The 107,924-nt window shown below is 58.6% G+C and carries 105 protein-coding genes, 2 tRNA genes and 1 pseudogene; 48 read left to right on the top strand and 60 right to left on the bottom strand.

Going from position 1 to position 107,924, the window contains the following annotated elements; genetic code table 11:
- A partial coding sequence (locus G560_RS0108515) for a helix-turn-helix domain-containing protein (protein ID WP_028913888.1) occupies positions 1–214 on the bottom strand: 214 nt, incomplete at its 3' end.
- Between the two features lie 113 nt (positions 215–327).
- On the opposite strand from G560_RS0108515, the pseudogene G560_RS18860 reads away from it, so the two are divergent.
- Positions 328–810 (top strand): annotated as a pseudogene (locus tag G560_RS18860) (TRAP transporter small permease subunit); the annotation flags it as partial.
- A gap of 26 nt (positions 811–836) precedes the next feature.
- Positions 837–3,194 carry a TRAP transporter large permease gene (locus G560_RS0108505; RefSeq protein WP_022703894.1) on the top strand — a complete coding sequence of 786 codons (2,358 nt, stop codon included), beginning with the start codon at positions 837–839 and terminating at the stop codon, positions 3,192–3,194.
- Positions 3,195–3,441: 247 nt separating this feature from the next.
- Here the strand turns inward: G560_RS0108505 and G560_RS18855 are convergent, their stop codons facing one another.
- The 4 genes from G560_RS18855 to G560_RS0108485 all read right to left on the bottom strand — a co-directional run bounded on the left by G560_RS18855 (position 3,442) and on the right by G560_RS0108485 (position 7,143).
- Complete coding sequence (locus G560_RS18855) at positions 3,442–5,034, bottom strand: FMN-binding glutamate synthase family protein (protein WP_033419311.1); 1,593 nt, start codon at positions 5,032–5,034, stop codon at positions 3,442–3,444.
- 134 nt (positions 5,035–5,168) lie between these two features.
- Positions 5,169–6,047 (bottom strand): arginyltransferase, encoded by an 879-nt coding sequence (locus tag G560_RS18850; protein ID WP_022703892.1) that lies wholly within the window; start codon positions 6,045–6,047, stop codon positions 5,169–5,171.
- A 122-nt stretch (positions 6,048–6,169) separates the two neighbouring features.
- Positions 6,170–6,613, bottom strand: coding sequence for an RDD family protein (locus tag G560_RS0108490; protein ID WP_028913887.1), 444 nt, complete (start codon positions 6,611–6,613; stop codon positions 6,170–6,172).
- Positions 6,614–6,699: 86 nt separating this feature from the next.
- The gene (locus G560_RS0108485) at positions 6,700–7,143 is read right to left on the bottom strand and encodes a DUF2852 domain-containing protein (protein WP_028913886.1); all 444 of its coding nucleotides are present in this window, start codon (positions 7,141–7,143) and stop codon (positions 6,700–6,702) included.
- 257 nt (positions 7,144–7,400) lie between these two features.
- On the opposite strand from G560_RS0108485, the gene G560_RS0108480 reads away from it, so the two are divergent.
- The gene (locus G560_RS0108480; RefSeq protein WP_028913885.1) at positions 7,401–10,181 is read left to right on the top strand and encodes a bifunctional [glutamate--ammonia ligase]-adenylyl-L-tyrosine phosphorylase/[glutamate--ammonia-ligase] adenylyltransferase; all 2,781 of its coding nucleotides are present in this window, start codon (positions 7,401–7,403) and stop codon (positions 10,179–10,181) included.
- Positions 10,182–10,218: 37 nt separating this feature from the next.
- A complete protein-coding gene (locus G560_RS0108475) occupies positions 10,219–10,494 on the top strand; it encodes a hypothetical protein (protein ID WP_028913884.1) in 276 nt (91 codons plus the stop codon).
- A 6-nt stretch (positions 10,495–10,500) separates the two neighbouring features.
- Here G560_RS0108475 and eda read toward each other — a convergent pair whose 3' ends face one another.
- Both eda and edd read right to left on the bottom strand, forming a co-directional pair.
- Complete coding sequence (eda, locus tag G560_RS0108470; RefSeq protein WP_022703887.1) at positions 10,501–11,139, bottom strand: bifunctional 4-hydroxy-2-oxoglutarate aldolase/2-dehydro-3-deoxy-phosphogluconate aldolase; 639 nt, start codon at positions 11,137–11,139, stop codon at positions 10,501–10,503.
- 89 nt (positions 11,140–11,228) lie between these two features.
- Positions 11,229–13,031, bottom strand: coding sequence for a phosphogluconate dehydratase (edd, locus tag G560_RS0108465; RefSeq protein WP_022703886.1), 1,803 nt, complete (start codon positions 13,029–13,031; stop codon positions 11,229–11,231).
- 309 nt (positions 13,032–13,340) lie between these two features.
- Here edd and G560_RS18845 point away from each other — a divergent pair, with 309 nt between their 5' ends.
- The 3 genes from G560_RS18845 to G560_RS0108450 all read left to right on the top strand — a co-directional run bounded on the left by G560_RS18845 (position 13,341) and on the right by G560_RS0108450 (position 15,871).
- A complete protein-coding gene (locus tag G560_RS18845) occupies positions 13,341–14,024 on the top strand; it encodes a DUF6778 family protein (protein WP_155947200.1) in 684 nt (227 codons plus the stop codon).
- Positions 14,025–14,144: 120 nt separating this feature from the next.
- Positions 14,145–15,329, top strand: coding sequence for an RSP_2647 family RNA methyltransferase (locus G560_RS0108455; RefSeq protein ID WP_028913883.1), 1,185 nt, complete (start codon positions 14,145–14,147; stop codon positions 15,327–15,329).
- Positions 15,326–15,871 (top strand): RSP_2648 family PIN domain-containing protein, encoded by a 546-nt coding sequence (locus G560_RS0108450; protein ID WP_028913882.1) that lies wholly within the window; start codon positions 15,326–15,328, stop codon positions 15,869–15,871. Before G560_RS0108455 ends, G560_RS0108450 begins: the two co-directional genes overlap by 4 nt.
- A gap of 59 nt (positions 15,872–15,930) precedes the next feature.
- Here the strand turns inward: G560_RS0108450 and G560_RS0108445 are convergent.
- Both G560_RS0108445 and G560_RS0108440 read right to left on the bottom strand, forming a co-directional pair.
- Positions 15,931–16,004: transfer RNA gene (locus G560_RS0108445), tRNA-Cys, on the bottom strand.
- A gap of 88 nt (positions 16,005–16,092) precedes the next feature.
- Positions 16,093–16,731 carry a J domain-containing protein gene (locus G560_RS0108440; protein ID WP_022703882.1) on the bottom strand — a complete coding sequence of 213 codons (639 nt, stop codon included), beginning with the start codon at positions 16,729–16,731 and terminating at the stop codon, positions 16,093–16,095.
- A 73-nt stretch (positions 16,732–16,804) separates the two neighbouring features.
- On the opposite strand from G560_RS0108440, the gene G560_RS0108435 reads away from it, so the two are divergent.
- A complete protein-coding gene (locus G560_RS0108435; RefSeq protein WP_022703881.1) occupies positions 16,805–17,059 on the top strand; it encodes a BolA family protein in 255 nt (84 codons plus the stop codon).
- A 75-nt stretch (positions 17,060–17,134) separates the two neighbouring features.
- Here the strand turns inward: G560_RS0108435 and G560_RS0108430 are convergent, their stop codons facing one another.
- The 4 genes from G560_RS0108430 to G560_RS18840 form a co-directional block, all read right to left on the bottom strand.
- On the bottom strand, positions 17,135–17,560 hold the full coding sequence (locus G560_RS0108430) for a GlcG/HbpS family heme-binding protein (RefSeq protein WP_028913881.1): 426 nt from the start codon (positions 17,558–17,560) through the stop codon (positions 17,135–17,137).
- Positions 17,561–17,563: 3 nt separating this feature from the next.
- Complete coding sequence (locus G560_RS0108425; RefSeq protein ID WP_420835083.1) at positions 17,564–19,696, bottom strand: malate synthase G; 2,133 nt, start codon at positions 19,694–19,696, stop codon at positions 17,564–17,566.
- A 130-nt stretch (positions 19,697–19,826) separates the two neighbouring features.
- Positions 19,827–19,988, bottom strand: coding sequence for a DUF2256 domain-containing protein (locus G560_RS20605; RefSeq protein ID WP_081647626.1), 162 nt, complete (start codon positions 19,986–19,988; stop codon positions 19,827–19,829).
- Positions 19,988–21,499, bottom strand: coding sequence for an FAD-binding domain-containing protein (locus G560_RS18840; protein WP_022703879.1), 1,512 nt, complete (start codon positions 21,497–21,499; stop codon positions 19,988–19,990). Before G560_RS18840 ends, G560_RS20605 begins: the two co-directional genes overlap by 1 nt.
- 123 nt (positions 21,500–21,622) lie before the next feature.
- Between G560_RS18840 and pepN the strand changes: the two genes are divergently transcribed.
- The 5 genes from pepN (at position 21,623) to G560_RS0108390 (ending at position 27,675) form a co-directional block, all read left to right on the top strand.
- Positions 21,623–24,190: an aminopeptidase N gene (gene pepN, locus G560_RS0108410; RefSeq protein ID WP_022703878.1), complete on the top strand. Its 2,568-nt coding sequence runs from the start codon at positions 21,623–21,625 to the stop codon at positions 24,188–24,190.
- A gap of 102 nt (positions 24,191–24,292) precedes the next feature.
- Positions 24,293–24,823 carry a hypothetical protein gene (locus tag G560_RS0108405; protein ID WP_022703877.1) on the top strand — a complete coding sequence of 177 codons (531 nt, stop codon included), beginning with the start codon at positions 24,293–24,295 and terminating at the stop codon, positions 24,821–24,823.
- Positions 24,824–24,965: 142 nt separating this feature from the next.
- Positions 24,966–26,477 (top strand): Asp-tRNA(Asn)/Glu-tRNA(Gln) amidotransferase subunit GatB, encoded by a 1,512-nt coding sequence (gatB, locus tag G560_RS0108400; RefSeq protein WP_022703876.1) that lies wholly within the window; start codon positions 24,966–24,968, stop codon positions 26,475–26,477.
- 112 nt (positions 26,478–26,589) lie between these two features.
- Positions 26,590–26,928: a hypothetical protein gene (locus G560_RS0108395; RefSeq protein ID WP_155947198.1), complete on the top strand. Its 339-nt coding sequence runs from the start codon at positions 26,590–26,592 to the stop codon at positions 26,926–26,928.
- Positions 26,929–26,979: 51 nt separating this feature from the next.
- Positions 26,980–27,675, top strand: coding sequence for a L,D-transpeptidase (locus G560_RS0108390; RefSeq protein ID WP_022703874.1), 696 nt, complete (start codon positions 26,980–26,982; stop codon positions 27,673–27,675).
- Between the two features lie 87 nt (positions 27,676–27,762).
- Here G560_RS0108390 and G560_RS0108385 read toward each other — a convergent pair whose 3' ends face one another.
- Positions 27,763–28,410 carry a TerB family tellurite resistance protein gene (locus tag G560_RS0108385; protein ID WP_022703873.1) on the bottom strand — a complete coding sequence of 216 codons (648 nt, stop codon included), beginning with the start codon at positions 28,408–28,410 and terminating at the stop codon, positions 27,763–27,765.
- A 292-nt stretch (positions 28,411–28,702) separates the two neighbouring features.
- Here G560_RS0108385 and G560_RS18835 point away from each other — a divergent pair, with 292 nt between their 5' ends.
- Positions 28,703–29,116: a hypothetical protein gene (locus G560_RS18835; protein WP_022703871.1), complete on the top strand. Its 414-nt coding sequence runs from the start codon at positions 28,703–28,705 to the stop codon at positions 29,114–29,116.
- Here G560_RS18835 and G560_RS0108365 read toward each other — a convergent pair whose 3' ends face one another.
- Positions 29,117–30,223, bottom strand: coding sequence for a pyridoxal phosphate-dependent aminotransferase (locus tag G560_RS0108365; RefSeq protein WP_022703870.1), 1,107 nt, complete (start codon positions 30,221–30,223; stop codon positions 29,117–29,119).
- A 97-nt stretch (positions 30,224–30,320) separates the two neighbouring features.
- Here G560_RS0108365 and G560_RS0108360 point away from each other — a divergent pair, with 97 nt between their 5' ends.
- Positions 30,321–30,488 carry a twin-arginine translocation signal domain-containing protein gene (locus G560_RS0108360; RefSeq protein ID WP_022703869.1) on the top strand — a complete coding sequence of 56 codons (168 nt, stop codon included), beginning with the start codon at positions 30,321–30,323 and terminating at the stop codon, positions 30,486–30,488.
- Positions 30,489–30,531: 43 nt separating this feature from the next.
- Here the strand turns inward: G560_RS0108360 and G560_RS0108355 are convergent, their stop codons facing one another.
- Positions 30,532–33,396, bottom strand: coding sequence for a valine--tRNA ligase (locus G560_RS0108355; RefSeq protein WP_022703868.1), 2,865 nt, complete (start codon positions 33,394–33,396; stop codon positions 30,532–30,534).
- A 142-nt stretch (positions 33,397–33,538) separates the two neighbouring features.
- On the bottom strand, positions 33,539–33,970 hold the full coding sequence (locus tag G560_RS0108350) for an Lrp/AsnC family transcriptional regulator (protein WP_022703867.1): 432 nt from the start codon (positions 33,968–33,970) through the stop codon (positions 33,539–33,541).
- 144 nt (positions 33,971–34,114) lie between these two features.
- Here G560_RS0108350 and G560_RS0108345 point away from each other — a divergent pair, with 144 nt between their 5' ends.
- The 3 genes from G560_RS0108345 to G560_RS0108335 all read left to right on the top strand — a co-directional run bounded on the left by G560_RS0108345 (position 34,115) and on the right by G560_RS0108335 (position 38,708).
- On the top strand, positions 34,115–35,260 hold the full coding sequence (locus tag G560_RS0108345; protein WP_022703866.1) for a type III PLP-dependent enzyme: 1,146 nt from the start codon (positions 34,115–34,117) through the stop codon (positions 35,258–35,260).
- 75 nt (positions 35,261–35,335) lie between these two features.
- On the top strand, positions 35,336–37,633 hold the full coding sequence (locus G560_RS0108340) for a xanthine dehydrogenase family protein molybdopterin-binding subunit (protein WP_028913877.1): 2,298 nt from the start codon (positions 35,336–35,338) through the stop codon (positions 37,631–37,633).
- Positions 37,593–38,708, top strand: a complete 1,116-nt coding sequence (locus G560_RS0108335; protein ID WP_050525303.1) for a DUF2235 domain-containing protein — start codon at positions 37,593–37,595, stop codon at positions 38,706–38,708. Before G560_RS0108340 ends, G560_RS0108335 begins: the two co-directional genes overlap by 41 nt.
- A gap of 61 nt (positions 38,709–38,769) precedes the next feature.
- Here the strand turns inward: G560_RS0108335 and G560_RS0108330 are convergent, their stop codons facing one another.
- Complete coding sequence (locus tag G560_RS0108330; RefSeq protein ID WP_050525309.1) at positions 38,770–39,192, bottom strand: PaaI family thioesterase; 423 nt, start codon at positions 39,190–39,192, stop codon at positions 38,770–38,772.
- A gap of 166 nt (positions 39,193–39,358) precedes the next feature.
- Here G560_RS0108330 and aguB point away from each other — a divergent pair, with 166 nt between their 5' ends.
- Positions 39,359–40,243: an N-carbamoylputrescine amidase gene (aguB, locus tag G560_RS0108325; protein ID WP_231575928.1), complete on the top strand. Its 885-nt coding sequence runs from the start codon at positions 39,359–39,361 to the stop codon at positions 40,241–40,243.
- 39 nt (positions 40,244–40,282) lie between these two features.
- Here the strand turns inward: aguB and gltA are convergent, their stop codons facing one another.
- Complete coding sequence (gltA, locus tag G560_RS0108320) at positions 40,283–41,578, bottom strand: citrate synthase (protein ID WP_022703861.1); 1,296 nt, start codon at positions 41,576–41,578, stop codon at positions 40,283–40,285.
- Between the two features lie 98 nt (positions 41,579–41,676).
- Positions 41,677–43,083 carry a glutamate--tRNA ligase gene (gene gltX, locus G560_RS0108315; protein ID WP_022703860.1) on the bottom strand — a complete coding sequence of 469 codons (1,407 nt, stop codon included), beginning with the start codon at positions 43,081–43,083 and terminating at the stop codon, positions 41,677–41,679.
- A gap of 77 nt (positions 43,084–43,160) precedes the next feature.
- On the opposite strand from gltX, the gene G560_RS18830 reads away from it, so the two are divergent.
- Positions 43,161–45,293, top strand: coding sequence for a ComEC/Rec2 family competence protein (locus G560_RS18830; RefSeq protein ID WP_022703859.1), 2,133 nt, complete (start codon positions 43,161–43,163; stop codon positions 45,291–45,293).
- Positions 45,294–45,314: 21 nt separating this feature from the next.
- On the opposite strand, the gene lexA is transcribed toward G560_RS18830, so the two are convergent.
- The 6 genes from lexA to G560_RS0108280 all read right to left on the bottom strand — a co-directional run bounded on the left by lexA (position 45,315) and on the right by G560_RS0108280 (position 50,167).
- Positions 45,315–46,016: a transcriptional repressor LexA gene (lexA, locus tag G560_RS0108305; protein WP_022703858.1), complete on the bottom strand. Its 702-nt coding sequence runs from the start codon at positions 46,014–46,016 to the stop codon at positions 45,315–45,317.
- A 69-nt stretch (positions 46,017–46,085) separates the two neighbouring features.
- On the bottom strand, positions 46,086–47,252 hold the full coding sequence (locus G560_RS0108300; protein ID WP_022703857.1) for a molybdopterin molybdotransferase MoeA: 1,167 nt from the start codon (positions 47,250–47,252) through the stop codon (positions 46,086–46,088).
- Entirely contained in the window at positions 47,249–47,734 is a 486-nt protein-coding gene (moaC, locus tag G560_RS0108295; RefSeq protein ID WP_022703856.1) for a cyclic pyranopterin monophosphate synthase MoaC, read from the bottom strand. Before moaC ends, G560_RS0108300 begins: the two co-directional genes overlap by 4 nt.
- Positions 47,735–48,547: an indole-3-glycerol phosphate synthase TrpC gene (gene trpC, locus G560_RS0108290; protein ID WP_022703855.1), complete on the bottom strand. Its 813-nt coding sequence runs from the start codon at positions 48,545–48,547 to the stop codon at positions 47,735–47,737.
- Positions 48,548–48,572: 25 nt separating this feature from the next.
- Entirely contained in the window at positions 48,573–49,589 is a 1,017-nt protein-coding gene (gene trpD, locus G560_RS0108285) for an anthranilate phosphoribosyltransferase (RefSeq protein ID WP_022703854.1), read from the bottom strand.
- Positions 49,586–50,167, bottom strand: coding sequence for an anthranilate synthase component II (locus tag G560_RS0108280; protein WP_022703853.1), 582 nt, complete (start codon positions 50,165–50,167; stop codon positions 49,586–49,588). The genes trpD and G560_RS0108280 overlap by 4 nt, the downstream gene beginning before the upstream one ends.
- 146 nt (positions 50,168–50,313) lie before the next feature.
- On the opposite strand from G560_RS0108280, the gene G560_RS0108275 reads away from it, so the two are divergent.
- Positions 50,314–51,846: a divergent polysaccharide deacetylase family protein gene (locus G560_RS0108275; RefSeq protein ID WP_028913874.1), complete on the top strand. Its 1,533-nt coding sequence runs from the start codon at positions 50,314–50,316 to the stop codon at positions 51,844–51,846.
- 41 nt (positions 51,847–51,887) lie between these two features.
- Here the strand turns inward: G560_RS0108275 and trpE are convergent, their stop codons facing one another.
- The 7 genes from trpE to fabI form a co-directional block, all read right to left on the bottom strand.
- Complete coding sequence (trpE, locus tag G560_RS0108270; RefSeq protein WP_022703851.1) at positions 51,888–53,396, bottom strand: anthranilate synthase component I; 1,509 nt, start codon at positions 53,394–53,396, stop codon at positions 51,888–51,890.
- Positions 53,397–53,405: 9 nt separating this feature from the next.
- On the bottom strand, positions 53,406–55,292 hold the full coding sequence (locus tag G560_RS0108265) for a peptidyl-prolyl cis-trans isomerase (RefSeq protein ID WP_022703850.1): 1,887 nt from the start codon (positions 55,290–55,292) through the stop codon (positions 53,406–53,408).
- 137 nt (positions 55,293–55,429) lie between these two features.
- A complete protein-coding gene (locus tag G560_RS0108260; protein ID WP_022703849.1) occupies positions 55,430–56,608 on the bottom strand; it encodes an aminotransferase in 1,179 nt (392 codons plus the stop codon).
- Between the two features lie 95 nt (positions 56,609–56,703).
- Positions 56,704–57,207, bottom strand: a complete 504-nt coding sequence (gene gpt / locus G560_RS0108255) for a xanthine phosphoribosyltransferase (protein WP_022703848.1) — start codon at positions 57,205–57,207, stop codon at positions 56,704–56,706.
- A gap of 27 nt (positions 57,208–57,234) precedes the next feature.
- Positions 57,235–57,849, bottom strand: a complete 615-nt coding sequence (locus G560_RS0108250) for a LysE family translocator (RefSeq protein ID WP_022703847.1) — start codon at positions 57,847–57,849, stop codon at positions 57,235–57,237.
- A 12-nt stretch (positions 57,850–57,861) separates the two neighbouring features.
- Positions 57,862–58,467, bottom strand: coding sequence for a LysE family translocator (locus G560_RS0108245; protein WP_022703846.1), 606 nt, complete (start codon positions 58,465–58,467; stop codon positions 57,862–57,864).
- Positions 58,464–59,309, bottom strand: coding sequence for an enoyl-ACP reductase FabI (gene fabI, locus G560_RS18825; protein ID WP_022703845.1), 846 nt, complete (start codon positions 59,307–59,309; stop codon positions 58,464–58,466). Before fabI ends, G560_RS0108245 begins: the two co-directional genes overlap by 4 nt.
- A gap of 155 nt (positions 59,310–59,464) precedes the next feature.
- Here fabI and pdxH point away from each other — a divergent pair, with 155 nt between their 5' ends.
- From pdxH to tdh, 7 genes are all read left to right on the top strand, one after another.
- Entirely contained in the window at positions 59,465–60,067 is a 603-nt protein-coding gene (gene pdxH / locus G560_RS0108235; RefSeq protein WP_022703844.1) for a pyridoxamine 5'-phosphate oxidase, read from the top strand.
- A 115-nt stretch (positions 60,068–60,182) separates the two neighbouring features.
- Positions 60,183–60,719 (top strand): cold-shock protein, encoded by a 537-nt coding sequence (locus G560_RS0108230; protein WP_022703843.1) that lies wholly within the window; start codon positions 60,183–60,185, stop codon positions 60,717–60,719.
- Positions 60,716–61,192 carry a DUF192 domain-containing protein gene (locus tag G560_RS0108225; protein ID WP_028913872.1) on the top strand — a complete coding sequence of 159 codons (477 nt, stop codon included), beginning with the start codon at positions 60,716–60,718 and terminating at the stop codon, positions 61,190–61,192. Before G560_RS0108230 ends, G560_RS0108225 begins: the two co-directional genes overlap by 4 nt.
- Before the next feature lie 72 nt (positions 61,193–61,264).
- Positions 61,265–61,341 (top strand) — tRNA-Pro (locus G560_RS0108220).
- Between the two features lie 119 nt (positions 61,342–61,460).
- The gene (locus tag G560_RS0108215) at positions 61,461–62,018 is read left to right on the top strand and encodes a helix-turn-helix domain-containing protein (RefSeq protein ID WP_022703841.1); all 558 of its coding nucleotides are present in this window, start codon (positions 61,461–61,463) and stop codon (positions 62,016–62,018) included.
- 152 nt (positions 62,019–62,170) lie between these two features.
- The gene (locus G560_RS0108210; RefSeq protein WP_022703840.1) at positions 62,171–63,352 is read left to right on the top strand and encodes a glycine C-acetyltransferase; all 1,182 of its coding nucleotides are present in this window, start codon (positions 62,171–62,173) and stop codon (positions 63,350–63,352) included.
- Between the two features lie 11 nt (positions 63,353–63,363).
- Entirely contained in the window at positions 63,364–64,389 is a 1,026-nt protein-coding gene (gene tdh, locus G560_RS0108205; RefSeq protein ID WP_028913871.1) for an L-threonine 3-dehydrogenase, read from the top strand.
- A gap of 73 nt (positions 64,390–64,462) precedes the next feature.
- Here the strand turns inward: tdh and G560_RS20285 are convergent, their stop codons facing one another.
- On the bottom strand, positions 64,463–64,831 hold the full coding sequence (locus tag G560_RS20285) for a hypothetical protein (RefSeq protein WP_022703838.1): 369 nt from the start codon (positions 64,829–64,831) through the stop codon (positions 64,463–64,465).
- A 210-nt stretch (positions 64,832–65,041) separates the two neighbouring features.
- On the opposite strand from G560_RS20285, the gene G560_RS0108195 reads away from it, so the two are divergent.
- Positions 65,042–66,076: an ATP-binding protein gene (locus G560_RS0108195; RefSeq protein WP_022703837.1), complete on the top strand. Its 1,035-nt coding sequence runs from the start codon at positions 65,042–65,044 to the stop codon at positions 66,074–66,076.
- On the opposite strand, the gene G560_RS0108190 is transcribed toward G560_RS0108195, so the two are convergent.
- From G560_RS0108190 to mazG, 3 genes are all read right to left on the bottom strand, one after another.
- Positions 66,063–67,004, bottom strand: a complete 942-nt coding sequence (locus G560_RS0108190; protein WP_022703836.1) for a nucleoside hydrolase — start codon at positions 67,002–67,004, stop codon at positions 66,063–66,065. The genes G560_RS0108195 and G560_RS0108190 overlap by 14 nt on opposite strands.
- Before the next feature lie 104 nt (positions 67,005–67,108).
- Positions 67,109–68,116 carry a Fe(3+) ABC transporter substrate-binding protein gene (locus G560_RS0108185; RefSeq protein WP_022703835.1) on the bottom strand — a complete coding sequence of 336 codons (1,008 nt, stop codon included), beginning with the start codon at positions 68,114–68,116 and terminating at the stop codon, positions 67,109–67,111.
- Between the two features lie 116 nt (positions 68,117–68,232).
- Positions 68,233–69,033, bottom strand: a complete 801-nt coding sequence (gene mazG / locus G560_RS18820; RefSeq protein ID WP_033419320.1) for a nucleoside triphosphate pyrophosphohydrolase — start codon at positions 69,031–69,033, stop codon at positions 68,233–68,235.
- Positions 69,034–69,156: 123 nt separating this feature from the next.
- Between mazG and G560_RS0108175 the strand changes: the two genes are divergently transcribed.
- The 7 genes from G560_RS0108175 to G560_RS0108145 all read left to right on the top strand — a co-directional run bounded on the left by G560_RS0108175 (position 69,157) and on the right by G560_RS0108145 (position 75,263).
- Positions 69,157–70,320: a M20 aminoacylase family protein gene (locus G560_RS0108175; protein WP_022703833.1), complete on the top strand. Its 1,164-nt coding sequence runs from the start codon at positions 69,157–69,159 to the stop codon at positions 70,318–70,320.
- Positions 70,321–70,439: 119 nt separating this feature from the next.
- Positions 70,440–70,682, top strand: a complete 243-nt coding sequence (locus tag G560_RS0108170; protein WP_162140855.1) for a hypothetical protein — start codon at positions 70,440–70,442, stop codon at positions 70,680–70,682.
- Positions 70,683–70,780: 98 nt separating this feature from the next.
- Positions 70,781–71,746, top strand: coding sequence for an agmatinase (speB, locus tag G560_RS0108165; RefSeq protein WP_022703831.1), 966 nt, complete (start codon positions 70,781–70,783; stop codon positions 71,744–71,746).
- Between the two features lie 11 nt (positions 71,747–71,757).
- Positions 71,758–72,186 (top strand): DUF1499 domain-containing protein, encoded by a 429-nt coding sequence (locus G560_RS0108160; RefSeq protein ID WP_022703830.1) that lies wholly within the window; start codon positions 71,758–71,760, stop codon positions 72,184–72,186.
- A 99-nt stretch (positions 72,187–72,285) separates the two neighbouring features.
- Complete coding sequence (prfA, locus tag G560_RS0108155) at positions 72,286–73,338, top strand: peptide chain release factor 1 (protein ID WP_022703829.1); 1,053 nt, start codon at positions 72,286–72,288, stop codon at positions 73,336–73,338.
- Complete coding sequence (gene prmC, locus G560_RS0108150) at positions 73,335–74,171, top strand: peptide chain release factor N(5)-glutamine methyltransferase (RefSeq protein WP_022703828.1); 837 nt, start codon at positions 73,335–73,337, stop codon at positions 74,169–74,171. The genes prfA and prmC overlap by 4 nt, the downstream gene beginning before the upstream one ends.
- A 258-nt stretch (positions 74,172–74,429) precedes the next feature.
- Positions 74,430–75,263: a DUF4167 domain-containing protein gene (locus tag G560_RS0108145; protein ID WP_022703827.1), complete on the top strand. Its 834-nt coding sequence runs from the start codon at positions 74,430–74,432 to the stop codon at positions 75,261–75,263.
- A 75-nt stretch (positions 75,264–75,338) separates the two neighbouring features.
- Here the strand turns inward: G560_RS0108145 and rsmA are convergent, their stop codons facing one another.
- From rsmA to lptF, 6 genes are read right to left on the bottom strand one after another with little or no spacing between them, the layout of a single operon-like run.
- A complete protein-coding gene (rsmA, locus tag G560_RS0108140; RefSeq protein ID WP_028913868.1) occupies positions 75,339–76,175 on the bottom strand; it encodes a 16S rRNA (adenine(1518)-N(6)/adenine(1519)-N(6))-dimethyltransferase RsmA in 837 nt (278 codons plus the stop codon).
- Entirely contained in the window at positions 76,162–77,226 is a 1,065-nt protein-coding gene (gene pdxA / locus G560_RS18815; protein ID WP_022703825.1) for a 4-hydroxythreonine-4-phosphate dehydrogenase PdxA, read from the bottom strand. Before pdxA ends, rsmA begins: the two co-directional genes overlap by 14 nt.
- Before the next feature lie 3 nt (positions 77,227–77,229).
- Positions 77,230–78,537, bottom strand: coding sequence for a peptidylprolyl isomerase (locus G560_RS0108130; RefSeq protein ID WP_081647625.1), 1,308 nt, complete (start codon positions 78,535–78,537; stop codon positions 77,230–77,232).
- A gap of 9 nt (positions 78,538–78,546) precedes the next feature.
- Positions 78,547–80,661 carry an LPS-assembly protein LptD gene (locus G560_RS0108125; RefSeq protein WP_244870036.1) on the bottom strand — a complete coding sequence of 705 codons (2,115 nt, stop codon included), beginning with the start codon at positions 80,659–80,661 and terminating at the stop codon, positions 78,547–78,549.
- 32 nt (positions 80,662–80,693) lie between these two features.
- A complete protein-coding gene (gene lptG, locus G560_RS0108120; RefSeq protein ID WP_022703822.1) occupies positions 80,694–81,788 on the bottom strand; it encodes an LPS export ABC transporter permease LptG in 1,095 nt (364 codons plus the stop codon).
- The gene (gene lptF / locus G560_RS18810; protein WP_022703821.1) at positions 81,785–82,930 is read right to left on the bottom strand and encodes an LPS export ABC transporter permease LptF; all 1,146 of its coding nucleotides are present in this window, start codon (positions 82,928–82,930) and stop codon (positions 81,785–81,787) included. The genes lptG and lptF overlap by 4 nt, the downstream gene beginning before the upstream one ends.
- 227 nt (positions 82,931–83,157) lie before the next feature.
- Here lptF and G560_RS0108110 point away from each other — a divergent pair, with 227 nt between their 5' ends.
- Together G560_RS0108110 and G560_RS0108105 are read left to right on the top strand one after the other, a co-directional pair.
- Positions 83,158–84,630 carry a leucyl aminopeptidase gene (locus G560_RS0108110; RefSeq protein ID WP_022703820.1) on the top strand — a complete coding sequence of 491 codons (1,473 nt, stop codon included), beginning with the start codon at positions 83,158–83,160 and terminating at the stop codon, positions 84,628–84,630.
- Between the two features lie 17 nt (positions 84,631–84,647).
- Complete coding sequence (locus G560_RS0108105) at positions 84,648–85,088, top strand: DNA polymerase III subunit chi (protein WP_081647628.1); 441 nt, start codon at positions 84,648–84,650, stop codon at positions 85,086–85,088.
- Positions 85,089–85,186: 98 nt separating this feature from the next.
- On the opposite strand, the gene G560_RS0108100 is transcribed toward G560_RS0108105, so the two are convergent.
- The 4 genes from G560_RS0108100 to G560_RS0108085 form a co-directional block, all read right to left on the bottom strand.
- The gene (locus G560_RS0108100; RefSeq protein WP_022703818.1) at positions 85,187–85,408 is read right to left on the bottom strand and encodes a hypothetical protein; all 222 of its coding nucleotides are present in this window, start codon (positions 85,406–85,408) and stop codon (positions 85,187–85,189) included.
- A gap of 187 nt (positions 85,409–85,595) precedes the next feature.
- On the bottom strand, positions 85,596–87,227 hold the full coding sequence (locus G560_RS0108095; RefSeq protein WP_244870035.1) for a KpsE/RkpR family capsule polysaccharide export protein: 1,632 nt from the start codon (positions 87,225–87,227) through the stop codon (positions 85,596–85,598).
- Positions 87,211–87,870, bottom strand: a complete 660-nt coding sequence (locus G560_RS0108090) for an ABC transporter ATP-binding protein (RefSeq protein ID WP_022703816.1) — start codon at positions 87,868–87,870, stop codon at positions 87,211–87,213. The genes G560_RS0108095 and G560_RS0108090 overlap by 17 nt, the downstream gene beginning before the upstream one ends.
- 154 nt (positions 87,871–88,024) lie before the next feature.
- On the bottom strand, positions 88,025–89,272 hold the full coding sequence (locus tag G560_RS0108085) for a Na+/H+ antiporter NhaA (protein ID WP_162140854.1): 1,248 nt from the start codon (positions 89,270–89,272) through the stop codon (positions 88,025–88,027).
- A 172-nt stretch (positions 89,273–89,444) separates the two neighbouring features.
- Here G560_RS0108085 and G560_RS0108080 point away from each other — a divergent pair, with 172 nt between their 5' ends.
- From G560_RS0108080 to rpsI, 3 genes are all read left to right on the top strand, one after another.
- Entirely contained in the window at positions 89,445–90,242 is a 798-nt protein-coding gene (locus G560_RS0108080) for an SseB family protein (protein ID WP_022703814.1), read from the top strand.
- 149 nt (positions 90,243–90,391) lie between these two features.
- Complete coding sequence (rplM, locus tag G560_RS0108075) at positions 90,392–90,856, top strand: 50S ribosomal protein L13 (protein ID WP_022703813.1); 465 nt, start codon at positions 90,392–90,394, stop codon at positions 90,854–90,856.
- A gap of 1 nt (position 90,857) precedes the next feature.
- Positions 90,858–91,346, top strand: coding sequence for a 30S ribosomal protein S9 (gene rpsI / locus G560_RS0108070; RefSeq protein ID WP_022703812.1), 489 nt, complete (start codon positions 90,858–90,860; stop codon positions 91,344–91,346).
- Positions 91,347–91,455: 109 nt separating this feature from the next.
- Here rpsI and G560_RS20280 read toward each other — a convergent pair whose 3' ends face one another.
- Together G560_RS20280 and G560_RS20970 are read right to left on the bottom strand one after the other, a co-directional pair.
- The gene (locus tag G560_RS20280; RefSeq protein ID WP_155947196.1) at positions 91,456–92,049 is read right to left on the bottom strand and encodes a hypothetical protein; all 594 of its coding nucleotides are present in this window, start codon (positions 92,047–92,049) and stop codon (positions 91,456–91,458) included.
- On the bottom strand, positions 92,046–92,348 hold the full coding sequence (locus G560_RS20970; protein ID WP_155947195.1) for a hypothetical protein: 303 nt from the start codon (positions 92,346–92,348) through the stop codon (positions 92,046–92,048). The genes G560_RS20280 and G560_RS20970 overlap by 4 nt, the downstream gene beginning before the upstream one ends.
- 216 nt (positions 92,349–92,564) lie before the next feature.
- Between G560_RS20970 and G560_RS18800 the strand changes: the two genes are divergently transcribed.
- Positions 92,565–92,756 (top strand): hypothetical protein, encoded by a 192-nt coding sequence (locus G560_RS18800; RefSeq protein WP_022703809.1) that lies wholly within the window; start codon positions 92,565–92,567, stop codon positions 92,754–92,756.
- Positions 92,757–93,190: 434 nt separating this feature from the next.
- On the opposite strand, the gene G560_RS0108050 is transcribed toward G560_RS18800, so the two are convergent.
- Entirely contained in the window at positions 93,191–93,406 is a 216-nt protein-coding gene (locus G560_RS0108050; RefSeq protein WP_022703808.1) for a DUF1127 domain-containing protein, read from the bottom strand.
- Positions 93,407–93,494: 88 nt separating this feature from the next.
- On the opposite strand from G560_RS0108050, the gene G560_RS0108045 reads away from it, so the two are divergent.
- The 5 genes from G560_RS0108045 (at position 93,495) to G560_RS0108025 (ending at position 98,156) form a co-directional block, all read left to right on the top strand.
- A complete protein-coding gene (locus G560_RS0108045) occupies positions 93,495–94,898 on the top strand; it encodes an aminotransferase-like domain-containing protein (RefSeq protein WP_022703807.1) in 1,404 nt (467 codons plus the stop codon).
- Between the two features lie 108 nt (positions 94,899–95,006).
- Complete coding sequence (locus G560_RS0108040) at positions 95,007–95,267, top strand: hypothetical protein (RefSeq protein WP_022703806.1); 261 nt, start codon at positions 95,007–95,009, stop codon at positions 95,265–95,267.
- A 104-nt stretch (positions 95,268–95,371) separates the two neighbouring features.
- Positions 95,372–96,259, top strand: a complete 888-nt coding sequence (locus G560_RS0108035) for an ABC transporter permease (protein WP_022703805.1) — start codon at positions 95,372–95,374, stop codon at positions 96,257–96,259.
- Positions 96,259–97,065 carry an ABC transporter permease gene (locus G560_RS0108030; protein ID WP_022703804.1) on the top strand — a complete coding sequence of 269 codons (807 nt, stop codon included), beginning with the start codon at positions 96,259–96,261 and terminating at the stop codon, positions 97,063–97,065. The genes G560_RS0108035 and G560_RS0108030 overlap by 1 nt, the downstream gene beginning before the upstream one ends.
- A 14-nt stretch (positions 97,066–97,079) precedes the next feature.
- Complete coding sequence (locus tag G560_RS0108025; protein WP_022703803.1) at positions 97,080–98,156, top strand: ABC transporter ATP-binding protein; 1,077 nt, start codon at positions 97,080–97,082, stop codon at positions 98,154–98,156.
- Positions 98,157–98,352: 196 nt separating this feature from the next.
- Here G560_RS0108025 and G560_RS0108020 read toward each other — a convergent pair whose 3' ends face one another.
- From G560_RS0108020 to G560_RS0107995, 6 genes are all read right to left on the bottom strand, one after another.
- A complete protein-coding gene (locus G560_RS0108020; RefSeq protein WP_022703802.1) occupies positions 98,353–98,688 on the bottom strand; it encodes a hypothetical protein in 336 nt (111 codons plus the stop codon).
- A gap of 77 nt (positions 98,689–98,765) precedes the next feature.
- Entirely contained in the window at positions 98,766–99,383 is a 618-nt protein-coding gene (locus G560_RS0108015) for a TetR/AcrR family transcriptional regulator (protein ID WP_022703801.1), read from the bottom strand.
- Positions 99,376–100,245 (bottom strand): polyphosphate kinase 2, encoded by an 870-nt coding sequence (gene ppk2 / locus G560_RS0108010; protein WP_022703800.1) that lies wholly within the window; start codon positions 100,243–100,245, stop codon positions 99,376–99,378. The genes G560_RS0108015 and ppk2 overlap by 8 nt, the downstream gene beginning before the upstream one ends.
- Positions 100,246–100,302: 57 nt before the next feature.
- Positions 100,303–101,250: an alpha/beta fold hydrolase gene (locus G560_RS0108005; protein ID WP_022703799.1), complete on the bottom strand. Its 948-nt coding sequence runs from the start codon at positions 101,248–101,250 to the stop codon at positions 100,303–100,305.
- Positions 101,225–102,142 carry a homoserine O-acetyltransferase MetA gene (gene metA / locus G560_RS0108000; protein ID WP_022703798.1) on the bottom strand — a complete coding sequence of 306 codons (918 nt, stop codon included), beginning with the start codon at positions 102,140–102,142 and terminating at the stop codon, positions 101,225–101,227. The genes G560_RS0108005 and metA overlap by 26 nt, the downstream gene beginning before the upstream one ends.
- 10 nt (positions 102,143–102,152) lie before the next feature.
- Positions 102,153–103,010 (bottom strand): thioredoxin domain-containing protein, encoded by an 858-nt coding sequence (locus tag G560_RS0107995; protein ID WP_022703797.1) that lies wholly within the window; start codon positions 103,008–103,010, stop codon positions 102,153–102,155.
- Between the two features lie 124 nt (positions 103,011–103,134).
- On the opposite strand from G560_RS0107995, the gene G560_RS0107990 reads away from it, so the two are divergent.
- The gene (locus tag G560_RS0107990) at positions 103,135–103,689 is read left to right on the top strand and encodes an NYN domain-containing protein (protein ID WP_028913863.1); all 555 of its coding nucleotides are present in this window, start codon (positions 103,135–103,137) and stop codon (positions 103,687–103,689) included.
- 53 nt (positions 103,690–103,742) lie between these two features.
- On the opposite strand, the gene G560_RS0107985 is transcribed toward G560_RS0107990, so the two are convergent.
- From G560_RS0107985 to G560_RS0107970, 4 genes are all read right to left on the bottom strand, one after another.
- Complete coding sequence (locus tag G560_RS0107985; protein WP_022703795.1) at positions 103,743–104,849, bottom strand: OmpP1/FadL family transporter; 1,107 nt, start codon at positions 104,847–104,849, stop codon at positions 103,743–103,745.
- Positions 104,850–104,993: 144 nt separating this feature from the next.
- A complete protein-coding gene (locus tag G560_RS0107980) occupies positions 104,994–105,884 on the bottom strand; it encodes a DMT family transporter (RefSeq protein WP_028913862.1) in 891 nt (296 codons plus the stop codon).
- Positions 105,885–105,963: 79 nt separating this feature from the next.
- Complete coding sequence (locus G560_RS0107975) at positions 105,964–106,947, bottom strand: methyltetrahydrofolate cobalamin methyltransferase (protein ID WP_022703793.1); 984 nt, start codon at positions 106,945–106,947, stop codon at positions 105,964–105,966.
- Positions 106,948–106,962: 15 nt separating this feature from the next.
- Positions 106,963–107,883, bottom strand: coding sequence for a methylenetetrahydrofolate reductase (locus G560_RS0107970; RefSeq protein ID WP_028913861.1), 921 nt, complete (start codon positions 107,881–107,883; stop codon positions 106,963–106,965).
- Positions 107,884–107,924 lie beyond the last annotated feature (41 nt).

The following is a 107,924-nucleotide window of genomic DNA, read 5'->3' as shown; positions in this document are numbered from 1 at the left end:
ATTTGCGCTGATCCGAAACAAGCCATGCTGTCAGCTGAGTGACATACGGATCCAGCTTGCTCGGACGATCCGGCGTCTGAAACGCTGGCTCAACAATCCCCTCCCGCAAATACTTCTTGATCGTGTTGCGCGAGATGCCCGTGCGCCGCGCGATCTCGCGAATGGGCATCTTCTCTCGCAGCGCCCATCCCCGGATAACTTTTAAAAAACTCATGTCTATCACTCCAAGTGCCCCCAGCTGATTCAAGCTGAGGCAAGGTTGCACATGGGTCAGTTCTCAGTGACAATTTTTGCTGTTGCCGGGTCAGTTCTCAGTGACAATCAACACTCAAACTTTACAACGCAATGATCGTTTGCCTTTGCGTCACCTACACATTCGTGCAGGGCGGCCATGTTCGGGTCGATCTGGTCTATGCTCGCCTCAGCTACCGCGCCAAGCGGGTGGTTGATATGGCAGGCGCACTACTCTTTATGATGCCCGCGACGATCATGACCTGGCTTTTTGCTTGGTTCTTTATGTGGCGTCACCTTCTTACACCCAAGATTTCCGCCTCTGACAGTTTCGACCAAATCCTGCGCAAGGCGAATGTGTTGAAATGGAATGTCGAAACCATTGGCTTTTCGCCAAACGGCTTTGACGCCTACTACCTGTTCAAAATCTTGATGCTGTCCTTCACCTTCTTGGTGTTCTTGCAGGCCGTGGCGTTCTTTTACCGCTCGCTGCTCGAATGGCGCGGAGGTCCGAAAGAAGATGGCAAGTATCTTGATCTCGACTCGGCGGTGGATAGCTCTGCCACCGGCACCCATTAAAGGCCCCAACAAAGGACTGTCACATCATGTTATTCGGACTTGACGGGATTGAGGTCGGCCTCATCATCGTGTTCTTGTGCCTATTTTCAGGCATTATCTCTGGTTTCCCAGTTGCCTTTGCCATCGGTGGCGCAGGTGTTATCGCGTTTGGTATAATCGCGTCGCTTGATACGGCTGGTTTGCTAATCCATAATGCAGTTGATACGGGTTCTGATGCCTACCGCGCACTACAAGCAGCAGGGGTAAACCAGATCGACATCACGCATTTCAGATATCCTGAACTGCCGCTGATCGCCCAACCGCTGTTCCCGCAGGGCTGGGAGTTTGCGATGGACCGTAACCTGTCGTTCATCGTGAACCGTATGAACGAACGGGTCATCGCCGGTGCCTCGATTGAGACACTGCTGGCGGTATTGATGTTCGTCATGATGGGCATCGTGCTGGAACGCTCCAAAATCGCCAATGATCTGCTCACCACCATGGCCCGCGTCTTTGGGCCGCTTCCGGGTGGTCTGGCTGTTGCGGTTGTAGTTGTTGGTGCGTTCCTTGCTGCCTCGACCGGGATCGTTGGTGCCACCGTGGTAACGATGGGCCTGCTCTCCTTGCCCACGATGTTGCGGGCAGGCTATTCGCCGCAGCTTGCCACTGGCGTTATAGCTGCCTCTGGCACGTTGGGCCAGATCATCCCGCCGTCTATCGTCATCGTCCTTTTGGGAACGATGGCAGGCGATCTTTACGCAGCGGGACAAGAAATCCGCGCGCAAACGGCAGGCTGTTCGGACGCGCTGACCTACCTTGGAACGGCGGCGGTTGTTTCTGTTGGCACATTGTTTCAGGCCGCAATTCTACCGGGCATTATGCTGGCTGTACTATATGCAAGCTATGCCTTTGGCTTTGCAATGCTCAACCCATCCAAAGCACCAGCAGTGCGGATTGACGTAAACGGGCGTGGCGAAGTCATCACCCGTGGCGATGCAACCAAGTGGTTCTTGGGCGTGCCGGTTGCCCTCATTGCAGGTCTGTTCCTTGCCATGCAGGTCAATGTGATTGGCAACCAGGATCTGACGGTCGACAGCTATTCCGATGCGGGCCAAACCGCCGATCTTCGGACGCGCGTGTCAGATCAGTGCAAGGCCTCAATGATCGACCTGCATGGTCAGGAACGCTGGGACGCCGCTGTCGCCCAACAGGCCGAGATTGACGCCGCTGGTGGCGTCACCAAATCGGTCGCCTTGACCCCAGAAGAGCTGGTAACCGCATCTGCCGAAAAGCTTGCCTCGCGCGCGCCAATCGGTACCGGCGTGGCCGTAATCTTCTTGCTATTGGCACTTACCTTGACCACCGCACGCGGCGTCGCCCCTTCGGCCGACCACCGCCCATTGTGGATCGGTTTGGGGGGCGTGGCACTCGGGCTGTTGATTGACGTGCTGTTGATTGCACCCAACGCGACACCCGGAATGACGCTGGTGTTCCTCGCAATCCCCTTTGGTCTGGCCATTTATGGGGCGGTCCACGCCTCAGGGATGCTGGCCAAAAATGAACTGATCCGCGTGGTCTTTCCACCGCTGATCCTGATAATTGCGGTGCTCGGCTCTATCCTTGGTGGCATCACGAACCCGACACCGGCCGCAGGGCTTGGGGCAGGGGGCGCGATCTTGCTGGCGGCCTACCGCAAGCTGGGGGATCTGAACAAATCGGGCCGCATCATCATTATGACCGCGTTTGCGATCGTGATTATGATCCTTGTGGGTGTGAACTTTGACCTTCGCGTCGGGGTTGGTGTCACCTCGACCGAACAGTGGATCGCATGGGCCGTGGCACAAGCCACCTATTCCTTTGCAATGTTTGGCTTGCTCTATGCCTGCTGGGTGCTGTGGCGCAACAAGGTGCTGACTCCAGTGGTGCGCGAAACCACCAAAGTCACGTCAATGGTGTTCGCGATCCTGATCGGGTCGCAGATCCTGAACCTTGTGCTGATCTCGTTCGGCGGCGAACATTATATCCAAAGCTTCCTGCGCAGCTTTGATAACGAGCTGACGGTCTTCCTGATCGTGATGCTGGTGCTGTTCATCCTTGGCTTTGTTCTCGACTTTCTTGAGATCATCTACATCGTGGTCCCAATCGTCGGCCCCGTCATCTATGGCGGCACGTTCGACCCAAGCTGGGTAACGATCATGATCACGGTGAACCTGCAAACCTCGTTCCTGACACCGCCATTCGGTTTCGCGCTGTTCTATCTGCGTGGCGTGGCCCCGAAAGAGGTGACAACAGGGCACATCTACCGCGGGGTTATCCCTTTCGTGTTGATCCAGGTTGGGGCCTTGGTATTGCTCTACCTCTTCCCGTGGGTGGTCACGATTGTGCCTAACCTGCTGGCGGGCTAGGCCAGCGTCTAGCAAAGCAAAAGGCCGCCCAAAACTGGGCGGCCTTTTTCATTTGCATCAACCTTGTGCAATCAACCTTGTGCAATCTGCCCCGTTCGCTCATCGCTCATCGCTCATCGCTCATCGCTCATCGCTCATCGCTCATCGCTCATCGCTCATCGCTCATCGCTGCGCGCCCGCCAGATAAGTCTTGCGATGCATAAACCGTTCCCCTTTGATGTGGCACCCCGCACCAAGGCAAACCGTCTTAAATCGCAAAAGCAAAACTTTCGGCCTGTGCATGGCTCCAATATTTGGCAAAGGCGGGGTGGGTTACGTCATCGCCCATCAGATCGCCTTGTTCCAACCAAAGGTATTGGCTTGCCGCAGATCGCACCTCGCGGCTATTGACGCGGATGATCAAATGATGGGGGGTCAAGTCGCGTGGATGGGCCAGACCGCTGGCCTCGATCGCTTCTTTTAGCGTGTGCATTGTGTTTGCGTGAAACTGCGCCACGCGGATGTATTTGTCATCGACGACAAGGGCGCGGTAGCGCCCCGGTTCTTGGGTGGTCACGCCTGTCGGGCATTTGCCAGAATGGCATGCCTGCGCCTGAATGCACCCAATCGCAAACATGAATCCGCGCGCCATGTTGCAAGCATCGGCCCCCAAGGCAAACATCCGGCAAATATCAAAAGCCGAAATCAGCTTGCCCGACACGATGATTTTGGTCTTGTCGCGAATGCCAAGACCCAGCAAGGTATTGTGGACCAGCATCAAGCCTTCACGCAGCGGCGCACCGTAATGGTCGGCAAATTCGGCAGGCGCAGCCCCCGTGCCGCCCTCGGCCCCATCCACCGTAATGAAATCCGGCGACAGACCCGTTTGCGCAAAGGCTTTGGCCAGCGCGAACCATTCCCATGGATGGCCCACGCAAAGCTTGATCCCCACGGGCTTGCCACTCGACAATTCGCGCAACCGCTGCATAAAGCTGCACAGTTCCAACGGCGTTGAAAACGCCGAATGTGACGATGGGCTGATGCAATCTTCGCCCACCTGCACGCCGCGCGCCTCGGCAATGGCTTCGGTCACTTTTGCGCCTGGAAGAATGCCACCGTGGCCCGGTTTTGCCCCTTGGCTCAACTTTACTTCGATCATCTTGACCTGATCGGATCCCGCATTTTCGGCAAACTTATCCTCGGAAAAGCTGCCATCGGCATTGCGGCAGCCAAAATAACCCGACCCGATTTGCCAAACCAAATCCCCGCCGCCCGCGCGGTGGAACCGTGAAATAGACCCTTCGCCTGTCGTATGGCAAAATCCGCCCTTGGCGGCACCTTTGTTCAAAGCCTCAATCGCTGTCGGCGACAGCGCGCCATATGACATCCCCGAGATATTCAGCACAGACGCCTTATAAGGCCGTGTGCAATGGTCGCCCCCAATCGTTACCCTAAAATCCTGACTGGCAAGGTGCGATGGTTTCATCGAATGGTTTATCCATTCATGCCCAATCTTTTCGACATCCAACTGTGTGCCAAATGGGCGCAACCCGTCTATGCCCTTGGCACGGCGGTACACAAGCGCGCGTTGTTCACGCGAAAACGGCGTTGCATCCTGATCGCTTTCCACAAAATACTGTCGGATTTCGGGGCGGAATGTTTCCAGCAAAAACCGCATCCGCGCCGAAATCGGATAGTTGCGCAAAACCGAACTGTGCGTTTGCGTCAGATCGAACAGCCCCCAAGCCGATAAAGACATTGCCAAAACCGTGATCAACCCGCCCCAGATCGGGTGATAGGATGACACGGCAAGCCCGACCGGCACGACCAAAATCACAACCGCTAGGGGGGTGTACCGCATTGGAAACATTTTGACCTCTCACATCAGCACAGCCGCCTTGCCAAGCACTTTGCTGGCCAGCGTTTAAAACTGGGTTAACGCTAACGCGTCCACGTGTAATTTGCCAAAGGTTTTCGGGAGAATGCCGCTTGGCGCTAGCCAAGTGCTACCGGCTCATCGGGCGGGTCTTGCAGGTTGGTTGGCCCCCGCATTGGGTTGCGCCCGTCTGGCAAGCTGATCTTTGCAACCTGTTCTGCAATAGGTTCCACCGACAAAGGGTGCAGTTCGGACCTGTGATCCTCGGGGTCGCCCATGGCTTGCCATTGCCCGCCTTTGAAAATCTCAAGCCCGGAAAACCCCGCCTTATAGCCCATTTTCTTGCTGCCTGGCACCCAATAGCCAAGATAGACAAAGGGCAAACCGGCAGCCCGCGCAATTTCAATATGATCCAAGATCAAAAACGTCCCCAGCGAACGGCCAAACAAATCCGGATCGTAAAAGGAATAGACCATGCTCAGCCCGTCCTCAAACACATCTGTCAGGCACACCGCCGACAAATCGCCAGGCTCGCGCCGGTCACTTTCGGAATACTCGATCACGCGGCTACGGATCGGGGTTTCCTCGATCATCGCGGCGAATTCAAAGATATCCATATCCGCCATCCCGCCGGTCGCATGGCGAAAATCCAAATAGCGGCGAAACAGCGCAAACTGGTCTTCGGTCGCCCAAGGGCTGGTAGCATTGCGGGTCAGGGCAGCATTGCGGCGAAGAACCTTGCGCTGCGTCCGTGACGGTACAAAATTCGCAACACGAATGCGCGCCGACAAACAGGCCGAACATTCCGCACAAGATGGCCGGTACAGCACATTCTGCGACCGGCGAAACCCTTGTTTAGACAAGGTATCATTCAGTTTTTGCGCATGCTCGCCCTGCAACGCCGTAAACAGCTTACGCTCCATCCGCCCGTCCAGATACGGGCAAGGCTGTGGGGCCGTCACATAAAACTGCGGCGCGAGAGGAAGGGTATGTCGCATCGACGTCCGGAAATCAGGAATATTGGATGCAAGTTAGCAAGCCAATCCCGCGCCGCCAAGGACAGAGTTTGCCTAAACCGGCGCGAACCCGCCGAATGGGATGGTTGCTTGCGCAAAAGCCACTAAAACCGCGCGGTTTTGTTAAGTGCAACTGTGCCCAGCACGGTATCGGTCAACCCTTGGCCACGCGGCCCCAGCAGCATCATCGCGATCGACAACACCTGCGGCAGAACAAACGCAATGCTTAAGGAATAGCCCAACGTATGCATGAACGCCGTAGCGGTATCAAAAACGCGCCCATCTGAGCGGCGAAATTCAATCGCGGCAAACCGCATGCCTGGGGTGGCTGATGACCGCGACAAGCTGATCCAGCGGTACAATAGGTTCACAATAAGGTAAAGAAATGGAAGAAAAAACAGCGCTGTAAAGGCGGTGAACGGGACGATGATCGCCGTCAGAATAACCGTCAAAACCGTGTCGACAATCCAAGCCATCCCGCGCTTAAACGGCACGCCCGCATAAAACTCGGCTTGATAGTCAGGGTCGGGCAGGGCGCTGGAAAACATCGTTTTGTCCTTGGGTTTGCGGGTGTGCAAGGGCGGCCCAATCTTGCGGGCCGCCCCTTTTAATATCGGTCTACCGGTGTCGCGGTTCAATAGGCGGACACATCCTTGTCGCCACCTTCTGCAGCGCGGTCTGATGCATTCGATTTTGCACGGTCATCCATAAAGCTGTCAAATTCCTGCTTGTCCTTTGCATCCCGCAACCGCTTCAAAAAGGCCTCAAACGCACCTTGTTCATCTTCCAAACGGCGAATGGTTTCGTCGCGGTAGGCGTCAAAGGCGCTGTTGCCACTGGAATTGCTTTTCCAAGGGGCATGGGCGAGGCGGCGATTGTGACAGGCGGAACGGTTGAACATGCGTTTACTCCAGATCATATAGGCCAAAAGGGCAAGGCCAACGGGCCAGACAAAGATAAAGCCGAGCACCATAGCGGCGATCCAAGCGCCTTTTCCGCGCTCGTCCAGCCAGCCTTGTGCCCGACGCGGCCAGCTGCCCATACCACCATTCAGGCTGTGGGTTGATGTATCGTACATTTGCACTCTCCAGGGTTTCAGTTTCGGGGTCATGTATATTCGCTTTACATTACCAAGATTGCCCTTCGCCCTCTGCTTTTCAAGCGCTTATGTTAAAGAAATTTACATTTTTCTGATGCACAGGCTGAAATCCAAATTAAAGATATGATTTTGTTGTATATATTTTTGAAACCTCATCAATTCCAAAAGCCTCCTCACCGTTGATTTAGCCCAAACTCCCCGTTGACCCCCCGCGCGGGGCCCGTCATTCTGCCCCCATGACACACAGCGCTTTTGCCCCCCGCATCACCCGTTCCCCGCTTCCTCACGACCCGCAAGCGGCGGGAACGATGGCCGCTGCTTTTGCCGGTCTTGCACCAAACCTCACGGCGCTTTTGGCGGGTGCCGCAGGGTGCAGCCCCTATTTGGCCGACCTGATGGCGCGTGAAGATGACTGGCTGCGTGAAGCCCTTGATATGGCCCCCGAAACGGCCTTGACCTCGGAACTGGCCTCGCTCGACGCACTTACCCTCGACACCTTGCCCGCCGGTTTGCGCCGCGCCAAACGCCGCATTGCCTTGCTGGCAGGGTTGGCCGATCTGGGCGGCGTTTGGCCGTTGGAACACGTGACAGGTGCGCTGACCGATTTGGCTGACCGCGCGGTGGACCTGTCATTGCAACGCCTTGTCGCCGATGAAATCCGCCGCAACAAAGTCCCGGGTGCCACGCCTGATGATGCCAAAACTGCCGCCGGCATGGTCGTCTTTGCGATGGGCAAAATGGGCGCGCATGAACTGAATTACTCCTCCGACATTGACCTGATTTGCCTGTTCGATGATGCCCGCTACGGTGATGACGCGACCGAGGCGCGGGCCGCCTTTATCCGCGTCACGCGTAAAATGGCCGCACTTGTCGGCGACCGTACGGCGGATGGCTATGTGTTTCGTACCGACTTGCGCTTGCGTCCCGATGCCGCCGTAACACCTGTGTGCCTGTCCTTCGCCGCCGCTGAAAGCTATTATGAAAGTGTGGGCCGCACATGGGAACGCGCCGCTTGGATCAAGGCGCGGCCTTGCGCGGGTGATCTGGCGGCGGGTGATCGTTTCCTTAAAACCCTCACCCCCTTCGTCTGGCGCAAACACCTAGATTTCGCCGCGATCCAAGATGCCCATGACATGCGCCTGCGCATCCGCGATCACCGCCACCTGCATGGCCCTATCACGGTCGAAGGTCATAATATGAAGCTGGGCGTGGGGGGCATCCGTGAGATTGAGTTTTTCACCCAAACCCGCCAGTTGATCGCGGGGGGGCGCGACCCCGACTTGCGCGGTCGCCAAACCGTACCCGCCCTTGCAGCCCTCGCCGAAAAGGGCTGGATCCCTATCGAAACGGCGGCAGAGCTGACCACCCTTTACCGCGCCCACCGCGAGGTTGAACACCGTCTGCAAATGGTCAACGATGCTCAAACCCATGACATGCCCACCACGCCGGATGGTATCGCCCGTATCGCCGCCTTTTGCGGCCAACCCGTTGCCGATTTCCGTGCAGGCCTGATCGACCGGCTAGCCCGCACGGACCATCTGACCGAAGGGTTCTTTGCCCCTGCCGAGGTTGAGGAAGGCCCCGAAATGTCCGACAGTGCGCGCGACATCGTGCGCGGCTGGGATGGCTACCCCGCGCTGCGCTCCGAACGCGCGGGCACCATCTTTCGCCGCGTCCGCCCCGGCCTTCTGAAACGCCTGCAACGCGCCGCCAATCCGGATGAGGCGCTGATTGCCTTTGACGGTTTCCTCAAAGGTCTGCCCGCTGGCGTGCAAATCTTCTCGCTATTCGAGGCGAACCCCCAGTTGATCGATCTGATCGTCGATATCGCCGCCACGTCGCCCGCATTGGCCCTGTATCTGTCGCGCAATGGCGGGGTTTTGGATGCCGTGATCGGCGGCAGTTTCTTTGCAGCTTGGCCCAGCTTGGGCGAACTCACCGCAGGCCTCACCGCCGCGCTGACCGACATCCCCGATTACGAACGTAAACTCGATGCTGCCCGCCGCTGGGTCAAGGAATGGCATTTCCGCATCGGCGTGCATCACCTGCGCGGGTTGATCGACGCGTTTGAGGCGGGCAAACAATATGCCGATCTGGCCGAGGCCGCGCTGGCCGCGCTTTGGCCCGTTGTGGAAACCGAATTTGCGCAGAAATACGGGCCCCCACCAGGGCGCGGTGCCATTCTTTTGGGCATGGGCAGCCTTGGGGCAGGGCGCTTGAACGCCGAATCCGACCTTGACCTGATCGTGATCTATGACGCAGGCGATGCTGAATATTCTGATGGCCGCAAACCCCTTGCCATCCGCCCCTATTTCGCGCGGCTAACACAGGCGATGGTCACCGCCGTCACCGCCCAAATGCCCGAAGGTCGGCTGTATGAGGTGGACATGCGCCTGCGCCCTTCGGGTCGCCAAGGCCCTGTTGCCACCTCGATCCATTCCTTCCGTGACTATCAGATGACCGAGGCGTGGACATGGGAACACCTTGCCCTTACCCGCGCGCGCCCCCTTTCGGGCAACCCCGACCTGCGGGCCGAGTTCGAAGCCCTGCGGCGCGACGTGTTGGCCACCAAAGCAAGCGGTGAAACCGTGCTGACCGATGTCGCCGATATGCGCGCCCGCCTTGCCAGCGCCAAACCCGCCAGCAACACTTGGGATGCCAAGAATGGCCCCGGTCGCCTGATGGATATCGAGCTATTGGCCCAAACGGCCACCTTGCGCGCGGGCGACCCTGCGCGGCGGGTGGAACCGCAGCTGCGCGCTGGCGTTAAACGGCAATTCCTGTCGCAATCGGATGAGCAGGCCTTGCTGGATGCCTACAGGCTGTGTTGGCGGCTGCAGGCGGGGTCACGGCTTTTGACCGACAAAGCGCTGGATATCGACGCGCTTGGCATCGGGGCGCGCGCGTTCTTGTTGCGCGAAACGGGCCAGACGGATGTTACGGCCTTGGGCGTAAAGCTAACCGAGGCGCTGACCGCCGCCGAAGCTGTGATTGACCGCATCTTTGCGGGCGATTGATGCGAACACACAGACCCTTCGGGGCAGGAAGGGAATGATGGACCTGACACTCGCCGACCCAAAAGGGTTGATCCGCGAAAGCTACCGGATAGACGGGATCACGGCAGGCGAATGCCGCTCGATTTTTATGGACTGGGCGCTCAGCTTGCCATTGGATGCCGATACCCGTGCCCCCTTGCTGCACCTGATCGCCACCTACGGCACCGACACGACCCACCCCATGACCGCCGTTTTGCAAGAGGGGTTAAAGGCCCCAACCGTCCCCAAACGCAAAGGCGGTCGTGCGGCGCGTTTGCCAGAGAACTACAGCTAAACCCGATTACCCCAGCTTCGCCGCCTCGGCCGCGAGCGCAGTAATCCCAGCCCAATCGCCTGCGGCCACCATCGCAGTCGGCGCAACCCAAGACCCGCCCACGCACATCACATTGGCCAAGCCCAGATAATCGCGCGCGTTTTTCAGGCCAATCCCACCCGTCGGGCAAAACCGCACCTGCGGGATTGGGCCACCAATCGACTTCAGCAAAGGTGCGCCACCCGCCGCCTCGGCCGGAAAGAACTTTTGCACGGTATAGCCCTGTTCCAACAAAAACATCACCTCCGAAGCCGTGGCCGCACCGGGCAACAAGGGCAGCTCATATTCCGCGCAAGCGTCCAACAGCTTTTGTGTAGCCCCAGGCGACACACCAAATTTTGCCCCCGCCGCCTTGGCCGCTTTGACATCGGCAGGCGTCAGCAACGTGCCCGCCCCCACAACACCGCCTTCAACATCCGCCATCGCGCGGATCGCATCCAGCGCGCCCGCCGTGCGCAGCGTCACCTCCAACGCAGGCAAACCGCCTGCCACCAAGGCACGGGCCAAACCTTCTGCACGGCTAAAATCTTCAACCACCAAAACAGGGACCACAGGGGCCAACATACAGATTTCAGCGGCGCGCAGCGATTGTTCAGCAGGGGTCATGGCAAAGGGTCCTTATTGTGAAAACCAATCGTTCGGGTGGTTATATGGCGATGGCAGCGCAGGGAAAAGCCCCGCACTACAGATAGGATTTAAACGACGCGGGCACCTTCGGTGGCGGGGCCAACGGTTTGACGAAACACCTCAAACAGCTCGCGGCCCAACCCGTGCGTGTTGCCCGACAAATCCGCCTCTGCCATCTCGCGTGCGTCCAGATCAACGCCCACCGCCTCCAGCGTGCCTGCATCGGCATCCAGCCGCACAATATCACCGTCGCGCAGCTTGGCCAAAGGCCCGCCACAGGCCGCCTCGGGCGATACATGAATGGCCGCAGGCACCTTGCCCGATGCGCCCGACATCCGCCCGTCGGTGACCAAAGCCATCTTCAGCCCCCGATCCTGCAACACTGTCAGCATCGGCGTCAGCGAATGCAGTTCCGGCATGCCATTGGCGCGCGGCCCTTGGAAACGGACCACGACCACCGTGTCACTGGTAATCTCATTTGCACGAAACGCCGCTTTCACCGCCTCTTGGGTATGGAAAATGCGGGCAGGGGCCTCAATCACATGACGCTCGGGCGCCACGGCAGACACTTTGATCACACCGCGCCCCAAATTCCCCGATAACTGCTTCAACCCGCCCACGGCGGCAAAGGGTGCGGCCACAGGACGCAAAATCTTGTCGTTCAGGCTCTCGGCTGTGCCCGCTTCCCAAACCAAAACGTCACCTTTCAGCTTTGGCTCGGCCCGGTACGCATTCAGCCCCGTACCCAGAATGGTTTTGGTATCAGGGTGCAACAACCCCGCATCCAACAACTGCCCGATCATGAACCCAAGACCACCTGCCGCATGGAAATGGTTCACATCGGCCAAACCATTGGGGTAAACCTTGGCCATCAATGGCACCGCATCCGAAATATCGGCGAAATCCTCAAGGTCGATCAAAACCCCTGCCGCGCGCGCCATCGCAGGTAAATGCAGCACAAGGTTGGTTGACCCACCCGTGGCCATCAACCCCACCAAACCGTTCACAAAGGTGCGCTCGTCCAAAATCTCGCCCGCAGGGGTGAACTGCCCGCCCAATGCGGTAATCGCGGCCGCCCGTTCCACTGCCGCTGCCGTCAACGCATCGCGCAACCCGTTGCCGGGGTTCACAAAGGACGCCCCTGGCAAATGCAGGCCCATAAACTCCATCAACATCTGGTTGGTATTGGCCGTGCCATAGAACGTACAGGTCCCCGGCCCGTGATAGCTGGCCATTTCTGCCGCCATCAGCTCGGCCCGCCCAACCTGACCTTGCGCGAAGGCATTGCGCACAGCCGATTTCTGGTCGTTCGGAATGCCCGATGGCATTGGCCCTGCCGGCACAAACACCGCCGGAATATGCCCGAAAGTCGCCGCTGCAATAATCAGCCCAGGAACGATCTTGTCACAAACACCCAAATACAACGCCGCATCAAACACGTTATGTGACAAGGCCACACCTGCCGCCAAGGCAATCACATCGCGCGAAAACAGCGAAAGCTCCATCCCGGGCTGGCCTTGGGTCACACCGTCACACATCGCAGGCACACCACCCGCCACTTGCGCCGTGGCCCCCGCGCGGCGGGCCGCTGCACGGATTAGGTCAGGATAACGCTCATAGGGCTGATGCGCCGACAGCATATCATTATAGGCGGTCACAATCCCGATATTGGGTTGGCGTTCCGCGACCAGCGCGTCCTTGTCCGCGCCCATCGCCGCATAGGCATGCGCTTGGTTGCCGCAAGACAGATGCGCGCGTGCGGGGCCTTGTGCCACTGCCGCCGCCATCCGCCCCAAATAATCGCCCCGCGTTTTGCCGGACCTTTCGCGAATACGGTCGGTTACGCGTTCAATCGTGCTGTTCAAGGTCATGGCTTGCCTCACTGGCTTTGACAGGGTTGCTTGTTGTTAGCGCTAACGGAACCGAAAGAAAAGGGGAAATTCACCCAAATCGAACCGATTCGCTCCCGCCTATTCGCGATAGGCATGCCACGGCCGCCAACACGCTCGCCGTTGGGTTGTTGAACTTTACGTTCCGTCCTGTTGCCGTTTTGCCAACACTGTTTCCGATTATGCGCCAATACCGCAGCATTGCACGATCGTTTCCGCATTTAGGCCACATTTCGCCGCCAAACGTTAACGCAAGTTTAATAGGCACGCTACGGACCGGAAGGAAACGCAATGAAGGTAATTCGCACGATACTAGCTGTTGGTATGGCCGTCGGGCTTTCGGCTTGCGGTGGTACTGACGTCGCATCTCGGAACGCTTCGCTGAACACGGATGTGCCCTATGCAATGGCCCCGGCACAAAATCGGGTGGTCCTGACGACGCAGTATAATGTCACAGAAATCCGTGTCGATGTGCCCAAAACGCTGAAAGTGTCAGAGGCGAACGTGTTCGCCCCTTATGGTGATATCGTTTGGCGGGGCGAGGCGCCGGGCGACAGGTATGCGCAGGTCCATGCAATATTTATGGATGGCTTTGGGGCGGGCACCGCCACGATGAAAACCGGTCCCGATGTCATTGTTGAAGCAACCGTAAAACGCTTTCACAGCCTCAGCGACAAAACCCGTTATACCTTTGGCGGATGGCATAACATGCAATTTGACCTGACGGTCCGCGATGCAAAAAGCGGCGTAATTCTGGATGGCCCACGCTTCGTTAAAATCGACATCGAGGCCACAGGCGGCAGTGCTGCGATTGAAGAAGAGCGCGCAGGTCGCACCCAGCGCGTCGTGGTGGTCGAAGCCTTGCAGGCTGGCATCCGCCGTGAATTGTCGCGCCAGGTTCAGGAAACCCTGACAAGCCGCAATGAAACCCCGCAAGGTGTTACCACGGCTCAAACACCCGCGCCAACGCTCTAACGGCGAAACCCCAAACAGACGGGCTTTCACAGTCCAATGAAAACCGATAAGGGGAGTTGCATGAACAGCACCTCCCCTTCGTCGCATGATGGCGACCCCGCACACGCCCGGCCAACCGATATGCCGACCGTCCGTCTGAAACCCAAGGCCGAGGCGCGGGCAATCCGCCACGGCTTTCCTTGGGTCTATGCGGATGAATTGGTCACCGACCGCCGCACCCAAAACCTCGCCCCCGGCACCCTTGCGCTGCTCGAGGATGGCGACCGCCGCCCGATGGGGCTGGTCACGGTCAACACCCATTCCAAAATCATCTGCCGGATGCTCGATCAAAACCCCGATGCGGTGATTGATCAGGCATGGCTAGAGGGGCGTCTATCGCGTGCCCTTGCGATGCGCGAACGCCTTTACGACGCGCCCTTCTACCGTTTGGTCCATGCCGAGGCAGACGGCTTGCCCGGCGTCGTCATCGACCGTTTCGGCGACACGGCCGTGATTCAACCCAACGCCGCTTGGGCCGAGGCGCATATTGATATGCTTGCCGCTGCCCTGATGGCCGTGACAGGTGTGAAAAACATCCTCAAAAACGCCACAGGCCGCGCCCGCAGCCTCGAAGGGTTGTCCGAAGAAACCGTGGTCATCGCAGGTGCCATCGATGCGCCCCTTCCGGTGCCGATGAACGGCGCGGTCTATATGGCCGACCTGATCGGTGGCCAGAAAACCGGCCTCTTCTTTGACCAACGCCCCAACCACGCCTTTGCCGCCCGTCTGTCGCGCGGCGCACGGGTGCTGGATCTGTTCTCTCATGTGGGCGGCTTTGGCCTTGCCGCCCTTGCAGGCGGTGCCACATCGGTGCTGGCTGTCGATGGTTCCGCACCTGCATTGGCCTTGGCCGACCAAGGGGCGCAAGCCTCGGGCTTTGCCGACCAATTCACCACCCGCCAAGGCGATGCCTTTGCGGTGCTAGAGGCACTGGCTGCCGAAGGCGCGCAGTTTGACGTCATCATCTGTGACCCGCCCGCCTTTGCCCCCGCCAAACCGGCACTCGAGGCGGGCTTGCGCGCTTACGAACGTGTCGCACGTCTGGCGGCCCCTTTGCTGGCACCCGGTGGCTACCTTGGCCTGTGTTCGTGTTCCCATGCCGCTGACCTTACCGCCTTTCGCAACGCTTGCGGGCGTGGCATCGGGCGCGCTGGGCGTCGCGGGCAACTCTTGCACACCGGCCACGCGGGCCCTGACCATCCGATGCTGCCGCAGCTGTCGGAAAGCGGCTACCTCAAGGCGCTGTTCTACAGGCTCGACGGTTGAGGTTAACCCTCGACGCCTGCGTCCTTTTCCCCACGGTGATGCGCGAAGTGCTCCTTGCCGTGGCGGGGCAGGGGCTGTTCACGCCGCTCTGGTCCGACCGCATCCTTGGCGAATGGCAACGCGCCGCTGCCCGCTACGGTACCCAATCGGAAGCGGAGGCGCTGGCCGCCATCGCCCATTGCACAGACCGCTTTCCCAATGCCCGCGTCAAACCTCAACAGGGGCTGGAACATCGCCTGCACCTGCCCGATGACAACGACATCCACGTCCTAGCCACCGCCATCGCGGGCCACGCCGATGCCATCGTCACCCTGAACGCCAAGGATTTCCCCCGCGGCACCTTGCAAGCCGAAGGGCTGGACCGCCGCGACCCCGACGGTCTTTTGTGGGAACTCTGGTCGCACCACCCCGCACAGGTCGAGGCGGCGTTAGAACAAGTTCGCGCCACAGCCTCGCAAATGTCGGGCGAGGAGAAGGCCCTAAAATCTCTCCTCAAACGCGCCAAACTCACCCGCTTGGCCCGCGCGATTCCGACCAATTAGAAAATGCAAAAAGCCGCCAAAAACAGGGCGGCCTTTAACAATGTATCTAACAAAATCATTGGAGGCGGGTACCGGAATCGAACCGGTCTACTCGGATTTGCAATCCGGTGCATAGCCTGCCTGCCCACCCGCCGTCAGTCGCAGTGATTAGTCAGACGCGCGCGCGGCGTCAAGACCAATTGCCGAAGTTTTAACAACCCGCACCGGATTTTCCAAAATCTCTAGTCGCGGAAAAACCGGCTCTCCTTAATCTGCTCCCAGGCCCAAACCACCTCTTGCAAGCGCTCTTCGTCCGACCGGTCACCGCCGTTCATATCAGGATGAAGATCCTTGACCAAGCCTTTGTATTGCTTGCGTATCTCGGGCTTTGTCCAAGTGTCGCGCGCGTCCAAAATCTCCAACGCCTTGCGCTCGGTGGATGGCAGTTTGCGGGTCGCCGCCGCTGGGTTAATCTTGCCGGGGTTTTGCGTCGCCTTCTCGCCCAAAATCTCCATCGGGTCATTCACGCCCAAACGCGACCACACATGCCCCTCATCGGCCCTCTTTGTGAACGGCTTCGTCTCGCGCCCCCACACGCGGTCCTTATCGGCAAAGGCCGCCAGCTCATCCTCGGTGCTGCCCTGAAAGAAATTCCACTTCAGGTTATATTCGCGCACATGGTCTTTGCAAAACCACAAAAACTCGTCCAGCTGATCAGGGTTTTTCGGCGCGCGGTACAGGCCCGGCTCCTCGCAGCCACCAAACTCGCAGGTCTTCTTTGACGTCTCAAACGCCCCCGACATCCCGCGCCGTCCGGTTTTGCGCTTCTTTTTGTCCGAAGATACGCGCATATCAAATTCAAAGGGTGGACGTGTCGCCATGATGCTTGCCTTTCCGACTCGAAGGCGAGAGTTTAGCCTATTAGTCATGGGATAGAAGGGGGTTGACAGAAATATGAGCGTCGCCAACGAGATTAAAGACAAACTGACCAAGGCCTTTGCGCCCGATCACATAGACGTGGTGAATGACAGCCACCGCCACACAGGCCATGCCGGCGATGATGGCACAGGCGAGACGCACTTCAACGTCAGCATCCGCGCTGCCGAATTTGCGCCCATGTCCCGCATTGCCCGCCACCGTGCCGTGCACGCAGCCCTTGGCCCCGACCTGATCGGCCGGATCCACGCACTCGCCCTCGATATTGGTTAAAAGGGCAAACTGCCCATTTCATCTAGGCTCAAATACCTAAAAAATGCCGGGGCAGATCAGCCCCGGCAAAACCAATCAACCCTCAGCCACAAGCCCTGCAGCCTCAATTCCGGCCACAGCCGCGATCAGGTCATTGTCCGATGCATCACCCGTCACCCCGACAGCGCCCAACACCGCACCCTTGGCATCGCGCACCAGCACGCCACCCTTGACGGGCACAAACCGCCCGTCAAACACGCCGTTCATCGCATCCACAAAAACCGCTTGCGCCTCGCCGCGCGCCTGAATGGCACTGCCACCCATTCCCAGCATGATGCACCCATAGGCCTTGCCGCGCGCAATCTCGAACCGGCCAACACTTGCCCCATCGGCGCGCTCAAACGCCAGCACATGCCCGCCCGCGTCCAGCACCACAATGGACAAAGGCTTAAACCCTGCATCGCTACTTTTGGCAAATATGCCCTTAATAATCGCCCGCGCCTTGCGCAATGTCAGTGCCATAGCCTACCCCTTTGCTTTCAGTTCCAAGCGCCGCGCATGCAGCACTGGCTCGGTATAGCCCGAAGGCTGCTCTTTGCCCTTGAAAACCAAGTCACAGGCCGCCTTGAATGCGATCCCGTCAAATCCCGGTGCCATCGGCTTATAGGCCGGATCATGCGCGTTTTGACGGTCGACCACCGCCGCCATCTTTTGCATCGCGGCCATCGCCTTGACCTCAGACACCACGCCGTGGTGCAACCAATTGGCCAGCGCTTGGCTGGAAATCCGGCAGGTCGCGCGGTCTTCCATCAGGGCGACATCATGGATATCGGGCACCTTGGAACAGCCAACCCCTTGGTCAATCCAGCGCACAACATAGCCCAATATCCCTTGGGCGTTGTTTTCAACCTCTTGCAGGATCTGCGCTTCGGTCCAGCGCCGATAGGTCGCCAGCGGAATGTCCAGCACAGCATTCACATGCGCCCGCCGCCCTCCCTTGGCAAGCCGCTTTTGCACTGCAAACACGTCAATCTTGTGGTAATGCAGCGCGTGCAACACCGCAGCCGTGGGCGACGGCACCCAAGCACAATTCGCCCCGGCCTTGGGATGGTCGATCTTTTGCTCCAGCATAGCGGCCATCAAATCGGGCATGGCCCACATGCCCTTGCCAATCTGTGCGCGCCCCGAAAGCCCGCATTCCAACCCGATATCGACGTTCATATTCTCATAGGCGCCAATCCAGCCCTTGCGCTTGATGAAATCCTTGCGGCTAAAGGGACCAGCTTCCATGCTGGTGTGGATCTCATCGCCCGTGCGGTCCAAAAAGCCGGTATTGATAAAACAAACGCGGTGTTTCGCCGCCCGAATGCACTCTTTCAAGTTGACCGTGGTGCGGCGTTCCTCATCCATGATGCCCAGTTTGACCGTGAATTGCGGCAGGCCCAGCATCTTTTCCACCGCAGTGAAAATCTCATCGGCAAAAGCCACTTCTTCCGGCCCGTGCATCTTGGGCTTCACCACATAAACCGACCCTGTAACCGAATTGCCGCCGTCGCGCTTCAGGTCATGCATCGCAATCAGGGTGGTGATGCAGGCATCCATCAACCCTTCATAGGCCTCGTTCCCGTCCTTATCCTGCACGGCAGGATTGGTCATCAAATGCCCGACATTGCGCACCAGCATCAGCGCGCGCCCCTTCAGGGCAAAGCTTTCGCCATCCGGCGCAGTAAACGTGCGGTCCTGTGACAGCTTGCGCGTCATCTGCTTGCCGCCCTTTTCAAAGCTGTCTTCCAGATCGCCTTTCATCAGGCCCAGCCAGTTGGAATAGGCCAGCACCTTATCCTCAGCATCCACACAGGCCACCGAATCCTCGCAATCCATGATCGCAGAGACCGCAGCCTCCATCCGCACATCGGCCAGCAGCGCGCGGTCACGGCTCCCAATCGGGTGGGCGCGGTCAAAGATCAGCTCGACATGCAGCCCATGATTTTTCAACAGCACCGCATCCGGTGCCTTGGGGTTGCCGCGATAGCCTACAAATTTTGATGGGTCAATCAGCGGCATATCATCCACCATCAACTGGCCGCTTTGCACATTATAACGGTGTACGTCAGAATGACTTGCGCCCTTGATCGGAAACGCCTCATCCAAAAACATCCGCGCCCGCGCCACAACCCGCGCGCCATGTCCACGCTCATAGGCACCCTTTGGGGGCTGCACGCCCATTGCGTCCGTGCCGTAAAGCGCATCATAGAGGCTGCCCCACCGCGCATTCGCCGCGTTCAGCGCAAAGCGGGCATTGGTAATAGGAACAACAAGCTGCGGGCCAGGGATGCTGGTAATTTCGGCATCGACGTTGGCGGTCTCAATAGTAAAGTTGTCGCCTTCTGGCACCAAATAACCAATTTCGGCCAAAAATGCCATATAGGCATCGGCGTCATGCGGCTTGTCGCGATTGGCAATGTGCCACGCATCAATACGGGCCTGAATATCGGCGCGTTTTGCAAGCAAGGCGCGGTTCTTGGGGCCCAGCGTGTTAACAATCTCTGAAAACCCTGCCCAAAACGCATCCGCTGCAACGCCGGTTCCGGGTAAAACCTTGTTCTCCACAAACTGCACCAGCTGCGCGTCTATTGTGATTTCGTTTTTTTTCACCATCGTTGCCATAGCTCTGCACCTCTCTTAGCGTGTCTCATGCAGAGTTACGGGCAACTTTGCCCAAGAGCAACTAGATTGGTCATTTTTATTATCCAGTTTAGGCTAATCGCTTTCGTTCTTTTTTTGAAAGTCACGCAGGCTTTGATGGTTTTCGCCGGTCCGCGCGGCAACGGTCGGAACAATAGCGCACCTCGTCCCAAACCTTGGCCCAGGCCTTGCGCCATGTAAAAGGCCGTCCGCATGTTGCGCATATTTTTTGCGGAAGGTCTTGTTTTTTAATACCTTTTGGCATCACAGATCCAAACACATCTGACCCGCAAGCACAGGCCGCGCCCGCCGCAGCCCCGCCTTGCGGTCATTGAAAAACAGCGGGTTTTGCGCGGGACTGGCGTGGCGTTCAATCAGTTCGGCCGCATCACCCGCAAATCCGTGCGTCTGTCGCAAACGCCCCATCGCAACCCGCGCGGCCACTGCAACATCCATGACAGGTTCCGGATAGCGCTGCCCCAAAATCCTTTGCGCAGCGGGCCATTTCCACGGGGTTTGCAAAAAACCGTCCGGCACACTGGCCAGCTCCGGCACCCAGCGGCGGGTAAAGCTGCCGTTCGGGTCTTGCTCCAACCCTTGCTTGATCGGGTTGTAAATCCGCAAGCGGTTGATCCCCGACATCCCCGATTGCATTTGGATTTGCGGCCAATGAATGCCGGGGTCATAGTCGGTAAACCGCCGCGCCAAAACTTGCCCCACCGCCCGCCAATCCAACCACAGGTGATAGGTCGCCACCGATGTCAGCATCGCCCGCGCGCGAAAGTTGATCCATCCGGTCGCTGTTAGATAGCGCATGCAGGCGTCCAGATAGGGCAATCCCGTTTGCCCCGTCGCCCATGCGTCAAACAACGGGCCCTCAGGCGCCCGCCCCGGCAAATCGTCGGCCGCCCGATGCATCGCGACCCGCTCCATCTCGGGCGCATCCTCCAGCTTTTGGGTGAAATGCGCGCGCCATGCGATCCGGCTTTGAAACGACCGCAAATTCGCCGCCCAATCCGGCCCCGGCTTTGCGGCAAGTTGCGCCATGACGGCCTGTTCCACCTCGCGCGCCGAAAGCGCCCCCACCGCCAGATGCGGCGACAGCCGTGAACAGGCCCGCTCGGCTGTCAAGGGCGATGACATCGAACGTCTGTAGCCAAGACCGCGCTGGCCCAAGAAACTGTCCAGCACCGCCATGCCTTGCGCCCGCCCGCCGGTTTGCCGATGCGGGCAGGCATCCGCCACCATGCGCAACGCCCGCGCATTGGGGATAACCCCGGGTTCAATGCCCGCCACCACCCGCAGGGCAGGGGCCGCTACGATCTCGCCCTCGGCATATCCCGCCCTTGCTGCATCCCACCCCGCACGGCCCCGCACCCCGCGCCGCACCCCGCCGGTGGGCAGCTCCAACCACTCAATCCCCACATCCCGCGCCCATGCCTTGACCCGCAGGTCGCGCGCGAATGTCCACGCATTGCCAACCTCTTCATGGCTGACAATCCGCGTCACCGCGTTTTGCTTGCATAGCCGCGCCAGCACCTCGACAGCATCGCCAACCCGCACGACCAATGGCGCGCCCAAATCGGCCAGATCACGCCGCAACCCTGCCAGCGTTTCTGCCACAAACTCCCATTGTCGCGCCGATGTGTCGGGCAGGGCCCAATACTCGGGCTCGGCAATATACAGCGGCAAAACGGCACCATTCCTCGCGCCCATGCTCAGGGCCGCGTGGTCGTTGACCCGCAAATCGCGCTTATACCAAACAAGAACATTCATAGAACATAGATGTAGCGGTTGCCGCAGATTCGTAAACCCCTATTTGTGCTGTGTCTGCGGTTGAACACCCCGCACACGGGCGTTAACGTGGCGCAAATATCCCCCAGCCAAAGGCCAAAAAGCATGAGCAGCCCGACCCAAAAAGCGATCCTTTTGGCCGATTACACGCCCTTTCCCTATCTGCTGGACCATGTCTCGCTGCATTTCAAGCTGCACCCCACCCAAACGCGGGTCACGGCCAAACTGTTATTTGTCCCCAATCCTGCCGCCCCCGCAGGCCAGGATATGCGGCTTGATGGTGAAAAATTGGCGCTGAAATCCTTGTCGCTAAACGGCAAACCCCTTGCCCACACACCTGATGAAACCGGCCTGACCATCCCCGCCGCGGATCTGCCAAAGGCCCCCTTCACGCTGGAAACCGAGGTCGAGATTTCCCCGCAAACCAACACCTCGCTGGACGGGCTTTATATGTCCGGCGGCATGTATTGCACTCAATGCGAGGCGCAGGGTTTTCGCAAAATCACCTTCTACCCCGACCGCCCCGATGTGATGGCCCGCTTTGACGTGACGATGGAAACCGACATGCCGGTGCAGCTGTCCAACGGCAACCCAACGGGGCCCGAAAATGGAAGGGGGGGGGCTTGGCACGACCCGTGGCCAAAACCGGCCTATTTATTCGCGCTGGTCGCAGGCAATCTGACCGCCTATTCCGACCATTTCACCACCATGTCGGGCCGCCGCGTCGCGCTGAACATCTATGTCCGCCCTGGCGATGAAGGCAAATGCGCCTATGCGATGGACAGCCTGATCCGCAGTATGAAATGGGATGAGGAAGTCTATGGTCGCGAATATGACCTTGATATCTTTAACATCGTCGCGGTCGATGATTTCAACATGGGCGCGATGGAAAACAAGGGGCTCAATATCTTCAACTCCAAACTTGTCCTCGCCACGCCCGAATCCGCCACCGATGACGACTACGCGCGGATCGAGGCGGTGATCGCCCATGAATATTTCCACAACTGGACCGGCAACCGCATAACCTGCCGAGATTGGTTTCAGCTGTGCCTGAAAGAGGGCCTGACCGTCTACCGCGACCAGCAATTTTCGGGCGATATGCGCAGCCATGCCGTCAAACGGATCGAAGATGTGCTAACCCTCCGTGCCCGCCAGTTCCGCGAGGATGGCGGCCCTCTGGCCCATGCCGTGCGCCCCGATAGCTACGTCGAAATCAACAATTTCTACACCGCCACCATTTATGAAAAAGGTGCCGAGGTGATCGGGATGCTAAAGGCGCTGGTGGGCGACGCAGGCTACAAGTCCGCCCTTGATCTGTATTTCGATCGCCATGATGGTGACGCCGCAACGATTGAGGATTGGTTACAGGTGTTTGCGGATGCCACGGGCCGCGATCTGACCCAGTTCAAACACTGGTACACCCAGGCAGGCACGCCGCAAGTGACCATAATAGATGATTTTAAGAACGGAACCTATACCCTTCATCTGGAACAGAAAAACCCCGCAACACCCGGCCAGCCGCACAAAGACCCCAAGGTCATTCCCGTGGCCGTAGGCCTGCTTAACCCCAGCGGCGACGAGGTGGTGCCAACAACCGTGCTGGAACTGACCGAAAGCCGCCAAAGTTTCACCTTCACCGGCCTTGCGGCCCGCCCAACCCCGTCCATCCTGCGCGGCTTTTCCGCGCCCGTCATCCTGACCCGCGAAACCACGCCGACCGAACGCGCCTTTCTGCTTGCCCATGATACCGACCCGTTTAACAAATGGGAGGCAGGGCGCGCGCTGGCCAAGGACGTTCTGATCCACAAAATCACCGATGGCGCGGCAACGGCCCCCGATTGGCTGGCCGCCATTGAAACTGTCACCTTCGACGAAACCCTTGACCCCGCCTTCCGCGCCCTGACCCTGCGCCTGCCGGGCGAAGATGACATCGCTCAAACCCTGCACGCCGCAGGCCATGTTCCCGATCCGGCGGCGATTCATTCCGCGCGCCGCGCGATGCAAGCCGACCTTGCCCAGCACCTCGCCCCGCTTCTGCCCGCCCTGATTGCCAGCCTTGCCACCCCCGGCCCGTTTGATCCCGGTGCCGTTGCGGCGGGCCGTCGCGCCCTGCGCCTCGGCGCTTTGGCCCTGATGGCGCGGCTCGATGGCGGCGCGGCAGCAACCGCGGCCTATACATCGGCCAATTCCATGACCGAACAAATGGGCGCTTTGGCCGTACTTTTGGACATCGGCCAAGGGGCTGCCCAAATCGCGGCATTCCGCGAACAGTGGCAATCCGACCGCCTTGTCATGGACAAGTGGTTCGCGCTGCAAGTGGCCTATGCCGCCCCCGATGCTGCGGCGGCAACAACCAAAGCCTTGACCCAAGACCCTGATTTCGATTGGAAAAACCCCAACCGTTTCCGCGCTGTGATCGCCTCGCTGTCCGGCAATCACGCGGGCTTTCACGCGGCCTCCGGCGACAGCTACCGCCTGCTCGCCGATTGGCTCATAAAGCTCGACCCCGTGAACCCGCAAACCGCTGCCCGCATGTCCACCGCCTTTGAAACATGGCCCCGTTATGATGCCGACCGCCAGGCCCTGATCCGTGCGCAGCTCGAACGCATCAACGCCACAGCGGGCCTTAGCCGTAACTTGGGCGAAATGGTGGGCCGCATGTTGGCTGCCTAACCAAGGGGGGGCAGGGCCGCCTTGCCCCCCATTTTTTGCTTGGCCTTTGGTACCCCTCGGGCGATACAGTTTTTCAGGTAGTTTGTTTGCGGAGTATCCCTTATGCCTTTTATCCTTGGCCTGATCGGCCTCATTACCGCCGCGTATTTCTGGGCCAACCGTGCCCGCAATGCCGCCCATATGACCAATGATCTGGCAGGCGTGGCCTCTGATGTCCTGTCTGCCGCCCGCCGCTTCGGCTTTTCGCGCAAACTGAACCTGCACCCAGTTGAATCCATCGACGACCCGCAACTCGCCACCGCCGCCTGCGGCCTAGCCTTTCTCGAACTCGATGGCCTTCCCACCGTCGAACAGCACGACAGTCTGACCCGCAGTCTGCAATCCCACCTCGACCTTGACCATGACAAGACGCAAGAGGCGCTGATCCTTGGCCGCTGGCTGATCTCGGAATCGAACGGCGCGGCCCCCGGCTTCACCCGGCTCCTGCGCCGGCTCTATAAACTGCAAAACCGTGATGCGCTGACTCCTTTGATGGGCGTGCTGAATGACACCGCGCAATCTGGCCACACCGGCCTGTCACTGAAACAAAAAGAGGCGCTGGAAGAGGTCACCCAAACCTTTCGTCTGCGTTGAACCTAGACCTGCAAGGCACGCGTTCAGTTGCGTTTTGCATTTGATCTGACGCAACACATCAAACGCAAATAGCCTTAAACCGCGGCTTGAACCCACCCGCACAAGGCCGTAAAACAGCGCCAAGCCATCAAAGGGACGCGCCATGCTTGATCTGACATATGAGAACCCAAAACCAAAGGTTATCGCTGGCGCGAAGCATGATTGGGAACTTGTGATCGGGATGGAAATCCACGCGCAGGTCTCCTCCAACGCCAAACTGTTTTCCGGTGCCTCGACCCAAGTTGGCGCGGAACCCAATTCCAATGTGGCCTTTGTCGATGCAGCCATGCCCGGCATGTTGCCCGTCATCAACGATTATTGCGTCGAACAGGCCGTGCGCTCCGGCCTTGGCCTCAAGGCGAAAATCAACCTGACCTCGGCCTTTGACCGCAAAAACTACTTCTACCCCGATCTGCCGCAGGGCTATCAAATCAGCCAGCTGTACCACCCCATCGTGGGCGAAGGCGAAGTGCTGGTCGAACTCTCCCCCGGCATCGCGCGCCTTGTGCGCGTCGAACGTATCCATCTGGAGCAAGACGCGGGCAAATCCATCCACGATATGGACCCCACAATGTCCTTCGTCGATTTCAACCGCACCGGCGTGGCTTTGATGGAAATCGTCAGCCGCCCCGATATCCGCTCGGCCGAAGAGGCCACCGCCTACGTCACCAAGCTGCGCCAAATCCTGCGCTACTTGGGCACCTGTGACGGCAACATGCAAAACGGCAACCTGCGCGCCGATGTGAACGTGTCGGTCTGCCGCCCTGGCCAATACGAAAAATTCGCCGAAACGATGGATTTTTCCCACCTCGGCACCCGCTGCGAAATCAAGAACATGAACTCCATGCGCTTCATGACCCAAGCCATTGATTATGAAGCCCGCCGCCAAATCGCTATCCTTGAGGACGGCGGCAAGGTCCACCAAGAAACCCGCCTCTATGATCCCGACAAGGGTGAAACCCGCTCCATGCGCTCCAAGGAAGAGGCGCATGATTACCGCTATTTTCCATGCCCCGACCTGCTGCCGTTGGAAATCGAACAGGCCTGGGTTGATGACATCGCAGCGTCGATGCCCGAACTGCCCGATGCGAAAAAATCGCGCTTCATGGCTGATTTCGGCCTGACCGATTATGACGCGAACGTACTGACTGCCGATCTCGACAGCGCTGGTTTCTTTGAAACCGTGGCCCGTGGCCGCGACGGTAAAATCACCGCGAACTGGGTCATCAACGAACTCTTTGGCCGCCTGAACAAAGAAAGCCTGACCATCGCCGACACGCCGATGTCTGCCGACCAATTGGGTGGCATTATTGACCTGATCGCCTCGGGCGAGATTTCGGGCAAAATGGCTAAGGACCTGTTTGAACTGGTCTGGACCAAGGGCGGTAACCCCGCCGAAGTCGCCGCCGCCAATGGTATGAAGCAAGTCACCGACACAGGCGCGATTGAGGCCGCCGTCGATGACATCATCGCCGCCAACCCCGATCAGGTGGAAAAGGCCAAAGCCAACCCAAAACTCGCGGGCTGGTTTGTGGGCCAAGTCATCAAGGCCACGGGTGGTAAAGCCGCCCCCGCAATGGTGCAGGCGCTGGTGGCCCAAAAGCTGGGCCTCTAAAAAAAGGGTAGGGTGGGTGACAACCCACCACCCCCAACCCATCCCAAAACGATCACAGCATCGTCACCGCGCCCCTGTCGACAAATCCGCTAGAATGGCCGATCACCGTTCCATGCGGTTTAAAATCCTTATATGCCTGTTGATGATGGGCGTCATCTTCCCTTGGGGGGCTTATACCAGCCCGCCTGTTGCCCATGCGCAGGCTCAAATATCCCAAACCGCGACAGATGGCGCGGGGCTGTTTGATGCCAAGGGCGCAGAGCTTTCCGCCCGCAAAACCTGCCGCACCGCCAATTTGCCCGGCTCGCCTTGCGGTCCGGACCCCGTATTGCCACAGGGGCAGGCCGCCCCGATGCCGCCGCAAGGGGCCAGCCCCAAACCGGACTCAACCAAACGACTGGCCCAAGGCCGCAGTCTTATACCCCCCCGTGCCCCGCCACGTTTGATCTGACAACCCGCTTGGCGCATCGCGCCGCCCTGTCAGATCATCAAGGATATCATTATGTTAACTCGACGCAGCTTTGCCGCCCTTGGCGCAATGGCGGGCCTTTCGGCCTGCATCCAAACTCCTGCACCTCAGGTGCAGGTCCCACCGCCCAAGCCGGTTTACCCGCCACTCCCCGCCTTTTACGGCGCAATTCATGACGAACCTTTCCCGATTCCGGCGGTTCCCGAAGGGGTCATAGACCCGAAACACTGGCGGCAAGAGGTGCAAAACCCCTGGCCCGCCTTGCCGCGCGGCACCATCATGATAGATCCAGACGCCGCCTTGCTGCATTTCATCGAAAGCCCGGATATGGCCATGCGCTATGGCGTCAGCGTGGGGGCGGCCGGCTTTGCATGGGATGGCCGTGCGCGTCTGCAATTCACCCGCAAATGGCCACGCTGGAATGTACCTGACGATATGGTCGCGCGGCGGCCTGACCTTGCCCCTTATTCTGTTGCGAATGGCGGCATGGATCCGGGCCCTAACAATCCACTGGGTGCCCGCGCGCTTTATCTGTTCCAGAACGGCATCGACACGCTCTACCGGATCCACGGCGATGCGAGTGCGGCCGAACTGGGCAAGGCTGTCTCCTCAGGGTGTATCCGCATGCTGAACCAAGACGCGATCGACCTTTACGATCGGTCCGTCCACGGCGCGCAGGTCACGGTCACGCCTTCGTTGCGGGCGGCAGGGCTAAAGGATCTCTATTGAATGCTCGCCCGCCCCCGCCGTCTCTCACCGCGCCATGGCGCTTGGGCCGTAGGGCGGGATGGGTTATTAACCCACCACCCGGCTGCTTTATGCGGCGCGGCGTTTTATCATCGCAATGCCTTCCTCGGCAAACACCCCATTGGCATAGGCCGTGGGGAAATCCAGCGCCACGGCCAGCGCGTGCAGCTCGATTTCCTCGCTTGGGTCTACAACCCCGTCTGCCTTGGCCACCGCAATCGCCGACCGCAGCACCAATTCCTTGCCCGTGTCGTTCAGCCCTGCGGACACCTCGGCCAAATAATCCGTGATGCTGCGCGTATCTTCGTGCGCGGCTTCCAATTCCGCCTCAATATCTGCGGGGTCAACCCCACGTTTCACAATATTGCCAAAGGCTTGGGCGATCTGCGCAACCTCGGCTGCATCAATGTCACCATCCGCGAGGGCCATTTTGAACATCACGCGTTTTGCGGCAACCGCAAAGGCGGCCTCGAATTTTTGCTGCGATGTAATGGGGTCAAAGTTCAATACTTGCTCGCTATAGGTCGCTTTGCAGGTTTTGCATTCAATATAATCGCCCAGCGTTGATGTCTGAAACAGCGGTATCCAATAAAGCGTGAACCAGCGTTTCACCGTCATCTTGCGATAATTGCGATGATCGCCGCAATCAGGGCAGTAAAAACGCCCCACAGCGGTTTCCGAAGGTCGGCCCTTAAAGCCCCAAACGATGAAAAACATAGTCTCTCCTACCCTTGCCAAGGTCAATTTTTACGGCTGCAACGCAATCATTGGTTGCGCGCTCACCCTGCCGCGTCATATGTCTGCGGGCCTTGTCGCGCAATCGCAGGATAAGACCTTAAGGCAAATTTGTGCTGTGTGCGGGTTAAAATCAGGTTAATAAAAATAATAATTTTGTTTATTTTTAATAGCTTAAACATATGTCCGCGCGCGAACATTCCCGCGGTCAATCGCCCCTTTCCCCGCGCGGCCTGATCGGCTATTTTTCCAATATTAAAACTTCGGAGGCCCCATGAAGCGCTACGAATATCAGGTCATTGCTGCCCCTAAAAAGGGCGAAAAAGCAAAGGCGGCCAAAACCACAGCTGATCGTTTTGCCCATGCTTTGACCGGTTTGATGAATAAAATGGGCGCTGACGGGTGGGAATATCTTCGCGCCGATACCTTGCCCTGTGACGAAAGGGTGGGCCTGACGGGCACCAAAACCCAGTTTCAAAATATGCTGGTTTTCCGCCGCGAAATGATCGCTGAAGCCGTCGAAATGCTGACGCCTCAGCCCGCAAAAAACGCCTATACGCAGATCCGGCGTGAACCCAAACTCTCGCCCATTCCTGCCGAATTGTTTGCCGATCCGGAACCCAGCGAGGTGGAACCGATGGAAGACCTTCCCGCCTCTGCCAAGCCCGCAAACGTTGCTGGCGATTGATCAGCCTTTCGCCGCTTTCAACGCGCGCGGCAGGGCTCCGGCAAACACTTTCAGCGCGGCCTCGTCCCCCAGACTGACCCGGATACAGCGGTCCATAGGGGGCACGCCGGGCATCCGGACAAACACACCCTCGGCCCCCAAGGCAGTCAAAACCCGCCGCGCGAACTTGCCGTCTTGGCCACAATCCAGACAGATGAAATTCGTAGCCGACGGCAAGGGCGCCAACCCGTTCGCCCGCGCCACGTCAGCAAAGGTCTCGCGTGCCGCAATCGCCTTTGCCTTGCCCGCCGCTAACCAGTCCTGATCGGCCAAGGCCGCGATAGCACCTGCTTGGGCAATCCGGCCTACTCCGAAATGGTTGCGAACCTTGTTAAATGCCTGCACTAATTCAGGTGCTGCAATCCCATAACCAACCCGCAGCCCCGCCATCCCATAGCCTTTCGAAAAGGTCCTGAACCGGATCACGCGCGGGTCACTCATCGCCACCACCGGCGCGCTGCCATCGGGGGCAAGTTCGATATAGGCCTCGTCCAAAATTAGCAAACACCCCGCAGGCACGCGCTCGATCATATCCTCAATCATGGCGGCCCCTAATTGGCTGCCCATAGGATTGTCCGGGTTGGCGAGATAGATCAGCTTTGCCCCGATCTCGGCCGCACGGGCAAGCAGTGCGTCAGAGTCCTCATAATCGCCTTTATAAGGCACTTTGTGCAAGACCCCGCCAAAGCCTGCAACATGGAAATTAAGCGTTGGATAAGCCCCGTCTGATGTTACAACTGCATCGCCGTCCCCGACAATCAGTCGCACAAGATAGCCCAACAAACCGTCAATCCCTTCGCCCACCACCACGTGATCAAGTGTGGTTCCGTGATGCTCTGCGATAGCTGTGCGCAGGTCATGCACCTCGGGGTCGCCGTACATCCACACGTCGCGCGCAGCCTTAGCCATCGCAGCGATGGCCAAGGGGCTGGGGCCGAACATATTTTCATTCGCGCCAAGACGGGCGGCAAAGGGATGGCCATTCGCGCGCTCTTGGGTTTCAGGCCCGACGAAAGGGACTGTTGCGGGCAACGAGGCGGCGAGGCGGGTGTATTGCGGCGTTTTCATAGGGGCGAGATAGCCAGAAATTCCCCCTTCGGGCAAGGGTTGTCCTGCGCGGTGAGGTTCCCATTTTTAGGGGGCACAGCATCAAGGAGAGCAGCGCATGAAACGAGGACTTACACGGCGGGGGTTTTTGGCCACAGCGGCCGCGGGGGTATCGGTGAAACTGTTGCCACAGATTGCGGTAAAGCTGGGTGGAAAGCGCATCGTCACACTGGTCTGGGACAAAAGCATCGGTGCAATGCGTATGATTGACCGGTTGGTGCCGTGAGGCCGATCAAGGGGGCAGGTGGCCCCCTTGACGATAACTTAGGTTAACCGACTTCGGCCAAACGCACCAACGCGGCCTTGATTTTGCTGATCTCATCTTCCCCCAAGACCAGTTTTTCGCGGGTTTCCTCGACCACCTCAGGTTTGGCGCTTTCCACAAACTTGGGGTTGTTCAAACGGCCCCTCAGGCCCCCCATGTCTTTTTCAAGCTTTTCCAAGGCCTTGGATAGGCGTGATTTTTCCTCATCCACATCGATCAATCCAGCCAGCGGAATGGCAAAAACCGCCCCTTCGGCAGCGACAGTTATCGCGCCTTTTGGGACTTCGCTGGCCGTGTTGGCCGTCTCAATGCGGGCCAGCCGGAAGATCAGCGTCTCATTCGCGGCAAAGGCCGCTTTGGCCGTATCATCAAGGCCGACCATCAGCAGATCAACCTTTAGCCCCGCAGGCACATGCATTTGAGCGCGGGCGGAACGAATGTCGTCGATCAGGCCTATCACCCAAGTCATTTCGCGCATCGCGGCATCGTCGACCAATTCGGCGGCGGTATAGGTTGGCCAATCGGTATGCGCCAGCATTTTGGGCCGGTCGGGCGCCATCGCCCACAGCTCTTCTGTGATGAAGGGCATGATGGGGTGCAGCAGGATAAGGCATTGATCCAGAACCCATTTCAGGGTTGCCTCTGTCTCGGCCTTGGCAGCGGCATCATCGCCTTGCAAGATCGGTTTCGAGAATTCAACAAACCAGTCGCAGACCTTGCCCCAGACAAAGGCGTAAAGCGCGTTGGCAGCATCGTTAAAGCGGTAGGTGGTCAGGGCGGCGTCGACCTCCTCTAGCACCTTGCCGGTTTCGCCGATGATCCATTTGTTCAAGGTATTCGTTGGGGTAGGGCGCGGGTTTTCGGCTTCGAATTTGATCTCGTAATGCTCGGCAAAGCTGAAGCTGTTCCACAGCTTGGTGCCAAAGTTACGATAGCCTTTGATCCGGTCTTCGGACAGTTTCAACACGCCGCCCAAGGCCGCCATCTGCGCCATGGTAAAGCGCAGCGCGTCTGCGCCGTATTCGTCAATAATGACCAGCGGGTCGATGACATTGCCACGGGTTTTCGACATCTTCTCGCCCTTCTCGTCGCGGACGAGTTGGTGGAGGTAGACGGTACCGAAGGGTTCCTTGCCCACGACAGCAAGCTGCATCATCATCATCCGGGCGACCCAGAAGAACAGGATATCCTGGCCGGTGACGAGGGTGTTGGTTGGGAAGTATTTGTTTAGTTCCAATGTGTTACTGGGCCATCCTAATGTGCCTATGGGCCAGAGGCCGGAGGAGAACCATGTGTCAAGCACGTCGGGGTCGCGGGTAAGCTGCTTGCCCAGTGCCATTGCTTGGGCTTCCGCTTCAGTGGGCGCGCAGTATTGGTTGCCATCTTCATCGAACCAAACCGGAATCTGATGCCCCCACCAAAGCTGGCGTGAAATGCACCATGGTTCGATATTCTCCAGCCAATGAAAATACACCTTCTCGCCGCTTTCCGGCATGATTTTGGTGCGCCCTTCGCGCACTGCATCCAGTGCGGGGCCGACGATTTTGGCGGTGTCGACGAACCATTGGTCGGTCAGCATCGGCTCAATAACCACGCCCGAACGGTCGCCAAAGGGCTGCATGATCGGCTTGTCCTCGACCACGGGGATAAGCTGTAAGTGTTCAGAATTGGTTTCCGGATCGATCGATTTGACCAGTTTGGTGACGGCCAATCCTTCGTGCGTGATGTCGGCGATCACGCGTTTGCGGGCCTCGAAACGGTCCAGCCCGCGGTATTCTTCGGGGACAAGGTTCATCGCGGCGATTTTGGCCTCGTCAAAGGATTCCGTACCGTTTGCAATGGCTTGGGCGGTCGCGGCCTCGTCTGCGTAAGGGCGGCCATCGGCGCGCATCGCACCCTTGGTATCCATCAAGGAATACATCGGGATGTTGTTGCGCTTGGCGACTTGGTAGTCGTTGAAGTCATGCGCACCAGTGATTTTCACGGCACCCGAGCCGAAGTTTTTATCGGGATATTCATCGGTAATGATCGGGATCAGGCGGCGTTGCGCCTTGGGTCCAACCGGAATTTCGCATAGTTTTCCGATGATTGAGGCGTAACGCTCATCCGATGGATGAACAGCAACCGCGCCATCGCCCAGCATGGTTTCAGGGCGCGTGGTGGCGATGGAAATGTAATCGCGGGTTTCGCGCAGGGTGACATTGCCGTCTTCATCCCGCTCGACATATTCATAGGTCTCGCCACCCGCCAACGGGTATTTGAAGTGCCACATATGGCCCGCAACCTCAATATTCTCGACCTCGAGATCGGAAATAGCAGTTTCAAAATGCGGGTCCCAGTTGACCAAACGCTTGCCGCGATAGATCTGGCCCTTGTTATACATTTCCACGAAAACCTTGATCACGGCATCGTGGAAACCTGCGTCCATCGTAAAGGCGTTGCGGTCCCAATCACAGGACGCGCCCAATCTTTTCAATTGGTTGATGATGGTGCCGCCGGATTCTTCTTTCCATTCCCATACTTTTTCCAGAAAGGCGGGGCGGCCCATATCAGTGCGCTTTGGCAGGCCTGCGGCGGCCATTTGGCGTTCGACCACCAGCTGCGTTGCGATGCCTGCGTGGTCCTGGCCCGGTTGCCAAAGGGTGTCAAAGCCCTGCATGCGTTTCCAGCGGATCAGGATGTCCTGAATGGTGTTGTTGAACGCGTGGCCGACATGCAAAGAGCCGGTCACGTTGGGCGGTGGGATCATGATGCAGAACGTCTCATCCCGGCTGGCATTTGCGCCAGCGCGAAAGGCGCCTATTGCTTCCCATTTTGCGGAAATGCGGGCTTCGGCCTCGGCTGCGTTGAAGGTTTTTTCCATCGGCATTGTGTGATCCCCTGATGTCTTGTCGGGGGTTTTAACTTGCTTGGCCGAGGAGGGAAAGCGGCAGTTTGGCCCGTATTTTTTCCGTCCTACATCCGTACAGCATCCGTACATACGTTTGTACATCTGTTTTGGCACGCAAGGCCTAGGCCGTACGGTCGATTTTGGTCGAAAGATGGATCAGGCTTTCAGACGAACGCACACCAGGAAGCGCGCCGATGTCATCAAGCCGTTGGTCCAAAATCTGGGTGGAAGGGGCTACGATTTGCAAGAGGAGGTCAAAACGACCCGAGGTGGTGACGACACGTTCGACCTCGGGGATGGTTTTGAGGCGGGAGAGGCAGGCGGCTTGGGTGCGCGGCTCGATCGACAAAAGCACCGAGGCGCGGAGGCGGTCTTGGCGGCCAGCAGCGCCAAGTTTGACTGTGTAGCCTGCGATGGTGCCATTGCTTTCCAACCGTTCCAGCCGCGACTGCATGGTCGAGCGCGCGAGTTTCAGCCTGCGTGCCAAGGTGGCAACCGACATGCGGGCGTCGGTGCCCAGCAAGGTGAGGATTTTCTGATCGAGGTCATCCATGACATATGCCCATTCTTTTCGTCATAATAACGAAAATTATGGGCATATCCACCATTTCTTTCGGTGAAATTGGTGTGTTTGTCGGGCACACTTGGGGCTGGAACATTGCAACGCACTGTTTGCGTTTGGAAAAGGGGTTTGGTGATGGGGCAGACGAAAGTGATCTTGGGCAATCCTGTTGACTATCTGACCAGCCTGTCCCCCGAAAATCCGGTGTTGTTCTTTGCGCCGCACGCGTTGCAGGCAAAAGCGGCGGTGTTTATTGGCGGTTTCCCCGGGCTTGTGACCTATGCGGTCAAGGCCAATCCGGCAGATGCTGTGATTGAAAACCTTGCGGCGGCGGGGGTGCGCGGGTTTGATGTGGCCTCGCCGTTCGAGATGCGGTTGATCCGGCGGTTGGTGCCGGACGCTGCGCTGCATTACAACAATCCGGTACGGTCGGTAGCGGAAATTGCGGTGGCGGTGGATTTGGGTGTTGTATCCTATTCCGTTGATTCTATGTCGGAATTAAACAAACTGATTGCTGGGGTGCCTGCATCGGGTGTTGAGATTTCGGTGCGGTTCAAACTGCCTGTGGGCGGGGCTGCCTATAATTTTGGGGCCAAGTTTGGGGCGACGTCGGAATTGGCTGTGACCTTGTTGCGCAAGGTTGCGGAGGCGGGGTTTGTGCCGTCTTTGACCTTTCACGCCGGTACGCAATGCGGCGAACCGCGTGCTTGGGCGTCCTATATCCATGAGGCGGCGCGGATTGCGCGGTCGGCGGGTGTGACGATCGCGCGGCTGAACGTGGGCGGCGGGTTTCCGAGCCAGCGGTCAAAGGCTGTGACGCCCGATTTGCAAGCGATTTTCGGGGTGATTGAGACTGTGACGACCGAAGCTTTTGGTGCGGAGCGTCCGGCCTTGGTGTGTGAGCCGGGGCGGGCGCTGTGTGCCGACGGGTTTTGTGTGGCGACACAGGTAAAGGCCGTGCGCGATGGGGCGCATGTGTTTTTGAACGATGGAATTTATGGCACGCTGACCGAATTCGCATCGGTCGGTGCGACGGACTGTGTGCAGGTGATATCGCCTTTGGGTGAGGCGCGGGTGGGGGCGCAAGTTGCGCGGCCTGTGTTTGGCCCGACCTGCGATTCCATTGACAGTTTACCGGACGGAATGCCGCTGCCGGACGATTTGGCCGAGGGCGATTATGTGCTGTTTCACGGCATGGGGGCCTATACCACGGTTACCAACACGCGGTTTAATGGCTATGGCGACGTGAGTGTCGTGACGGTTTTGTCCCTTATGTCCTGATAATTACGCGCCCTGCCGCTGGACAAACCCTACGCTGGGGTTAGTGTTTGCCCAAGCGGTTTCAGGGGGCGAATGATGCAGAAATTTGGCAAGGCGCAAGGTGTTGGACGGGTTGAAGACGTAAGGTTTTTGACCGGAACTGCGCGCTATGTCGATGATATTGCGCCTGAAAATGCGCTTTTTGCGATATTTTTACGCTCACCTGTGGCCCATGCCGTGATTGACGATTTGGGTGTATCCGAGGCAGAGGCCATGCCCGGGGTCCGATTGGTGCTGACAGCCGCGCGGTTAGAGGCGGCAGGTGTTACGCTGGGGATGAAGGGTGTGGCGGTGGCCAATCATGACGGGTCGCGGGGTGCCATGCCCGAACGGCCTGTGCTGGCGCGGGGCAGGTTGCGCTATGTTGGCGAACCCGTTGCGATGATTGTTGCCGACAGCTTGGATGCGGCGCGGGATGCGGCCGAAGTGATCGGGTTGGACTATTCAGATCTGGACCCCAAGCTGGATTTGGCGATGGGTGGCCCAATGGTGCACCCTGAGGCACCACAAAACTGCGCCTATGATTGGGCGATGGGGGATCAGGGCGCGGTTGAGGCGGCGCTGGCGGGATCGGCGCATCGGGTGGCCTTTGAGGTGGTGCATAACCGCGTGATTGTGAACGCGATGGAGCCGCGCGTGGCCTTTGCCGAATGGGACGCGGGGCGGCTGCATCTGTGTTTCAGCGGGCAAGGCGTTTGGGTGCAAAAGGGCGAGCTGGCCCGCATGTTGCATTTGGACCCTGCAGATGTGCGCGTGACCAACCCCGATGTTGGTGGCGGGTTTGGGATGAAGGCGATGACCTATCCCGAATACACCTGCCTTGCGGCGGCGGCGCGGATGCTGGGCCAACCCGTGCGCTGGGTGTCGGAACGGACCGAAGGTATGCTGTCGGACAATGGGGCCCGCGATTTGGTGGTGCGCACGGAGTTGGGGTTTGATGCCGACCACCGGATAACGGCCTACCGCGCCGATGTTGTGTCGAATATGGGGGCCTATAATTCGCAGTTCGGGCAGGCGATTCAATCAGAGCTGTTTTCCAAGGTGTTTACGGGATGCTATGACATTCAGACCGCTGTTCTGACCGCGCAGGGGATTTATACCCATACCACGCCGATAGATGCCTATCGCGGCGCAGGGCGGCCCGAGGCGATTATGACCATTGAATGCGCGATGGACAATGCTGCGCGGGTGTTGGGCGTTGATCCGTTCACCTTGCGCGCGCGGAATTTTATACAGGCCTTTCCGTATAAGATGGTCAATGGTTTGACGATTGATGTTGGTGATTTCAATCATGTTTTGAGTAGGTTGCAGTATGAAGCTAATGTGGATGGCTTTGCCGCACGGCAGGCGGGTTCGGCCCAAAAAGGGCTGATCCGCGGCATGGGGATCGCGACCTATATCGAGAGCATTCTGGGCAGCCCGACAGAGACTGCGCATGTGGTTTATGAAGGGGACGGCACGGTCACGCTGTATGTTGGCACGCAAAGCAACGGGCAAGGGCATGAGACCGTGTTCACGACCATGCTGGCCGAACAGACGGGCATTGACGCGGGGCTGATCCGCGTGGTGCAAGGCGATAGCGACCGGATTGCATCGGGTGGCGGGACGGGTGGGTCGCGGTCGGTGACGGTGCAAGGTACGGCGATCCGTGCTGTGGTGGGGGCGATGATCCCCGCCTTTGCCGCGTTTTTACAAGCCGAGTTGGGTGACGGTGTTGCCTATAGTGACGGGCGTTTTGGCGCGCCGGGGTCGAACCTGCGGTTGACGCTGATTGAGGCGGCAGATCGGGCGCGGGCGGCAGGGCGCGAGGATTTGTTGTCGCATAGCCAGACTATTACGTTGCAGGCGGGCAGCTTTCCCAATGGGGCGCATTTGGCCGAGGTGGAGGTGGACCCCGAGACAGGGCATGTGCGGCTTGACCGCTATGTCGTGGTGGATGATTTCGGCACTATGATCAACGAGGCGCTGGTGGAAGGGCAAGTGCATGGCGGGATTGCGCAAGGGTTCGGGCAGGCCGTGATGGAAAACGCGGGCTTTGACGCGCAGGGCCAACTGCTCACAGCAAGTTTTATGGACTATGCGATGCCGCGTGCCCAAGATTTACCGATGTTCAAGTTTGTGACTGCCCCTGTGCCATCGACGACCAATCCTTTGGGGATGAAAGGCTGCGGCGAGGCGGGGACTGTCGGGTCGCTGGGGGCCATTTCCAACGCGGTGTCGGATGCGATGGCGCAGCGCGGTGTGATGCGCGTTGAGATGCCGTTTACCCCTTTGCGTGTATGGTCATGGCTGCATGACGCTTCTGAAAAGGGGGCCGCAGCTGTCACTGTTTAACCGCCTTCGCTCTTGGCTGCGGCCTACGCCTACGGTTTTGACCGAAGGGCATGGGGCCGATAGCCATGCGGCCCGTGGAACGGTTGATCACATCATCATTCTGGATGGGACGATGTCGTCGTTGGATGCGGGCTATGAAAGCAACGCGGGGCTGGTGTTCAAGCTGCTGGCCGAGGCGGGGCCAAGCGCGCGGCGCAGGCTGTATTATGAACCCGGTGTGCAATGGGTTGATTGGGGCCAGCTTGCCGATGTGGCGCAAGGGCGCGGGATTAACCGGCAAATCCGGCGGGCTTATGGCTTTTTGGCCAGTCATTACGAGGTCGGGGACCGGATTTTCCTGTTGGGCTATTCGCGCGGGGCCTATGCTGTGCGGTCGCTTGCGGGTGCTATTGACCAAGTCGGGCTGCTCAAGCGCGATTGTGCCACGGAACGCAATGTGCAGCTGGCGTATCGGCATTATCAACTGGACCCGCAAAGCCATGCCGCACAGGCGTTTGCGCGGGAATTTTGCCATGACAGCGTGCCGATCGAAATGGTCGGCGTTTGGGATACGGTCAAGGCGCTGGGGATGCGTTTGCCGTTTTTGTGGATGCTGACGGAACATGAACACGCCTTTCACAACCATGCGCTTGGCCATTCGATCAAGCACGGGTTTCACGCCTTGGCGCTGAATGAGACGCGGGTGGTGTTTGACCCTGTGCTGTGGACCTGCCCGCCGAATTGGGCAGGGAATGTCGAACAGGTTTGGTTCAGGGGCGCGCATGCCGATATCGGCGGACAGATTGGCAGTTTCCAAAAGGCGCGGCCTTTGTCGAATATTCCGCTTGTGTGGATGCTGGAACGGATGGAGGCCTGTGAGACGGTTTTGCCGAAGGGATGGCGAGAGCGGTTTCCTTGTGACGCCAAAGCGCCGATGGTTGGCACGTGGCGGGGCTTTGGCGCGGTGTTTTTGCTGCGCAAACGGCGGCATGTGGGGCGCGACCCGTCGGAACATTTTCACCCAAGCGTGCTTGCGGGGCGGTCGCGATGGGAGCTTGGGCCCAAAATTGCGCCGGGGCATTTGCGCCAGCCCTAAGGTGGCGCGCGTTTCGGTTTAGGGCGTGCCGCAGGGACGTTGTGGCCGGTATGTGTTGGGGCTAACCGGCCAATATAATGCAGGTGGTGCTGCCTGTGGCGTAAAGTTTGCCATCTGATTTGCCCTTGATCGTGGCTTGCGCGGTGGCGGTTGTCCGGCCTGCATGATCGACGATGCCTTCGACGACAACATCGACATCAAGTGGCAAGGCGCGGGTCAGATTTACCTTATATTCCAAGGTTGTATACCACTTTCCCTTTGGCACGGTGGTCATCACGGCACAGCCCAAAGCACTGTCAAGCATGGCACCGTACCAGCCGCCATGCACCGTGCCGACCGGATTGGTGTGGGGAAACTGCGGCGTGGCGTGAAAGACAACGCGGCCCAGTTCGACGTGGGCCAACCGTCCGTTCATCAAACCGACCAGCGCGCCATGCGGTTGGGTGCCATTGAGCGCGGCTTGCATAAACTCTAGCCCCGACATGGACAGCAAATGGTCGCGGGTCGGTATGTCCTGAGGGCCCTGCGGATAAAATGGGGGCAATGCGCGCTCCTGTGGTTGGCTTGTACCGCAGGTTAGGGGGATGTTCATTGCGATGTCGAGTGGCCTTGTTCTTGGGACCGGATTTGCGCCAAGATGGGGCGAGCCAATGAGGAAGACGCCGATGCGCAATGCGACCCTTGCCGCCACTCAATTTGCCTGTAGCTGGGATTTGCCCGCGAATGCCGACAAGGCCGAAGCCTTGGTGCGCGACGCGGCGGGGCAAGGGGCGCAGGTGATCTTGATCCAAGAACTGTTTGCGACGCCTTATTTTTGCATCACGCAGCGGCCCGAATATTTCAAACTGGCGCTGCCGATGCAGGGGCATCCGCTGATTGCCCGTTTTGCCGATTTGGCGCGCGAATTGGGCGTGGTTTTGCCGCTGTCGTATTTTGAGGCGGCGGGTCAGGCGTATTTTAATTCCGTGGCGATGATTGATGCCGATGGGCGGGTGCTGGGGAATTACCGCAAAAGCCATATTCCGCAGGGGCCGGGGTATGAGGAGAAGTATTATTTCAGCCCTGGTGACACAGGATTTCGGGTTTGGGACACGGCGTTCGGGCGGATTGGCGTGGAGATTTGCTGGGACCAATGGTTTGCCGAGGCGGCGCGGTCGATGGTGCTGCAAGGGGCGGAGATGTTGCTGTACCCAACGGCCATCGGGTCCGAGCCACCAAACCCCGATTACGACAGCCAGCCCCATTGGGAAATGGTCATGCGGGGGCATGCGGCGGCGAATATTGTGCCGGTGCTGGCATCAAACCGGATTGGCCGCGAGGTGGCCCCCGAGGGGCGGGATGTGACGTTTTATGGGTCGTCGTTTATCTCTGACCACACAGGGCAACTGTTGGCCAAAGCGGGGAGGGATGCGGAGGAGGTTGTTTTGGCCACTGTCGATATGGACGCTGTGGCAGAGTTGCGCCGCACCTGGGGCATTTTCCGGGACCGCAGGCCCGCGCTGTATTCGGCGCTGAACGGAATGGACGGGACATAAAAAAACGGCGGCCCCAAGGGCCGCCGTTTTTGTTTCGGATCAGCGCTTTTCCACCGGAACATAGTCGCGATGGGCCTCGCCGATATAAAGCTGGCGCGGGCGGCCGATTTTCTGGGTCGGGTCGCCGATCATTTCGCGCCACTGCGAGATCCAGCCCACCGTGCGCGACAAGGCAAAGATTGGCGTGAACATCGAGGTCGGGAAGCCCATCGCATCCAAAATGATGCCGGAATAGAAATCGACGTTTGGATAGAGCTTTTTCGAGATGAAATAATCATCCTCCAAAGCGATGCGTTCCAATTCTTTGGCGACTTGCAGGGTTGGATTGTTGTGGATGCCCATCAACTCCAACACTTCGTCGGCACTTTCCTTCATCACGGTCGCGCGCGGGTCAAAGTTTTTATAGACGCGGTGGCCAAAGCCCATCAGGCGGAAGGGGTCATCCTTGTCCTTGGCGCGGGCGATGTATTCGGGGATACGGTCGACAGTGCCAATTTCGCGCAGCATTTCAAGACAAGCCTGATTGGCGCCGCCATGGGCAGGGCCCCAAAGGCAGGCGATGCCAGCGGCGATACAAGCAAAGGGGTTCGCGCCCGAAGAGCCAGCCAGTCGCACGGTCGAGGTGGAGGCGTTTTGTTCGTGGTCGGCATGCAGCATCATGATCCGGTCCATCGCCTTGGACAGGATCGGGTTCACCTGATATTCCTCACAGGGAACGGCAAAGCACATGTGCAAGAAGTTCGACGCGTAATCCAATGAATTCTTTGGATAAACAAAGGGCTGACCAACCGAGTATTTATAGGCCATCGCCGCAATCGTCGGCAGCTTGGCGATCATGCGGATGGCGGCGACTTCACGCTGCCACGGGTCGTTGATGTCAAGGCTGTCATGGTAAAACGCCGACATCGCACCGACCACACCCACCATTGTAGCCATTGGGTGGCTGTCACGGCGGAACCCGCGGAAGAAGTTGTGCATCTGTTCATGCACCATCGTATGATTGGTGACGCGCTGTTCAAAGTCGATCATCTCGGCCTTGTTTGGCAGCTCGCCGAACAGCAAGAGGTAACACACTTCAAGGAAATGCGAGTCCTGCGCCAGCTGGTCAATCGGGTAGCCACGGTGCAAAAGTTCGCCCTTGTCACCGTCGATATAGGTGATGGCACTTTCGCAAGCTGCGGTTGAGGTAAAGCCGGGATCATAGGTGAACATGTCGGACTGGGCATAAAGCTTGCCGATATCAACGACATCCGGCCCAAGGGTCGGGCTGTAGATCGGTAGGTCGATCGTTTTGTCGCCAACTTTAAGCTGAGCCGTTCCGGTCGATTTTGGCATGATTCATCCCTCTTGCGGTTGAGACCCGCCGCTGGATGCGTGGGCCTTGACTATGTAATCCCTTGCGGGGTCGGGTCCCGACAGGAGAGGGCCAAAAATTACGCGGCCGCGTCTTCCAGTCGGGCGATCGTCTCAGTCTGACCCAAAACCAGCATCATATCATACACACTGGGGGTCGCCGTGCGGCCAGCCAAGGCGGCGCGCAAAGGGGCTGCCAGTTTTCCAAAACCGATGCCGTGGGTCGCGGCCACTTCGGTCAAAACAGGCTCCAGCATTTCTTTGGTCCACGTAACATTTTGCAGGCGCGGCGTCAATTCTTTCAGTATACCACGGGATACCGCGTCTAGTGATTTTGCCGAAGCCTCATCAGGTTCAACGGGGCGGGCATTCAGCGCAAATTCTGCTTTTTCAATAAGATCGGGGAATTTCTTTGCACGATCTTTGAGGCAGTACATGGCGCGTGACATCCTGTCACGTTGGGGGGCAGTTAGTGGTGTTGCGCCTGCGGCGGCCAAATATGCCTCTAATTCATGCAGCAGTGCAGCATCGTCACTGGCGGCGATATGCTGACCACATAGGTTTTCCAGTTTTTTGAAATCAAGCCGCGCAGGGGCGCGACCGATTCCTTCAAGATTGAACCACTCTTTTGCCTGCTGAGTCGTAAAGAATTCGTCATCACCATGGGCCCAACCCAGCCGCGTCAGGTAATTTCGCATGCCCGCGGCGGGGTAGCCCATGACCTGATATTCCTCGACCCCAGTGGCACCGTGGCGTTTGGACAGTTTCTTGCCATCGGGACCAAAAATCAGCGGGATATGGGCCCAAACCGGAATGTCCCAGCCCATCGCCTGATAGACCATGGTTTGACGGGCGGCGTTTTGAAGATGGTCATCGCCGCGGATCACATGGGTGATGCCCATATCATGGTCATCAACGACCACGGCCAGCATATAGGTTGGCGTGCCGTCCGAGCGCAGCACGATCATGTCATCGAGCAGGTCGTTGCGGAAGGTGACGGTGCCTTGAACGGCATCTTCAATCACCGTTTCGCCGGTTTGCGGGGCCTTCATGCGGATCACATAGGGCGCGTCGGGGTAGGTCGCGGGGTCGGCATCGCGCCACGGACTGCGGTAGAGGGTGGAGCGTTTTTCCTCGGTCGCGGCTTGACGGAAGGCCTCGATTTCTTCTTGGCTGGCAAAGCACTTATAGGCGGCACCACGGGCCAGCATTTCATGGGCGACCTCGGCATGGCGGTCTTTTTGGTCAAACTGGCTGACAGCCTCGCCGTCCCAATCCAGACCCAGCCATGTCATGCCCTTGATGATCGCGGCAGTGGCCTCGGGGGTGGACCGTTCACGGTCGGTGTCCTCGATCCGCAACAGGAATTTGCCGCCGTGACCACGGGCAAACAGCCAGTTGAACAAGGCGGTTCTGGCCGTTCCGATGTGCATATAGCCCGTGGGCGAGGGCGCGATACGGGTGATGACGGGGCGGTCCGTGGGCATGAGGAATTAACCTTTCAGAAACCAAGAGTGCGGTAGGGTCGCGCCTGTGTCTAGGCAATCACGCAAGGAGTGACAAGGTGGGCAGGGTGCAGGCGCTGTTCCAGAGGCCGTTTATTGCGCTGGGGCCCGCGCGGGGCGGGCTGTTTGCTTGGGTGCCTGTGCTGATTGCGGTTGGCGTGGCGCTGTGGTTTGACCTGCCGGAGGAGCCGGAGGGTTGGTTTTATGCTGTGATGGTGGCGGTGCTGGCCTTGGCCGCGTTGCTGTACCGCTTTGGGCCGGAGCGGTTGCACCCGCTGGTGATTGCTGTGGCCTGCGTTGTTTTAGGGCTTCTGGCCGCGGGGGCGCGGGCGCATCTGGTTGCGGCCCCTGTGTTGTCGTTTCGCTATTACGGGCCGGTTGAAGGGCGGGTGGTGATGATTGATCGCTCGCAATCCGATATGCTGCGGGTGACGCTGGACAATGTGGTGTTGTCGGGGGTGTCGCCTGCCAGAACGCCTGCGCGGGTGCGTGTGTCGCTGCATGGAACACAGGGGTATTTTGACATCGCACCAGGGCAGGTGGTGGTGACAACCGCCCATCTGTCCGCCCCCGATGGCCCTGTGGAACCGGGCGGGTTTGATTTTCGGCGAATGGCGTTTTTTGATCAGCTCGGCGCCGTTGGATATACGCGGGTGCCTGTTTTGTTGCTGGCACCTGCGGCGGCAAATGCGCAATGGATTAACCGTGTGCGCGCGCAGATACGGGCAGGGGTAGAAGCGCAGGTTGCAGGCGACCCCGGGGCCTTTGCGGCGGCTTTGGTCACAGGTGATCGGGCGGGCATAAGCCGTGCGGCGCAAGACAATTTGCGCGCGTCAAACCTTGCGCATTTGTTGGCAATTTCGGGGCTGCATATGGCGCTGCTGACGGGATTTATCTTTGCCACGATGCGCTATGGCCTGGCCTTGGTGCCGGTTTTGGCGCTGCGGGTGAATTCGAAAAAGCTGGCGGCGGTTTGCGCCTTGGCGGCGGGGGCGGTGTATCTGGCGCTGTCGGGCGGGAATGTGGCGACCGAGCGGGCGTTTGTGATGGTTGCGGTTATACTGGGGGCGGTGCTGTTTGACCGCCGTGCCTTGTCGATGCGGTCGGTGGCGTTGGCGGCTTGCGTTTTGCTGCTGGCACAGCCCGAAACCTTGTTGGAACCGGGGTTTCAGATGTCATTTGCGGCCACCGTGGCGCTGATTGCGGGGTACGGCGCGCTGCGGGACCGCGTGCCGCATGGGCGTATACCGGCGTGGGTGATGCCCGTGTTTACGGTGGTGTTTACATCGCTTTTGGCGGGGTTTGCGACGGCGCCGATTGCGGCCGCGCATTTCAACCGCGTTGCGGGATATGGTTTGATTGCCAATGTCTTGGCGGTGCCCGTGATGGGGGTTGCGGTGATGCCTGCTGCGGTTTTGGCGGGGGTGTTGGCGCCTTTGGGGCTGGAAGGTCCGGCACTTTGGGTCATGGGCAAGGGGACGGCATGGATTTTAGGGGTGGCCGGCACTGTGGCAGGGTGGGACGGGGCCGTGCGCGCGGTGCCAACGCCTGCGCCGTTTGTGCTGCCCATTATGGCGCTGGGGGCGCTTTGGGTTATTTTGTGGCAAGGTTATGGGCGTTTTGCAGGTTTGGTGCCGGTCGTGGTGGCCTTTGCGCTGTGGGGGATGTCCGAGCGGCCAGCGATTCTGATCAGCAGTGACGGCAAGCTGGTTGGGGTTGAAAGCGCCGACGGGCGAGCGCTGTCGGCACCCAAAGGGGCGGGGTTTATCGCCAAGCAATGGTTGGAAAATGATGGCGACCTTGCCGACCAGCAGATCGCCGCGACACGGACAGGGTTTGACGGGCCGCCCGAGCAGCGGCAGTTTCAGTCGGGGGGATGGCGCATTGTGCAAATCAAAGGCAAAGCGGCCGAGGGGCAACTGGCCGAAGCCTGCAAAATTGCGGATTTGGTGGTGGTGGGGGCAAAGCTTGCCGCGCAAGGGCCTGCCCAGTGCATGATAATTGACGAGGTCGTGTTGCGTGGCACCGGTGCTTTGGCGTTGTGGCCGAAAGCGGCAGGCGGTTTTAAGGTGGCAAAGACCAAGACACAAAACAGGTTATGGACGGGCCCTGCGAGGCCAACAAACCCAGCGTTTGAATTGCAAAAACTGGCGAACCCGCCCGATCGTGGCGGCCCTGTGCCCGATCAGTAGCGAGAGGCCCGTAACTGCACGTCAGTAACTGCGGATAAGTCCGACCAGCCGACCTTGCACTTTTACCTGATGGTCCGGCAGCACACGGGTTTCATAGGCCGGATTTGCGGCCTCAAGTGCTATCATGCTGCCGCGGCGGCGAAAGCGTTTCAAGGTCGCCTCGGCATCTTCGACCAAGGCCACGACGATATCGCCGTTTTCTGCGGTGGTCTGTTCACGGATAACGACGATGTCGCCGTCATTGATCCCCGCCTCGATCATCGAATCGCCTTTGACCTCAAGCGCGTAATGCTGGCCCTTGCCGGAAAGCATCGATCCTGGAACGGCAATGTGGTGCGACACCTCTTGGATCGCTTCAATCGGGACACCGGCGGCGATGCGGCCCATCACAGGCAGTTCCATCGCATGCACGGGTTCGACCACCATCGCACCCTTGGGCGGGGCCACGCGGTCGCCTTGGATAACCTTGGGGGTAAAGCCTGCGGGGGCAAAGCCAGGACGTTCCATCGCCTCGGGCAGTTTCACGATTTCAATCGCGCGGGCGCGGTGGGCAAGGCGGCGGATAAAACCGCGTTCCTCTAGTGCCGTTATCAGGCGGTGGATGCCGGATTTTGACCGCAAATCAAGCGCCTCTTTCATCTCATCGAATGAGGGCGGAACCCCCTCGGCATCCATCCGCGTGCGGATAAAATCGAGCAGTTCCATTTGTTTGCGCGTCAGCATCGGCCATCCCCTTCCCAAAGGTTGCCTGCCTGTTCTGCCCATGTTCTTGGTTTGTGTCAAGCGATTTGGCTAAATCGGAAGGTATTCGACCGTGTCACCAATAGTGCGCGGCCCATCGGCCACGGGACGCAGCAACAAGGCGTTGGCCTGCGACAAGACCTGCAACAGCGCCGAGTCCTGTGCGGGAAAGGCGGTAATTGTCCCTCCGTCAACCCGCGCCCGCATATAATGGGCGCGCGGGCCGTTCGCGGCCAATGGGGCGGCCAACGTCGCGTGGTGCATTTTGGGGGGCGTGGCACCCAACCCCTGCATCGCGCGCAGCATCGGTAACATGAAGATATGGCCGCAAACAATTGAAGACACTGGGTTTCCAGGCAAGCCCAGCATTGGTGTGCCGTTGATCCGCCCCGCCATCAGCGGCTTGCCCGGGCGCATCGCGATTTTATAGAATGCGCGTTCCATGCCCATATCGGCTGCCACTTTGCCGACCAGATCATGATCGCCTACGGATGCGCCGCCGATGGTGACAATCAGGTCCGCGCCTGCGGCAAGGTCGAAGACGGTGCGCAAACTCGCCTCGGTATCGCGTGCGATGGGCAGCATGCGTGCGATGCCGCCTGCGTCTTCGACCATCGCTTTGAGCGCGAAACTGTTGGAGGCGATAATTTGGTCTGGGCGCGGTATTTCACCGGGCATCACCAATTCGTCGCCCGTGGCGATGATGGCGACAACGGGTCTGCGGATAACAGACACCTGCGCCACGTTCATCGCCGCGAGCAAGGCAATATCGGCGGGGCGGAGCAGGCGGGGCGACAGCGTGTCGCCTGCGCGAAAATCCTGACCTTGGGCGCGGATATGGGTGGCGGCATCAAGGGTTTGGGACAGGGTGATTTGGTCGCCTTGGCGGGTCACATCCTCTTGGATCACCACGCGGGTTGCACCATTTGGTATAGGCGCGCCGGTGAAAATGCGGATCGCGTCACCCGTTGTAAGGGCGCCGTTCCATGCGTGGCCTGCGCTGGCCGCGCCCATCACGGTGAACACGGCACCGGGCGCGGTGGGGCCGCAGGTGGCGTAGCCATCCATCGCCGAGGCGGCAAAGGGCGGTTGGTCACGGGTGGCGGTGGCGGGGGTGGCCATAAAGCGACCGTTGGCCTGTGCCAAACCAAGGGTTTCAACGTCCAAAGGTTTGACCAGATCAAAGACCAAGGCCAGCGCTTCAGCGACCGAAATCATGGAGCGGCCTCATACCGCCCCGACTTGCCGCCGTCTTTTAGGATCAGTTTGGTCGAGGTGATTTCCATAGCCTTATCAATGGCTTTTACCATGTCATAGATGGTCAGCGCGGCCACGGAAACGGCTGTCAGGGCCTCCATTTCAACCCCTGTTTGACCGCCGGTTTTGACCGTCGCCTCGATTATGATACCGGGAATCGTTGGATCAGGGGTCAGGTCTATGGCGACTTTGGTGATGGGCAGGGGGTGACATAGCGGGATCAGGTCGGCGGTTTTTTTCGCCGCCATAATGCCTGCAAGGCGGGCGACGCCCAGCACATCACCTTTGGCGGCGCGGCCATCTGTTATTGTGGCCAGCGTTTCGGGGGCCATTTTGATGGCGGCGCGGGCCGTGGCGATGCGCGCGGTCACAGGTTTGGCCGAAACATCGACCATATGGGCATGGCCTGCGGCGTCAAAATGGGTGAGCGGGTTTTCGGCCATTCACAGCCCCCTTTGGACTGTGGCAGATTGCGCCAGAATAGCGCGGGTGGCCGCTTCGACATCCGCTTGGCGCATCAGGCTTTCCCCAATCAGGAAACAGCGCGCGCCATAGCGGGCAACATCGGCTAGGTCGTCGGGGGTGAACAGGCCGGATTCGGAAATGATCATCCGGTCGGCGGGCACGCGGCGCGCAAGATCGCGGGTGGTTTGCAAGGTGATGTCAAAGCTGTGCAAATCGCGGTTGTTGATGCCGATCATCGGCGATTTCAACAGGGCTGCGCGGTCCAATTCGGCGGCGTCATGCACCTCGATCAGCACGTCCATGCCTTGTTCAAACGCAGCATCCTCTAATTCGCGCGCTTGGGCGTCGGACACAGAGGCCATGATGATCAGGATACAATCGGCCGATAGGGCGCGGGCCTCGACCACCTGATAGGGGTCGTACATGAAGTCCTTGCGCAGGCAGGGCAGGTTGGTTGCATCATGGGCGGCGGTCAAAAATTCGTCGGCCCCTTGGAAAGACGGCGTATCTGTCAGCACCGAAAGGCAGGTGGCACCGCCTGCCTCATACGCGCGGGCAAGGGCGGGCGGATCAAAGTCGGGGCGGATCAAGCCTTTGGAAGGACTGGCTTTTTTGATCTCGGCAATGAGGCCGTATCCGGTCGAGGCGGCATTTAGCAAGGCGTGGTGAAAGCCGCGCGGGGCAGGGGCGTCATTGGCCAAAGCCTGCAGGTCGGCCAGCGATTTGGTGGCTTTGCGGGCGGCGACTTCCTCCAGCTTGTAGGTTTTGATCCGCTCTAGAATTGTACTCATCTTTTGGCCGTTCTTTTTGGGTGTTTCAGGCGGCAGAGGTGATCCGCGCCAAGGTCTCGACACGCGCGCGCGCGGCACCGGAATCGATGCTGCTGCGGGCCATTTCAACCCCTGATTTCAGGTCAGCGGCTTTGCCCGCGACCAAAAGGGCGGCGGCGGAGTTCAGCAGCACAGCATCGCGGTAAGCGCCCGCCTCGCCGTTCAAAAGCGCGCGCAAGGCGGCGGCGTTTTCAGACGGGCTGCCGCCCATGATCGCCTCGAACGGGTGGACGGGCAGGCCTGCATCCTCGGGGTGGATGTCAAATTCGGTGATCGCGCCGTCTTTCAGCGCGGCCACTTTGGACGGGGCTGCGATTGACAGCTCATCCGTGCCATCGCCGCCATGCACCAGCCACGCCGAGGTAGAGCCAAGGGCGAGCAGCACCTCGGCCATCGGGCGGATCAGGGCGGCGTTATAGGCCCCTGTTAGCTGCATTTTAACGCCAGCGGGGTTGGTCAAAGGCCCAAGAATGTTGAACAAAGTGCGCGTGCCAAGTTCAAGGCGGGCAGGGGCGACATGGCGGGTTGCGGGGTGGTGCATGGGGGCCATCATAAAGCCGATTCCAGCCTCGGCCAGACAGGTTTCCACGACTTTGGGGCCAACCATGACGTTCAGGCCCATTTCGGTCAGTGCATCTGCGGCACCCGATTTCGACGAAAGGTTGCGGTTGCCGTGTTTGGCCACCACGACGCCTGCGCCTGCCACGACAAAGGCGGTGGCGGTGGAAATGTTCAGCGTGCCTTTGCCATCGCCGCCTGTGCCGACGATATCCATCGCACCTGCGGGGGCCACAACTGCGTTACACTTGGCGCGCATGACGCTGGCAGCGGCGGCGATTTCATCAACCGTTTCGCCGCGCATCCGCAGGGCAATCAGAAAGCCGCCGATCTGGGCGGGTGTCGCATCGCCTTCAAACAGCGCGGTAAAGGCGACCTCGGCCTCTGCGCGGGTCAGGGGGCGGTCACAGGCCGTGCCGATTAGAGGTTTCAAACGGTCGCTCATGCCGCCGCCTTTGCGCGGTTGAGGAAATTGCGCAGCAATTGGTGGCCATGTTCGGATTTGATGCTTTCGGGGTGGAATTGCACGCCTTCGATGGGCAAGGTTTTGTGGCGCAGGCCCATGATGGTGCCATCTTCCAGCCAAGCGTTTGCCTCTAGGCAAGCGGGCAGGGTTTCGCGGTCGACCACAAGGCTGTGATAGCGCGTGGCAAGGAATGGCGAGGGCAGGCCGGTGAAGACGCCCGTGCCGTTGTGGTGCATTGTGCCCATTTTGCCATGCACGATTTCATGGCAGCGCACGACCTTGCCGCCAAAGGCCTGGCCGATGGTTTGATGCCCAAGGCAAACGCCCAACAGGGGGATTTTCGCATCGGCTGCGGCCATGGTCAGCGGCAGGCAAATTCCGGCTGCGGATGGGTCACACGGCCCCGGTGACAGCACAATCATTTCAGGGTTCAACGCCATTGCGGCCTGCACATCCATCGCATCATTGCGCACAACGCGGATATCTGCCCCCAACTCGCCCAGATAATGCACGAGATTGTAGGTAAAACTGTCATAGTTGTCGATCAATAGCAGCATAATGCCTAGCCTGTGCCTGTCGATGTCTGTTTAGGGGTGAACCCGCCGAAGTGTCGCGCTATACATGGGCCGAGCGGTACAGGGGCGTCAAGGGAAACCCTTCCTTTTTGATCCGAACCGAGTGTGTGCAGGCAGGAGGGTTGCGGGTGAGCCGTGGGTTTTTCGTAGGAGCAGGATGGGGCACCGTTGTGGCGGGGCTTGGTTTGGTCGTTGCATCGCAGCTAACCGTTTCCCCCCAAGGACAGGACGGGCTGGAACCGCCTGCCGCGGTTGTGGCAAGTGCACCCGCAGCAGAGGTGCAGACAGAAACGGCGCTAAGCGGGGGTGAGGCGAAACTGCAGCCTGAAGCGCCTGATGACGCGGCATCAGAGCTGGCTGTGGTCATGCCAGACGCGGCTGTTGAGCCGATCTTGCCAGCGGCTGGAGGCGACGTAGCCCTTGCGTCTGCGCCAGATGCATTGCCCGAAGAGACGCTGGCGCCCGGGCCGACTGCCGATGCGGTGGTCGAAACTGACAGCCCAAAGCTGCCCGAGGTGCAAACCGTCATGGCGCAGCCCGACACCGGAACCGATGCTGGTACCAGCCCCGTTGTGCCTGCGATGGGGGATACGATTGCAGCCAATGGCGCACGTGCGGTTGAGCCCTTGCCAGATGCAAGCGCACCCGATGCGCCCCCTGCGGCGGCAGAGGTTGTGCCGGATGCCACAGCGGATGCAGCGACAGATGGTGTGGCTGTTGATCCGGCCAGCTTGCCTGACGTGGTTGTGGTGGTTCCAGATGCGCCTGCAAGTGATGGCACTGCGGCGATGGACACACCAAGCGCTGACAATGCATCGCAAGACACACCCATTTTGCGCCCTGCGACAGGGTTTGGCAATAAGGTGGACGGCGTGAAGACGGGGCGTTTGCCGTCGATCACTGCGGCGGCCACGGCAGAGGGAACCCAAACGCAGGGAGGTCAAGCTGTGGACCCTGCGACGGTGGGTCTTTCGGACGGAGCAGGTTTGCCGCCCGTTGAGCGATATGCGCGACCCTTTGAAAACGCTGATAAAAAACCGTTGTTTGCGATTGTGCTGCAAGACACAGGAGGGCCAGACGTTGACCGTGAGGCCTTGGCAGCGATCCCGTTTCCTGTGTCGTTCATGATTGACCCCCTGTTGCCCGATGCGGCCACGGCGGCGCAGATTTACCGCGCGGCAGGGCAAGAGGTGGTGATGATTGCGTCAGGTCTTCCGACGGGTGCGCAAGCCTCGGATCTGGCGGTGAGCTTTGAGGTGATGGCAAAGGCGCTGCCCGAGGCGGTGGCGGTGGTGGACCTTGAGCAAGGCGGGTTTCAAGGCAACCGCACGCTGGCCACACAAGTGTTGGCCTTGGTCAAGGATCAAGGGCGCGGGGTTTTGTCGTGGGACCGTGGGTTGAATGCGGCGTCGCAGGTGGCGCGGCGTGACGGTGTGCCGAGCGCGTTGATTTTCCGGTCGCTGGACGGCGGGAATGAGGGCAGCCCAATCATCCGCCGCTATTTGGACCGTGCGGCGTTCAAGGCGGCCCAAGACGGGCGTGTCGTTGTGGCGGGTCAAACCCGTCCTGAAACGGTGGCAGCCTTGTTGGAATGGGCGGTTGAAGGGCGGGCAGCCACAGTTGCGCTTGCACCTGCAACGGCTGTGATGACGTCACAATAAAGGTGGGTGGGGGGGAGCCCCCCTATTATCCTGCCTGCGCGTCAGCGGTTGCCGCTGGCGAACAGGCCCGCATCTTCGGCGGCTTTGCGCAAGGCGCGGGATTTATTCTCGGTTTCTTCAAATTCCGCCTGCGGATCGCTGTCATAGACCACGCCGCCGCCTGCCTGAATATAAAGCTGTTCGTCTTTGATCACGGCGGTGCGCAGGGCGATGCAAAAATCCATCTCGCCGTTGGCGGCGAAATAGCCAACACCGCCACCGTATACGCCGCGCTTTTCGGGTTCCAGCTCGTCAATGATTTCCATCGCGCGGACCTTGGGTGCGCCCGAAACCGTGCCCGCGGGCAAGCCCGCAAGCAGCGCCGACAGTGCATCCTCGCCGTCCGCAATTTGGCCGACCACGTTGGAGACGATATGCATCACATGGCTGTAGCGTTCAATAATAAATTCCTCGGTCGGGCGCACGGTGCCGATTTTCGCCACGCGGCCCACATCGTTGCGGCCAAGGTCCAACAGCATCAGATGCTCGGCCAATTCCTTGGGGTCCGAGATAAGGTCAAGCTCGTTCGCTCGGTCTTCCTCGGGTGTGGCGCCGCGTTTGCGGGTGCCTGCGATGGGGCGGACGGTCACCTCGCCGTCGCGCAGACGGACAAGGATTTCGGGGCTGGCACCGACCACCTGAAAGCCGCCGAAGTTGAAAAAGAACATGAAAGGCGACGGGTTGGTGCGGCGCAAACTGCGGTAGAGTGCGAAGGGAGGGGCCTTGAACTGTTGTTTCCAGCGCTGCGACGGGACGACCTGAAAGATGTCACCCGCGCGGATGTAATCTTTGGCCTTTTCAACGGCTTGCAGATAGCCCTTGTGGGTAAAGTTAGACTGTGCGGGGCCGACGGCTGTTGCCTCGCCAAAGTCGCGGTCGGCGCGGGGGGCGCGGTCAAGGTCGCGCAAGGCGTCCATCACACGTTCGGCCGCTTGGGCATAGGCGGCGCGTGCGGACAGGCCCGCACCAGTCCAAGCGGGGGCGACCACTGTCACCTCGCCCTTTACCCTGTCAAGCACGGCCACAACGGAGGGGCGCATCAGCACGGCATCGGGCAGACCCAAAGGATCGGGGTTCACGTTGGGGAGATGTTCAACCAAACGGATCATATCATAGCCGAGATAACCAAACAGGCCCGAGGCAATCGCGGGCAAATCGGCGGGCATGTCAATCGCGCTTTCCGCGATCAGGGCGCGCAGGCTTTGCAAGGGCGGCGTGGGGTCGGCCTGATAGGCGGCTTGGTCAAAGCGCGCCTCGCGGTTGATATCGACCGCGGTGCCACGGCAGCGCCAGATCAAATCGGGCTTCATCCCCACAACCGAATAGCGCCCGCGAATTTCGCCGCCTGTGACGGATTCGAGCATGAAAGTATCGCCGCGCGCCTCGCCCAGTTTCAGCATCAAAGACACGGGCGTATCCAGATCGGCGGCGATGCGGGCATAGACCACTTGGTTGCGCCCTGCAGCCCAGCCCTTTTCAAAGGTGTCAAAGTCGGGGGTTAGCTGTGCCATTGGGAACCGTTACTGAAATTGCGCGTGAACGGCGTTGATGGCCGTAGTGTTCAGGCTGATCCCCGCCTCTTGCGTCAAGGCATTGGTGAACAGGGTAAAGGCATCTTGCGCGATGGCCTGTTCAACCTGCGCCGAAATCGCCCCTTTAAGGGCATCGGCATCGTCGCCCGTTGGTGCTGCAGGGGTGATCGTTTGAAGTTGGACGAGGGCGATGAAAGTGCCGTCTTCCTCTACGCGGACCTGATTGATATCCATCTTGAACAGGTCAGACACAAGCGATGCTGGCGCGCCTTCGACTGTGCTGGAGCGGGTCAGATCTGGGATCACCTCGGTGATGCCAAAGCCGCCCAAGGCAGCGCCGTCTTCGATCTGGGTCTTGATGCTGTTGGCAAGGTCGGTCAGCGCGGCGTTGGTCGTCTTGGCGCGCCAGCTGGCATCGACCGCATCACGGACCTGATCAAAGGGGATCGGCGTTGGTGGGATGATTTCATCGAGACGCAAAGCAAAAATGCCGCCGTCATCGGTTTGTATCACCTCGGGGAAATCGCCGGTGGCGGCGGCCTCGGCTGCGGTGCGGAAGGTGGGATATGCGGCCATGCCTTCGCTTGACTGGGCAGAAAAATCTATCTGTGCCAGAGACATATCGGTTTCTTTGGCCAGGTCTTCCAAGGTTGCGCCACTGGCCAACCGGTCATCAATGCTTTCAATTTGGTCGCTTATCGCACGGCGGGCCGCATCGGCGGCCTGTTCGGCAGCAAGATCGGTGCGGGCGTCTTCAAAGCTGGTGTTTTGGGCGGCAAGCACACCGTTCATCCGGAACAAGGCTGGGCCAAGGTCGGATGCAAAAGGGCCAACCACGCCGGGTTCTGTCAGGGCAAAAATGGCGGGGCCTGCGGCGCCCAAATCTGCCTCGGCCTGATCGCCTAGGTCGATATCGGTCAAGCTGACGCCGCGATCAGCAACCAGAGTTTCAAAAGATGTGCCCGCACCTAGCAAGGCTTTGGCGGCGTTTGCGGCGTCCTCATTGGGATAAACCAGACGTTCCACAAGGCGGCGTTCTGGCTGGACGAATTCGGCGATGCGCTGATCATAAAGCGTTTTCAGTGCATCCTCATCCAGCGCCATCTTGTCGGAAATCGCTTCGGGCATCAGGGCCGCATAGGTGATGCGGCGGGCCTCGGGGGCGGTGAATTCGGCGATATTGTCGTTGTAATAAGCGGTCAGCTCTTCCTCGGTCGGGTCGGGGATTTCAGAGGTCAGGTCTGCGGCCGTCAGGCGCAATAGACTGATGCCGCGGCGTTCCGAGATGTAGTCGTAAAGCGTGTTGGTTAGCGCGGTTGGTGCAGTGAAGCCGCCAGTAACTGCGCCTTGAAGCAGCGCGCGCGACAGGTCTTCGCGCATTTTGTTTTCATACTGTGCCTCGGTTAAACGGTTGTTTTGCAAGGTAAAACGATAGGCGTCACGGTCAAATTTGCCAGTCGGCCCGCTGAAAGCACTAGAGCTGGTGATCTCAATGGCGATGCGTTCGTCGCCTGCCGAAATGCCGATGCGGTCGGTTTCATTGTCAAGGGCAGCGGTGTCAATCAGCTGTTGGCGGACCTGCTGGTCAAGCCCCAGCGATTGCGCCTGTTGCAAGGTCAGGTTGGTGCCGAACTGGGCCGAAAGCGCGTTGATTTGTTGCTGCAAGGCGCGGGCATAATCGTTCACCTCAATCTCACGCTCGCCCACCTTGCCGATGGACGAGACGCCGCCGCCGAAGTTGGTGATGCCAAAACCGCCGAGGCCAAGGACGAGCATGGCCATCAAGATCCAGACGACGACACTGGTGCCCTTGCTTTTCTTGCGGGGGGTGCTTTCGTCTTGGTCAGGACCTGTCTTTGCGCTGCGATTTGCCATGTGATCTACCTTTGGAAACGTCGTTGGCCCTTGTCTATGGGGTTAGAGGGGCGGGGGCAAGGTGTTGGGTTTGGGTGTGTTATGGGCGGCGGTTTGGGGGATCCAGCACCCATTTGAGTATTTACGCAAAGATTAAATTAAAGCGTAAGGTGTTGAAGACGTTTGAAAAACTCTGTGATGCCCGTGGCGTCTATGTTGGCAAAGGCGATGCGGAGTTGGCGTTTGCCATCTGCCGATCCGGCGGGTTGGAACATGGTGCCAGGCAGGGTGAGGAGGGACGCTTTTTGCACAAGGGATTTGGCCAGTTGGTCCGAGGGCAAGGCGTAGGGGTGTTCGATATAGGCGAAATAGGCACCACAGCCGAGCAGCTTCCAATCCGGTAAGTCTTTGAAACCATTTATCATTGCGCTGCGACGCGACAGGATTTCAAGGCGTTCACTGGCGACCCAAGGACCCAGATTTTGCATCCCCCAAAGGGCTGCGATCTGGCCCAATTGGCTGGGGCAGATGGCGACGGTGTCGAGGAATTTTTCGACCTCGGCCAGACGGGATTCGGAGGCGACGACGGCACCGACGCGGTGGCCGGTCAGGCGGTAAGCCTTTGAAAAGCTGTAGAGATGTATGAGGGTGTCGGCCCATTGCGGGTCGGTGAACAGGGTATGGGGCGCGCCTGTGCGGCTGTCGAAGTCGCGGTAGGTTTCATCGATGATCAGGGCGATGCCACGCGAGCGGGCTAAGTACATGAAATCATTTAAGGTTTCGGCAGGGTATTCCGCGCCGCCAGGGTTGTTCGGGCTGACCAGAACGATGGCGCGGGTGCGATCTGTGATCAGGGCGGCGGCATCGGCGGCGCGGGGGATCAAACCTTCGCCTGTGGCCAAGGGTACGGTGCGCACGCCTTGCATATCCAGCCACATTTTATGGTTGAAATACCACGGGGTTGGCAAAATCACCTCATCCGCGGCACCTGCCAAGGTGGACATAATCGCGGTGAAGGCCTGATTGCAGCCTTGGGTGATAGCAACTTGATTTTCTTGGATATTCCCGCCGTAAGCGGTGGACCATTGCTGCGCAATTTCAGCCCGAAGCGCGGGCAAGCCGAGGACGGGACCGTACAAATGGGCGGCGTCGTTGTGCAATGCGGCTTCAGCGATTGCTTGGCGCAAGGCCAAGGGTGGCGGGGCCGTGGGGGCGGCTTGGGAGACGTTGATCAGCGGGCGATCCGGTGGAAAAACCACCCCGTCAAGCCAGCGCCGCGCCTCCATCACCGGAGGTGGGTCGGTGGCGGCCATGGCGGGATTGAGGGGATGGATCATGTGGGATCACCGTAAATGAGGGTGTATGTTTTGCGTATTGGATGCGTACATACGGCGTACATACGCGTTGTTTTTGATTGGGCCTTAAGCCCGTGTTAATCCTTGCCGCGGTAAGGTTGGACATATTGCAATGCCATATCCCAAGGAAAGAAAATCCATGTGTCCTGACTGACCTCTGTAATAAACGTCTCTACCATCGGGCGGCCATGTGGTTTGGCATAGACGGTGGCGAAATGCGCTTTGGGATAAAGTTTGCGCACCAGTTCCAGCGTTTTGCCGGTATCGACCAGATCGTCGACGATCAGGATGCCGGTGCCATCGCCCATCACATCGGCTTGCGGCGCTTTGATGACCTTGGCCTCGGCACGGTCTTGGTGGTCATAGCTTTTGACAGAAATGGTATCGACCACGCGGATGTCGAGTTCGCGCGCGACGATCATTGCTGGCACCATGCCGCCACGGGTGATGCCGACGACCGCTTTCCAATTGCCATTGTCGGGGCCTTTGCCATCCAACCGCCACGCAAGGGCGCGGGCGTCACGGTGCATTTGATCCCACGAAATGTGGAAGCCTTTTTCATGGGGCAAACGGTCTGTCATGGTGATCCCTCTTGGTCAGATTGCAGGTTAGGTCGCTGCGATTTTGAGGCCCAGCAGGGCAAGCATGCCGCCAAAGGCCCGGTCGATAATGGTTTTAAGGTTGATATAGGCGCCGCGCGTCCGGTCAAAGGAAAAGATGCGGGCGACGAGGATATTCCACAGTGCCTCGTTCAAGAACACCACGGTGAGGAGCGCGCCGTAAACCCAAAGCGGGGTTTCGGGTGGCACAGTGCCGATGAAGATGGCCGAGAACAAGACGGCGGGTTTGGGGTTGGCCAGTTGGGTGACGAGGCCGAGTTTGAAGGCCGACAGGGGCGTGCGGGGCAAGCGGGTGGATTGGGTCATATCAAGCGGTTTGGCAGCATCGCGCCACATGCCCCAAGCCATATGGAGAAGGTAGAGGCCGCCAATAATTTTGAGCGACCAGAGGAGGGCGGGAGCGGCTTGGAAAATAACGGCGAGACCGAAGAGCGCGGCCATCGCCCAGATGACCGCGCCAGCGCCGATGCCAAAGGCGAGGAAGGTGCCGGTACGCAGCCCTTCGGTGACACCCGTGCGGGCGGCCATAAGGACAGCGGGGCCGGGGCTGATCGCGGCCATAAGGTGCAAAAGGGCCACGGCGAGGAAGGCGGTGAGGGTCATGGGCACGGGCCTTTAAAGGTTGAAGATCAGCATAAGGCTGAGGGCGGCGAGGGCGAGTGCGGCGATGATATCGATCCAGAATTTGGCGGCAAGGTAGCGTTTGCGCATGGTGTTGGTGGACATGGAAATCGTGACGCAGGCGTACCAAAACAGTTCCGTCGCAAGTGCTGTGGCATAGATAGCGGTCAGCATAGCCGCACCGTGCGGGTCGGGAAACAGGGTCAGGATAACGGCGGAATAAAACAGGGCCGGTTTGGGGTTGGACAGCGACAGGATGACCCCGCCCGCAAAACCGTTGCCAAAACGGCGTTCGGCGGCGGGGGGGAGCGGGTTGCGCGCGCCGCGCCAGAGGCCGTAGGCCATGTAGAGAAGGTAAAGGCCGCCTGCGATTTTGGCGGCTTGGAAGAGGGGCGGGTAAAGTTTGAAGACCACCGCAAGGCCGAAAAGGGCAAACAGGCACCAAAGGGATGCGCCGAAGGCAAGGCCGAGGCCGTAGGGGAGTGCCTTGTCGCGGCCTTGGGCCAAGGCCATTTGGGTGGCGGCGATAATGCTTGGCCCCGGCGACAGAATCGCCGGGGTGAGGACGGCGATCAGAGCCAGAAACGGCTCTATGCTCATTCTTCAGCAGAGGGGGCGGCACCCTTTTGCGCTTTGGCGGTGACCACGTCGATATCGGGGGCATCAACGGCTTTCATGCCCACGACATGATAGCCTGCATCGACATGCAGGTTTTCGCCCGTGGTGCCCGAACCGAGATCGGAGAGCAGGAAGACGGCGGCCTTGCCAACCTCATCCTGGGTCACGTTGCGGCGGAGCGGCGAATTGAGTTCGTTCCAGCGCATGATATAGCGGAAATCGCCGATGCCAGAGGCGGCCAGCGTTTTGATGGGGCCTGCGGAAATGGCGTTGCAGCGGATACCGTCTTTGCCCAGATCCTCGGCGATGTATTTCACCGACGCCTCGAGCGCGGCCTTGCACAGGCCCATGACGTTGTAATGCGGCATGACCTTTTCCGCACCGTAATAGGTGAGGGTGAGGAGCGAGCCGCCGGGGTTCATGATGGCGGCCGCGCGTTTGCAGACGGCGGTAAAGGAATAGACGGAAATATCCATCGACATCAGGAAGTTTTCACGGCCCGTATCGACGTAGCGGCCCCGCAGTTCGTTTTTATCGGAAAAGCCGATGGCGTGGACGACGAAATCAATGCTGCCCCAGACGTTTTTCAGGTGGTCAAAAACCGCATCCAGCGACGCCTCATCCGTGACATCGCATTCGATCATTTCGGTCGAACCAATCGAGGTGGCGAGGGGTTCGACGCGCTTTTTCAGCTGCTCGCCCTGATAGGAAAAGGCCAGTTCAGCGCCATGTTCGGCGCAGGCCTTGGCAATGCCCCATGCGATGGATTTGTCGTTGGCGAGGCCCATGATGAGCCCGCGCTTGCCTGCCATTAGTCCGGCCATAATATCCCTCGTCTGTTATTGTTGTGTTAAGGTTGGTTTAGGCGATACGGGGTGCGGCATCAAGGCCGATGGTCAAGATGTTGGGGGGGCGGGGTTGCCCTTGGCAAAATGCAGGCTAGGGTTGTTAGATTGTTCCGTTTTGAAAGAAGGTGGCTATGGATCGTGGTGGCATATTTGCGGGCGATGACCCGTTCGTTTTGGCGCAGGCTTGGTTGGCCGAGGCAGAGGCGGCCGAGGTCAACGACCCCAATGCAATTGCGCTGTCGACGGTGGACGTAGACGGGATGCCGAATGCGCGGATGGTGTTGCTGAAAGACATCGAGCCTGCGGCATTTGTGTTTTATACCAATTACACCAGCCAGAAGGGGCAAGAGATTGAAGCGGCGGGCAAGGCGGCCTTTGTTATGCATTGGAAATCACTGCGCCGCCAACTCAGGGTTCGGGGTGTGACCGAGCGCGAGGAGGGGCCACAAGCGGATGCGTATTATGCGTCACGCTCGCTTAAAAGCCGGTTGGGGGCCTGGGCTTCGGCGCAGTCGCAACCCTTGTCGTCGCGGACAAGCCTGATGGCCGATGTGGCAAAGGTGACGGCGCAGCAAGGGACCAACCCGAAGCGCCCGCCGTTTTGGGGCGGCATCCGAATCATCCCGCTTGAGATCGAATTTTGGGCGGATGGCGCCTTTAGGTTGCACGACCGCTTTCGTTGGACACGCAAAACAGTATGTGACGCATGGGAAGTTGTGCGCTTGAACCCCTGAAACGTGCGTTACCGCAGGGATTGATGTGCACAATTGCGTGAGATAGGGCTTGAACCCGACTGCGACATCTAACAGAACAGTGTTTTAAAGGCTAAATCTGGGTAAGAGGCCTATCATGGAAGACGAAGACGAGAATCCCGTGCAGGTTCTGCACGGTCGCGTTAAATGGTTTGATCCGGTCAAGGGCTTTGGCTTTATCCTGTCTGAGGAGACGGGTTCCGATGTTTTGCTGCACTCGAATGTGCTGCGGAATTTTGGGCAAAGCACCGTGGCCGATGGCGCAGAAATCACTGTAACCGTTCAGGAAACGCAGCGCGGTGTGCAAGCCGTTGAAGTGTTGTCGATTACACCACCCGAAGGAGCCGGCTTTGCGATGGCCGGTGAAGGGATGAATTTCAGCGCCGAAGAAATCGCGGCCTGTCCGCTGGAACCGGCACGGGTGAAGTGGTTCGACAAAGGCAAAGGCTTTGGGTTTGCCAATGTTTTTGGCAAGACAGAAGATGTGTTTGTGCATGTCGAAGTGCTGCGTATGTCTGGGTTTGCCGATCTTGCGGCTGGTGAAGCGATCTGCCTGAGGATCATCGAGGGCAAGCGGGGCCGGATGGCCGCGCAGGTTCTGGCTTGGGACGCGGCTTTGAAGGCACAGAAATGAAATCGCTGGCGTTGGCCTTTGGGCTTGCGCTGGCTGTGCCGCAGGCCGGTTTTGCAGGGTGTGCGGCCGATCAGGTTGATTTACGGCTGGAGGATGGCGGGCAAGTCCGGTTCTCGGTCGAGGTGGCGGATGATCCGGCCGAGCGGGCCAAGGGTTTGATGTTTCGCGAGCACATGGCGACATCTACCGGTATGCTGTTTTTATACGAACGCCCGCAGCATGCGGTGTTTTGGATGAAGAATACCCTGATTCCCCTTGATATGATTTTTGCCGATGCCACAGGGCTGGTGAAACATGTTCACGCCAATGCGGTACCCCATGACGAGACGGGAATCGATGGGGGCACGGAGATTCTTGCCATTCTGGAAATCAACGGCGGCCTGGCAAAAAAGCTGGGAATTACTGCTGGCGCGGTGATCCGGCACCCGGATTTGAAACAAATTTCAGCTGCATGGCCTTGTGAGGCGCAATAAGGCTTTTCAATCCGAAAAGCATGTCGTAGGAAGCGCGCATGTTCGGTTGTAACGGTCGAACAGTTGAGATGTCGGGGCGTAGCGCAGTCTGGTAGCGCGCCAGTTTTGGGAACTGGATGTCGTAGGTTCGAATCCTATCGCCCCGACCATTTCAAAGACTAGCCCGCTGAAAGGGCCTTTCCGTATCATAGATCTGACGTGTTGCGATTGACGCGCCCTGTGTGTTCAGGCGACATTGAGCACAGGTTTTATAGGGCTTTGCGGGTTTATGACGGACACCATCACAGATCGACTGGCGGAACGGTTGCGCGCGGCGCGAAAAGCGCGTGGGCTGAGTTTGGATGCCGTGGCAGGGATTTCTGGCGTGAGTCGGTCAATGGTCAGCCAGATCGAGCGGGGCGAATCAAGCCCGACGGTGGCGACGCTGTGGAACCTGACCCAAGCGTTGGGCGTGGATTTTGCGGGATTGTTGGAAGCCAAGGTTGAACCCGGGATTGATGTGACGCTGGCAGGGGCGGCTCCTGTGATGACGGGGCACGGGCGCGGGGTGCGGATACGGATTTTATCGCCAGCCGAGACGGTCGGCGACCATGAGGTCTATGATCTGGGGTTTCAGGCAGGGGCGGGGTTGGTTTCGGCGCCACATTCGGCTGGATGCCGTGAACATTTGACGGTGATTGAGGGGCGGTTGCGGGTGGTTTCGGGGGGAGAAGAGGCCGAGATTGGCGCAGGGGATACGGCCAGGTATTTTGCAGACCGTGATCATGCGATCCATGAGGTTGCAGGGGCTGCGGCGCGGGCAATTTTGATCGTTCAAGGGAGTTGAGGGTGGCGGGGGCGCTGCCCCCCTGGCCTTGCGGCCATTCCCCCCGGGATATTTTCAAACAGAAAAATCCGTTATAGTGGATTTGCGTCCTTTATATTGACTGATTGGATCTTGTGTGGCATGATTTCCGCTAACGCGGAGGGAAATCTGGCATGTCGGAATTTTTGGACCATATTCGAGGCGAGCTGGCGGCGATTGAAGCCGAGGGCATGACCAAGCGCGAGCGGCTGATTTCGGGACCGCAAGGCGCGCATGTGGACATGGAGGGGCGGCGGATGCTGAACCTATGCGCCAATAATTATCTGGGGCTTGCCGATCATCCTGATTTGATTGCAGCGGCGCGGGGGGCGCTGGAAACGGGCGGGTTTGGTATGGCCTCGGTCCGGTTTATTTGCGGGACGCAAGATTTGCACCGTGCGCTTGAGGCGCGGCTGGCGCAGTTTTTGGGGCACGACGATTCGATCCTGTTCGCGGCCTGCTTTGATGCCAATGGTGGGCTGTTTGAGCCGTTGTTGGGGCCCGAGGATGCGGTGATTTCGGACAGTTTGAACCATGCGTCGATTATTGACGGGATCCGTTTGTGTAAGGCCAAGCGTTTCCGCTATGCCAATTCGGATATGGCGGATCTGGAGGCGCAACTGGTGGCCGCGCGGGTGGCGGGGGCGCGGTTTATCATGATTGCCACCGATGGCGTGTTTTCGATGGATGGGTATTTGGCCAAACTGCCGGAAATTCGTGCCTTGGCAGATGCTTATGGGGCGGTGTTGATGGTGGATGATTGCCATGCGACGGGGTTTATGGGGCCACAAGGGCGCGGGACGCCAGCGCATTTTGGCGTGCGGGCCGATGTGATTACGGGGACGTTGGGCAAGGCATTGGGGGGCGCGCTTGGCGGTTATATCGCGGGGCCGCAGGCGGTGATTGACCTGCTGCGGCAACGGGCGCGGCCCTATCTGTTTTCCAACGCCTTGCCGCCTGCGATTGTGGCGGCGGGATTAGCGGCGCTGGATTTGGTTGAGGCGGCGGACGGGTTGCGGGCGCAGTTGTTTGAGAATGCAGCCTATTGGCGGGCGGGATTGGAGGCGGCGGGGTTTGAGGTTTTGCCGGGCGAGCATCCGATCATTCCGGTGATGCTGGGTGAGGCGCGTTTGGCGCAAGACATGGCTGCAGAGTTGGGCAAGCGCGGCGTGCATGTGGCGGGGTTTTTCTTTCCGGTTGTGCCGAAAGGGCGGGCGCGGATACGGACGCAGATGAATGCGGCGTTGACGCGTGAAGATCTGGATTTCGGTTTGGCGGCGTTTAAGGACGCTGGCCATGCAGTGGGGGTGCTGTGATGCGCAATGATATGAAAGCCTTGGTGAAAGCGCGGCCGGAACCCGGATTGTGGATGGAACGCCGCGGGGTGCCCGAGATTGGGCCGGATGATGTGCTGATCCGCGTGCGCAAGACGGGGATTTGCGGCACCGATATCCATATTTGGAACTGGGATGAATGGGCGGCGAAAACCGTGCCGGTGCCTTTGGTGACGGGGCATGAATTTGCGGGCGAGATTGTAGAATTGGGCCGCAATGTCGAAGGGTTAGAGATAGGGCAACGCTGTTCGGGCGAGGGGCATTTGATTGGCAAGCACAGCCGCCAGAGCCGCGCGGGCAAGTTTCATCTGGACCCTGCCACGCGCGGGATCGGGGTGAACGAGCAAGGGGCGTTTGCCGAATATCTGCGCCTGCCCGCGTTTAATGTGGTGCCGTTGCCCGATGCGATTGATGATGAGATTGGCGCAATTTTGGACCCGTTGGGGAATGCGGTTCACACGGCGTTAAGCTTTGATCTGGTGGGGGAGGATGTGTTGATCACGGGGGCAGGGCCGATTGGGATTATGGCGGCGGCCGTGGCGCGGCATGTTGGGGCGCGCCATGTGGTGATTACGGATGTGAATCAGACGCGGTTGGATTTGGCGGCGGGGGTGGCCGATGTGGTGCCAGTGAATGTGGCTGCAGAGGATTTGCGCGATGTGATTGCGCGGCTGAAGATGAAGCAAGGCTTTGATGTCGGTATGGAAATGTCGGGCAATCAGGCAGCACTTGACCAGATGATCGAGGCGATGACCATGGGGGGCCGTATTGCCATGCTGGGGATTCCGCCTGGAAAGAGCCCTGTGGATTGGAGCCGTATTGTTTTTAAAGCCATCACCATCAAGGGCGTTTACGGGCGCGAGATTTTCGAGACCTGGTATAAGATGATTGCCATGCTGGAAAACGGGCTGGATGTGCGTCGCGTGATTACGCACAGATTTAAGGTTGATGACTTTGACGCGGGGTTTGCCGCGATGCGGTCGGGGCAGTCGGGCAAGGTTGTGCTGGATTGGGGCTGAGGCCATTTGCGTTGTTTGGGTTCAGGTCAGCGGGCCTGACCCTTGCCGTCCGAAAGCGATCTGTTGACGGGCGTTATGCGTGAACGGTCAGCAAGGTAATGCGCAGGCCTGCCGCGTGTTGACGCAGCTCTTTCTGCACCAATCGGTGGTTCGGGAGCCGATTGGCCAAGACAAAACAGCGCCCTCGAAAACCGAGGGAGGACAGAGTCTCGAGGCCCTCGATCGCATCAAAATTGTTAGAAATCAGGGAAATAACGACGATATCGGGCAACACCTGTGACAAAAGCTGCGCGGTTATTGTGCCTGAGTATTCAACGGTGTTGCCAAACTGGCTGCACCGCGCTGTCGCAGGAACGTCAATCAAAAGCAACACGCGCTTAGCGGGATCAATTGCGGTGTCTTTGCGCGACAAAAGGGGCGCGTCCCGTAAAGTGCGCTGCATGCGAAAGCCAAACTGGACCTAGTTGATCTGGACTAAAAGGAACACCCCCAAATAGATGGTACCTGAGGGAAGCGACAACCAAACGTGACGTTAACCATGATTTCACCGTCAATATACGGTTACTTTACAGGAAGGCACAAGCTGGCTTCTTGCCGAAAACGGGTTAAAGACGCACAGTGGTGTCCACGGATTTTAGAGGATTGGTCGGTCATGGATTTGCAGTTTGCTACCGCGTTTCTTGCCGGCATTCCGATGCCCGTTGTGGTGATCAATGACGAAGGTCGGATCGATTCCGCGAATGCGCCAGCGCTGGACATGTTGGGCGAGGGGCTGGTTGGGCGGCTTTATTTGACCGCGTTTCGCCAACCGGCGCTGGCCGCCACGATTGACGCGGCGTTGGCAGGCAAACATGCAGGGGTGTCGCGATTTACCCAAGCGGGTGGGCAAGTGTTTCGGGTAACCGTAACACCGGTGGCGCAAGGCGCGATCTGTGCGTTTGACGATACCAGCGAGCAGGAACAAATTGGCCAGATGCGGCGTGATTTCGTCGCCAATGTCAGCCATGAGCTGCGCTCACCTTTGACGGCATTGGTCGGTTTCATCGAGACATTGCAAGGGGCCGCGCGGGATGATGCGATGGCGCGCACGCGGTTTTTGGAAATTATGGCGCGTGAGGCCGGACGTATGAACCGGCTGGTAGGCGATTTGTTGCAGCTGAGCCGCGTCGAGGCGCAAGAGCGGGTGCGGCCGACGGTTTCGGTGGATTTGGGTGCGGTTTTGGCGCGGGTCGTGTCCGACCTGCGCCCTGTATCCGATGCGGCGCAGGTTGAAGTGCGGGTCAGCCCGGTCGCGGGTGCCATGGTGCTGGGGGATGCGGATCAACTGGTACAGGTGCTGACCAATCTGGTGGAAAACGCGATCAAATACGGCGGGAATGGCAAGGTGGTGCGCGCCGACTTGCGCACCGAAGCGCGCGACCCCGTTCTGCGCTGTGCCGCGTTTAGGATTGATGTATCGGATCAAGGCGACGGGATTGATGCGGTGCATCTGCCGCGATTGACCGAACGGTTTTATCGTGTCGATACGCACCGTTCGCGCGAAAAAGGTGGAACAGGCCTTGGATTGGCAATTGTGAAACACATCGTGAGCCGCCATCGCGGGCGCTTGCTGATTACAAGCGAGCGTGGGGTGGGCAGCACATTCAGCGTGGTGCTGCCCGCGGCGGAGACGGTTAAAATCGACTGATCCGGTCGGTGAGCAGGGCAAAGAAACCGTCGGCATCGACATCACCCATGAACAGCGCATTGGGGGCGCGGTCGGTGACGCCCCACCAATCGGCCACGGTCATGCCAAGGGTCAGATCGGACGTGGTTTCGATTTCGACATTGATCATGCGGCCCTTGAACAGCTCGGGTTTCAGCAGGTAGGCGATGACGCAAGGGTCATGCAAAGGCGCGCCTTCGGAGCCATATTTTTCCTTGTCAAACCGCTCAAAAAAATCGGTCCATTCGGCCACCATGCGCCCCGGCTCGGTGCCCATATCGTGAAAGGCCTGAACACGGGGTTTGGTGGTCAGAACCTTGTGGGTGACATCCAGCGGCATCACAACCAGTGGCACGCCAGATTTGAAAACGATTTCAGCGGCTTCCGGGTCGACATAAATGTTGAATTCGGCGGCGGGGGTGATGTTTCCCACCTCAAAATAGGCCCCTCCCATCAACACGATTTCCTGCACACGCGTGATGATATCGGGCGCGCGCTGAAAGGCCGTGGCAATATTGGTCAGGGGGCCAAGGGGACAGAGCGTGACAGTACCCGCAGGTTCGGTCCGCAAGGTTTGGATGATGAAATCCACGGCATGTTCGGGTTGCAGCGGCATGTCGGGCGTTGGCAATTGCGGGCCATCAAGGCCAGTTTTGCCGTGCACATGTTCAGCCGTAACAAGCTTGCGTTTCAGGGGGGCTGCGCATCCGGCAAAGACTTTTGCATCGGGCTTGCCTGCCAACTCACAGATAATGCGCGCGTTTTTTTCCGTCAGGGGCAGCGGCACATTGCCGGCAACGGCGGTGATGCCCAGCACGTCCAGATCAGCAGGCGAGGCAAGGGCAAGCAAAATGGCGACGGCATCGTCTTGGCCGGGGTCGGTGTCGATAATGATTTTACGCGGGACCATGTCTCTCTCCTAATTCTGGAGCACAGCAAAGCCCAGCTTGGTGGATTTGTCCATGTGGTAAAAACCGGAGACGCTGCCGCCCCCGGCTTTGTGTGCAACGCAGATCAGCCGTCGAAGTTGATTTCTTCCATGATCCGCAAAGCTGCGGGACGGGCCTTGGCAACAGCCGTCAGATCAAGGCTGTCAGCGGTGAAATCACCCCAGCTTTGCACCAGTTCGGACCGCGCAACACCCAGTTTTACGGGAAATTCATAGTTGGTTTCGGCATAGATTTTCTGCGCCACATCGCTCGACAGCCATTCCATGAACTTCAAAGCGGCGTCTTTGTTAGGGGCCGATTTGGTCATCGCCACGCCGGATACATTAAGATGGGTGCCGTCGCCTTCGAACACCGGAAAATCAACGCGCACGGCATTGGCCCAGTCTTTTTGCTCGGGGTCATTGATCATTTGGCCCATGTAATAGGTGTTGCCAATGGCGATATCGCATTCGCCGGCCCAAATCGCCTTGGCCTGATCGCGGTCACCGCCTGCGGGTTTGCGGGCGAGGTTTGCCTTGAGCCCTTCGGCCCAGGTTTTGGCATAGGCCTCATCATGGTGGGCAATCACAGCGCCCAAAAGGGCCACGTTATAATCATTGGTGCCCGAGCGGGAACAGATGCGCCCTTTCCATTTAGGGTCTGCCAGATCCTCATAGCTTGTCACATCGCCTGCTGCGACACGATCCTTAGAGGCATAGATAATGCGTGCGCGTGAGGTGAGGCCAAACCACTGGTTGTCCGGATCGCGCAGGGTGGCAGGGATGTTTGACGTCAACACGTCCGAGGCGACGGGTTGGGTTACGCCTGCGTCGACGATCTGGGTCAGGCGCGCGATATCGACGGTCAGCACCAAATCGGCGGGGCTGCGGTCGCCTTCTGCCACCAGACGTTCGGCCATGCCCTTGTCGACAAAGGCAATATTCACATCGATGCCTGTTTCGGCGGTAAAGGCATCAGCCAGTGGTTGGATCAACTCGGGCTGACGGTGGGAATAGATGTTCACCTCGTCTGCCATAGCGGGCAGGGCGAGGGCGCAGAATGTGAGAGCTGCGATGGGAAGTTGCTTGGACATTGTTGACCTCTTTAGTCAGATTTTCTGACCCTGCTTAAACCTGAGTCTTTTACTTTGGTCAATACCTGACTTTATTAATCGGAAAATATTCCCACATTTCATCTTTGTCCAAATACTCAAATCAATCCCCCGCCCCGCAGGGCCGCTTTGGCCGCTTTCTCCTCGGTCTTGGCACGGTCCCACAGCGCATCCATTTCGGCCAAATCGCTTTGGTCGGGCGCTTTTCCTGCCTCGGCCAATAGATCCTCGATCCGGCCAAAGCGGCGGGTGAATTTCTGATTGGCGGCGCGCAGCGCGGCCTCGGGGTCGATGTCCAGATGACGGGCGAGGTTGGCCATGACGAACAGCAAATCGCCAAACTCCTCGGCCTGTTCTGCGGCGCCCATCGTGTCGCGGGCTTCCACCAGCTCACGCGATTCTTCGATGATTTTGTCCAACACTTGATCGGTTGACGGCCAGTCAAACCCAACCCGTGCCGCGCGTTTTTGCAGTTTGACCGCGCGCATCAAGGCGGGCAGGCCAAGCGCCACGCCGTCAAGCACACGGGCAGACCCACGCTCATGCGCTTTGATACGTTCCCAATCGGCGGTTTGCTGGTCAGGGGTCTTTTCCCGCGACTCGGTGCCAAAGACATGCGGGTGGCGAGCGATCATTTTGTCAGAAATTGCAGCGGTAATGCTGGAAAAGTCAAACAGCCCTGCCTCGGCGCCCAGTTGCGCATGATAGACCGATTGCAGCAACATGTCGCCCAATTCGCCTTCCAATTCGTCCCAAGCCTGCCGTTCAATTGCGTCTGCCACCTCATAGGCCTCTTCAATCGTATAGGGCGCGATAGTGGCAAAGGTCTGTTCAATATCCCACGGGCATCCTGTTTGCGGGTCACGCAGGCGGGCCATGATTTCCAACAGACGCGGCATACCGCCCTGCGGGTCGGCGATAAGCGCGTCGCTTTGGGCACGGGAAAGAGGGTGAGGGGCCATTGCGGAACCTTTCAAATTGCGGTCTGGTAGCGGCAGAATTTATGCCCATAGGAGTAGACCATGCCCGTTCTGAATGCCATCGCCGGATATGCCGAGGAAATGACCGGATGGCGGCGGCATTTGCATATGCACCCCGAGCTGCGGTTTGACTGCCATGAGACGGCGGCGTTTATTGCCGCGCGGTTGCGCGAATTTGGGGTGGACGAGCTGCACGAAGGCATTGCGACAAGTGGCATTGTGGCGATCATCAACGGCCAAAGTGCTGGCCCCACGATTGGCTTGCGTGCCGATATGGATGCGTTGCCGATAACAGAGGCGACGGGGGTTGAGTATGCCTCGACCGTGCCGGGGCGGATGCATGCCTGCGGCCATGACGGGCATGTGACAATGCTGCTCGGGGCCGCGAAGTATCTTTGTGAAACGCGGCGGTTTGCGGGGCGTGTGGCGCTGCTGTTCCAGCCTGCCGAGGAAGATGGCGGCGGCGGTGAGGTGATGGTTAAGGAAGGGGTGATGGACCGCTTTGACGTGGCCCAAGTGTACGGCATCCACAACGCGCCCGGCGTGCCGTTCGGGCATTTCACCACGACACCCGGGGCGCTTATGGCTTCGGTCGATACGGCGACGGTGGTGGTCACGGGCAAGGGCGGGCATGGGGCCACGCCGCATGATTGCATTGATCCTGTGGTGGCGATTGTGGGGATGGTGCAAGCGATCCAGACGATCATTCCGCGCAATGTCTATGCGCTGGACGAGGCGGTGATTTCGGTGACGCAGATCCATACGGGATCGGCCAGCAATATCATCCCCGAAGATGGTTGGTTCTGCGCCACGATCCGTTGTTTTGACCCCGAAGTGCGGGCGCTGTTGAAGCGGCGGTTTCATGAGATTGTTGAGGGCCACGCGATGGCCTATGGCGTCACGGCGGCGGTGGATTATGACTGGGGCTATCCTGCCACGATAAACCATGCCGATCAGGCGGGGTTTGCCGCCGAAGTTGCGGCCGAGATTTCGGGTGCCGATGCGGTAGAGGCGAACGGATGCCGCGAAATGGGGTCCGAGGATTTCAGCTATATGCTGGAGGCGCGGCCGGGGGCGTATTTGTTCATGGGGATTGGCGATGGCGCAGGTTTGCACCACGCGCGCTATAATTTCAATGATGAGGCGGCACCTGTGGGCGCCAGCTTTTTCGCGCGGTTGGTCGAACGCGCACAGCCGTTGGGATAATCCGTCTTGGTGAAAATTGGGCGCTGTCGCAGGTTTTCCCGGCGGGAAAACCTGCGCGGCCCAACCTTGAGGCGATGCGTGCGGGCCAAAGGCCTGCGGGCATCAACGAATGGCGGGAGATGCCCCGTCTGGTCCCGTCTGGCCCCGCCGAATCGGACATGGTGCAATGGTTTGCATCGGGTTTCACCTATTCGGGGCCTCCGGTGTCTTGCGCGGTGGCGCCGAAGACCATTGACAGTGTCGAGCCTGCGGATTTGCTGGGCAATGTCCGCCGCGTGGGGCTTTATTTAGCACAGGGCATGGCCGAGATGATGGACCTGCACTTGGTGGGCGATGTGCACGGTGGTGTGCGGTTGGCCTAGGCGCTTGGCTTGACAGTCCGTACCGCTTGGCCTTTTCTGACCTTTCGGATTTTTGCGTCTCCGGCATGTGAACGACGCTTATGGCCAAGGGGATTGCTATGGCGCTAGAAGATGCAAAGACCGAAGCGGACGGGGCGTTTACGCGGCAGGGCCTCCGTGGGCTGGCGTTTGAAAATGCCTTTGCGGGGGCGACGTCTTTTCTGCGCCGCCGTTATAGCAAAGACCTGACGGGCGTTGATCTGGCGATCACGGGCGTGCCGTTCGACCAAGCGGTGACACACCGTACCGGCACTCGGTTCGGCCCCCGCGCAATCCGCGAAGCCAGTGCTTTACAACCGTTCGATCCGCCTTACGGTTGGCCGACCAACCCGTTGGAGGATATGGCAATTGTCGATTATGGCGATGTGGCCTTTGACTATGCCCATACACCCAGCTTTCCAGGCTTGCTCACCGATCATATCCGCACAATCCTAAAGGCGGGGCCAGGTACGGTGACGTTGGGCGGCGACCATTTTATCACCTTGCCGATCCTGCGCGCCTATGCCGAGAAATTTGGTCCGATGTCGGTGATCCATTTCGATGCCCATTCCGATCTGTGGCAAGACGATGATATGGACCGCATCGACCACGGCACGTTTTTCTACAAAGCAGTAAAAACCGGAATTATCGATCCCAAAACATCAGTGCAAATCGGTATTCGTACCCATTGCGATGATTATCTTGGCGTTGAATATATCGATGCGCGTAGCGTGCATGAAAAGGGCTGTGCCTATGCGGTCGCGCGCGCCAAGGAGATTGTTGGCAAAAATCCGACCTATGTGACCTTTGATATTGATTGCCTCGACCCCTCGGCGGCCCCTGGCACCGGCACGCCCGTTTGGGGCGGCTTGCAGACATGGCAAGCGGCGGCCTGCCTGCGCGACCTTGCAGGCATCAACATGGTGGGCGGCGATATTGTGGAGGTATCGCCTGCCTATGATACAACAGGTGCCACTGCCATCGCTGGCGCCCATGTCGCGCATGAACTTATCTGCCTTTATCACTGGGCACATCACCGCAAATGATTGGGCGCCTTATGTTCACAACCCTTGCCTTGATCCTCTTTATTGTCAGCGGTTTTGCCGCCTATGTCCGGTTTGCCCCGTCCGACCCTGCACGTTGGACGACAGATCCGTCGCAGGCCTACGCCTGGGACCATGGCATTGGCTGGAATGAGGTTCTGCCCCAAACCGGCGGTGCCATTTTGCGCATTCCCGCTGCTGACGGCCTTTTGGCGCGACTCGATGCGGTGGCCATGGCAACCCCGCGTACCATGCGTCTCGCAGGCAGCGTAGAGGAAGGCCGGATCACATGGATCACACGCTCGGGGCTTTGGGGCTTTCCTGATTATACCACGGCACAGCTGGGTCAGGACGGCGTCTATATTCACGCCCGCCTGCGCTTTGGTCAGTCTGATCTTGGTGTCAACGCGGCCCGCCTGGCCACATGGCAGTCTAAGCTCTGACGCTTTCTTTTCGACCCAAATATGCTCTGGGGTCCCGGGGGGGGGGACCCCCGGCGCTGGCCACTTGACCTGCGCCTGCCGATACGTCAAACCGCAAAAATGGTCCCATTAGATACCCTTGCCCAAATCTCCCAGCGCTTCGAGTTTCTCGAGGCCAAACTGTCGGCTGGCGCGCCGCCTGCGGAAATTGCGAAACTCAGCCGCGAATACGGTGATTTGAAACCTGTCGTCACAGAAATCAACGCGTACCGCCGCGCGCTGGATGATCTGGCCGAAGCCCAGATTATGCTGGCCGATCCCGAAATGCGCGGGCTGGCCGAAGAGGAAATCCCCGGTCTGCGCACCCAGATCGAGGTGATGGAAGCCGCATTGCAACTGGCGCTGTTGCCCAAGGATGCCGCCGATGCGCGGCCTGCTATTCTGGAAATCCGCCCCGGTACGGGCGGCGATGAGGCGGCGCTTTTTGCCGGTGATTTGCTCAGCATGTACCGCCGCTATGCCGAAAACCGTGGCTGGACCTTTGAAATTCTGGAATTGCAGGAAAGCGATCTGGGCGGTATTCGCGAATTGACCGCCCATATCCAAGGCGCGGGCGTGTTTGCGCGGATGAAGTACGAATCTGGCGTCCACCGCGTGCAGCGTGTGCCCGAAACCGAAAGCGGTGGGCGGGTGCATACATCGGCGGCCACTGTGGCGGTATTGCCCGAGGCCGAGGAGGTCGATATCGACATTCCGGCATCTGACATCCGGATTGATACGATGCGCGCCAGCGGGGCAGGCGGGCAGCACGTGAACACCACGGATTCGGCGGTGCGGATCACGCACCTGCCCACGGGCATCATCGTGGTGTCGGCAATGAAATCGCAGCACCAAAACCGAGTGGCCGCGATGCAGGTTCTGCGCGCAAGGTTGTTTGAGGCCGAGCGCGAGCGGGTGGATGCCGCGCGGTCGGCGGATCGCAAAAGCCAGATCGGGTCGGGGGATCGGTCGGAACGCATCCGCACTTATAATTTTCCGCAGGGCCGGATGACCGACCACCGCATCAACCTAACGCTTTATTCGCTGGGGCAGATTTTGGGTGGCGATTTGGACCAGATCATTGATGCGTTGATTTCCGACGATCAGGCGCGCAAACTGGCCGAGATGCAATGACCACCTTGCTTGTGGCGCGGCGCACGGCTGTGGCGCAGTTGCGTGCCGCAGAGGTGCCTGATGCGGCGCAGGATGCGGCGGTGTTGTTGGGGTTTGTGTTAGGGGTGTCGCGGGCCGATCTGGCGTTGATGCCTGCGCAAACCGTTTTGACGGGCGCACAGGTGGATGCCTTGGCCGCCGCTGTAAGCGCGCGGGCGACACGGCGACCCGTGTCACATATCACAGGCCAGCGCTTGTTCTGGGGCCGTAGCTTTGCAGTGACCCCCGATGTTTTGGACCCACGCCCCGAAACGGAAAGTTTGATCGCGGCCGCGTTGACCTTGCCCTTTTCATCTGTGCTGGATTTGGGCACGGGGTCGGGGTGCATCTTGCTGACGCTTTTGGCCGAACGCGCGGGTGCCGTGGGTTTGGGCGTTGATCTGTCGGGTGCGGCTCTGGACGTGGCACGGCGCAATGCGGCATCGCTTGGGGTGCAGGCAAGCTTTTCGCTAGGCAGTTGGTTTGCGCCGGTGGAGGGGCAGTTTGACCTAATCGTCTCAAACCCGCCCTATATTGCAGCGGGTGAAATGGCGGGCCTGTCGCCCGAAGTGCGGCTGCATGAGCCACATCTGGCGCTGACCCCTGGTGGCGACGGGCTAGATGCGTACCGGATTATTTGCGCAGAAGCACCGGCTTATTTGGCCAATGGCGGGCGCTTGTTGGTCGAAATCGGACCTACCCAAGGGGCGGCTGTTGCAGGCTTTTTCAAAGCGGCTGGGTTTGCGCGCATAGAGATTCTGCCCGATCTGGATGGGCGCGACCGCGTGGTTTCAGGGCAGTTTTTTGGCACCTAAACCAGCGTTTCCCTGCCTTTGCGGCGAATTCGCGCCAATTTTCAGGGGATAACTGCATCAATTGCGAATTTTTGCTTGTCTCACCGTGAAACACATGGTTAGACCGTAACGGTGTAAGGGACGGCTTAGAGGAAACTCGGTTGTCATCCCCGCACGCAATGCCAAACATGCCTGATGCGCCCGGAGATGGGCAAGACGCGTCTTTTTCAGACCGCCGGCGCATAGACAAAGCCAGATAGATCTGGATCAAAGGACAAGATGAGATCTTCCAAGTCCCGCTCGCGTTCGAAAACGAACCGCCCGCGCACCCTCGGTAACATCACCAACCGCGTCTTCGACAGCTCCGGCCCCGAAGGCAAAGTGCGTGGCACGCCGCAGCAAATTATTGACAAATACAACCAACTGTCGCGCGATGCGCAGCTGTCGAATGACCGCGTGAACGCAGAGAATTTCCTGCAACACGCCGAGCATTACACACGCATGCTTGCCGAAGCGATGCGCGAGATGCAGGCCGAACAGGACCAGCGCCGCCAGCAAGACGCCCAGAACCAACAGAACCAACAGAACCAGCAGCGCGATTATCAGCAGCGTGATCGGCAGCAGGATCGGCCGAACGACCGGCAGCAAGAGCGCAACGATGGTCAGCAGCCAGATCTGCGCGACGATCGTTCCGATGTGCCACGCGACGAGCGCCGTGATGAGCCGCGTCGGGATGAACGGCGGGATGAACCACGCAAAGACGATCGTCGTGATGTCCGCCGCGATGAACCGCGCCGCGATGACCGCCGTGATCGCAACCAGCGCTCGGACGAGCCTGTAAGCACCGCAGACAATGCCGACGCAAGTGAGTCGGACTCTGGCCTTGTAGAGACACCGGAAACCCGTCGCCCGCCGCGCCACCGCCAACCCCGTCACAAACCGCAGACTGGCGAAACCGAGGAACAGCCGCAATCGGTTGGGCAGCCTGCCGCCGCGACCGATCATGCAGCCCAACCTGCACAAGGCGAAAAAGCTGCGCGCAAGCCACGTGGGCCGCGCAAGCCAAAGCCCGACGGCGGCCCTGACCGGACCAATAACGAAGCCGCTGAATAAGCGTGGCACAGTGATGAAAAGCCGGGGCGCAGCGATGCACCCGGCTTTTTTTATGCGCAATGGTTGCTTGAATGGTCAGTCAAACCCGCGAGACAGCGCACAAAATTTCTCAAGCGAGATTTCTTCGGCGCGGGCCGTGGGCGCAATACCAACTGCATTCAGCCGGTCCTCAATATCAGGCCCCATGCCCTTCAGGCTGGACCGCAGCATCTTGCGGCGCTGGTTAAAGGCCATTGCGGTCAGCCGTGACAACATCACCGGATTGGCGGGGTATCGGGGTTCCTCTAGTCGCGTCAGATGCACCACGGCAGAATGAACCTTGGGTGGGGGGCTGAACGCCTCTGGAGGCAAGGTCAGCACGATTTTCGGATCGGTGCGCCATTGGGCCAAAAGCGCAAGGCGTCCATACGCCTTGTCGCCCGGTTTGGCCACGATGCGTTGCGCCACTTCTTTTTGAAACATCAGCGTCAGGCTGGTCCAGAACGGTGGCCATTCCGCGGGTGAAAGCCAACGGATCAACAGCTCGGTCCCGATGTTATAAGGCAAGTTGGCGACCACACGCACAGGCGGTGTCAGATGGGTCGATATATCAAGGCCCAAAGCATCCGCATTCAATACCTCCAATCGCCCAGGATAGGCATCGGAAATCTCGGCCAAGGCAGGCATGCAGCGCGCGTCTTTTTCAACCGCCAGCACGCGGCGCGCGCCTTCGGCCAGCAAACCGCGGGTCAAACCGCCGGGGCCGGGACCTACCTCCAGCACATCACATTGCGTCAAATCGCCTGCCGACCGCGCGATTTTCGACGTCAGGTTCAAATCCAGCAAAAAGTTCTGGCCTAGTTGTTTTTTGGCGACCAGATCATGCGTGCGAATAACGGTGGCAAGGCTGGGCAGCCCATCAATCGCGGCCATCATCGCCCCCGCTTTCATCTTTGAACAAATACTCCACGGGGGGTGCGGGGGGTGTGCCCCCCCCCGCTGCTTGACGCGCGGCCGCCATTTCATGCGCCATGCGCAGCGCTGCAATCAGGCTGGTTGGGTCTGCAATGCCGCGCCCTGCAATGTCAAAAGCGGTGCCATGATCGGGCGAGGTGCGCACGAACGGCAGGCCAAGGGTCAGGTTTACGCCACCCGCAAAATCTATGGTCTTGATCGGAATCAAGGCTTGGTCATGGTACATGCAAACCGCCACGTCATAGCGGGCGCGGGCGGCCGCGTGAAACATCGTGTCGGCGGGTAAGGGACCTGCGATGTGCATTCCTTCGGCGCGCAGACGGTCCAACACGGGGGTGATCAGGGTCAAATCCTCAAGCCCCATAGCGCCGCCTTCGCCTGCATGGGGGTTCAGGCCTGCTACGGCGATGCGTGGGGCAGGCAGCCCGAAATCGCGGATCAAGGCGGCGTGGGTGATGCGGATGGTGTCTTCAAGGGCTGCAGCCGTTAGCGCGGTCGGCACATCGGCCAGCGGGATATGGATGGTCACTGGCACCACGCGCAGGTCGGGGCAGGCGAGCATCATCACAACGCGGTCGACGCCGCCAAGGCTGGCCAAGTATTCGGTGTGGCCCGGAAAGGCGAAACCCGCGCCATCCTTCAGGGCTTTTTTGTTGATGGGAGCGGTGCAGACCGCTGACGCCGCGCCTGCTTGGACCAATGCCACGGCGCGTGCGATCACGGCGATGACATCGGCGGCATGGCGGGGTTGGGCGGTCCCCGCTGTGGCGGGGCCGGTAAACGGGTGGTGCAACACCGGCAGGATATGGGGTGGCACGGCGGCGGCCATCGCGGGCGTGTCGATCAGCTGAAAGGTGCAATCTGCGGGCAGGTGGCGGGGATCGCCGATCCAGAAAAACGGCAGGCTGGCACCCAGCGCCTTGCGCGCATGGGCCGCTATTTCAGGGCCAATGCCCGCCGGTTCGCCGCAGGTAAGCGCGACGGGCTTTGAGGCCAAAGCTTGCGCCATATCTTAGGGTTCGCGGATGATGGCGTCAAAGCGCAGCTCTTCCAGCAGGCTTTGGGCCTTGGCGGCAAGCTGTTCATTGATAAGCTTTTCGCGCATGCTGTCTCGGGTCGCGCTATCGTCAGCCACCGGATTACGGGCGCAGAGCATCAAGAAGACATGGGCCGCACCGCTGGGGAAATCGACGCTTTCGCCCGGATCCAGCGAGGCCAAGGCGCGGCCTGTGTTGGTGGGCAGCGTCGATGCAGGCTTGGTTTCGCGGATCAGGCGGTCTGCCGGCTGGCCTTTGGCGATGGCATAAAGATCGTTGCAGGTGTCAACCTTGGCGCGGATGGTGGCGGCCTCTGCGGCCCCAGTTGCTGCGGGCAGGCTGTATTGGGCATAATCGACATTGACCGACCCCACGCCGGGGCCGTTCGGTTTTTCAATCGCGCGCAGTTGGAACAAGCCAACCGCCCCCCCCATATTGACTGGCTGCGACACTTCACCCGGGGCAAGGCCAAGGATCACGGGGGTAAGCGCTGCGGGCAGGTTTGCCAGTGGCATCCACTCCAATCGCCCGCCACGGCCCGCTGTTGCAGCCGCCGAATTACGGCGCGCGGAGGCGGCAAAGCTGCTTTCAGAGGTGATTTGCGAGCGTATACGGTTGGCGCGGTCGAGCGCTGCCTTTTCCTGACCCGCAGGGGCAGGAATAACCAATTCGGACACAAGGACACGCACGCCTGTGGTACCATCGCCTTTGGCAAGGACACGGTCTACCTCGGCGTCTGATACCGAAATGCGGCCCACATAGGTGGCGCGCACGACTTCACGCCACACTAAACCGGCCTGCACGAAATCGCGGAAGGTTTCTGCCGAGACGCCTGCCTGACCCAATGCCGCAACAAACTGTTCAGCCGTCAGGTTTGCGCGGGAGGCGAACTCTTCCATCCCGCCCATAATCTGTTCGGGCGTGGCGGTGATCTTCAGCGCCTTGGCCGCCGACATGCGCAAGCGGTCTTCTATCAACGCTTTCAGCGCCTCTTTTTCAAGATCGCCCTGGGTTTGGAACAGGCGCAGCATCTGCACGCGCTGTTGCACCTCAAATTCTGTTATCGCGCGGTCGTTGACATAGACGCGCGGCGCAAACAGGTTTTGGGCTTGGATCGGGGCGGCACCCAGCAAAAGGGCGGCCAATGCGAGAATGAGGGCCAGAGGTGTGAAGGCGGGGGCTTTGACTACGGCGCGGATCATCATTTTCTTCTCTTCGCAAGGATCATTCGGCCTTTCGGCGGCGATCTGTTGAAACTGTGGTACTCTGTGGGTTGGGGTCATGGCAACACCTTAACCGCTACAAGCGGCAGCGGGGCCGCGTTTCGCTTTGCCGCCAAAGCCCAAAAGGTCGACGGAGAGGCCGAAACTGGTGGTCGGCTTGATGCTGGTCGACGAGGTGAAGCGGCGCGCAAGGGCCATATCGAGTTTGAGGCATTCGTTGCGGAATGCAAGGTTAAGACCTGCCGAGGCCGCGCGGTTGGCGACAAAATCATAACGTGTGCTTACTTTTGCCTCCCAGTTCGGGGCGAAATCATAGCGGCCGTCCAAGGTGACCTGGGAAACATCATCAATGCGGCCTTCACGGGCATCGGCCAAAAGATGGACGTAAGAGGATGAAACGCCATAGGTTTCGCGGTCCAAGGCAAGGCGCATTTCGCCTTTTGTCAATTTGAAACGGTCGTCAAATACCATGCGATTGGTCAAGGACACGCCATTTGCGATGGAAAGCTGAACGGCAGCCAACCAATCCGACGATTTGCCCGCAAGACCGGACGCCGCGCTGAACTGAGCGTTGTTCGCAGTGCGGTAGACGCGGCCAACCGTGATACCAAGCGACCAACCCGCAGGGTCATAGCGGGTATAGCCGATGCCAAGATTGGCATAGGGGCCTTGTTCCACTTCATCCGCGCCGGGAAAACGGTTAACCGAGAACAGATTACCTTCGTCAAATTCGACCAAGGCGCTGTCTTCATTCGGGATATTGCTGTTTGATTTGCGGGCCCAAACCAATTGCGCCACGGGTTCGATCACGTGGTTTACCCCACCTGCGCCCGATTTGACCCAAGGCCAGCGCAATTCAACGCCCGCGCCTGCTGCCCCGCGAAAGCTGTTGCCTGCAAACGCATTATCCTGACGGATGCGGTAGTAGTCGCCGTTTACTTCGGTCAAAGCAGCGGCCAGGACACCGCCCGGCAAAATCCAGTTGCGTCGCCAGTCGGCAGTCATGGATAGGCGCGACATATCGCGGCCATCGCTGATGCCATCGCTGATGCCATCAAGATCACTATAGAGCGGGTTGTTTGAACTCCGATAATGGCTGTGCGATTGGAGCCGAAACCCGCCTTCGCCGCCAATGGAACCGGGCGAAAAGCGGCGTTGATAGGTGACATCGGTAACGATGGACGGCAGGGTGCTGTTCACATCAAGGTCGCGGATGGACCGAAAATTGATCAGCCGCCCGGATATATATTCGTTGCGGCGCGTGCGGGTTACCTCGATACGGCTGTCGATCCGGTCTTCGGCAGAAATGCCGTAATCCAAAAGATAGGCGTTGTCGGATACTATTGTCCCCGAGAACGACAGGGTGAAATCACGGGGCAAAGCGAATTGGCCTTTGCCAGCCAAATAGCCGCGCGTCTGGCCGAGCAAGCGTTGATCGCGTGACAAGGCACCGGTGAATTCGATCTGACCCGAGTCAAAGGCTTGACGATACCGCAATTCCAATGTGCGAGCGTTTTTCGAGGACACATAGGGCGTAACGGTCAGATCTTTGTCATCGCCGATGCGAATGAAATACGGCACCTTTACGCCAAAACCGAGATCGCTGGTGGTACGGAACGACGGTGCCAAAAACCCTGTTTGACGTTTCAGGGTGGGATCTGGCATGCGCAGATACGGCACCCAAAAGACAGGCACGCCGACGACGCGGAAGCTGGCATTGTCAAAATAGATCTGACGTTCCTGCGCATCATGAACCACACGCGTTGCGCGGATTTCCCACAAAGGGGTGGGGTTGGATGCGCAGACTTTGCATGACGACACAACCGAGTTGTTCAAGCTGGTATAGCGCCCCCCGATGCGCATCATTTCGGAGGCGGCCAGCTGTAACTGCTGGTCAAGCACAACCCGCGCGCTTTGTAAGATGCCATCGGAGAAGTCGGAAGAGAGTTCGGCCTGATCGGCAAGAACAATTGTTCCTGCGTCATCTGTCAGGACAATTGGGCCGGTGATCGACAACAGATCCGCGCCACGATCATAGGTGATTTTTGACGCCTTCAGGCGTTTGCCGTTTTGAAAGACCTCGACATTGCCTTGGGCCACAAGCGTATCATTGCCGGCGATGGCCACACGGTCCGCGACAAGCGAGGCAAGGTCTTGCGCGCGCAGCGGAGTGGCTGTGAGCAAGAAAAGACACAAGATTTGCAACACAAGACGCATCAGCCGTCCTCCAAATGCAGTAACAACCCGAGGGACAGTAAAATGGCGGCGACAGGGGGGGTCCAAGCCGCAAGATAGACCGAAATTTGTCCGCTTTCACCCAAAACCTGCGCGAAGTTGCGGAGAAAGAAGATGGCAAAACCGCCTGCAAGCGCAAATAGAACGCTTTGCCCGATTTTACCAGACCGCGCGTGGCGCATGGTAAAGCCTGCGGCCACAAGGACCATGGCGGCCAAAAGCAGGGGCAGCGCCATTTCCATTTGCATCCAGACGCGGTGCGACCTTGCGGAAAATCCGGCCAGTTCAAGTTTGTGAATGTAGCCGGGCAAGGCCCAGATCGGAATGGAAGACGGGTCTCCAAAACTGTCGCGGATCCGGTCGCGGGTCAATTCCGACGCAAGGCTGGCGGCGGGTTTCACCTCGGCCGACACTTCGGGGTTCGGGGCGGTCAGATCCCAGTATTTGGCTTGGGTCAGCGCCCATGCGCCGGTTTCCAGAACGGCCTCTTCGGCCTCGATCCGCTGGATCGGCGTGCCGTTTTGATCATAGATCAGGAAGGTGACACCAAACAGGCGCGTGCCTTCGCGATCTGCGCGCGCGGCGTTGATGACGGTTTGTCCGTCACTGGTGCCCTGACGCAACCATAGACCGTTTTCACTGAGCGACAGAACGCTTTCTGCGCCACGGGCCTGACGGGCATATAAGTCGTCATAATGTTTGGACGTTGCCGCGACCAAAGGATTGAGCACACCAACCGCAAAGGCTCCAAGGGCCAAAGCGGTTGTGACGGGGGCCAGCAAGAACCGCAGCCCCGACCGCCCCGCTGCACGAACCACCACCAATTCGCTGCTTTTTGCCAGTGCCAGAAACAGCGCAATCGCCGCAAGGACGAATATAAGTGGCAAGATGCGGTATAAACTGGAGGGTATGTTCAGCAAAGCCAAGGTGGCCGCATCAGTTAGGGAAATGTTTTGTGCGGAAAAGCGGCGGAGCTGTTCGACCATGTCGGTCAGCATCATGATGCCGAAGAACACAAAAAATACCTGTGCGACCACTTTCAAAAACCGCATGACAAAGTACAGGCTAAGTGTCATGCGGCGGCCCCTTCGCTGCTGTTTGGGCCAGGGCCTGCGATGTGGCGGCGGCGGGGCCGTTGGGCGACCCACAGCATCACCACCGATGCCCCGATGCCAAGCATCGGTGCGACATAGACCAAAACCCAAGCGCTGTCCGAGGTAAGCGACGCGGCAAAGCCAGCGTTGTTGACCATTTGCACCACAATCAATGATACAATCGCCCCGATGATCTGGCGCCAAAGGCCAAACCGGCTGAACGCGCCCAAAAGCAATGCGGAAAAGCCTATAAGAGACGTGGCCAAGGCCAAAAAGGGCTGGCCGATGCGGGCGTGCCCATCTGACAAGAAGGCCGCGCGGGTTTGCCCCGTTTCTTGCAGAAGTGCAGGGGTCGGAAACAAAAGTTCGGCAGTCGACAGTTCTTCGAGACTGCGGCCAGAGGCAGCACCTGCGGCAAGCATACCACCCAAATCATAAGTGAAATCGGAAAAGTGAACGACCGAGAGCCGCTTTTTGGCGGCGTCATAAGATTGTGTCATCCCGTCGAACATGATCAACTTGGGTTCGATATCGCCGCGCACCAGCAAGGCCCGCCGTGCCGTAAAGGTTGTTGAGGTGCCGGCCGTCCGCGTATCGGTCAGAAAGATATCGCGAAGTTCGCCCGTGTCGGAAATGTCGCGAATGTAAAAGGTGATGCCATTGGTGGGATGCATGAACGTGCCATCGACCAGCAAACGCGCGGTGACATTGGCGCTGATTTCTGACGAACGTTCAGCCAGAACGGTGCGGCTAGCGGGAACGATTACGTTGTAAAGCATGACCAGCATCAAGGTCACGCAGAGTCCAAAGTAAAGGACAGGGCGCGCAAGCCGGAAAGCGGAAAACCCAGTGGCCTGCATCACCACCAATTCGCCGTCTTGGGTTAGGCGATTGGTCGTATAGACGGCGGCGGCAAAGGCCGATACGGGGAGCACAATGCGGATCACATTTGGCAGGGTCAAAAGCGAGATTTCCAAGAAAACCAGCGCGGATTGGCCATCACCGATGATCCGGTCAAACAGGCCCACGGCGCGGTTGACCCAATAGATCAATACCAGAATTAGTGAGAAAAATCCGAAAAGCGCAAGAAATTGCGACAGTAAATATCTGTCGAATCTGGACACGCGCTGTTTCTCCTCACTTTTACATTGTTTCGACACTAACGGAATTCGCCGCCGGATAAAACTTATATCTGGGGAGTGTCGGGGGTGGTTTGGGCAAAAACACGCCTTTATGACGGGTTTCTGTCGGGTCTGGTAAACCGGATGGGGTGGGGCTAGGGTTTGTGGGATTATGTGGGGGGCGACTGTGTTGCCTGACCCCGCGACCCAAACAGCGGACCTGACCCGATATGACACATCCTTTGCCCATTCAGTTTTTGGAAACCGATCTTGAGGTGCTTGCGGCCTTTGCTGGCCGCGTGGCGCTGTTGGTCGCCCCCGAGGATGATACGGCCCGTAGCCCTGCGGCGCGGCGGTTGAACCGTTTGACCAAGGGTGCGCTGAACCGGTTTTTGGGCTCGGATGCTTGGGGCAAGGTTAAGGCGGGCGAAAGTGCCGATCTTGCCTGGCCTGCGGGTTTGGCGGCGGAGGCGTTGCAGATCGTCAAGGCAGGCCCGCGCGCTGATGTGGCGACCGCGCGCAAAGCTGGGGCTGCAATTGGCCGTGCCGTTGGCAAATCGGGCGCGCTGGTTCTCGCAGGATCAATGGTGCGCGCGGCGGAGGTGTCATTCGGCCTTGCGATGCGGGCCTATGATTTCGAGCCGCACAAGACGGGCGAGCCAACCGCGCGCGGTGTGGTCAAGATGATGGTCAAAGACCCCGAGGCGGTGGCGCTGGCGGCCAAACCGATGGCGGCCGTGGCCGAAGGCGTGTTTTTCACCCGCGATCTGGTGAATGAACCGGCCAATGTGCTGACCACCGATGATTTTGCCGCCCGTCTTGCCGCAATGCAGGAACTGGGGTTGGAGGTTGAAATTCTGGAAGAGGCCGATTTGGCCAAACTGGGTATGGGCGCGCTGTTGGGTGTGGGGCAGGGGTCGGAAAGCCCGTCATCGGTTGTTGTCATGTCGTGGAATGGCGGCGGATCGGAGGCCCCTTTTGCGCTAGTTGGCAAGGGCGTGGTGTTCGATACGGGTGGCATTTCCATCAAGCCAGCAGGCGGGATGGAAGATATGACGATGGATATGGGCGGGGCTGGTGTTGTGTCAGGCGTGATGCGCACGCTGGCGCTGCGGCGTGCCAAGGCCAATGTGGTTGGGATTGTGGGGCTGGTCGAAAACATGCCGGACGGGCGCGCGCAACGCCCCGGTGACGTGGTCAAATCCATGAAAGGCGACACGATTGAGGTGATTAACACCGATGCCGAGGGGCGTTTGGTACTGGCCGATATCATGTGGTATGTTCAGGAACGGTTTAATCCGGTGGGCATGATCAATTTGGCCACCTTGACGGGGGCGATTATTGTGGCCTTGGGCCATGAAAACACAGGCGTTTTTTCGAATGATGATGATCTGTGCAATGCGTTCTTGAAGGCCTGCAAGGCCGAGGGCGAAGGCGCGTGGCGGATGCCGATGGGCGAGGCCTATGACGCTAAGTTGAAAAGCCGGATTGCCGATATGATGAATGTGGGCGGGCGTGATGGCGGTGCGATCACGGCGGCGCAGTTTCTGAAACGGTTCGTCAAGGACGGGATGCCGTGGTGCCATTTGGACATCGCGGGCACGGCGCTGGTGAAATCCGATACCACGCTGGCACCCAAAGGGGCGACGGGTTGGGGCGTTATGGCGCTGGACCGGATGATCCGCGACAAGTTTGAAGGCTGATCTCCGTGGGCGTGGTGATGTTTTACCACCTGACCACATCGCGCGCCGATGATACGGCGCGCAATTTACTGACACGGTCTTTGCAGGCCGGCTGGCGGGTGATGCTGCGCGGCACGGATGCGGCAGGTTTGGACGAGCTGGATACGGCGCTGTGGCACGGGCCGGACGAGGCGTTTTTGCCGCATGGAATGGAGGGCGGGCCGGATGATGCCCGCCAGCCTATTTTGCTGGGACGCGGGCCGATTGGCAACGCGGCCCAAGCCCTTATGGCGGTTGATGGTGCCTTGGTCGACGTGGCAGAGGCCGAAGGGTTGGAGCGGGTTTTTATTCTGTTTGATGGGCAGAATGAAGATGCCGTTGCCGCCGCCCGCGTGCAATGGAAGGCGCTGACTGCGGCGGGGCTTGCGGCACAATATTGGTCAGACGCTGGCGGTAGTTGGGAAAAGAAGGCTGGATAAAGCAAGGCCCGCGGAACCCGATGAAAGGTCGCGCGGGCCTGAGCCGAACCCGTTGCAGCTTACCTTGCAGGTAAAACGGGCTTAGAGCTAAAACGGGTTTACAGGTAGAACTGGCCCGAGAAAATTCTGCGAATTTCGGCTTCGCGGCTGGTGCCACGTTCGGCAAGCTGCGCATCACTTTGGGCGTTCAACTTGTTGATTGCGGTCATCTTTGGATGCGCTTCGGCCAGCAAGATCAGGAAATTCCATACGGCAACGAAGGGCCGTGTCAGGATGCCGGACAGTGAAAAGCTTGGTTTTACTGCGTTGATATAAGCCATTGGGAAACTCCTTAATTTTGGTCAGTTTATCTTCCCTATCGCTAATATATCCTTATGGGTGCGAGGGTTAAACGGACGATATGGAATTGCCGCATTGCAGCAAATGCATGGCTTGTGCGTGATCTTGTCATAAAAACGGTGCAAGACCATGCAAGGGCCTGCACCGTTCTGTCGTTTTGGGTGCCGTTTAGGCCGAAACTTGTTCGCGCAAAATGGCCGCTGTCATCGAGATCATCAGATAGATGCCGCAAAAGATGAGGGCTGCGACCAAGGTGCTTTCAAAGGCGCGGGGATAGGTTGCCTCATCCGGCGGGATCGGTTTGACCGAAAGCGACAGATAGCGGGTCTGACGGTTGGCATCGGCGCGCGCGGTTTCCATCGATTGGATCGCTTGGGCCAACATCAACTGGCGGGTTTGCACATCGGCCTGCGCCACCAACAATTCGCTTTGCACTTGCGGCAGAGACTCGCCGCCTTCGGCCCCTTCGGTCAGCTTGGCGCGCAACTGTCCGATTTCCGATTCCAACGCGCCAATCCGGCGCTCCAGCGGGTCCATCCGTGCGGCATTGGGGCGGGCATTGGATTTCATTTGCTGCAAGGACAGACGGTCCTGCGACAACAGGCTTTCCAATTGACCGATTTGGGCGGTAATCAAAGACACCTCAACCTCGGACGAGACGACCTTGAACTTTTCTTGCAGTTCAACCACATTTCGTTGCGACACCAGCATCTTGGACTCGGCATCCTTGAACCCTTCGAGGGCGCCTTGCATCTGGTCTTCGCGCAGGCGCTGGGTCAGTTGATCGACCTGCCCTTCGGCATAACCGATGAGGGCTTGCGCAAATTCGACAGATTTTTCAGGGGTGGTCGCGATGACCTCCATCTTGATCAAACCTTCGGTCGGGTCATAGGATATCTGGAAATTGCGTTGATAGACCTTATAAGCGGCTTCTAAGGTTGCCCCTGGTTCCAAGCGTTGGATCACGTCGATTGACGCATCACTGTAATGTTCGCGGAACTGATGGTCGCCGTCCAATCGCAACATCGCTTCGCGTGACTGAAGGTAGCCTTGCACCGCGATACTGTCTTGGGATGTCGCCAGAGGAGAGCCTTGCAGCAAGCCACCAAGGCCACCCGCACCCGCCGCCGGATTTTGCGCCTGCTGGATCACAAATTCGGTTTTGGTCGCGTAAAGCGGGGTCGCAACCATGTAGTAGTACCAGCCCGTGACAATCGTCGGCAACAGCACAAAGAACGCTAGCCGCATCATCAGCAGCATCGATTTGCGACGCCTGCGTTTGGCTAGGTCCTGTTGGATTTTCATTATGTCGGCAACATGGTTCACCTCGGCCCGTGCTTGGGTTGAGGGGACTTGAATAGGCTTGATCGTCTGTGGCAGTTGCACGCCGTCACCTGCTGGCAGTTTCGCCAAGGCGCGCGACTCGTCTGGTTGGATGGGTTTGCCGCCCGCAGTCACCAGATCCAGCATCGAGGTGCGTTGGAACGGATCGACCCCTGCCGCGCGCAGCAAGCGCACGGCGTCAAAGTCGGATGTTGCGGGCAGGCCGTGTTTTTGCGCCAGTTTGCGTGCCATGCGCAATTGCCGGCCTGTCAAACCTTCGTGGCGGATTTTATCCATCGACTCGTCCGATGCGACTTCGGCGGGGCTGGACAGATTGGCGGGGTTGGCTGTGGGAAAATTGCCCGATCCGAACCCGTCATCATGGTTGTCAAACAAACCCGCGTCCGCCTTTGCCTCGGCTGGCGCAGGGGGGAATTCCGGACGACGAATGCGGAACCGCTTAGCTGTGAGCTTCATAGTCATAGAGACGTTTCGCTTCTTCTAGGGTGTCGAACATGTAGAGCTGCCCATTGCGCAGCACGGCGGCCGAACGGCAAAATTTTTCAAGGGTCGATGCCTGATGCGACACAACGATAATGGTTGCGTTTTCAAGACGTTGGCGTAAGATTGCACCGGCTTTGTTGTTAAACTCGACATCGCCGGTGGAGGGCATGCCTTCGTCGATCAGGTAAAAGTCGAATTCCAGCGCCAGCATCAGGGCAAAGGAAAAGCGCGAGCGCATGCCCGAGGAATAGGTGCCGACCGGCATGTCGAAATATTCGTTGATACCGGCAAGCCAGCGACAAAAGCTTTCCATATAGTCGGGGTCAAGCCCGTAGAGCCGCGCGATATAGCGGGCGTTTTCGGTGCCGGTGTGTTTATTCATCACCCCGCCCATGAAGCCCAGCGGAAATGAAATGCGCGAGGTGCGGATAATTTCGCCCTCATCCGGTTTTTCAAGACCGGCCATCATGTTGATAATGGTGGTTTTGCCAGCGCCGTTTGGGGCCAGAATGCCAAGCGAATTGCCCTTTTCAACGCGAAACGACGCCTGATCAAGGATCACCTTGCGGGTCTTGCCGGTCCAAAAGGACTTGCTCACATTTTCAAACGCAATCATTAAACTGCTTTCAGTTTTCGCCTCTTGTTTCCGGTTTTGTCCGGAGTACAGCATTTTCATTAACGACTCTTGTGTCCCGAGTCGCCTGCCTTATGGCGCGGTCTACGCCTGCATTCTGTCAGCATTATGTCGAAAGCCTTGAATCTCAGCAAGGTTAATGCTTGGTCGCTTTTCCCCCCTTGCGTGGCAGCGGCAAGGCGTATCGGGACACGAGCACCAGCGCAGGCCCGATCAACAGGCTAAGACCCAAACCAAGGCGCGCGGCCTCTTGCATAGCACCACCGGGCAGAGCGGTTTCCAAAGCGATCAGCGGGAAGGTAAAGCCAATCGCCATCAAACCCGCGATATAGGCCATTTCAGGCAGGCCCAAGCGATTGGGCAAGGGGCGACCCAACGCTTTGAGCAGGGCCGCGGTGGCAAATATGCCTAGAGGTTTCCCCAACCACAAAGCCCCCAGCATGATCCATGTGGTCGGGCCAAAAGCACCCAAGTCCATCGCACCGCGGGTCAGGCCAAATAAGAACAGGATCACCGCGACCGGCACTGTCAGAAAGTGCACAACCCGGTTCAGCGGGTCGTTCAAGAACCCCTCTGCCTCGGCGAACAGGCCGAAACTGCGGTCGCCGTGCAGCATAACAGGCAGCAGGGGCAGAAACGCAAGCAGGGGCGGCAAGCCCGATGCAGACATACCAATCCAGCTGAAAAAGCCAAGCACCAGCCAAGGCCACAGCCGCCCCGCGCGCAGGCGGTCACGTTCCGTAACAGTGGGGCTTTGCAGCGGTTTGGTCAGCACAAAATAGCCGAAAGCGGCGGCGCCAAGCGGTAATATCAACCACAATTGCCGGAAGTTATAGTTGATCGGTGCCGCGACACCGCCCAGAACCAGCCCCAAAAGCCCGTCCATAATGCACAGGAACAACAGCACCTGAAGGGCCGCGTGGCCTTTGCCGAAAATCATCCGGCCAAAGAAATAGGCCAGCACCATATCACTGCCAAAGGGCATGACCCAGCCGGTCGCGTCCACGGCCTCTTCGGCGGTTTCCAGCCATGCGGTCAGACCTTGCCAGACAAGGGCCGAGACGATCATGCCACCGGCGACCATGACCAAGGGTGCCACGGCCAGTTTGCCGCGCAAGGTGCCCTGTTCCAGCACCAACGCCTCCCACAGCTCTTTGGCGATCAGCAGCACGAAAAGCGGCATCAGCAGGCTGGACACGACTGTCGCAAGGGTAAAGCCGGGATAGAACAGCCGCAGCTTAGCCAGCGGATTGCTGTCGAACGGGTGCCATTCGATAATGTCGTAATAGGTGCCGGCGTCGATGTTGACCGCAAGCGTTGCAATCGCTGCACCGGCCAACAGCGCTTTTGCATAGGTTATAAGATAGGGCGATGCAGAGGTCACGGTGGCGGCAGCCTTTTGAAACGGGTGGATCGGATTGGGGCCTTCATAGGCGTGTCGCGGGTGGGCTGCAATTGATCGCGGATGAAATGCCGCAGGTGTGCCGCGCTTGCATCTTGTTCTTGTTTCGCGGCCCATTTAAGGCAAAGGCAATGATAGGAATTGGGGGCAAAAGATGACTGACATCACCGAAAGCGGGCTTGATACGGCGTATGGCGCAATGATGGCCGCCCCCGAGGATGACGCGGCCCGTATGCGATATTACGCGCGGCTGGCCGACGGGATGCTATATCTGATGCTAGAGGCCGAGGCGGACGGCGGGGCTGTGGAGCCTGTGGTCGTGGATATCGACGGTGCGCAGGTTGTGCTGGCCTATGACACCGAGGAACGGTTGGCTGCGACCACGGATGCGCCGGTGCCCTATGCCGAATTGCCGGGGCGGGTGATTGCCGCGCAACTGGCGGGGCAAAACGTGGCGCTGGGGGTGAACCTTGGCGTGGGCGCGGCGGAATTTCTGGTGTCACCCGAGGCGTTGATATGGCTTTCGCAAACCTTGGACCATGCGCCCGCCAATGTCACCGCGCGGCCCATCGCGTTTGAGGCCCCGCGCGGTTTGCCCACCAGCCTGATGCAAGCACTGGATGGCAAGCTGGCGCGGGCAGGGGGGCTGGCACAGGCCGCCTTGCTGGCCGCTGTGCGGTATGAGGATGGTCGCCAAGGCCATATGCTGGCCTTTATCGGGGCTGCCCCCGGGGCAGAAGCGGCGCTGACACGGGCCGCAAGCGAGGCGCTGACGTTTTCAGGGGTTGAGGCGGGGGAAATGGATGTGACCTTCCTTGCGGCTGATTTGCCCGTTGTGGACCGGATGGCGCGGGTGGCGCTGCGGTTTGACTTGCCTGCGCCTGCTGCTGTGGTGCCTGCTGGGCCTGCTGCCCCTGGAATGGACCCGTTAAGCCCGCCTAAACTGCGGTAGGTGTGGGGTATTATTATACCTATTTTATAAACCATTGTTTTCGCATTGAAAATTAAAGGTCAAGCGGCTTGACGGCGCGCAGCGCTTCAACGATACAACGGCATCCGAGATAACGGGGGCGTTCCCCGCAACACTTCAAAGGCTGTGACATGAAAACCTTTACCGCAACGCCTGCGGATATTACCAAGAAATGGATCTTGATCGACGCCGAAGGCATCGTTCTGGGCCGTCTCGCCACAATCGTGGCTAGTATCCTGCGCGGCAAGAATAAGCCGACCTTTACCCCGCACATGGACATGGGCGACAACGTCATCGTGATTAACGCTGACAAAGTCCAGATGACCGGCAACAAGCGCGCGGACAAGCGTTACTACTGGCACACTGGCCACCCGGGCGGGATTAAGTTCCGCACGGCTGCCCAAGTGCTGGACGGCGCGCACCCAGAGCGTGTTGTGGTGAAAGCGGTTGAACGCATGATCACCCGCAACTCGCTTGGCGCACAGCAGATGACAAACCTGCGGGTTTACGCATCGGCCGAGCATCCGCATGAAGCGCAGAACCCAACGGTTCTTGACGTTGCTGCGATGAACCCCAAGAACACGCGGAGCGCATAATATGTCGGAAATCAAATCTCTCGACGATCTGAAGTCGGCTGTGGCGGATACGCCTGCGGCTGTTGTTCAGGCCGCAATTGTGCGCGAACCTATGCGTGACAAGTTGGGCCGTGCCTATGCAACCGGCAAGCGTAAGGATGCGGTTGCCCGCGTCTGGATCAAGCCGGGCACGGGTAAGGTTGTGGTAAACGGCAAGACGATGGCCGAATACTTTGCCCGCCCTGTGTTGCAGATGATTCTGCGTCAGCCGTTCACCGTTGCTGGCGTTGAAGGCCAGTTTGACGTGATGGCGACTGTGGCTGGTGGCGGTCTTTCGGGCCAAGCCGGTGCGGTAAAGCATGGTGTTTCCAAAGCTTTGCAGCTTTACGATCCAACCTTGCGCGCCGCATTGAAGGCCGCTGGCTTCTTGACCCGCGACAGCCGTGTGGTTGAACGTAAGAAATACGGCAAAGCCAAAGCGCGTAAGAGCTTCCAGTTCTCCAAGCGTTGATTTTTTCAACACTGTAGAACGGGCTATGTTATGGAAAAGGCGCAGTTTTTACTGCGCCTTTTTTCTGATAAAGAGTTTGGAAATTAGTCGCAAGCCGATCGGCGATGCCCTAGTAGGTCAATAAGCACGATGGCAACTTAGTGGCCTGCAACCCTCTCAACATTTTGAAGACAAGCATTAGCACGAACATGCAGGCAAACAGACCTGAAACGTCACCAATCAAATAGCTTGTCATCGTCTTATAGCTGTGATGGTAAACGTAACCCATGCCTACAGTGTTGACGATGGACGCAAAGAAACCCGCAAGCATGACATCTCGCCAGTGTACATTTCTGCCAGTCGATATTCTGAAATCCATTCCAAATTTGGCAAGAAGCCAAAAGCAAAGCGTTGCGCCAACGACGCTTGACATGGCGCCTGCCGAGCCAAGCACAGTGAATCCATCAGCACCAAAGTTTAGGAAATGCGTGTACAGTGCTGCTGGCGCGATCAGGGGGATTGATCGCCAGCCCAAAAGCCATGCAGACAAAACCCGTACGCCATGCGGTAGAAACAGCAGGCTGGCATATTTTTCCAGATCAGGCGTGTAGGCGGCTTGAAGTGGCAGCAAGCCGTATATTGTTATCACGAACGCGAAAATATACGCAGCGGATACAACCAAAAAGGGCAGCATCCAGTCCCGCCAAACTTTCGTGTTCTTCATACGCCATCCTGTACCTTCTTAGTTAGGACATACTGGGATCTTTTGGCCCCATCAATGTGTCTTAAGTATCCCGCATCAACCAATGATTTGAGGGCGTTGAAAAAGCTACTTCTTGCCACGGACGCCACAAGCTCATGTTGCCGTATGTCGTCCGTTTCAATCGGGTCGTCACGGTTTTTCAGCAAGCTGGCAGCGTACAGAATGTTTTGCTGAACTGTTCCCAGCTCATGAATACCAAGGTCTTTTTCCAAACTAAACAAAAGCTGTTTAAGATGCGCCGTTTTTCCAATGTCAGTCATTTTACATGTCCTCAATTCGACATCATATTAGAGCTAAGACAGGTTTTTATCAACCAAATGATCTTTTGGGCCTTCCAATTCAGTCAGAAAACCTGGGCGAGAGTATTTCTGAAGAAACCGCAAGAAAAGGCTTGACCACCTAAGTTAAGTCTGTTCTTTGGACTTACAGCACTTCTGGTTGTGCTTTAGGGTGTGTAAGCGCATTGGAGGTGTAGTTTGAGCGAAGGTGAAGTTTCAGGGTGTGAAGTCGAAGCGGCTGTTAGTACTTTGTCTGGATTGATCGATTTGCTTATTGAGATCTTTCCAGACAGTCCTGACTATGAGGGGTTTGATGCTTTTTCCTATCTGGCGGTCTTGGGCAAGGCGCAGGACGAGATCAGTAAAATTAAGGATTTTATCGGGCGTTAGTTGTTTTTGCAACATAATCGCACCTTTTTGGGTTTTGCATTACGAGTGTTGGGAAGTTCAAAATTTGAACTTCCCATTTTTTATGCAAGACGAGCTAATCCTCATTTCTTGGACAAAATCTATCGGAAGTAAGCTCCTCTTTGCATCGGCTGATCTGGGGTGGTTGTTTCATTAGACCACGGCAGTTGGTCGCTCGCCAAGCGCAGTATGTGGTCGTTCATGACTGTAGACCCCAATCCATTTTCCAACACCAGCCTTGGCCTTCGACACGGTTTACCGGGCATGCAAGTAAGCGTATTAGCCTTTCAGAAACCGCGAGCGACGCCGGACGAGAGTGTCGATCCGTTGCCCCGCAGTCGTTTCGCAGAAACGCCGATGCGGCCATCGAGATGAGCAGGCCTGATCGCCGAAGCCGCTCTGCCTAGGCGCTTTGGTCAGGCCTGCCAAAACACCTTTTTGCATTCCGCCCGTGCCTGGTCTTGCGACAGTCCAATATCGACCAATCGTTGCGCATCAAGCCGTTTCAGGGCGCGCCGTGTTTGTTGGCGTTGCTCCCATGCCAGCACGGTGACGGCCAGCGCAAACACGGCGTTTGCCACGGGCGGCAAGGGGCGGTGGGCGGTCATCATCTCGATTTGCTGGTATGTCATGGAACACCTCACTTTGTAGGGGCACAATCTGGATTGACTGTATGCACACAATATTGCAATCTTGCGAAAATAACACCAGAGGAACATTGTGACCAACACAAATTGGCTGCCAGACCTGACACAATTCCCTGGCCCCAAGTATCTGGCGCTGGTCCGTGCGCTGCGTGAGGCGGTGCGGGTTGGGACTCTGCCGTCCGACAGCCAGTTGCCCACCGTGCGTGAATTGGCCTGGCAGATGAAGGTGACCCCCGGCACCGTGTCGCGTGCCTACCAGTTGGCCACGCAAGAGGGGCTGCTGGCGGCGACCGTCGGGCGCGGAACGTTTGTAGCCTCGGCCACGCCGCGCTTTGGCCCTGCGCAAAGTTTCTATGCCGAACGTGACCCTGCGCATCTGGCGGGGAGAATTGACATGCGCTCGCCTCGCATGCCCGATGTGGGGCAGGGTGCTGCGTTCAACGCGGCCCTTGCCGGATTGGCCGATACATCGGCAAACGATTGGTTGGATTACCCCAGTCAACGCGGTGAGGCAGAGCTGCGCGAACAGGTTGTCAATTGGTTGCAGGGCCGCGTTTTGGGCAGCGTCACTGCCGATGATATTGCGCTGTCTTATGGTGGGCAAAGTGCAATCAACCTGATTTTCCAATGCTGTTTGCGCGGCGATCGGCCCTTGGTTCTGATCGAGGATCTGGCCTATGCAGGCTTTCGCCATGCTGCCCGTTTGTCACGCGCGGATCTGTTGGCGCTGGAGGTGGACGACGAAGGATTGCGCCCCGATGCGCTTGAGGCGGCCTGCCGCAAACACAGCCCGCAGGTGCTGTGCCTGACGACCGAGGCGCAGAACCCGACCACCGTGCGCATGCCCGAACATCGCCGCCACGAGATTGCGGATATTGCAAAAAGCTATGAAATTCAAATCATTGAAGATGATTGTTATTCGATTGCGCATAGCAATATTCCATCCCTGCGCGCCCTTGCGCCGGACCGGACATGGTATGTCGGCAGCTTTTCAAAAAGCATTTCGGCAGCTTTGCGTCTGGGTTACGTCGTCTGCCCCAACGGGATGGGGCAGGCTGGGCGGTTGACGGCGCAACACAGTTTTTTCGGCCTTGCGCGGCCCGTGTCAGACCTGTGCCTGTCGCTTTTGTCCAGCGGAACCGCCGATGCGCTGCGCAGCGCCGTGCAGGACGGGTTCACCGATCGGCTGGAAGGCGTTGTAAACATATTGGGCGCCTATGATCTGTCATGGCAACAGGGGTTGCCCTTCGTTTGGCTGCGCCTGCCTTCGGGGTGGCGCGCGTCTATTTTTGCGCGCATGGCGGAAAATGAGGGTGTTTTGCTGCGCTCTGCCGATGAATTTGCGCTGATTCACGGGCGTGCGCCCAATGCGGTGCGGATGGCCCTGCCGGGCAATCACAGCCGCGCCCAGATAGAAGAGGCCTGCCGCCGTCTTGCCCGCCTTTTGGACAGCCCGCCGTCGGAACTTTCTGTCTGACTGTGGCATTCCTGACTCGGGGTGGCAGAATTTTGGCCTGTGGCTTGACCGAATCTGCGCTTGCGCGCATCTGTTCGCGCAGAGCAGTTATAAAAAAAGAGACCCAAAATGGGATACCAATCAGGCTTTCACGCGCCCAACGGCGGCGCGGATTTTCTTGGTTTTCGTAAGGCGCGCAATGGTGGCACCGAAATCGTTTATGACGATGGCGTAAGCCGCCGGATGGTTTGGCGTGTTGCGGGGCAGGCGGTGAATGAGGCGCATTTGTCTGACGCGCTGCGCCATGCGGTTCGTGCGCTAAAGGTTGTCCCAGCCTTGATTTCCGAAGTGGGCAAGCGCGCGATTGCATTGGAACGTGTCGGGCTTTGACACAACCGTTCATCGCCTTGACCTGACGACCGCGCAAATACCCTTTTCACGGGTCAAAAGCTGTGCAACGATTACAACAGTTTTTGGGACGGCGGGGTAAATGTATGAGCGCAGGACAGCGTAAAACCAGATGGCGCGATACCGAGGCGGCCAACGGGTTGCTGATGGTCAGCCCGACCGCAATCTATGCGTTGTTGATGCTGGCGGCTCCCCTTGGCACCATTCTTTTGTACAGCTTTCTGACCGATGGCTATTTGGAAATCATCCGTGATTTCACCTTTGCCAACTATGTGGAGGCGTGGACGAACGAGCTGTATCGCTCTGTGATGATCCGGTCCTTGGGCGTGTCGATGACCGTCACGCTGGTCACGGTTTTGCTGGCGTTTCCCATCGCGTATTTCGTCAGCTTCCATGTGGAGCCGTCGAAAAAGTCGCTATGGTTGTTTCTGATTACGATTCCGTTTTGGACCAGTTACCTAATCCGCGTGTTTTTGTGGAAGGTGATTTTGGGCTATAATGGCGTAGTAAATTCGGGCCTGATCGGCATTGGTGTGATTGATCAACCCCTTGATTTCATTTTGTATAATGTGAACTCGGTTGTCATTACTCTGGCCCATGCCTATGCGCCTTTTGCGATTTTGCCGATTTTTGTGGCGCTGGAAAAGATTGACCGCAGCTTGCTGGAGGCGGGGCAGGATTTGGGCGAAAGCAAATTTGTGACTTTCTTGCGTGTGACATTGCCCTTGGCGATGCCGGGCGTCGTGGCGTCGGTTTTGATCGTGTTTATCCCGACGATTGGCGACTATGTGACCCCGCAGCTTGTGGGCGGCCCCGAGGGGCGGATGGTCGCAAACCTGATTCAGTTGCAATACCTGAAGCTGGACAATTACCCGCTGGGGTCGGCGATTGCCGTGTCAGCGATGGCGATTGTGACCTTGTGCAGCGTGATCTTTGTCGGGCTGAACCGCCGTTATCTGAAGGGGCCGAAATGATGAAGGGTGGTTGGTTTAAGGTCTATGCGATCGGGTATTTGCTGTTTTTATACGCGCCCATCATCATTCTGCCGATGTTTGCCTTTAATGATGCTACGGTTATCGCCTTTCCGCTGACCGGTTTTTCGACGCGCTGGTTTTCGGCGATGCTAGAGCAGCCGACCTTGAGCATAGCGGTGAAAAATTCATTGTTCATCGCGGTGACGTCTTCGATTTTGGCCACGACATTGGGGATTTTTGCCGCCCGTGCCTCGACCCGCTACCGCTTTCCGGTCAAGGCGGGGATTATGGGGCTGATCATGCTGCCGTTGGTGCTGCCCGAGATTATTGTCGCCGTGTCCTTGCTGGTGGTGTTGCTGGGCCTTGGGGTCAGCCTGTCGCTATGGACCGTGATTTTGGGGCATGTGCTGATTTGCACCCCGTTTTGCATTGCGATCCTGTCCTCGGCGTTCCAGTCCTTGGACCAAAGCCTTGAAGAGGCGGCCTATGATCTGGGCGAATCTGCCGCCTCGACCTTCCGGCTGATTATCCTGCCCTTGGTGATGCCCGGGATCATTTCCAGCCTGTTGATTTCTTTTACCATCAGTCTGGATGAGTTCATCATCGCGTTTTTCCTTGCGGGGACCGAGCCGACATTGCCTGTGTTCATCTTCTCGCAATTCCGGTTTCCGCAGGCGGTGCCGGTGATTATGGCACTGGGGACGGTGCTTGTTGTGTTGTCTATCCTATTGCTAACCATTGCTGAATATTTCCGCCGTCGCGGCATCGCGAAAGCGGGCGGAAAAGATACCGGAGGCTTCCTGTGACCGAGAAACCCACTATGATCGCGTTTCAGGACGTGCATAAATATTACGGCGATTATCATGCTTTGCGCGGGATCACCGCGACGATCCGCGCGGGCGAGTTTTTCTCGCTTTTGGGGCCATCGGGCTGCGGCAAGACCACGCTTTTGCGGACCATTGCAGGATTTGAGGGAATTTCCTCGGGGGCCGTGATGATTGACGGGCGCAATATGGCGGGGGTGCCAGCGAACCAGCGGCCTACGAATATGGTGTTCCAATCCTACGCGATTTTCCCGCATTTGACGGTTGCCGAGAACGTGGGCTTTGGCCTGCGCAAGGCCCGCCTGCCCAAGGCCGAGCTTGCGACACGGGTGGGTGAGGCGTTGGAGATGGTGGGGCTGAAAGGCTACGGCGACCGCGCGGCGCATGCCTTGTCTGGCGGGCAGCGGCAGCGTGTGGCGTTGGCGCGGGCGCTGATTTTGAAGCCCAAGGTTTTGCTGCTGGATGAACCCTTGTCGGCGCTGGACAAAAAGATGCGCGAACAGATGCAGGTGGAATTAATCCGGCTTCAGCGGCAGGTGGGGATTACGTTTATTCTGGTCACCCATGATCAAGAGGAAGCGCTGGTCATGTCGGACCGGATTGCCGTGATGTTTGAGGGTGAGATTGCCCAGCTGGCCGACCCTGAAACCCTGTATCGGCGGCCAAACAGCCGGAAGGTTGCCAATTTTATCGGCACCATGAATTTCCTGCCCGCCGAGATTTTGTCCGAGGCTGGGGGCAAGATTGAGATTGAAGCGCAGGGGTTCGGAAAACTGACCCTTGAGGCCGAGCAGGCCCCGGGGGCAGCCTCGGGTGATGGGGCGGCTGTGGGGTTTCGGCCCGAGACTTTGACGATTTTGTTTGAGGGGCAAACGGCCAGTGATCGCGAAAGCATGGCTGTGATTGAAGAGGTCGTTTATTACGGCGATATGACCTATTATGACGTGCGGCTGGATGGGACAGAAAAGCCGATCCGGATTTCGATGCGCAACGTTTTTGGCCGGCCTGTTCTGGATATCGGGGCGCGGACCCGGGTGGCATGGTCGCCAGGGGCTTTGGTGCTGTTCCAGTGAAATGACCGCGCGCGGACAGTTTTGTAAGTGTTTGAAAACAAAGGGAAGCGCATTTTTTGTTAACCGAATTTTAATGCGGATGCGAGGGAGGGTGGCGGGCATGAGGTGCCGGCTTCCGGATCCAGGTGCTGGCAGACACTGTATTTAACGACGTGTAGTTGCGTCACGTGTATGACTTCGATCCGGCTCTAAAATTTTAGAATGTCATGATGGGCGCGACGATCATTATGAGAATTGAAACAAAAATTCCCACAAGCATGATGACGTGCCCTAAACGTGGCGCTTTTTCGTTGCCGCGTAGTTTCACCCAAAGCTGACAGGCCGCGCCGATCACTGAAGCGAGTCCTATTGCGCAACCGCTGCCGAAAGCCCACGCCTTCCCAATGGCGCCTGCTTTCCATGCCTCATCGAACTGATAATACGCCATGTTCGTTACTTGGATGATCGCAATGATCGCGGCGACAAGGCCCCAGTCTATATGTGCTGTTGATGGTTTGTTGTTGGTCGCATTTGGCCTTGGTTTCGTTTTCATTCTAATCGGCGCCTTTTTGGTACTGAGTGTGCTTAGGTGGTTTCAGTTGTTTGGAAGTGGTTTGCCCTAACGCCGTCTCACTTATCCATCGGCAGCAGCCCAAGCCCGCGCAAATATATCCCGATGCCGGATTCCAACAAATCCTCGGGTGGATAGGGGCTTTTGGCGCCGGGGGAGCCGCGGGCGAAAAGTTCCACGACGCCGTGGCTGAGGGCCCAGATATGGGCGGAAAACATCGAGGCGGGGGGGCGTTTTTCGGGGGGGAGTTTTTCGGACAGGTTGACGGCGGCGCGTTCCATGACGTGGCGCGCCTTGGCGGCGGCGGTGGCAAGGTCTGGGTGGGCGTGCAGGGGCAGGCCGCTTTCGAACATCGCCTGATAATGACCGGGATATTTGCGGGCAAAGGCGAGATAGGCGCGGCCCGTTGCCTCGAACGCCTGCAAGGCGCTGGGTTTGCCGTCGTTATAGGCGAATTCCATCAGGGCGCCGAACACCTCATAGCCTTGGCGCGCGCCTTCGGCGATCAGGTCATCGCGACCATTGAAATGGCGGTAAACGGCGGCGGGGGTGACGCCAGCCTCTTTCGCCGCCTCGGACAGGGTGAAACCTTGGGGGCCCTTTTCGGTGATCAGCTCCAGCGCCGCCTCGACCAAGGCTTGGCGCAGGTTGCCGTGATGATAGCCTTTTTTAGACATCCCAAATATCAGGATTGCCGCAAATGGCAGGGTCGGGTTGGCCGATGAGGTTTGCGTCTTTGCCAGCATAATCAAAGGCATGCAGGATGGTTTGAATGGCGGCGATGCGCGCGCGTTTTTTGTCATCGGACCGGATCACCGTCCACGGCGCGGTTTTGGTGTGGCTGCGGGTCAAGGTTTCGGAAATGGCAGCGGAATAGTCATCCCATTTTTTCAGCCCCTCGATATCAATCCACGACAGTTTCCACTGTTTCAACGGGTCGTTTTCACGCGCGAGGAAGCGGCGGAGTTGTTCGGCCTGACCGACATTGAGCCAGAGTTTGACCAATACAATGCCTTCTTGCACCAACATCTCTTCAAAGCTGGGGAGTTGGGCAAAGAAATGTTCGCGCTGGTCGGGGGTACAAAAGCCGAAGACATGTTCGACGACGCCGCGATTGTACCAAGAGCGATCAAACAGCACCATTTCGCCCGCGGCAGGCAGCCAATCGACATAGCGCTGGAAATACCATTGCGTCGCCTCGCGGTCCGACGGTTTGGACAGGGCGACCACGGAGGCGACACGCGGGTTAAGGTTTTCGCGGGTGGCGCTAATGGTGCCGCCTTTGCCAGCGGCGTCGCGGCCCTCAAACACCACAACGACGCGTTTTCCGGTTTCTTTGATATCGGCCTGCATGCGGACGAGTTGACGCTGAAGGCTTTCCATTGCCGCGTCATAGTCTTTGCGCTTCATTTCGCGCGTGTAGGGGTAGGATTTCGACAGGATGTCGTCTTTATCGGCCTTTTCGAGCGTTTTACGGATGGCTTTGGGGGCATCCTCGGCCAAAAACTTGCTGATTGCGCCGTCGAAAGGCAGGTCCATTGCACGCTCCGTCAGGTTGGTTTTGCGCAGTATGGCGGGTTGTGGGGCGGGGTGCAATCAGCGGCTGGCAGCACGGTTGATGGCGGCGACGATATCATCGGGATTGGTGTGGTGCGGCATGTGGCCGATGCCGTTGAGCACGGTCAGATTTGCGTTGGGCAGCAGTTTTGACAGCGGGATCGCGTGGATTTGGATGGGCACGGTCGTGTCGGCGGTGCCGTGAATGATTTCAACCGGAAGAGTGAGTTTCGGGTAGTTTTCGGCCATCAGGGTGACATGCGGTTTGAGGTTGTTGACCTGGCGCCCGTTCACCCGCAAAGCATCGCGGCGCAAGGTAAGGGGCGCGCCGATATAGTCGGCGTAACCCGCGGGCGGGGATTGGGGGGCGAAAATATCGGCCAACGCGCTGTCAACGCGGGATTCGGGCGCGAAAGCGGTAATAAGGGGGACGATGGTCGCGCCGCCGAGGCGTGACGAGGTGACTTGATACCAAAGGCCAAGATCGCCCGGAAAGGGCATGGTGGCGCCGGATACAATGACCAAAGCGCGCGGGGTGGCGCGCAGCGCCCATGCCATTGCAACCGAACCGCCGTAGGAATGGCCCAGCACGATGGGGTTTTTCGCGCCGAGCTGTTGGGCGGCGGCGATCAGCGCGTCGGCTTGGGCCAGGGGGCTGAGGTCTGTGCCGGGGAGGCTGTCGGAATAACCCATGCCGGGGCGGTCAAAGCTGATCACGCGGTAGTTTGATTTGAGGCGGGAGGCGAGATTAAAGGTGAAATCGCGGGAGCTGCCCGATGCGCCGTGGATGAGGACAAGGTCGGGGCCCGCGCCTTGGACATCAACGTGGATGCGCGCGCCTTGGACCGTGACGAATTGGCCGGTGGGGGGGAAGGTTGCTTCGGCCATGCCCTCGCGCGTGGTGGCGCGCTGGTCCACGAGGGCAGCACAGCCGCCAAGGGCGAGGGTGGAGATGAGGAGGCTAGCTGCCAATTTGCGTGATATCATAAGGGGTTGATTGGTAAATCTCGTTGATCCAGTTACCATATAGAAGGTGCGCGTGACTTCTCCAGCGATTGACGGGTTGGATCGCGGGATTGTCATCGGGGTAGTAGTTTTGCGGCACGTTGATGGGGGTGCCTGCGGCGATGTCGCGGTCGTATTCCTGTTTCAGCGTGTCGGTGTCATATTCGAAATGGTTGAAGATATAGAGCGCGCGGTGGGCCGGATCTTCGACCAGACAGGGACCGGATTGATCGGAACCAAGGAGGGTACGCAGGCCTGTGGCGGCGTCAATTTCGGATTGGCGCATTTCGGTCCAGCGCGACACGGGGATCACGCAATCATCTGAAAACCCGCGCAAAAATGGCGAGGTGGGGGCGAGGTTGCGGTGGCGGAAACAGCCAAAGGCCTTGGCGGGCAGAATGTGTTTTTGCACGCCGTGGAAATGGTTGATCATCGCCATGCCACCCCAGCACACGCCAAAGGTGGAATGCACATTGGTTTGGGTCCAATCCATCACCTCGCGCAGTTCATCCCAATAGGTCACGTCCTGAAAGGGCATATGTTCAATCGGCGCGCCGGTGATGATGAGGCCGTCGAATTTCTCATCGCGGACGTCTTGGAACGGGCGGTAGAAGGTTTCCATATGTTCGGCGGCGGTGTTGCGGGTTTGGTGTTCGGACATGCGGATCAAGGAGAGGTTGATCTGCAAGGGCGTCGCCCCGATTAGCCGCGCAAACTGGTTTTCGGTTTGAATTTTTTTCGGCATCAGGTTGAGAAGCGCGATGTTCAGCGGGCGGATATCTTGGTGCTGCGCGCGGTCGGGCGAAATCACCATGACGCCTTCCTTTGACAAAACGTCAAAAGCGGGGAGGTCTTCTGGCAGGGTGATGGGCATGGGGGCCTCCTTAGGTGCGGTCGATTGCGGTGGCGATCAGGGCCGCAAAATCATCGGGGGTTTTGACCTGCGCCACCTCATCGGCTGTGACGGTGACGCCCCATTTGGCCATCGCGGCGTAGCGGGGTTGGCGGTGGTCGAGAAGGCGGGCGTAGCCGTAGCGCAGAAAGGCATCGGGGTTGACCTGTGCTTCGGTCAGGTTTTGCTCTGTCAAGTAGTCGCTCCAAACCCGCAACAGGAATTCCGGCTGATAATACATAGGCTTGGGCGCGCGGTCAAAGCGGCGGATCAGGGCATCGCGGTGGGCGTCCGACCCCTTGATCCAGACCAGCAGCAGGTTTTTGGACAGGGCCGTCAGGATCGGGTCATTCGGGTTTTCGGCATCGACCACTTCGCAAATTGAACCGCCGCTGTCGCAGACGAAATTGCTGTAGCCGTAAAGATCGGCCGCGCGTTTGATGAAGCGTTCGGTATCGAGCAAGGCGGATGTTTCAGCATCGCGGTGCTGGTCTTGGCGCGCGCAATAATCGGCAAAGGCCACGCCGCCCAGATCGGGGTTGCCGGGTTTGCCAAGATAGGTGGACAAGGGCGCAAGATTTTCAAACGTGATGTTCGACGCGATATAGACGCTGTCCGTCATCAGAAGTTCGCGCAAAAGCGGCACCTTCATCGCTTCGCGCTTGAAATTGTCGGCAATGAATTCGCCCATGTAGCGGGTACCGATGCGGTAATCGACGGAATAGTGAAACCAGCGGTCGTCATCACGCAGCATGTTCGAGAGGTAGGTTTTGCCAAGACCGGACATGCCGAACAAAAGAACCTTTTTGGCGGCATCTGCCTGCCAAGCGGTGGACGTGGGGTAGAGCATGAAACCTCCGGCGCTGGATTGCTGGAGAGTGATAGCGTGGGCGGCGGTGAAGTTCACGCGAAAAAGCGAAGGCGGCATTTTTCGCAGCTTGGCAAATCAAGATCGGGTGGATTATGTTCGCGCTATGATTGTGCCAGTTGTTTTGCTTATCGTATCGGTGATCGGGATGGCTGCGGCGGGGTCTGCGCCGGACGTGTTTGCATTGGCGGCATTAAGTGCTGTGGCTGCTTTGTTTTTGGTGCTGCAGGCGCTGTGGCGGCGGCGGCGCAAGGCTGCCGAGCAGTGGATCGTGGTAGACGGGTCTAACGTGATGTATTGGCAGGACAATACGCCCAAGATGGAGACGGTTTTGGCCGTGGTGGACCGATTGCGTGCGCTTGGCTATGCGCCCGGTGTGATGTTTGATGCGAATGCAGGGTATTTGCTGGGCGGGCGGTATATGCATGACGCGGCGATGGGCAAAAAACTGGGGTTGTCTGCGGAACGGGTGATGGTGGTGCCCAAGGGGGTGCCTGCGGATCCATTTATCCTTAACGCTGCGCGGGATTTGGGGGCGCGGATTGTGACCAATGACCGCTATCGCGACTGGGTAGGCGATTACCCCGAAGTCGTTGAAGCAGGGCATTTGGTGCAAGGCGGATACCGAGACGGGGTGTTGTGGCTGGATGTTGGCGCGTGATATGAAAAAGCCCCGCAGGATGTGCGGGGCTTTGAGGTTTTGTCGGACAGGTTTTAGAAGGTGTAAGCGACTTTGACGCCAACGCCGATGGCTTTGTTGCCCGAGAAGTTTGCACGGGTGTTTGCTGGAATTTGGGCGCCTGTATAGGGGGTGGCATTGCCCAGCTTGGTGTAATTGATGCCTGTCGTGATTTTCATATTGCCGGTCGTGTAGATGCCGGCAAGGGTAAGGCCCAGTTTGCCCGTGCTTGGGGCGAGCGGCGAGACAAGTCTGTCACCGGGTTTTTCATAGACAACGGACACCGCACCCGACCAAGCGTCGCTGAACTTGCGGCCAACGCCCAAGGTATAGGTGATGGAATCTTCAAGGTTCACAAGGCTTGCACCGGCTAAAACGCTTGGCTTTAGCTTGAAGGCGGACCATTGCACCCAACGGATTTGACCAAACACCAAGGTGTTCGCCGCAACACCTGTTTGGAAGTCAAGGTTTACAGATTGCGGTGTTTTGGACTTTGTATTTGGGCTGCCGCCTGGGGCGAAGTTTTCTGTGGTTTTAAAACTGTGGCTGATGGCCGAGTTATAAGTCAACGAAACCCGCAAGGCGATTTCGGGTTTTTCGTAAGCCACGCCTGCGACATAACCAAGGCCCCAATCACTGGCAAGCGCGACGGAATAGCCGTTAAGTGTGGGCGCAGCCACAGGTCCATAGGCCAAGCCGCGCAGATCAACGGTTGCTTTGGCTTGTTGTGCGCGCAAACCGCCAAAGGCGCTGAAGTTTTCGTTGAATTTGTAGCGCAGCAGGCCAGTGATGGCGGTCGAGCTGGCATCCGCCTTGGTGCCGCCCAAAAGCGTCGATGTCGGGCCGTAATTGACTTTTGCACCGAAAGGCTGGTCAATTATCAGGGCAAAGGATGTTTGCGCGTTGACGTCATATTTATAGGCCAGCCCGATTTGGCTGTAATCAACGGCGACATTGCCGGTTGGGTTTGACGCCAGATCTATCCCGCTGACGCTGGGCATGATGCGGCCAAAGGACAGTTCAACAAGGCGGCCCTTTTCAAACAGGATGCCGATGTTTTGCCCTGACCGATCAATGCCACCCGCATGGGCTGCGGTGGCAGATATTGCAACGGCCCCCAGCGCTGTTACTAATTTCTTCATGATGTTCCTCCCAGAACTTTGTCCCCTCGTGGTGCGGCAAAAGCGCACCTTATTGGATAGCGTTAGACAGGGGGGAGCACCCGGTCAATTCATGACGCCGCGTCACGATTTCAGGCGGCGCGGATGTTGCAACATTGTCCGCATTCAGGCGTGGTTTTGGGCCTGTTTGGCCGCCGAGCTGCTTGCCCTTAGGTTAATCATGATGCCGGTCAAGATAAGGCCGGCCCCTAAGATGAGGGACGGATCGAGGGCTTCGTTATAAAGGACCCAGCCTAGGGTGAAGGCCACGGGCAAGCGGATGAAATCTACGGGGACGACGACGCTGGCGGGGGCAAGCGACAGGGCGGTGGTCAGGCAGAAATGCGCAGTCAGCCCGCACAACCCGATGAGGACAAGCCAGGGCAGGGTTTGAGCGGTGGGCAAGGCGATGTCGCCATCATAGCCCGCCATGACAAGGCCCATAACCAATTGCATGCCCGTCAGCCAGAACATGATGGACACGATGGTTTCATAGCGGGTTAGCGCCTTGGTGGTGATGTTGGTCAGCGCAAAGCACAGGGCGGCAAGGGCGGCGGCGGCGATGCCTAGGTCGAGGACGGCAAAATCGGGTTGGGCAACAATCAGGGTGCCGGTAAAGCCGAAGGCGGCGGCGATTAGTTTCGGGCGGGTCAGCTTTTCGCCCAGAAAGACGGGCGCGAGCAGGATGAGCCAGATCGGTGAGGTGAATTCAAGCGCAAAGACCTGACCGAGGGGGATCATGGTTAGGGCATAGAACCACAGGTTCTGGCCGGAAAAATGCATCAGATTGCGCAAGACGTGGCGGTGGATGCGGTCGGTTTTCACCTCGGCCCGGCGACCGGTGGCCAGGATGGCGGCGACGACAATGACAAAGCCGATCAGCGAGCGCCATGTCATGATTTCAAAGGTGTCATGGGTGGTAGAGACTTCGCGCCCGGCCACGGCCATTGCGGAAAAGGCGGTGATCGATCCGATCATCCAAAAGGCAGCGGTGAGGGGGCGGTTTGTATCGGGCATCCAGCGTTCATGGCGCGGGATTTGGGAATTGTCCAGTGGCTGTATCGGGCCTGCGAGAGGCGCAGGCCCGACAGATGCGTTATTCGCTGCGGCGGCCACCGCGGCGGCCCCCACGGCCCCCAGCAGCACCGATCGAGGCGGAAGCCTCGGCAAAGCTCATCCCGCCTTCGACGGCTTCGATCACCTTGGCAAAGCGGATCCATTCGCCGCCGTTGGCATCATGGTTCATCAAGAAGTTGGCGGCGCGGATTGCTTCCATTTCCTGCAAGCGCACGGGGTTCATGATGGCCGATGTCATGCCCGCGCCGATGGCCATTGGCAGGAAGGCCCCGTTGATGCCGTGACGCTGAGGCAGACCAAACGAGATATTAGACGCGCCGCAGGTGGTGTTGACGCCCAGTTCTTCACGCAGACGGCGCACGAGGGTGAACACTTGCTGACCAGCCGAGCCCATTGCGCCCACTGGCATGACCAGCGGGTCAACCACGATGTCGCAGGCCGGGATACCGAAATCGGCGGCGCGTTCGACGATCTTTTTGGCCACGGCGAAACGCACGTCGGGGTCTTCGGAAATGCCCGTGTCATCGTTGGAGATTGCCACAACCGGCACGTTGTATTTTTTCACCAGCGGAAGCACCAGTTCCAAGCGGTCCTCTTCGCCCGTGACCGAGTTCAGGAGGGGGCGACCGATGGCGGCTTTCAGACCAGCCTCAAGCGCGCCGGGGACCGAGCTGTCGATGCAAAGGGGCGCATCGGTGATCGCTTGGATGCGGGTGATGAGTTCGTGCATAAGCGGCGGTTCGACGAAATTGTTGTCGGCGTAGCGCGGATCTTGGGCCATTTTATTGGTGAAAACGGCGCCGGAGTTCACGTCCAAAACGGTCGCACCACAGGCAACCTGTTCCAGCGCATCGCGCAGAACGGTGTCAAAATTGCCGGCCTCCAGCTCTGCCGCCAGCTTTTTACGACCCGTCGGGTTGATGCGTTCACCAATCACGCAGAAGGGTTCGTCAAAACCGATGATTACCGTTTTTGTTTGAGATTCGATGACAGTACGGGTCATAGTTCAACTACTTTCTTAAGAGTTAGAGGCAGGAGCGGCGGATTTTCCACCATTCTCGATCGCCCAAGTGGCGTTGGTTTTGATGCCGCCGAGCGGGAAGAAATGCACGGATTGGATGCCGAAATCGGGATGGCGGGCCTTGTGCGCGGCGAGGTCGTTGACAAATTCGGTCGGCTCATACGGCAGGAGCAGTTTGGTCACATCCATCGCGCGTTTTTGCAGCACTTTGAGAGAGGGGCCAACACCGCAAGCAATGGCGAATTTGATCAGGGTTTGCAGCTTGGCGGGGCCTGCAACACCGATATGGATGGGAAGGTTGATGCCTTCTGCCGCCAAACGGTCGGCCCATTTGATCACGGGACCGGCCTCAAAGCAAAACTGGGTGGCAAGGGCCATTTTGGCGTCAGAGCGTTCGGAAAACGCCTGTTTCCATTTCAAGGCTTCCATCACCAGACGATCGCCGCCATCGCGGTCAATATCGCGGTTGCCTTCGGGGTGGCCTGCGATGTGCAAACGGTCAAAGCCATCAAACAAGCCGCTTTCCAGCAACTGCATCGAGCTGTGGTAATCGCCATGCGGCGTGGCCACGCCGCCAGCAAGCAAGAGCGCCTGTTTGACATCGGCCTCGCCTTTATACTGGGCAATCCAATCTGCAAGCATGGCGCGGTCTTTGATGATGCGGGCCGGAAAATGCGGCATCACATCAAAGCCTTCGCCCTTAAGGCGCTTGGCGGTGGCGACCATGTCCTCAATCGGGGTGCCTTCGATATGGGCGACATAAACGCGGGTGTGCTGTGGCAGCAAATCGCGGAAGTTTTCGACCTTTTCGGCGGTGCGGGGCATCACCTCGATCGAATAATTCTGCAACAGCGCCTCAACCTGCGGGGAGGTGGTGCTGGGCGCGCTGGTTTCGCGCTTGAAATTAAATAGGGCCACGACATTCTCCCAAATTTTGTTGGTCACAGGTTTGTCCTTCA

Origin of the sequence: Pseudorhodobacter ferrugineus DSM 5888 (assembly GCF_000420745.1) — a bacterium.
Taxonomy (GTDB): domain Bacteria; phylum Pseudomonadota; class Alphaproteobacteria; order Rhodobacterales; family Rhodobacteraceae; genus Pseudorhodobacter; species Pseudorhodobacter ferrugineus.
Note: the sequence above shows the minus strand (reverse complement) of the source record. Positions and strands in the feature narration are given on the sequence as shown.

Coding starts and splice junctions, on each gene's coding strand:
- G560_RS0108505 (WP_022703894.1), top strand. CDS start 837: ATGTTATTCGGACTTGACGGGATTGAGGTCGGCCTCATCATCGTGTTC.
- G560_RS18855 (WP_033419311.1), bottom strand. CDS start 5,034: ATGCGGTACACCCCCCTAGCGGTTGTGATTTTGGTCGTGCCGGTCGGG.
- G560_RS18850 (WP_022703892.1), bottom strand. CDS start 6,047: ATGCGACATACCCTTCCTCTCGCGCCGCAGTTTTATGTGACGGCCCCA.
- G560_RS0108490 (WP_028913887.1), bottom strand. CDS start 6,613: ATGTTTTCCAGCGCCCTGCCCGACCCTGACTATCAAGCCGAGTTTTAT.
- G560_RS0108485 (WP_028913886.1), bottom strand. CDS start 7,143: ATGTACGATACATCAACCCACAGCCTGAATGGTGGTATGGGCAGCTGG.
- G560_RS0108480 (WP_028913885.1), top strand. CDS start 7,401: ATGACACACAGCGCTTTTGCCCCCCGCATCACCCGTTCCCCGCTTCCT.
- G560_RS0108475 (WP_028913884.1), top strand. CDS start 10,219: ATGGACCTGACACTCGCCGACCCAAAAGGGTTGATCCGCGAAAGCTAC.
- eda (WP_022703887.1), bottom strand. CDS start 11,139: ATGACCCCTGCTGAACAATCGCTGCGCGCCGCTGAAATCTGTATGTTG.
- edd (WP_022703886.1), bottom strand. CDS start 13,031: ATGACCTTGAACAGCACGATTGAACGCGTAACCGACCGTATTCGCGAA.
- G560_RS18845 (WP_155947200.1), top strand. CDS start 13,341: ATGAAGGTAATTCGCACGATACTAGCTGTTGGTATGGCCGTCGGGCTT.
- G560_RS0108455 (WP_028913883.1), top strand. CDS start 14,145: ATGCCGACCGTCCGTCTGAAACCCAAGGCCGAGGCGCGGGCAATCCGC.
- G560_RS0108440 (WP_022703882.1), bottom strand. CDS start 16,731: ATGGCGACACGTCCACCCTTTGAATTTGATATGCGCGTATCTTCGGAC.
- G560_RS0108435 (WP_022703881.1), top strand. CDS start 16,805: ATGAGCGTCGCCAACGAGATTAAAGACAAACTGACCAAGGCCTTTGCG.
- G560_RS0108430 (WP_028913881.1), bottom strand. CDS start 17,560: ATGGCACTGACATTGCGCAAGGCGCGGGCGATTATTAAGGGCATATTT.
- G560_RS0108425 (WP_420835083.1), bottom strand. CDS start 19,696: ATGGTGAAAAAAAACGAAATCACAATAGACGCGCAGCTGGTGCAGTTT.
- G560_RS20605 (WP_081647626.1), bottom strand. CDS start 19,988: ATGCCAAAAGGTATTAAAAAACAAGACCTTCCGCAAAAAATATGCGCA.
- G560_RS18840 (WP_022703879.1), bottom strand. CDS start 21,499: ATGAATGTTCTTGTTTGGTATAAGCGCGATTTGCGGGTCAACGACCAC.
- pepN (WP_022703878.1), top strand. CDS start 21,623: ATGAGCAGCCCGACCCAAAAAGCGATCCTTTTGGCCGATTACACGCCC.
- G560_RS0108405 (WP_022703877.1), top strand. CDS start 24,293: ATGCCTTTTATCCTTGGCCTGATCGGCCTCATTACCGCCGCGTATTTC.
- gatB (WP_022703876.1), top strand. CDS start 24,966: ATGCTTGATCTGACATATGAGAACCCAAAACCAAAGGTTATCGCTGGC.
- G560_RS0108395 (WP_155947198.1), top strand. CDS start 26,590: ATGCGGTTTAAAATCCTTATATGCCTGTTGATGATGGGCGTCATCTTC.
- G560_RS0108390 (WP_022703874.1), top strand. CDS start 26,980: ATGTTAACTCGACGCAGCTTTGCCGCCCTTGGCGCAATGGCGGGCCTT.
- G560_RS0108385 (WP_022703873.1), bottom strand. CDS start 28,410: ATGTTTTTCATCGTTTGGGGCTTTAAGGGCCGACCTTCGGAAACCGCT.
- G560_RS18835 (WP_022703871.1), top strand. CDS start 28,703: ATGAAGCGCTACGAATATCAGGTCATTGCTGCCCCTAAAAAGGGCGAA.
- G560_RS0108365 (WP_022703870.1), bottom strand. CDS start 30,223: ATGAAAACGCCGCAATACACCCGCCTCGCCGCCTCGTTGCCCGCAACA.
- G560_RS0108360 (WP_022703869.1), top strand. CDS start 30,321: ATGAAACGAGGACTTACACGGCGGGGGTTTTTGGCCACAGCGGCCGCG.
- G560_RS0108355 (WP_022703868.1), bottom strand. CDS start 33,396: ATGCCGATGGAAAAAACCTTCAACGCAGCCGAGGCCGAAGCCCGCATT.
- G560_RS0108350 (WP_022703867.1), bottom strand. CDS start 33,970: ATGGATGACCTCGATCAGAAAATCCTCACCTTGCTGGGCACCGACGCC.
- G560_RS0108345 (WP_022703866.1), top strand. CDS start 34,115: ATGGGGCAGACGAAAGTGATCTTGGGCAATCCTGTTGACTATCTGACC.
- G560_RS0108340 (WP_028913877.1), top strand. CDS start 35,336: ATGCAGAAATTTGGCAAGGCGCAAGGTGTTGGACGGGTTGAAGACGTA.
- G560_RS0108335 (WP_050525303.1), top strand. CDS start 37,593: ATGACGCTTCTGAAAAGGGGGCCGCAGCTGTCACTGTTTAACCGCCTT.
- G560_RS0108330 (WP_050525309.1), bottom strand. CDS start 39,192: ATGTCGGGGCTAGAGTTTATGCAAGCCGCGCTCAATGGCACCCAACCG.
- aguB (WP_231575928.1), top strand. CDS start 39,359: ATGAGGAAGACGCCGATGCGCAATGCGACCCTTGCCGCCACTCAATTT.
- gltA (WP_022703861.1), bottom strand. CDS start 41,578: ATGCCAAAATCGACCGGAACGGCTCAGCTTAAAGTTGGCGACAAAACG.
- gltX (WP_022703860.1), bottom strand. CDS start 43,083: ATGCCCACGGACCGCCCCGTCATCACCCGTATCGCGCCCTCGCCCACG.
- lexA (WP_022703858.1), bottom strand. CDS start 46,016: ATGCTGACGCGCAAACAAATGGAACTGCTCGATTTTATCCGCACGCGG.
- G560_RS0108300 (WP_022703857.1), bottom strand. CDS start 47,252: ATGATTTCGGTCGCTGAAGCGCTGGCCTTGGTCTTTGATCTGGTCAAA.
- moaC (WP_022703856.1), bottom strand. CDS start 47,734: ATGGCCGAAAACCCGCTCACCCATTTTGACGCCGCAGGCCATGCCCAT.
- trpC (WP_022703855.1), bottom strand. CDS start 48,547: ATGAGTACAATTCTAGAGCGGATCAAAACCTACAAGCTGGAGGAAGTC.
- trpD (WP_022703854.1), bottom strand. CDS start 49,589: ATGAGCGACCGTTTGAAACCTCTAATCGGCACGGCCTGTGACCGCCCC.
- G560_RS0108280 (WP_022703853.1), bottom strand. CDS start 50,167: ATGCTGCTATTGATCGACAACTATGACAGTTTTACCTACAATCTCGTG.
- trpE (WP_022703851.1), bottom strand. CDS start 53,396: ATGGCACAGCTAACCCCCGACTTTGACACCTTTGAAAAGGGCTGGGCT.
- G560_RS0108265 (WP_022703850.1), bottom strand. CDS start 55,292: ATGGCAAATCGCAGCGCAAAGACAGGTCCTGACCAAGACGAAAGCACC.
- G560_RS0108260 (WP_022703849.1), bottom strand. CDS start 56,608: ATGATCCATCCCCTCAATCCCGCCATGGCCGCCACCGACCCACCTCCG.
- gpt (WP_022703848.1), bottom strand. CDS start 57,207: ATGACAGACCGTTTGCCCCATGAAAAAGGCTTCCACATTTCGTGGGAT.
- G560_RS0108250 (WP_022703847.1), bottom strand. CDS start 57,849: ATGACCCTCACCGCCTTCCTCGCCGTGGCCCTTTTGCACCTTATGGCC.
- G560_RS0108245 (WP_022703846.1), bottom strand. CDS start 58,467: ATGAGCATAGAGCCGTTTCTGGCTCTGATCGCCGTCCTCACCCCGGCG.
- fabI (WP_022703845.1), bottom strand. CDS start 59,309: ATGGCCGGACTAATGGCAGGCAAGCGCGGGCTCATCATGGGCCTCGCC.
- pdxH (WP_022703844.1), top strand. CDS start 59,465: ATGGATCGTGGTGGCATATTTGCGGGCGATGACCCGTTCGTTTTGGCG.
- G560_RS0108230 (WP_022703843.1), top strand. CDS start 60,183: ATGGAAGACGAAGACGAGAATCCCGTGCAGGTTCTGCACGGTCGCGTT.
- G560_RS0108225 (WP_028913872.1), top strand. CDS start 60,716: ATGAAATCGCTGGCGTTGGCCTTTGGGCTTGCGCTGGCTGTGCCGCAG.
- G560_RS0108215 (WP_022703841.1), top strand. CDS start 61,461: ATGACGGACACCATCACAGATCGACTGGCGGAACGGTTGCGCGCGGCG.
- G560_RS0108210 (WP_022703840.1), top strand. CDS start 62,171: ATGTCGGAATTTTTGGACCATATTCGAGGCGAGCTGGCGGCGATTGAA.
- tdh (WP_028913871.1), top strand. CDS start 63,364: ATGAAAGCCTTGGTGAAAGCGCGGCCGGAACCCGGATTGTGGATGGAA.
- G560_RS20285 (WP_022703838.1), bottom strand. CDS start 64,831: ATGCAGCGCACTTTACGGGACGCGCCCCTTTTGTCGCGCAAAGACACC.
- G560_RS0108195 (WP_022703837.1), top strand. CDS start 65,042: ATGGATTTGCAGTTTGCTACCGCGTTTCTTGCCGGCATTCCGATGCCC.
- G560_RS0108190 (WP_022703836.1), bottom strand. CDS start 67,004: ATGGTCCCGCGTAAAATCATTATCGACACCGACCCCGGCCAAGACGAT.
- G560_RS0108185 (WP_022703835.1), bottom strand. CDS start 68,116: ATGTCCAAGCAACTTCCCATCGCAGCTCTCACATTCTGCGCCCTCGCC.
- mazG (WP_033419320.1), bottom strand. CDS start 69,033: ATGCCGCGTCTGTTGGAAATCATGGCCCGCCTGCGTGACCCGCAAACA.
- G560_RS0108175 (WP_022703833.1), top strand. CDS start 69,157: ATGCCCGTTCTGAATGCCATCGCCGGATATGCCGAGGAAATGACCGGA.
- G560_RS0108170 (WP_162140855.1), top strand. CDS start 70,440: ATGCCCCGTCTGGTCCCGTCTGGCCCCGCCGAATCGGACATGGTGCAA.
- speB (WP_022703831.1), top strand. CDS start 70,781: ATGGCGCTAGAAGATGCAAAGACCGAAGCGGACGGGGCGTTTACGCGG.
- G560_RS0108160 (WP_022703830.1), top strand. CDS start 71,758: ATGTTCACAACCCTTGCCTTGATCCTCTTTATTGTCAGCGGTTTTGCC.
- prfA (WP_022703829.1), top strand. CDS start 72,286: ATGGTCCCATTAGATACCCTTGCCCAAATCTCCCAGCGCTTCGAGTTT.
- prmC (WP_022703828.1), top strand. CDS start 73,335: ATGACCACCTTGCTTGTGGCGCGGCGCACGGCTGTGGCGCAGTTGCGT.
- G560_RS0108145 (WP_022703827.1), top strand. CDS start 74,430: ATGAGATCTTCCAAGTCCCGCTCGCGTTCGAAAACGAACCGCCCGCGC.
- rsmA (WP_028913868.1), bottom strand. CDS start 76,175: ATGGCCGCGATTGATGGGCTGCCCAGCCTTGCCACCGTTATTCGCACG.
- pdxA (WP_022703825.1), bottom strand. CDS start 77,226: ATGGCGCAAGCTTTGGCCTCAAAGCCCGTCGCGCTTACCTGCGGCGAA.
- G560_RS0108130 (WP_081647625.1), bottom strand. CDS start 78,537: ATGACCCCAACCCACAGAGTACCACAGTTTCAACAGATCGCCGCCGAA.
- lptG (WP_022703822.1), bottom strand. CDS start 81,788: ATGACACTTAGCCTGTACTTTGTCATGCGGTTTTTGAAAGTGGTCGCA.
- G560_RS0108110 (WP_022703820.1), top strand. CDS start 83,158: ATGACACATCCTTTGCCCATTCAGTTTTTGGAAACCGATCTTGAGGTG.
- G560_RS0108105 (WP_081647628.1), top strand. CDS start 84,648: ATGTTTTACCACCTGACCACATCGCGCGCCGATGATACGGCGCGCAAT.
- G560_RS0108100 (WP_022703818.1), bottom strand. CDS start 85,408: ATGGCTTATATCAACGCAGTAAAACCAAGCTTTTCACTGTCCGGCATC.
- G560_RS0108095 (WP_244870035.1), bottom strand. CDS start 87,227: ATGAAGCTCACAGCTAAGCGGTTCCGCATTCGTCGTCCGGAATTCCCC.
- G560_RS0108090 (WP_022703816.1), bottom strand. CDS start 87,870: ATGATTGCGTTTGAAAATGTGAGCAAGTCCTTTTGGACCGGCAAGACC.
- G560_RS0108080 (WP_022703814.1), top strand. CDS start 89,445: ATGACTGACATCACCGAAAGCGGGCTTGATACGGCGTATGGCGCAATG.
- rplM (WP_022703813.1), top strand. CDS start 90,392: ATGAAAACCTTTACCGCAACGCCTGCGGATATTACCAAGAAATGGATC.
- rpsI (WP_022703812.1), top strand. CDS start 90,858: ATGTCGGAAATCAAATCTCTCGACGATCTGAAGTCGGCTGTGGCGGAT.
- G560_RS20280 (WP_155947196.1), bottom strand. CDS start 92,049: ATGAAGAACACGAAAGTTTGGCGGGACTGGATGCTGCCCTTTTTGGTT.
- G560_RS20970 (WP_155947195.1), bottom strand. CDS start 92,348: ATGACTGACATTGGAAAAACGGCGCATCTTAAACAGCTTTTGTTTAGT.
- G560_RS0108050 (WP_022703808.1), bottom strand. CDS start 93,406: ATGACATACCAGCAAATCGAGATGATGACCGCCCACCGCCCCTTGCCG.
- G560_RS0108040 (WP_022703806.1), top strand. CDS start 95,007: ATGGGATACCAATCAGGCTTTCACGCGCCCAACGGCGGCGCGGATTTT.
- G560_RS0108035 (WP_022703805.1), top strand. CDS start 95,372: ATGAGCGCAGGACAGCGTAAAACCAGATGGCGCGATACCGAGGCGGCC.
- G560_RS0108030 (WP_022703804.1), top strand. CDS start 96,259: ATGAAGGGTGGTTGGTTTAAGGTCTATGCGATCGGGTATTTGCTGTTT.
- G560_RS0108025 (WP_022703803.1), top strand. CDS start 97,080: ATGATCGCGTTTCAGGACGTGCATAAATATTACGGCGATTATCATGCT.
- G560_RS0108020 (WP_022703802.1), bottom strand. CDS start 98,688: ATGAAAACGAAACCAAGGCCAAATGCGACCAACAACAAACCATCAACA.
- G560_RS0108015 (WP_022703801.1), bottom strand. CDS start 99,383: ATGTCTAAAAAAGGCTATCATCACGGCAACCTGCGCCAAGCCTTGGTC.
- ppk2 (WP_022703800.1), bottom strand. CDS start 100,245: ATGGACCTGCCTTTCGACGGCGCAATCAGCAAGTTTTTGGCCGAGGAT.
- G560_RS0108005 (WP_022703799.1), bottom strand. CDS start 101,250: ATGATATCACGCAAATTGGCAGCTAGCCTCCTCATCTCCACCCTCGCC.
- metA (WP_022703798.1), bottom strand. CDS start 102,142: ATGCCCATCACCCTGCCAGAAGACCTCCCCGCTTTTGACGTTTTGTCA.
- G560_RS0107995 (WP_022703797.1), bottom strand. CDS start 103,010: ATGCTCTACCCCACGTCCACCGCTTGGCAGGCAGATGCCGCCAAAAAG.
- G560_RS0107990 (WP_028913863.1), top strand. CDS start 103,135: ATGATTGTGCCAGTTGTTTTGCTTATCGTATCGGTGATCGGGATGGCT.
- G560_RS0107985 (WP_022703795.1), bottom strand. CDS start 104,849: ATGAAGAAATTAGTAACAGCGCTGGGGGCCGTTGCAATATCTGCCACC.
- G560_RS0107980 (WP_028913862.1), bottom strand. CDS start 105,884: ATGCCCGATACAAACCGCCCCCTCACCGCTGCCTTTTGGATGATCGGA.
- G560_RS0107975 (WP_022703793.1), bottom strand. CDS start 106,947: ATGACCCGTACTGTCATCGAATCTCAAACAAAAACGGTAATCATCGGT.